Source organism: Streptomyces sp. NPDC097107, from assembly GCF_044762405.1.
In the GTDB taxonomy this organism is placed as follows: Bacteria; Actinomycetota; Actinomycetes; order Streptomycetales; family Streptomycetaceae; genus Streptomyces; species Streptomyces thinghirensis.
In genome coordinates this window covers 1-93,787 of record NZ_JBIWEF010000018.1, presented here as the reverse complement: position 1 = coordinate 93,787, position 93,787 = coordinate 1, and the positions used below count along the sequence as shown (strand labels likewise).

General features: G+C 71.4%; 83 protein-coding genes, 1 pseudogene and 1 riboswitch. Of the genes and pseudogenes, 28 read left to right on the top strand and 56 right to left on the bottom strand.

Annotated features, from left to right (window positions below; translation table 11 throughout):
• The coding region (locus ACIQ1J_RS32440; RefSeq protein WP_403562500.1) for a carbohydrate-binding protein at nucleotides 1-353 on the top strand (353 nt) is incomplete at its 5' end.
• Between the two features lie 49 nt (nucleotides 354-402).
• On the opposite strand, the gene ACIQ1J_RS32435 is transcribed toward ACIQ1J_RS32440, so the two are convergent.
• Both ACIQ1J_RS32435 and ACIQ1J_RS32430 read right to left on the bottom strand, forming a co-directional pair.
• On the bottom strand, nucleotides 403-1,104 hold the full coding sequence (locus ACIQ1J_RS32435; protein ID WP_210963942.1) for a response regulator transcription factor: 702 nt from the start codon (nucleotides 1,102-1,104) through the stop codon (nucleotides 403-405).
• A 5-nt stretch (nucleotides 1,105-1,109) separates the two neighbouring features.
• Nucleotides 1,110-2,162, bottom strand: coding sequence for a sensor histidine kinase (locus tag ACIQ1J_RS32430; RefSeq protein WP_403562497.1), 1,053 nt, complete (start codon nucleotides 2,160-2,162; stop codon nucleotides 1,110-1,112).
• 142 nt (nucleotides 2,163-2,304) lie between these two features.
• On the opposite strand from ACIQ1J_RS32430, the gene ACIQ1J_RS32425 reads away from it, so the two are divergent.
• Together ACIQ1J_RS32425 and ACIQ1J_RS32420 are read left to right on the top strand one after the other, a co-directional pair.
• Nucleotides 2,305-3,432, top strand: a complete 1,128-nt coding sequence (locus ACIQ1J_RS32425; protein WP_403562495.1) for a hypothetical protein — start codon at nucleotides 2,305-2,307, stop codon at nucleotides 3,430-3,432.
• Complete coding sequence (locus ACIQ1J_RS32420; RefSeq protein WP_403562493.1) at nucleotides 3,429-4,619, top strand: glycosyltransferase family 4 protein; 1,191 nt, start codon at nucleotides 3,429-3,431, stop codon at nucleotides 4,617-4,619. Before ACIQ1J_RS32425 ends, ACIQ1J_RS32420 begins: the two co-directional genes overlap by 4 nt.
• Here the strand turns inward: ACIQ1J_RS32420 and ACIQ1J_RS32415 are convergent.
• From ACIQ1J_RS32415 to ACIQ1J_RS32400, 4 genes are all read right to left on the bottom strand, one after another.
• A complete protein-coding gene (locus ACIQ1J_RS32415) occupies nucleotides 4,616-4,828 on the bottom strand; it encodes a hypothetical protein (protein ID WP_403562491.1) in 213 nt (70 codons plus the stop codon). The two genes, ACIQ1J_RS32420 and ACIQ1J_RS32415, sit on opposite strands and share 4 nt — an antisense overlap.
• Nucleotides 4,829-5,015: 187 nt before the next feature.
• The gene (locus ACIQ1J_RS32410; RefSeq protein WP_403562489.1) at nucleotides 5,016-6,461 is read right to left on the bottom strand and encodes an aldehyde dehydrogenase family protein; all 1,446 of its coding nucleotides are present in this window, start codon (nucleotides 6,459-6,461) and stop codon (nucleotides 5,016-5,018) included.
• Between the two features lie 348 nt (nucleotides 6,462-6,809).
• Nucleotides 6,810-8,495, bottom strand: a complete 1,686-nt coding sequence (locus ACIQ1J_RS32405; protein ID WP_403562487.1) for a PucR family transcriptional regulator — start codon at nucleotides 8,493-8,495, stop codon at nucleotides 6,810-6,812.
• A gap of 184 nt (nucleotides 8,496-8,679) precedes the next feature.
• Nucleotides 8,680-11,094 carry an ATP/GTP-binding protein gene (locus tag ACIQ1J_RS32400; RefSeq protein WP_403562485.1) on the bottom strand — a complete coding sequence of 805 codons (2,415 nt, stop codon included), beginning with the start codon at nucleotides 11,092-11,094 and terminating at the stop codon, nucleotides 8,680-8,682.
• A gap of 266 nt (nucleotides 11,095-11,360) precedes the next feature.
• Here ACIQ1J_RS32400 and gabT point away from each other — a divergent pair, with 266 nt between their 5' ends.
• Nucleotides 11,361-12,695 (top strand): 4-aminobutyrate--2-oxoglutarate transaminase, encoded by a 1,335-nt coding sequence (gene gabT, locus ACIQ1J_RS32395; protein WP_403562483.1) that lies wholly within the window; start codon nucleotides 11,361-11,363, stop codon nucleotides 12,693-12,695.
• A gap of 471 nt (nucleotides 12,696-13,166) precedes the next feature.
• Complete coding sequence (locus tag ACIQ1J_RS32390) at nucleotides 13,167-13,859, top strand: phosphatase PAP2 family protein (protein WP_403562481.1); 693 nt, start codon at nucleotides 13,167-13,169, stop codon at nucleotides 13,857-13,859.
• Here ACIQ1J_RS32390 and ACIQ1J_RS32385 read toward each other — a convergent pair.
• The 8 genes from ACIQ1J_RS32385 to ACIQ1J_RS32350 form a co-directional block, all read right to left on the bottom strand.
• A complete protein-coding gene (locus ACIQ1J_RS32385; protein ID WP_403562479.1) occupies nucleotides 13,798-15,612 on the bottom strand; it encodes a chitinase in 1,815 nt (604 codons plus the stop codon). The two genes, ACIQ1J_RS32390 and ACIQ1J_RS32385, sit on opposite strands and share 62 nt — an antisense overlap.
• An 87-nt stretch (nucleotides 15,613-15,699) precedes the next feature.
• Nucleotides 15,700-16,176, bottom strand: a complete 477-nt coding sequence (locus tag ACIQ1J_RS32380; protein ID WP_403562477.1) for a hypothetical protein — start codon at nucleotides 16,174-16,176, stop codon at nucleotides 15,700-15,702.
• A gap of 132 nt (nucleotides 16,177-16,308) precedes the next feature.
• Entirely contained in the window at nucleotides 16,309-17,736 is a 1,428-nt protein-coding gene (locus ACIQ1J_RS32375; protein ID WP_403562475.1) for an NAD(P)/FAD-dependent oxidoreductase, read from the bottom strand.
• A gap of 40 nt (nucleotides 17,737-17,776) precedes the next feature.
• The gene (locus tag ACIQ1J_RS32370) at nucleotides 17,777-18,577 is read right to left on the bottom strand and encodes an ABC transporter permease (RefSeq protein ID WP_403562473.1); all 801 of its coding nucleotides are present in this window, start codon (nucleotides 18,575-18,577) and stop codon (nucleotides 17,777-17,779) included.
• Nucleotides 18,578-19,507: an ABC transporter permease gene (locus ACIQ1J_RS32365; protein ID WP_210960369.1), complete on the bottom strand. Its 930-nt coding sequence runs from the start codon at nucleotides 19,505-19,507 to the stop codon at nucleotides 18,578-18,580.
• Nucleotides 19,507-20,682, bottom strand: coding sequence for an ABC transporter ATP-binding protein (locus ACIQ1J_RS32360; RefSeq protein WP_403562529.1), 1,176 nt, complete (start codon nucleotides 20,680-20,682; stop codon nucleotides 19,507-19,509). The genes ACIQ1J_RS32365 and ACIQ1J_RS32360 overlap by 1 nt, the downstream gene beginning before the upstream one ends.
• A 5-nt stretch (nucleotides 20,683-20,687) precedes the next feature.
• The gene (locus tag ACIQ1J_RS32355) at nucleotides 20,688-21,935 is read right to left on the bottom strand and encodes a spermidine/putrescine ABC transporter substrate-binding protein (protein ID WP_403562471.1); all 1,248 of its coding nucleotides are present in this window, start codon (nucleotides 21,933-21,935) and stop codon (nucleotides 20,688-20,690) included.
• Nucleotides 21,936-21,989: 54 nt separating this feature from the next.
• Entirely contained in the window at nucleotides 21,990-23,525 is a 1,536-nt protein-coding gene (locus ACIQ1J_RS32350) for a gamma-aminobutyraldehyde dehydrogenase (protein ID WP_403562469.1), read from the bottom strand.
• Between the two features lie 202 nt (nucleotides 23,526-23,727).
• Here ACIQ1J_RS32350 and ACIQ1J_RS32345 point away from each other — a divergent pair, with 202 nt between their 5' ends.
• Complete coding sequence (locus ACIQ1J_RS32345) at nucleotides 23,728-24,324, top strand: NADAR family protein (RefSeq protein ID WP_403562467.1); 597 nt, start codon at nucleotides 23,728-23,730, stop codon at nucleotides 24,322-24,324.
• A 32-nt stretch (nucleotides 24,325-24,356) separates the two neighbouring features.
• On the opposite strand, the gene ACIQ1J_RS32340 is transcribed toward ACIQ1J_RS32345, so the two are convergent.
• Nucleotides 24,357-25,070, bottom strand: coding sequence for a DUF4190 domain-containing protein (locus ACIQ1J_RS32340; RefSeq protein WP_403562465.1), 714 nt, complete (start codon nucleotides 25,068-25,070; stop codon nucleotides 24,357-24,359).
• A 156-nt stretch (nucleotides 25,071-25,226) separates the two neighbouring features.
• On the opposite strand from ACIQ1J_RS32340, the gene ACIQ1J_RS32335 reads away from it, so the two are divergent.
• The 3 genes from ACIQ1J_RS32335 to ACIQ1J_RS32325 all read left to right on the top strand — a co-directional run bounded on the left by ACIQ1J_RS32335 (nucleotide 25,227) and on the right by ACIQ1J_RS32325 (nucleotide 28,319).
• Nucleotides 25,227-26,291 (top strand): adenosine deaminase, encoded by a 1,065-nt coding sequence (locus ACIQ1J_RS32335; RefSeq protein ID WP_403562463.1) that lies wholly within the window; start codon nucleotides 25,227-25,229, stop codon nucleotides 26,289-26,291.
• Complete coding sequence (locus ACIQ1J_RS32330; RefSeq protein WP_403562527.1) at nucleotides 26,288-26,992, top strand: glycerophosphodiester phosphodiesterase; 705 nt, start codon at nucleotides 26,288-26,290, stop codon at nucleotides 26,990-26,992. Before ACIQ1J_RS32335 ends, ACIQ1J_RS32330 begins: the two co-directional genes overlap by 4 nt.
• Nucleotides 26,993-27,149: 157 nt before the next feature.
• Nucleotides 27,150-28,319 carry a serine hydrolase domain-containing protein gene (locus ACIQ1J_RS32325; RefSeq protein WP_403562461.1) on the top strand — a complete coding sequence of 390 codons (1,170 nt, stop codon included), beginning with the start codon at nucleotides 27,150-27,152 and terminating at the stop codon, nucleotides 28,317-28,319.
• On the opposite strand, the gene ACIQ1J_RS32320 is transcribed toward ACIQ1J_RS32325, so the two are convergent.
• The 3 genes from ACIQ1J_RS32320 to ACIQ1J_RS32310 all read right to left on the bottom strand — a co-directional run bounded on the left by ACIQ1J_RS32320 (nucleotide 28,297) and on the right by ACIQ1J_RS32310 (nucleotide 31,743).
• A complete protein-coding gene (locus ACIQ1J_RS32320; RefSeq protein ID WP_403562526.1) occupies nucleotides 28,297-28,851 on the bottom strand; it encodes an HXXEE domain-containing protein in 555 nt (184 codons plus the stop codon). The two genes, ACIQ1J_RS32325 and ACIQ1J_RS32320, sit on opposite strands and share 23 nt — an antisense overlap.
• A gap of 16 nt (nucleotides 28,852-28,867) precedes the next feature.
• Nucleotides 28,868-30,058, bottom strand: a complete 1,191-nt coding sequence (locus tag ACIQ1J_RS32315) for a spermidine/putrescine ABC transporter substrate-binding protein (RefSeq protein WP_403562459.1) — start codon at nucleotides 30,056-30,058, stop codon at nucleotides 28,868-28,870.
• 245 nt (nucleotides 30,059-30,303) lie between these two features.
• Nucleotides 30,304-31,743 carry a gamma-aminobutyraldehyde dehydrogenase gene (locus ACIQ1J_RS32310; RefSeq protein ID WP_386515483.1) on the bottom strand — a complete coding sequence of 480 codons (1,440 nt, stop codon included), beginning with the start codon at nucleotides 31,741-31,743 and terminating at the stop codon, nucleotides 30,304-30,306.
• Between the two features lie 237 nt (nucleotides 31,744-31,980).
• On the opposite strand from ACIQ1J_RS32310, the gene ACIQ1J_RS32305 reads away from it, so the two are divergent.
• The 7 genes from ACIQ1J_RS32305 (at nucleotide 31,981) to ACIQ1J_RS32275 (ending at nucleotide 38,982) form a co-directional block, all read left to right on the top strand.
• Nucleotides 31,981-32,496, top strand: coding sequence for an Lrp/AsnC family transcriptional regulator (locus ACIQ1J_RS32305; RefSeq protein WP_210960361.1), 516 nt, complete (start codon nucleotides 31,981-31,983; stop codon nucleotides 32,494-32,496).
• A 2-nt stretch (nucleotides 32,497-32,498) separates the two neighbouring features.
• Nucleotides 32,499-33,872 carry an aspartate aminotransferase family protein gene (locus ACIQ1J_RS32300; protein WP_375920793.1) on the top strand — a complete coding sequence of 458 codons (1,374 nt, stop codon included), beginning with the start codon at nucleotides 32,499-32,501 and terminating at the stop codon, nucleotides 33,870-33,872.
• A gap of 193 nt (nucleotides 33,873-34,065) precedes the next feature.
• Nucleotides 34,066-34,896 (top strand): ABC transporter ATP-binding protein, encoded by an 831-nt coding sequence (locus tag ACIQ1J_RS32295; RefSeq protein ID WP_403562456.1) that lies wholly within the window; start codon nucleotides 34,066-34,068, stop codon nucleotides 34,894-34,896.
• Entirely contained in the window at nucleotides 34,878-36,377 is a 1,500-nt protein-coding gene (locus ACIQ1J_RS32290) for a hypothetical protein (RefSeq protein WP_403562454.1), read from the top strand. The genes ACIQ1J_RS32295 and ACIQ1J_RS32290 overlap by 19 nt, the downstream gene beginning before the upstream one ends.
• A 147-nt stretch (nucleotides 36,378-36,524) precedes the next feature.
• Complete coding sequence (locus tag ACIQ1J_RS32285) at nucleotides 36,525-36,932, top strand: VOC family protein (protein ID WP_403562452.1); 408 nt, start codon at nucleotides 36,525-36,527, stop codon at nucleotides 36,930-36,932.
• A 26-nt stretch (nucleotides 36,933-36,958) separates the two neighbouring features.
• On the top strand, nucleotides 36,959-38,113 hold the full coding sequence (locus ACIQ1J_RS32280) for an LOG family protein (RefSeq protein ID WP_403562450.1): 1,155 nt from the start codon (nucleotides 36,959-36,961) through the stop codon (nucleotides 38,111-38,113).
• Nucleotides 38,114-38,268: 155 nt separating this feature from the next.
• Nucleotides 38,269-38,982: an LAETG motif-containing sortase-dependent surface protein gene (locus ACIQ1J_RS32275; protein ID WP_403562448.1), complete on the top strand. Its 714-nt coding sequence runs from the start codon at nucleotides 38,269-38,271 to the stop codon at nucleotides 38,980-38,982.
• A 94-nt stretch (nucleotides 38,983-39,076) separates the two neighbouring features.
• Here ACIQ1J_RS32275 and ACIQ1J_RS32270 read toward each other — a convergent pair whose 3' ends face one another.
• The 5 genes from ACIQ1J_RS32270 to rlmN form a co-directional block, all read right to left on the bottom strand.
• Nucleotides 39,077-39,877: a maleylpyruvate isomerase family mycothiol-dependent enzyme gene (locus ACIQ1J_RS32270; protein ID WP_403562446.1), complete on the bottom strand. Its 801-nt coding sequence runs from the start codon at nucleotides 39,875-39,877 to the stop codon at nucleotides 39,077-39,079.
• Between the two features lie 24 nt (nucleotides 39,878-39,901).
• Nucleotides 39,902-40,921, bottom strand: a complete 1,020-nt coding sequence (locus ACIQ1J_RS32265) for an ABC transporter ATP-binding protein (RefSeq protein ID WP_403562444.1) — start codon at nucleotides 40,919-40,921, stop codon at nucleotides 39,902-39,904.
• 88 nt (nucleotides 40,922-41,009) lie between these two features.
• Complete coding sequence (locus ACIQ1J_RS32260; RefSeq protein WP_403562442.1) at nucleotides 41,010-42,611, bottom strand: ABC transporter permease; 1,602 nt, start codon at nucleotides 42,609-42,611, stop codon at nucleotides 41,010-41,012.
• Between the two features lie 44 nt (nucleotides 42,612-42,655).
• The gene (locus tag ACIQ1J_RS32255; protein ID WP_403562440.1) at nucleotides 42,656-43,741 is read right to left on the bottom strand and encodes a thiamine ABC transporter substrate binding subunit; all 1,086 of its coding nucleotides are present in this window, start codon (nucleotides 43,739-43,741) and stop codon (nucleotides 42,656-42,658) included.
• A 79-nt stretch (nucleotides 43,742-43,820) separates the two neighbouring features.
• Nucleotides 43,821-43,926: riboswitch (TPP riboswitch) on the bottom strand.
• 66 nt (nucleotides 43,927-43,992) lie between these two features.
• Nucleotides 43,993-45,099 carry a 23S rRNA (adenine(2503)-C(2))-methyltransferase RlmN gene (gene rlmN / locus ACIQ1J_RS32250; protein ID WP_403562438.1) on the bottom strand — a complete coding sequence of 369 codons (1,107 nt, stop codon included), beginning with the start codon at nucleotides 45,097-45,099 and terminating at the stop codon, nucleotides 43,993-43,995.
• Between the two features lie 248 nt (nucleotides 45,100-45,347).
• On the opposite strand from rlmN, the gene ACIQ1J_RS32245 reads away from it, so the two are divergent.
• The gene (locus tag ACIQ1J_RS32245; RefSeq protein ID WP_403562436.1) at nucleotides 45,348-45,833 is read left to right on the top strand and encodes a VOC family protein; all 486 of its coding nucleotides are present in this window, start codon (nucleotides 45,348-45,350) and stop codon (nucleotides 45,831-45,833) included.
• Between the two features lie 97 nt (nucleotides 45,834-45,930).
• Here ACIQ1J_RS32245 and ACIQ1J_RS32240 read toward each other — a convergent pair whose 3' ends face one another.
• The 5 genes from ACIQ1J_RS32240 to rpsB form a co-directional block, all read right to left on the bottom strand.
• On the bottom strand, nucleotides 45,931-47,088 hold the full coding sequence (locus ACIQ1J_RS32240; protein ID WP_210960348.1) for a phosphatidate cytidylyltransferase: 1,158 nt from the start codon (nucleotides 47,086-47,088) through the stop codon (nucleotides 45,931-45,933).
• Nucleotides 47,088-47,645 (bottom strand): ribosome recycling factor, encoded by a 558-nt coding sequence (gene frr, locus ACIQ1J_RS32235; RefSeq protein ID WP_210960347.1) that lies wholly within the window; start codon nucleotides 47,643-47,645, stop codon nucleotides 47,088-47,090. Before frr ends, ACIQ1J_RS32240 begins: the two co-directional genes overlap by 1 nt.
• Nucleotides 47,646-47,826: 181 nt before the next feature.
• On the bottom strand, nucleotides 47,827-48,585 hold the full coding sequence (pyrH, locus tag ACIQ1J_RS32230; RefSeq protein ID WP_007444937.1) for a UMP kinase: 759 nt from the start codon (nucleotides 48,583-48,585) through the stop codon (nucleotides 47,827-47,829).
• Between the two features lie 205 nt (nucleotides 48,586-48,790).
• Nucleotides 48,791-49,627: a translation elongation factor Ts gene (tsf, locus tag ACIQ1J_RS32225; RefSeq protein ID WP_121749409.1), complete on the bottom strand. Its 837-nt coding sequence runs from the start codon at nucleotides 49,625-49,627 to the stop codon at nucleotides 48,791-48,793.
• Between the two features lie 157 nt (nucleotides 49,628-49,784).
• Nucleotides 49,785-50,729: a 30S ribosomal protein S2 gene (gene rpsB, locus ACIQ1J_RS32220; RefSeq protein ID WP_403562433.1), complete on the bottom strand. Its 945-nt coding sequence runs from the start codon at nucleotides 50,727-50,729 to the stop codon at nucleotides 49,785-49,787.
• Nucleotides 50,730-51,001: 272 nt separating this feature from the next.
• Here rpsB and ACIQ1J_RS32215 point away from each other — a divergent pair, with 272 nt between their 5' ends.
• Nucleotides 51,002-51,718: a murein hydrolase activator EnvC family protein gene (locus ACIQ1J_RS32215; RefSeq protein ID WP_403562431.1), complete on the top strand. Its 717-nt coding sequence runs from the start codon at nucleotides 51,002-51,004 to the stop codon at nucleotides 51,716-51,718.
• A gap of 116 nt (nucleotides 51,719-51,834) precedes the next feature.
• Here the strand turns inward: ACIQ1J_RS32215 and ACIQ1J_RS32210 are convergent, their stop codons facing one another.
• The 17 genes and pseudogenes from ACIQ1J_RS32210 to ACIQ1J_RS32130 form a co-directional block, all read right to left on the bottom strand.
• On the bottom strand, nucleotides 51,835-52,392 hold the full coding sequence (locus tag ACIQ1J_RS32210) for a TetR/AcrR family transcriptional regulator (protein WP_403562525.1): 558 nt from the start codon (nucleotides 52,390-52,392) through the stop codon (nucleotides 51,835-51,837).
• Nucleotides 52,393-52,520: 128 nt separating this feature from the next.
• On the bottom strand, nucleotides 52,521-53,363 hold the full coding sequence (gene whiG, locus ACIQ1J_RS32205; RefSeq protein WP_210960344.1) for an RNA polymerase sigma factor WhiG: 843 nt from the start codon (nucleotides 53,361-53,363) through the stop codon (nucleotides 52,521-52,523).
• Between the two features lie 260 nt (nucleotides 53,364-53,623).
• Nucleotides 53,624-54,754 carry a DNA-processing protein DprA gene (gene dprA, locus ACIQ1J_RS32200; RefSeq protein WP_403562524.1) on the bottom strand — a complete coding sequence of 377 codons (1,131 nt, stop codon included), beginning with the start codon at nucleotides 54,752-54,754 and terminating at the stop codon, nucleotides 53,624-53,626.
• Between the two features lie 152 nt (nucleotides 54,755-54,906).
• Nucleotides 54,907-56,532, bottom strand: a complete 1,626-nt coding sequence (locus ACIQ1J_RS32195) for a YifB family Mg chelatase-like AAA ATPase (protein ID WP_403562428.1) — start codon at nucleotides 56,530-56,532, stop codon at nucleotides 54,907-54,909.
• Nucleotides 56,532-56,894 carry a YraN family protein gene (locus ACIQ1J_RS32190; RefSeq protein ID WP_210960309.1) on the bottom strand — a complete coding sequence of 121 codons (363 nt, stop codon included), beginning with the start codon at nucleotides 56,892-56,894 and terminating at the stop codon, nucleotides 56,532-56,534. Before ACIQ1J_RS32190 ends, ACIQ1J_RS32195 begins: the two co-directional genes overlap by 1 nt.
• A gap of 128 nt (nucleotides 56,895-57,022) precedes the next feature.
• Nucleotides 57,023-57,331 (bottom strand): DUF2469 domain-containing protein, encoded by a 309-nt coding sequence (locus tag ACIQ1J_RS32185; RefSeq protein WP_003993268.1) that lies wholly within the window; start codon nucleotides 57,329-57,331, stop codon nucleotides 57,023-57,025.
• Between the two features lie 56 nt (nucleotides 57,332-57,387).
• The gene (locus ACIQ1J_RS32180) at nucleotides 57,388-57,912 is read right to left on the bottom strand and encodes an NUDIX hydrolase (RefSeq protein ID WP_403562426.1); all 525 of its coding nucleotides are present in this window, start codon (nucleotides 57,910-57,912) and stop codon (nucleotides 57,388-57,390) included.
• On the bottom strand, nucleotides 57,902-58,678 hold the full coding sequence (gene lepB, locus ACIQ1J_RS32175; protein WP_403562424.1) for a signal peptidase I: 777 nt from the start codon (nucleotides 58,676-58,678) through the stop codon (nucleotides 57,902-57,904). Before lepB (ACIQ1J_RS32175) ends, ACIQ1J_RS32180 begins: the two co-directional genes overlap by 11 nt.
• A 105-nt stretch (nucleotides 58,679-58,783) precedes the next feature.
• Nucleotides 58,784-59,773 (bottom strand): signal peptidase I, encoded by a 990-nt coding sequence (lepB, locus tag ACIQ1J_RS32170; protein ID WP_403562421.1) that lies wholly within the window; start codon nucleotides 59,771-59,773, stop codon nucleotides 58,784-58,786.
• A pseudogene (gene lepB, locus ACIQ1J_RS32165) lies at nucleotides 59,667-60,746 on the bottom strand (signal peptidase I); the annotation flags it as partial. The pseudogene lepB (ACIQ1J_RS32165) and the gene lepB (ACIQ1J_RS32170), both read right to left, overlap by 107 nt.
• Nucleotides 60,739-61,491, bottom strand: a complete 753-nt coding sequence (lepB, locus tag ACIQ1J_RS32160) for a signal peptidase I (protein WP_403562419.1) — start codon at nucleotides 61,489-61,491, stop codon at nucleotides 60,739-60,741. The gene lepB (ACIQ1J_RS32160) and the pseudogene lepB (ACIQ1J_RS32165), both read right to left, overlap by 8 nt.
• A gap of 45 nt (nucleotides 61,492-61,536) precedes the next feature.
• Nucleotides 61,537-61,887, bottom strand: a complete 351-nt coding sequence (gene rplS / locus ACIQ1J_RS32155; RefSeq protein ID WP_030041016.1) for a 50S ribosomal protein L19 — start codon at nucleotides 61,885-61,887, stop codon at nucleotides 61,537-61,539.
• 136 nt (nucleotides 61,888-62,023) lie between these two features.
• Entirely contained in the window at nucleotides 62,024-62,857 is an 834-nt protein-coding gene (trmD, locus tag ACIQ1J_RS32150; RefSeq protein ID WP_403562416.1) for a tRNA (guanosine(37)-N1)-methyltransferase TrmD, read from the bottom strand.
• Entirely contained in the window at nucleotides 62,857-63,450 is a 594-nt protein-coding gene (rimM, locus tag ACIQ1J_RS32145) for a ribosome maturation factor RimM (protein WP_403562414.1), read from the bottom strand. The genes trmD and rimM overlap by 1 nt, the downstream gene beginning before the upstream one ends.
• Before the next feature lie 110 nt (nucleotides 63,451-63,560).
• A complete protein-coding gene (locus ACIQ1J_RS32140; protein WP_210960301.1) occupies nucleotides 63,561-63,800 on the bottom strand; it encodes an RNA-binding protein in 240 nt (79 codons plus the stop codon).
• Nucleotides 63,801-63,802: 2 nt separating this feature from the next.
• Nucleotides 63,803-64,222: a 30S ribosomal protein S16 gene (rpsP, locus tag ACIQ1J_RS32135; RefSeq protein ID WP_210960300.1), complete on the bottom strand. Its 420-nt coding sequence runs from the start codon at nucleotides 64,220-64,222 to the stop codon at nucleotides 63,803-63,805.
• A gap of 222 nt (nucleotides 64,223-64,444) precedes the next feature.
• A complete protein-coding gene (locus ACIQ1J_RS32130; RefSeq protein WP_210960299.1) occupies nucleotides 64,445-65,041 on the bottom strand; it encodes a hypothetical protein in 597 nt (198 codons plus the stop codon).
• A gap of 682 nt (nucleotides 65,042-65,723) precedes the next feature.
• Between ACIQ1J_RS32130 and ACIQ1J_RS32125 the strand changes: the two genes are divergently transcribed.
• Together ACIQ1J_RS32125 and ACIQ1J_RS32120 are read left to right on the top strand one after the other, a co-directional pair.
• Entirely contained in the window at nucleotides 65,724-66,617 is an 894-nt protein-coding gene (locus tag ACIQ1J_RS32125; RefSeq protein WP_403562411.1) for a class I SAM-dependent methyltransferase, read from the top strand.
• 171 nt (nucleotides 66,618-66,788) lie between these two features.
• Nucleotides 66,789-67,391, top strand: coding sequence for a hypothetical protein (locus ACIQ1J_RS32120; protein WP_403562409.1), 603 nt, complete (start codon nucleotides 66,789-66,791; stop codon nucleotides 67,389-67,391).
• Between the two features lie 66 nt (nucleotides 67,392-67,457).
• Here the strand turns inward: ACIQ1J_RS32120 and ftsH are convergent, their stop codons facing one another.
• The 6 genes from ftsH to ACIQ1J_RS32090 form a co-directional block, all read right to left on the bottom strand.
• Nucleotides 67,458-69,404 (bottom strand): ATP-dependent zinc metalloprotease FtsH, encoded by a 1,947-nt coding sequence (gene ftsH / locus ACIQ1J_RS32115; protein WP_403562407.1) that lies wholly within the window; start codon nucleotides 69,402-69,404, stop codon nucleotides 67,458-67,460.
• Nucleotides 69,405-69,514: 110 nt separating this feature from the next.
• Nucleotides 69,515-71,065 (bottom strand): signal recognition particle protein, encoded by a 1,551-nt coding sequence (gene ffh, locus ACIQ1J_RS32110; protein WP_210960388.1) that lies wholly within the window; start codon nucleotides 71,063-71,065, stop codon nucleotides 69,515-69,517.
• A gap of 220 nt (nucleotides 71,066-71,285) precedes the next feature.
• Nucleotides 71,286-73,748: a [protein-PII] uridylyltransferase gene (locus ACIQ1J_RS32105; protein WP_403562405.1), complete on the bottom strand. Its 2,463-nt coding sequence runs from the start codon at nucleotides 73,746-73,748 to the stop codon at nucleotides 71,286-71,288.
• 59 nt (nucleotides 73,749-73,807) lie between these two features.
• Nucleotides 73,808-74,146: a P-II family nitrogen regulator gene (locus tag ACIQ1J_RS32100; protein WP_019328769.1), complete on the bottom strand. Its 339-nt coding sequence runs from the start codon at nucleotides 74,144-74,146 to the stop codon at nucleotides 73,808-73,810.
• Nucleotides 74,143-75,489, bottom strand: a complete 1,347-nt coding sequence (locus tag ACIQ1J_RS32095) for an ammonium transporter (protein WP_403562403.1) — start codon at nucleotides 75,487-75,489, stop codon at nucleotides 74,143-74,145. The genes ACIQ1J_RS32100 and ACIQ1J_RS32095 overlap by 4 nt, the downstream gene beginning before the upstream one ends.
• Nucleotides 75,490-75,801: 312 nt before the next feature.
• Entirely contained in the window at nucleotides 75,802-77,295 is a 1,494-nt protein-coding gene (locus ACIQ1J_RS32090; RefSeq protein ID WP_403562401.1) for a hypothetical protein, read from the bottom strand.
• Between the two features lie 444 nt (nucleotides 77,296-77,739).
• On the opposite strand from ACIQ1J_RS32090, the gene ACIQ1J_RS32085 reads away from it, so the two are divergent.
• Nucleotides 77,740-78,411, top strand: coding sequence for a bifunctional DNA primase/polymerase (locus ACIQ1J_RS32085; protein ID WP_403562399.1), 672 nt, complete (start codon nucleotides 77,740-77,742; stop codon nucleotides 78,409-78,411).
• 616 nt (nucleotides 78,412-79,027) lie between these two features.
• Here ACIQ1J_RS32085 and ftsY read toward each other — a convergent pair.
• Nucleotides 79,028-80,242 carry a signal recognition particle-docking protein FtsY gene (ftsY, locus tag ACIQ1J_RS32080; RefSeq protein WP_403562397.1) on the bottom strand — a complete coding sequence of 405 codons (1,215 nt, stop codon included), beginning with the start codon at nucleotides 80,240-80,242 and terminating at the stop codon, nucleotides 79,028-79,030.
• 277 nt (nucleotides 80,243-80,519) lie between these two features.
• Between ftsY and ACIQ1J_RS32075 the strand changes: the two genes are divergently transcribed.
• The 6 genes from ACIQ1J_RS32075 to ACIQ1J_RS32050 all read left to right on the top strand — a co-directional run bounded on the left by ACIQ1J_RS32075 (nucleotide 80,520) and on the right by ACIQ1J_RS32050 (nucleotide 85,636).
• Complete coding sequence (locus tag ACIQ1J_RS32075) at nucleotides 80,520-81,635, top strand: tyrosine-type recombinase/integrase (RefSeq protein ID WP_403562395.1); 1,116 nt, start codon at nucleotides 80,520-80,522, stop codon at nucleotides 81,633-81,635.
• Nucleotides 81,632-81,967, top strand: coding sequence for a helix-turn-helix domain-containing protein (locus ACIQ1J_RS32070; protein WP_403562393.1), 336 nt, complete (start codon nucleotides 81,632-81,634; stop codon nucleotides 81,965-81,967). The genes ACIQ1J_RS32075 and ACIQ1J_RS32070 overlap by 4 nt, the downstream gene beginning before the upstream one ends.
• A gap of 1 nt (nucleotide 81,968) precedes the next feature.
• The gene (locus tag ACIQ1J_RS32065) at nucleotides 81,969-82,547 is read left to right on the top strand and encodes a hypothetical protein (protein WP_403562391.1); all 579 of its coding nucleotides are present in this window, start codon (nucleotides 81,969-81,971) and stop codon (nucleotides 82,545-82,547) included.
• Nucleotides 82,548-82,559: 12 nt separating this feature from the next.
• Complete coding sequence (locus ACIQ1J_RS32060) at nucleotides 82,560-83,444, top strand: hypothetical protein (RefSeq protein ID WP_403562389.1); 885 nt, start codon at nucleotides 82,560-82,562, stop codon at nucleotides 83,442-83,444.
• A 122-nt stretch (nucleotides 83,445-83,566) separates the two neighbouring features.
• Nucleotides 83,567-83,917, top strand: a complete 351-nt coding sequence (locus ACIQ1J_RS32055; RefSeq protein ID WP_403562387.1) for a hypothetical protein — start codon at nucleotides 83,567-83,569, stop codon at nucleotides 83,915-83,917.
• Between the two features lie 264 nt (nucleotides 83,918-84,181).
• Nucleotides 84,182-85,636 (top strand): cytosine permease, encoded by a 1,455-nt coding sequence (locus tag ACIQ1J_RS32050; RefSeq protein WP_403562385.1) that lies wholly within the window; start codon nucleotides 84,182-84,184, stop codon nucleotides 85,634-85,636.
• A gap of 340 nt (nucleotides 85,637-85,976) precedes the next feature.
• Here ACIQ1J_RS32050 and ACIQ1J_RS32045 read toward each other — a convergent pair whose 3' ends face one another.
• The 4 genes from ACIQ1J_RS32045 to ACIQ1J_RS32030 all read right to left on the bottom strand — a co-directional run bounded on the left by ACIQ1J_RS32045 (nucleotide 85,977) and on the right by ACIQ1J_RS32030 (nucleotide 92,315).
• Nucleotides 85,977-87,395, bottom strand: a complete 1,419-nt coding sequence (locus ACIQ1J_RS32045; RefSeq protein WP_403562383.1) for a sugar porter family MFS transporter — start codon at nucleotides 87,393-87,395, stop codon at nucleotides 85,977-85,979.
• A gap of 192 nt (nucleotides 87,396-87,587) precedes the next feature.
• Nucleotides 87,588-91,181: a chromosome segregation protein SMC gene (gene smc / locus ACIQ1J_RS32040; protein WP_403562381.1), complete on the bottom strand. Its 3,594-nt coding sequence runs from the start codon at nucleotides 91,179-91,181 to the stop codon at nucleotides 87,588-87,590.
• A 259-nt stretch (nucleotides 91,182-91,440) separates the two neighbouring features.
• Complete coding sequence (locus ACIQ1J_RS32035; RefSeq protein WP_003973418.1) at nucleotides 91,441-91,653, bottom strand: hypothetical protein; 213 nt, start codon at nucleotides 91,651-91,653, stop codon at nucleotides 91,441-91,443.
• Nucleotides 91,654-92,033: 380 nt separating this feature from the next.
• Entirely contained in the window at nucleotides 92,034-92,315 is a 282-nt protein-coding gene (locus tag ACIQ1J_RS32030) for an acylphosphatase (RefSeq protein ID WP_210960286.1), read from the bottom strand.
• 178 nt (nucleotides 92,316-92,493) lie between these two features.
• Here ACIQ1J_RS32030 and ACIQ1J_RS32025 point away from each other — a divergent pair, with 178 nt between their 5' ends.
• A complete protein-coding gene (locus tag ACIQ1J_RS32025; protein ID WP_403562378.1) occupies nucleotides 92,494-93,690 on the top strand; it encodes a CAP domain-containing protein in 1,197 nt (398 codons plus the stop codon).
• Nucleotides 93,691-93,787 lie beyond the last annotated feature (97 nt).

Here is a 93,787-nt window from a genome sequence, read left to right as displayed (position 1 = left end):
TGGCGGGCAGCGCGGGCAGCGCGGGCAGCGCGGGCAGCGCGGGCAGCGCGGGCAGCGCGGGCAGCGCGGGCAGCGCGGGCAGCGCGGGCAGCGCGGGTGAACTGCTCTACCGGGACTGCGACTTCGGCCCGGGGGTCACCGGGGTGACGGTGACGGTGGCGGGAAGTGAGGGCACCGTGGAGATCGCCCTCGACGGCGGCCCGGTACTGGCGGTGCTGTCACCGGACGCGCCCACACCGGGACCGTACGACTACGTGGAACTCGGCGCCGCGCTGACGGCCGAGGGTGTTCACGATCTCCGCATCGGACTGCGCGGCTCTCTGCGGCTCGCGCACGTCGGCTTCTCCGGTTGAGGGTCCGGAGGAAGCCGGCACGGGGAAGGGGCCCGGCACCGGCGCGTGTCTACCGGCGCCGGGCCCCCGACTCACCACCCGCCCGGACCAGGCCCAGCTCGTAGGCGGCGATCACGGCCTGGGCCCGGTCGCGCAGTTCCAGCTTGGCGAACAGCCGGTTGATGTGGGTCTTCACCGTGTGATCGGTGATGGTGAGGCGGCCCGCGATCTCCGCGTTGGACAGGCCCCGCGCGATCAGGATCAGCACCTCCGTCTCCCGGGCCGTGAGGTCGTCCGCCGAGTGGACGGGCAGCCGTGACGCGCGCGCGTGGACGAACTCGGCGATCAGCCGCTTGGTGATCTCGGGCGAGAGCAGGGCGTTGCCGTCCGCCACCACCCGGACCGCGTGCAGCAGTTCGGGAAACGTGGCGTCCTTGAGCAGGAAGCCGCCCGCCCCGGCCGCGAGCGCGTCGTACACGTACTCGTCGAGCCCGAAGGTCGTCAGCATCAGGACCTTCGTCGCGCCGCCGGACGCGGCCAGGATCTCGCGGGCCGCCTCGATACCGTTCATGTGCGGCATCCTGATGTCGAGGAGTGCGAGGTCGGGCCGGGTCTCACCGGCGATCCGCACGGCCTGTGCACCGTCCTCGGCCTCGCCGACGACCTCGATGTCCTCCTGGGTGCCCAGCAGGTTCACGAAGCCGGTGCGTACGACCGCCTGGTCGTCGGCGACCAGTGCCCTGATCACGTGTGTCTCCTTCTCCCGCGCCATGGGTGTCACCCGGTCCCCCAGGGGAGTTCCGCCTCCACCAGGAACCCGCCGTCCGGTGCCGCGCCCGCGCTGAGCCGGCCGCCGACCAGCGCGGCCCGCTCGCGCATCCCGGTCAGACCGTGGCCCGTGCCGGGCCCCGTGCCGGGGTCCGGACGGGCGTCCGGCGCGGGTCCGTCGTCGCGGATGCGCAGCGTGAGCAGCCGGTCGGAGCCGTAGTCGACCTCCACCACCGTACGGGCGCCGGGCGCGTGCTTGCGTGCGTTGGTGAGCGCCTCCTGGGTGATCCGGTAGGCGGACAGCTCCCACGCGGCGGGCAGCGCCATCGAGGAGCGGGCCGTGGTAGCGATCTGCTGGAAGCCCTCACGGCCTTGGGGAGTGAGTCCGGGTGTGGTGTAGGTGGCGCTCTCGGCCTGGACGGCGATCATCGACACCGAGTGCGAGACGATGTCGTGCAGCTCGCGGGCGATGGCGGCCCGCTCGGCCTCTGCGGCCTGCTGCCGCTCCATCGCGATCAACTGGGCCTGGGCCTGGTGCCTTTCGGTGCGGGTCTCCTCGCGGGAGCGGACCGCGTCGCCCATCATCACGGCCCCGAAGATGACCACGGTCAGCAGGAACGACTCGGCGAACAGGCTGAGCGAGCCCTTCTCCCAGAGCGCGGGCACCGGAAGTTCCATCCGCGACCAGGTGTTGATGTGCACCAGGTTCACGCACAGGGCGCCGAGCGCGCCGCCGGCGACGGTCACGGCGGGGTGCAGTATCCGGTGCCGGCCGAGCGAGTAGCAGCCGACCAGACCGCTCGCCATGATCGAGAGGTACAGGTTGACGTCCCCGGCGAACCCGAGGAGGCCCGCCGCGACGGTGAGCATCGCGACGGGCGGGAAGGTCCGCCGCCACATCAGCGAGGCGGCGGACACGAGCACCCCGACCGTGGTCGTCACGGACCCGGGAATGACGATCAGCTCGGTGACCGCTCCGGCGGTCAGGACACCGCCGGTGGCCCAGGGGTAGGCGGGTGCGGCGATCCAGGCGCGGAACCGCCGCTGAAGCGACGTACTCATGAGCCCATGATCCCGGCCGGGGCGAAGGCGCGCGTCACCGCGCGGGTCGACTCCGCGCGCGGATGTCGTACCACGGGTTGAGTCCCAGGTGCGGAGCCTCGGTTGACGCCGTCCGGCCCGCGGATTCCTAACGTCGACGGACATGAGGAAGAGCCTTGGGGAGCATGCCCCGAAGTACGGCGCCAGGCGCGTCGAACGGTACGCGTGGGCCGGGTGCGCGGTCGTCGCGCCGGGGTTCGCGATGGTGTCCGGCCTCGGGCCGCACCGGGTGTGGGGGTGGGTGGCGGGCGCGGGGTACGCGGTCGCGGCGATCCTGACGGCCGGCTCCGTCCCGCTCCGCGCTGCCCGGTCGGCAGCCGTGCTGGGGGCCGTCGTGCTGCCGCTCGTCGGCCTGGTGGCGGCGGGGCTCGGGCAGTTGGAGGTCGCCGTCGTCGAACGGTCGGGGCTGCTGCTGCTCACGACCGGCAGGCCGTACGTCACGCACCCCGCGACCGTGGCCGACTTCAATCCCTACCTGCCGGGGACGGCGCTCTTCGGCGTGCTGCCCGGGGATGCCCGCTGGTGGCTGGGCGGCGCGTTCGTCGCCTCCCTCGCCGCTGCCGGACTGCACCGCTCCTGGCTGCTCGCCTGCCCACTGATCGCGCTGCCCCTCGCGGTGGGCGGGGTCGACCTGCCGGTGGCCGGCCTGATGTGTCTCGGCGTCTCACTCGCCGGGCAGGGGCGTCCGGGCCGGGCAGGTCTGGCGCTCGGAGCCGCCGCCGCCCTCAAGTGGACCGCCTGGCCCGCGCTTCCCGTGGCCCTCGCCCTGATCGCCGTACGCCGAGGTGGCCGGTCCGCGCTGCGGTGCGCGGCCGTGGGCCTGTCCACCGCGACGGCGGCGGTCCTGCCCTTCGTCCTCGCCGACCCCGCCGGCTTCTACCGGAACGTCGTCGCCTTCCCGCTCGGCCTGACCGCCACCGCCTCCCCCGCCGCGAGTCCGCTGCCCGGACATCTGCTGGCAGTGCACGTCCCCGGCGGCGCGGTGATCGCCGTCGCGCTCCTCTCGGTGGGCGCGCTGCTGATCGCCCTCTCGCTGGCGGTGCGCCCCCCGTGGACGGTACGGGCGGCGGCCGGGCGACTCGCGCTCGGCCTGGGCCTGGCGACGGCCCTGATGCCGGCGACGCGCTTCGGCTACCTGGTCTATCCCCTGGTGCTGGGCGCCCTGGCCCACCGGTCGGCGGCCCGTGGCACCGCTGTCCTCCTCTCCGCGCGGAAGGCGGTCGTCGCATGACGAGCCAGCCCCCTGCCCGCACCCTGATCGTCACGAACGACTTCCCGCCCAGGCAGGGCGGCATCGAGACCTTCGTCCGGGAACTGGCCGACCGTTTCCCGCCCGACGAGGTGGTCGTGTTCACCTCGGCACCGACAGCACCCGCACCGCCGGAGGCACCGGCGGCCTCGGCGGAGGCCGGCGGCTCCTTCCCGTACCCGGTGATCCGCCACCGGGCCCGTACCCTCTTGCCCACGCCCCGCGCCACCGCACACGCCGCGTCCGTGGCCCGCCGGTACGGCTGCGAACGGGTGTGGTTCGGCGCGGCGGCGCCCCTCGGTCTGATGGCGGGCCGGCTCCGGCGTACGGCGGGTGTCCGTACCGCCGTCGCCACCACCCACGGCCACGAGGTGTGGTGGGCCCGCACCCCCGGCGCCCGGGGCCTGCTGCGCCGCGTCGGCGCGGAGGTGGACACGCTGACCTGGCTGGGCGCGAGCACCAGGGGCCCCATCGAGGCGGCCCTCGCGCCCGGTACCCGGACCGCTCGCCTGGCCCCCGGCGTGGACACCACGGCCTTCCGGCCGGCCCTGGACGGCGGCCCGGTCAGAGCCAGGTACGGCCTGGGCCACCGCCCGGTGATCCTTTGCGCTGCCAGGCTGGTCCCGCGCAAAGGGCAGGACACCCTGATCAAGGCGCTGCCGTGGGTGCGCAGGGCGGTCCCCGACGCCGTCCTGCTCCTGGTCGGCGGCGGCCCGTACGCGCCCGCGCTCCGTCAACTGGCCCTGGCCGAGGGGGTACTGGACTCGGTCGTCCTCGCCGGTGGCCACCCCCACGACGCGCTCCCACCGTTCTACGCCGCAGCCGACGTGTTCGCGATGCCCTGCCGTACGCGCAGGCGCGGCCTGGAGGTCGAGGGCCTGGGCATCGTCTACCTGGAGGCCGCCGCGTCCGGGCTTCCGGTCGTGGCGGGCGACTCGGGCGGCGCCCCGGACGCCGTGCGCGACGGCGAGACGGGGCATGTCGTCGACGGCAGCTCGGTGGCCGCGACGGCGGACCGTCTGATCAGGCTCCTGCGCAACCCCGGACTCGCCCGTGAGATGGGCGCGAAGGGACGGCACTGGGTGCGTACGGAATGGACCTGGGACCAGTCCTTCGCGACGCTGCGCGACCTGCTCTCCGGGCCGGCCGGGATTGCCCCGGGCTCCTAGGCGGTGGCTGTCGGGCGGTCCGCCGTGACCAGCCAGGACGTGCCGCGCAGTCGGACCGTGCCGTCGGCCGCCTCGTGGCGGCGCAGATGGCCGGTGAGCGCGTGGCGGGCGCGGGCCTGCCCCCGGGTGTGCCGACCTGGCTCAGGAATTGCCGGCCCGGGCCCGGTGTTCAGCGGGAACTCCGCCGCGTCGACGGCTCCGCGCCCCATGCCCCGTACGCCTCGATCCGGTCGACGGCCACGCCGGAGAACCCGGCCGCGGCGAGGGCGGCGCGGATCCGGTCCGGCCCGGAGTAGTCATGCTGGTGGCGACGGCGGTCGGCGCGCCGGCACGCGCCGACGGCCCGAACCCCCGCACAGTGGGTTCGGGCCGTCGGCCTTCTACGTGTGGCTCCGGTCAGAGCGCGAGCCCCGTCAGGACCAGCACCCGCTCGTAGGTGTAGTCGTCCATCGCGAACCTGACGCCCTCGCGGCCGACGCCGGACTGCTTGGCGCCGCCGTACGGCATCTGGTCGGCACGGTAGGAGGGGACGTCGCCGACGACGACGCCGCCGACCTCGAGGGCGCGGTGGGCGCGGAAGGCGGTCTGGAGGTCGTGGGTGAACACCCCTGCCTGGAGGCCGTACTTGGAGTCGTTGACGGCGGCGAACGCCTCCGCCTCGCCGTTCACCTTCTGCACGCTGAGGACGGGGCCGAAGACCTCCTCGCAGGCGAGGGTGGTGTCGGCCGGGAGGTCGGTGAGGACGGTCGGGGCGTAGGAGGCGCCGTCGCGCTTACCGCCGGTGTGGAGGGTGGCGCCGGCCTCGACGGCCTCCTGGACCCACGCCTCGACGCGCTCGGCGGCGGCCTCGCTGACCAGCGGGCCGACGTCCGTGGCGTCGTCGTTCGGGTCGCCGGTGACCTGGGCCTCGACGGCGGCTACGACGCGCGGCAGCAGGCGGTCGTGGACGGCGGCGTCGGCGATCACGCGCTGCACGGAGATGCAGGACTGGCCGCCCTGGTAGTTGGAGAAGGTCGCGATGCGGGTCGCGGCCCAGTCCAGGTCCTCGTCGCTCGCCCAGTCGCCGAGGACGACGGCCGCGCCGTTGCCGCCCAGCTCCAGGGTGCAGTGCTTGCGCGGGACCGAATCCATGATCGCGTAGCCGACCGTCTCGGAGCCGGTGAAGGAGATGACCGGCAGCCGCTCGTCCTGGACGAGGGCGGGCATCTTGTCGTTGGGCACCGGGAGGATGCTCCAGGAGCCGGCGGGCAGCTCGGTCTCGGCGAGCAGGTCGCCGAGGATCAGGCCGGAGAGGGGGGTGGCGGGCGCCGGCTTCAGGATGATCGGCGCGCCGGCCGCGATCGCGGGGGCGATCTTGTGGGCGCACAGGTTGAGGGGGAAGTTGAACGGCGCGATGCCGAGGACGACGCCCTTGGGGAAGCGGCGGGTGAGGGCGAGGCGGCCCTGGCCGCCCGCGTCGGTGTCGAGGCGCTGGGCCTCGCCGCCGTTGAAGCGGCGGGCCTCCTCGGCGGCGAAGCGGAAGACGGACACCGCGCGGCCGACCTCACCGCGGGCCCACTTGATCGGCTTGCCGTTCTCGGCGGAGATCAGGCGGGCGATCTCCTCGGTGCGCTCCACCAGGCGCCGGCTGACGTGGTCCAGGGCGGCGGCGCGGGTGTGGGCGGGGGTGGCGGCGAACTCGTCCCGTACGGCGTACGCGGCGGCCACGGCCTCCTCGACCTGGGCGTCGGTCGGCAGGCTCACCGTACCGACCCGGCTGCCGTCCCAGGGGGACGTGACGTCGAAGGTGGCCTCGCCGGTGGCCTGGCGGCCGGCGAGCCAGAAGGCGTGGGTGGAAGTCATTGTGGAGTCCCGGCCCTTCCGCGTTGGGGGTGGTGGTGTGTACGGGGGTTGCGGGTCCACGGTAGGGCGGGGTGCGGGGAGGGGCGTTTGTCCGAGTCGTAGTGGTGGGGGCGGGGGCTTCGACGTTGTGGCCATGTGCGAGGGCCTGGGGGCGCCATGTGCGAGGACCTGGGGGCGTGGCTGGGGCGGGTGGCCGGGGCGGGTGGCCGGGGCGGGTGGCCGGGGCAGGGGGTGGAGGGTTTTCGCCCCCGCCGCCCCTTGCCGTCGCTGGGGCCTGCGCGCGCCCGGGACCCCCGCTCAAACCCCCGCCATCGGCCTTGGCGGCCTCGTCCTCACACGCCGGACGGGCTACTCGGCCGACGTCGCCTTCAGGGCCAGCCACAGCTCCATCCGTACGTCCGGGTCGTCCAGGGAGCGGCCCAGGATCTCCTCCACCCGCCGCATCCGGTAGCGGAGCGTGTGGCGGTGGACGCCGAGTTCGGCCGCCGCCGCGTCCCACTGGCCGTGGCGGGAGAGCCAGGCCCGCAGGGAGGCCACCAGGTCGCCCCGGCCGGTGGCGTCGTGGTCGCGCAGGGCTCGCAGCAGGCCGTCGGCGAAGGCGCGTACCGCGTCGTCGGCGAGGAGGGGAAGGACCGACCCGGCCGCCAGGTGCTCGTGCTCCACGCAGACGCGTCCACGCCGTCGGGCCACCGACAGGGCCTGCTCGGCCTGCTTGTAGGCGGCGGACGCGGCGATGGGCCCGGAGGGCGCCGAGAGGCCGATGACCAGGCCCTCCTCGTCGCCGCCCGCCGTCGGCTCCGGTGCCGGGCGGCCGGACTCCAGCGCCGAGGCGTACTCGACGCAGGCGGCGACCGCCGCGCCCCCGTCCGTGGCCAGCACCACGAGCCGCTCGCCATCGGGAACGGCCAGCACCGCCTCACCGGACCTGGCCGCCGCGGACTCGACGACCTCGGCGAGCGCGCCGAGCGGGTCGCCGTCGGTGCAGGCGGCGGCCAGCGCGGCGGCGGAGGGCCTGGTCTTGGCGGCGGGCACGCGCACGTGCGGCCCGTTGTGCGCCCGCGCGGCGGACGCCGACGCCGACTCGGCGACGATCATCCGGAAGGGCGCGTCCAGCAGGCCGCCGTACAGGCCCCCGGCGACCGTGCGCGCGTGGTCCGGTTCGCCGGCCAGCAGCATGCGCAGTACGGCGGCGTCGATGCGCAGCCCCGCCTCGTGCAGGGAGCGCGAGCGTTCCGTGGTGAGCGTCAGCAGGGCGATGGCCGAGTGGACGGCGTACCGCTCGGCGGTGCCGGGGGCGGCGGCGGTGCCCACGGCGAGCGCGGAGCGGGGCCTGCGGGAGGTGCCGAGGGAGTGCAGTTCGACGCGGTCGGCGTTCTCGGGGTGTTCCGGGTGCCCGGCTCCGCCGACGACGGAGGAGGCCGGTGCGGGGCGCTCGCGCAGCCGCTCCACGTCCGCCGTGAGCCGCGCGGCCCTGCGGCCCGCCCACTCCGGTGCGGCGGCGACGACGGCACCGGAGGCGTCGTACAGCGCCGCCCAGCCGTCGACCTGGGCGGCCAGCGCGGCCAGCAGCCCCTCCGGGCCGTCGGTCAGGGCCCGCTTGGTCAGCTCGCGCTGGGCGGCGAACCCCGCGGTGACCGCGCGGTACTGGTCGGCGGCGATCGCGGCGGACACCGCCTTGCTGATGGCGAGGAAGGGGGTGCGGCGCGGCACCTCCAGCAGCGGCAGCCCCTCCTGCCGGGCCGCTTCGACCAGTGCCTCGGGGATGTCGTCGTAGTTGACGCCGACGGCGAACCCGAGCCCCACCACCCCGGCGCCCGCGAGCCGCTTCACGTACCGGTGCATCGCCTCGGGGTCGGCGGCGTCCAACTTGAGCGCCGTGAACAGCAGCAGCTCCCCGCCCTCCATGTACGGCACGGGGTCGGCGAGCTCGCTGACGTGTGCCCAGCGCACCGGCACGTCGAGGCGGTCCTCGCCCGCGCGCACGGTCAGCTTGAGCGCGGAGTGGTGGACGAGGGAGGCGAGCGTGGGGGGCATAGTGGCCTGGGCCTTCGGATCTGCGTCAGTGGTGCGAGGTGTCGGGTGTCCGCGGTGCGCGGTGTCAGGTGTCCGGTCTGTGAGACACCTGACATCTTTTGGCTGATCTTTTGGCCGCCGCGTATGAACGACCCGTGTCGATTCTGCCTCACTGTACGGTCCCCGGGCACCCGCCCCGGACGGGTCACCCGCCCAGGTCCACCAGGAGCGGCGGCGCGTGCTCGCCCTTGACCGTGGTCAGCGACAGCACCGCGTGCCCGGCGGGCACGGCGTGTGCCAGCTCGGATGCCGACCAGCGCTCGCGTTCGACCTGCCGCACGGTCACCGCGTCCGTCGTCACTGCCTTGCCCGTCACGAGCTTGCGCAACGCGTGGAAAGCGCGGGTCATCGGCTGGTCGGCGAAGACCGTGTGCTTGGCGACCTCCGTCGTCTCCACCCACTCGGTGCCCCACGTCTGGGCGAACCGGCTGCCGTCCCAGGTGGAGATACCGCAGAAGGCCATGCGGCAGCCGACCGCCCCGTAGAGCGGGCCGTGCAGCGCCTCGGGCACCTCGCCGATGCTGCGCAGGGTGAGCAGCACGCCCGCGTTCTGCGACCGCAGACGCTGGATGCGGCGCACCGACTCCATAGTGACGGCGCTGGTCGCGTCGTCCAGGACGAGGTAGGCGGAGTGCGCCCGCCCGCCCTTGCGGACGACGGCGTGAAACTGGGCGAGGACAAGCCGGGTGATGACCTGGCCGGCCTCCTCGTGGCCGCACTCGGGCAGGTCGACCCGAACCCGCAGGGGGTGTTGGGCAACCGCGCGCAGGGAGAACGCCCGGCCGGGGCCACCACCGTCGAAGAAGCCGGCAAAGACCGGCCGGTTCAGCACCGCCAGCCGGTCGGCCAGTGCCCGGCCCGCGTCGCCCGGGGTGCCCGTCTGCCGAACGCGCGTCTCGAACTCGCGGCGCATGAGGTCGTCGCCGCTTGCGCCGAGCGCCTCCCCGAGCTGGATCAGCGCCGCGTCTTCACCCTCCAGCAGCGCGCGCAGCTCCGGCAGGGAGGGGAAGCGCCCGTGCACCGCCCGGAAGGGGCCCAGGAGCTGGGCCAGCACCGTGGCAGCGCCCTGCGTGCCTGCCTCCAGGTCGCCCACCAGCGCCTCGGCGAGGATCGCGGCCGCCTCGTCCGGGTCGTCGGACTCGGCGTACGGGTCTAGGTCGTACACCGAGGACGGGTCCCCGATGCGCACGACGACGTCGAAGGCGTCGTCCGCCCCCAGGGGGCTGCCGGGGGCGGAGACGGCCACGACGGCGCAGCTGCCGGTGAGGGCTTGGAGGGCGAGCGCCTCCGTCACCGGCTCGACGAGGGTGCGGGTCTTGCCGGACCCGGAGGGGCCGACGGCGAGCAGCGACGTGCCGAGCACGTCCGGGCCGAGGGCCGCCCCGGCGTCGTGGTACGGCGCCGGGGCGCGTTCGGCCGCCACCCAGCGGCCGATCCGCACCTGCCCGGCGAGCAGGTCGTGCCGGGCGGCCCGGCGGGGCAGGTCGCGGGCCCCGGAGGGGTGCGTCCAGGCGGCCCCGCCCCGGCGCAGGACGGTGTCACGGAAGGCGGCCAAGGCGGCGCCGTCGCGGGCGACGTTGAACGCGTGCTCGACGCGGGTGCAGTCGACGTCGTTCATCCGGCCGCCGGCGACCTCGCCGGTGAGCAGATCCGCGGCCTCGTGCTGTCCGGCGTCGCGGAGCGCGGGCCACTGGGAGCGGGGACGGTCGGGGGCGGGTGCGTCGGGCACGGTGGTCCCGCGGCGCGCGTCGAGCAGGCCCCGCGCGTACGGGACCCAGGCGCCGAGGCGGGCGAACGGCCACACCACGAGCAGCGTGACGACCGTGTACAGGAAGTTCGTGAACACGGCGGAGGCCATCAGGTCGTACCCGTCCGTGACCAGCACGGTCAGCGAGAGCAGCGGGTCGACGACCGGCACCGCGGACCAGTCGGCCCCCGGGAAGGCGTCGGGGAAGACGAGGCTGAGGACCAGCAGGGCAAGGAGGGCGGCGACCAGAGCGCGCACTGGCTGGCGCAGGCGGCCCACGTAGTGGCGCACGATGGCGGGCCAGCTGCCGAGCACGGCCACGGCGGCGACGAGGGCGACGAAGAAGAGGCCGTCGTAGAAGAGCAAGGCGTCCGCTCCCGGGAGCGCCACGGTCCGCCCCTCGACCTGCTTGGGCGCAGCCACCGTCCCGCCCCACCACCAGTCGTCCGGTGTGAACATCCGCAGCAGGACGAACTGGAAGGGGACGACCCGCTGCTGCCAGAAGGACCAGACGCCGATCGCCAGGACGAGCGGGATCAGCAGGCCGGCGACGTTGACCGGCGCCAGCTTCTCCTTGATCTCCTTCGGCCGGTGGTAGCCGTGGCGCCAGATGCCGGGCCGGGCGACCGGCCGCGCGGCGTCGAGCCAGGCGGCGACTGCGGACGAGGCCCGGGGAGCCTGGTCGGGCACAGGCGGCACCCCCGGCTCCCGCACCGGCCGCGGTGGTACCGACGGCACCTCGGGAGGCCCCGCCGGACGCGGCACCGGATTCGCATGCGTACCCCGCGCGTCCCGGTTCCCGTCGCTGTCCATCGCCCTTGCCCCCTGACCAGCCGCTCCGTCCACCATCAGCGAGTCAATCTAACGCCCTTCCAAGGGGAGTTCACCGCTTACGCGGCCGGGCCCGTATCGACGTGTCCGTATGCCACCACGTCCGCCACCTGTCCATCGCGGACAACCGACACCGCCGACAACGCCCACATGGAGCATGCCAGCCCCCCTCTCCCGGTCCTAGCCTGCGAGAAAAGAAGGCAAGCGTCCGTAAGATCCCACAGATCGCGCAAGACCCAGGAGCCCCCATGACCGCACTTCCGCAGGAGCGCCGCGTCGTCACCGCCATCCCCGGCCCGAAGTCGCAGGAGCTGCAGGCCCGCCGCACGGCCGTGGTCGCGCAGGGTGTGGGCTCCGTCCTGCCCGTCTTCACCGCGCGCGCGAGTGGCGGCATCATCGAGGACGTCGACGGCAACCGCCTGATCGACTTCGGTTCCGGCATCGCCGTGACCTCCGTCGGCGCCTCCGCCGAGGCCGTCGTACGCAAGGCGTCCGCGCAGCTCGCCGACTTCACCCACACGTGCTTCATGGTCACGCCGTACGAGGGCTACGTCGCCGTCGCCGAGGCGCTGGCCGAGCTGACGCCGGGCGACCACGCCAAGAAGTCGGCCCTGTTCAACAGCGGCGCCGAGGCCGTCGAGAACGCCGTCAAGATCGCCCGTGCGTACACCAAGCGGCAGGCGGTCGTCGTCTTCGACCACGGCTACCACGGCCGGACCAATCTGACGATGGCGCTGACCGCGAAGAACATGCCGTACAAGCACGGCTTCGGTCCGTTCGCGCCCGAGGTGTACCGCGTCCCGGTCGCCTACGGCTACCGCTGGCCGACCGGCGCCGAGAACGCCGGCCCGGAGGCCGCCGCCCAGGCCATCGACCAGATCACCAAGCAGGTCGGCGCGGAGAACGTGGCCGCGATCATCATCGAGCCGGTGCTCGGCGAGGGCGGTTTCATCGAGCCGGCCAAGGGCTTCCTGCCCGCCATCAGCCGGTTCGCCGAGGACAACGGCATCGTCTTCGTCGCCGACGAGATCCAGTCCGGCTTCTGCCGCACCGGCCAGTGGTTCGCCTGCGAGGACGAGGGCATCGTCCCGGACCTGATCACCACGGCCAAGGGCATCGCGGGCGGCCTGCCGCTCGCCGCCGTCACCGGCCGCGCCGAGATCATGGACGCCGCGCACTCCGGCGGCCTCGGCGGCACCTACGGCGGCAACCCGGTGGCCTGCGCGGGGGCCCTCGGGGCCATCGAGACGATGCGGGAGCTGGACCTCAACGCCAAGGCCAAGAACATCGAGGCGGTCATGAAGTCCCGCCTCACCGCCATGGCCGAGAAGTTCGACCTCATCGGCGACGTCCGGGGCCGCGGCGCGATGATCGCCGTCGAGCTGGTGAAGGACCGCGACACCAAGGAGCCGAACCCGGAGGCGACCGCCGCGCTCGCCAAGGCCTGCCACGCCGAGGGCCTGCTGGTCCTGACCTGTGGCACCTACGGCAACGTGCTGCGCTTCCTGCCGCCGCTGGTGATCGGCGAGGACCTGCTGAACGAGGGCCTCGACATCATCGAGCAGGGCTTCGCCCGCCTCTGAACGAGCGCGTGAGGGGGCGCCCGGGCGAGCACGTGCGCGGGCGCCCGAACGCGCATCTGAGCCACGTTTCGCACGCCTGGCGCGGCGAACCGCAGAGCGTGTGAAGAACGTGTGCGGGGTGGATGGCAGGACGCCGATGCCCCTGTCGTGAGCCCACCCCCTGTCGTAGGTTCTACGCAGATGAGAGATACACCCCGCCCACAGGGGACTGTGGGCGGGATCTCAGGCCGAGGCCTCCCCAGCTTCGACCTGGTCGTGCCTCGCGCACACAACCGGAACCCGAGGGTTCCGGGTCTCCTCACCGATCGGACGGTCGCCCGCCCCATACCCCCCGGGGCGCGCGGCGTTCCGGTCAGGACGACCGCCTCGGCACCCGGGACGGTGGTTCACCGAAGGGCCGGCACACTCCCCCCCTTGTGCCGGCCCTTCGGTGTTCGCGCGCACGTCGACGGGCCTGAGAAGCTGGGCGTCATGCCCGCCTCGCCTTCTCGCGCGCTCCCCGTCGTCATCGGATTGCCCGTCCTGCTCCTCCTCTTCGCCCTGATCACCTGGCAGGTCCTCGCCGACGGCCCGCTGATCGGGGTGGACGAGCGGCTGAGCAGGGCGCTCGTCCACCCGGACCGGCTCTCCGAGCTGCTGGCCGACCTCGGCAACGTGCAGGTGGCCGTACCCGTCCTCGCCGCCGCGCTGGCGTACGTCGCGTGGCAGGGCCGCGCCGAAGGTGTGGACCGCTGGTGGCTGCCGCCTCTCGCCGGGGCGCTGGCGCTGGTCCTGGTGCCGGCGCTGGTCGCCCCGCTGAAGGCGTGGACCGACCGCCCCGGCACCCCGGCGGTGCCGCCGGCCGTGGGCTACTACCCCTCCGGCCACACCGCCACCGCGGTCGTCGCGTACGGCGCGGCGACCCTGCTGCTCCTCGGGCCGCTGCGCTCGCCGGCCGTCCGCCGCGTGCTCGTCGCGCTCTGCGCGGTCCTCGTCCTCGGTGCCTCCTACGGGCTGGTGCGCCGGGGCTATCACTGGCCGCTGGACGTGGTGGCGAGTTGGTGCCTGGGCGCGGTGCTGCTGGCCGCGGTCGCGCTGGTGGCCGGCCGCACCGCGCCGCCGGTCACCCGAAGTACGCGTCGAAGTTCCTCTGGAACTCCCAGTTCGAGTAACGGTCCCAGTTGATCGACCACGTCATCAGGCCGCGCAGGGCCGGCCAGGTGCCGTGGGTCGCGTAGGAGCCGCAGTCGGTCTTCCTGGTCAGGCAGTTCAGGGCCTTGGTGACCTCGGCCGGGGAGACGTGGCCGTTGCCGGCGTTGGTGGAGGCCGGCATGCCGATGGCGACCTGGTCCGGGCGCAGGGGCGGGAAGACGTTGGCCGCGTCGCCCGCGACGGGGAATCCGGTGAGCAGCATGTCCGTCATGGCGATGTGGAAGTCGGCGCCGCCCATGGAGTGGTACTGGTTGTCCAGGCCCATGATCGGGCCCGAGTTGTAGTCCTGGACGTGCAGCAGGGTCAGGTCTTCGCGCAGGGCGTGGATCACGGGCAGGTACGCCCCCGCCCTCGGGTCCTGGCCGCCCCACTTGCCGGTGCCGTAGTACTGGTAGCCGAGTTGGACGAAGAAGGTCTCCGGGGCCATGGTCAGCACGAAGTCGTCGCCGTATTTCGCCTTCAGGGTCTTCAGGGCCGAGATGAGGTTGACGATGACCGGGGTCTTCGGGTTCTTGAAGTCCGTGTCGTCGGCGTTCAGGGACAGCGAGTGGCCCTCGAAGTCGATGTCGAGGCCGTCGAGACCGTACTCGTCGATGATCGCGGAGACGGACGAGACGAACTTGTCGCGGGCGGCGGTCGTGGTGAGCCGCACCTGGCCGTTCTGGCCGCCGATGGAGATCAGCACCTTCTTGCCGGCCGCCTGCTTGGCCTTGATCGCCGCCTTGAACTCGGCATCGCTCTCCACGTTCGGGCACTCGGCGACGGGACAGCGCTCGAAGCGGATGTCGCCGGAGGTGACCGAGGTCGGCTCGCCGAAGGCCAGGTCGATGACGTCCCAGCTGTCGGGTACGTCGGCCATCCGCGTGTAGCCGGAGCCGTTGGCGAAACTGGCGTGGAGGTAGCCGACCAGGGCGTGGGCCGGGAGGTCGGAGCCCCCGCCGCCGGCCGAGCCCTCCGTGGTGGTCGCCGTGACCGTGGCCGACCGCGGAGACTCACCCGCGTCGTTGACCGCGGCGACCTGGAAGGCGTACGCCGTCGAGGGGGTCAGGCCGGTGAGGGTGGTGGAGGTGCCGGTGACCGTGCGGACCTTGGCGCCGTCGCGGTAGACGGCGTAGCTCGTGGCGCCCGGGACGGGTGCCCAGGACAGGGCGACGCTGGAGGAGGTGACGGAGCCGGACGTCAGACCGCCGGGGGCCGACGGGGGCCGGCCCGTCTCCCCGCCCGGGCCGGTCAGCGAGATGTCGTCGGCGTGGTAGGCGCCGGTGCCGTACCAGCCGTGGGTGTAGATCGTGACCCTGGTGGTGGACGGGCCGGTGCGGAAGGTGGTGGTGAGCTGCCGCCAGTCGGGGGCGGACTGGGCCCAGGTGGAGACGTCGGTGGTGCCGGTGCCGCTCGCGCCGAGGTAGACGTAGGTGCCGCGGACGTGGCCGGACAGGGTGTACTGGGAGTCGGGTTTGACGGACACCGTCTGTGCGCAGCGGGCGTTGTCGGCGCCGGCCGGGGTGGCCTTCAGGGCCGCGGTTCCGCTGTGGACGGGCGAGGTCACGGTCGTGCCCGCCGTGCAGGTCCAGCCGTCCAGGGCGGACTCGAAGCCGCCGTTGCGGGCGAGGTCCGCGTCGGCCGCACGGGCGGCCGACGAGAGCGCGGTCATGCCGGACGCGGCGAGCGCGGCGGCGGTGAGCAGTGCGAGGAGGGGCCGACGGGCGAGCGGTCTGGAGCGTTCCACAAGTGCCTCCGGACATGGGGGAGATGAGGAGGGTGGAGCGCGCCCAACTTGGTCCAGACCAATTCCGTTGTCAACCCTTCGCGCACCTCACCCGCCGCCGTCCTCCACCGCCAGGATCGCCGCCGCCTCGTGCATGGCCAGTTCGAGGAGCGACGGATCGGTGAGGGTGCCGGTCCCGTCCGGCGGGATCAGCCAGCGGACTCCGCCGGACGACCGGCGTGCCGGGTACGCCGGGCCTCCCGGGTACGGCACCACGATCCAGGTACCGAGTCCCGCAGTGCGGACCCCGGTACCCAGCCAGCGGGACGCCGTGCCGGCCGGCACGAGGAAGCCCGTGCGCGCGTCGCCGACGCCGGCGAGCACCGGGCCGGGTTGGTCCAGGACGCGGGAGAGGACGTCGAGGGTCGGACGGCCGAGCCTGCCCGGCAGGATGAGCACGTCCCAGGCCTTGCCGGCGGGCAGCAGCGCGACTCCCAGTGGGTTGCGCTCCCACTCCCGCCGGCAGGACTCGGGATCCGGTGCGGCGGATGCCAGCCACGCGACCGCCGTCTTCGCACCAGGCATGTGAAGACCTCCCTCTTCCTCGTGGACGCGGGATGCGTCACGAGGGAGAGGGAGGTCTTCCGGCAGGCATTACGCGGGTCGCGGCGCCTCGTTGGGGTGATCCGCGTCACACACCCACGTCCGGTACGCGGCTCAGCTGTCGAAGCCGAGCCCCAGCTTGTCCATGGTCCGCAGCCACAGGTTGCGCCGGCCGCCGTGCGCGTCCGCGCGGGCCAGCGACCATTTGGTGAGCGCGATGCCGGTCCAGGCGAAGGGCTCGGGCGGGAACGGCAGCGGCTTCCTGCGCACCATCTCCAGTTCGGTGCGCTCGGTGCGCTCGCCCGACAGCAGGTCGAGCATCACCTCGGCGCCGAACCGGGTGGCGCCCACGCCGAGGCCGGTGTACCCGGCCGCGTACGCCACCTTGCCCTGGTGCGCGGTGCCGAAGAACGCCGAGAAGCGGGAGCAGGTGTCGATCGCGCCGCCCCAGGCGTGCGTGAAGCGGACGCCCTCCAGCTGCGGGAAGCAGGTGAAGAAGTGCCCGGCGAGCTTGGCGTAGGTCTCCGGGCGGTCGTCGTACTCGGCGCGCACCCGGCCGCCGTACGGGTAGATCGCGTCGTAGCCGCCCCACAGGATCCGGTTGTCGGCGGAGAGCCGGAAGTAGTGGAACTGGTTGGCGCTGTCCCCGAGGCCCTGCCGGTTCCGCCAGCCGATCGACGCGAGCCGCGCGCCGGTGAGCGGTTCGGTCATCAGGGCGTAGTCGTAGACCGGGACGGTGTACGAGCGCACCCGCTTGACCAGGTTCGGGAAGATGTTGGTGCCGAGCGCGACCGTGCGGGCGCGGACGCCGCCGTACGGGGTGCGTACGGCCATGCCGGCGCCGTACGGCTTCAGGGTGAGCGCCGGGGTGTTCTCGTAGACGCGGACGCCGAGGCCGAGGCAGGCCCGCTTGAGGCCCCAGGCGAGCTTGGCGGGGTTGACCATGGCCACGCCCCGGCGGTCGAACAGGCCCGCGCGGAAGGTCGGGGAGTCGACCTGTTCCCGTACGGCCTCGGCGTCCAGGTACTCGACGCCGTCCGCGAGGCCCTTGGCGCGGATCTCCTCGTACCAGTCCTTGAGCTCCCCGGCCTGGTACTCCTCGGTCGCCACGTCGATCTCGCCGGTGCGCTCGAAGTCGCAGTCGAGGGAGTGGCGGGCGACCGCCGCCTCGATCTCGTCGAGGTTGCGGGCGCCCAGCTCCTCCAGCCGGTGGATCTCGTCCGGCCAGCGGGTGAGGCCGTTGGACAGGCCGTGGGTGAGGGAGGCGGCGCAGAACCCGCCGTTGCGGCCGGAGGCGGCCCAGCCCACCTCGCGGCCCTCCAGCAGCACCACGTCCCGCCCCGGGTCGCGCTCCTTGGCGATCAGGGCGGTCCACAGTCCGCTGTAGCCGCCGCCGACGACCAGCAGGTCGCAGGTGTCGGCGCCGGTCAGGGCGGGCTGCGGGCGGGGGCGGCCGGGGTCGTCCAGCCAGTACGCGACCGGCTGGGCGTCGGAAAGGGATTTCGTCCAGTCGTTGCTGCGGCTCATGGCGCTCGGGGCCATGATTTCAACTCCCTACTGAGGCACTAATGCACTGGTGCGTTTACGCCTTGCGGCGATTTCGGCGGTTGCCGATGACCATGGAGGCCAGAACGAACAGTACGGCGATGACGAACATGGCCGTACCGACGACGTTGATCTGAACGGGCGTTCCGCGCTGGGCCGATCCCCAGACGAACATGGGGAACGTGACGGTGGAACCCGCGTTGAAATTCGTGATGATGAAATCGTCGAAGGAGAGCGCGAAGGCGAGCAGCGCGCCGGCGGCGATGCCGGGGGCGGCGATGGGGAGCGTGACCCGGACGAAGGTCTGGAAGGGACCGGCGTACAGGTCCTGCGCCGCCTGCTCCAGCCTCGGGTCCATCGACATCACGCGCGCCTTGACGGCCGTCACGACGAAGCTGAGGCAGAACATGATGTGGGCGATCAGGATCGTCCAGAAGCCCAGCTGAGCGCCCATGTTGAGGAACAGGGTGAGCAGCGAGGCGGCCATCACGACCTCGGGCATCGCCATCGGCAGGAAGATCAGCGAGTTGATCGCGCCGCGTGCCCGGAAGCGGTAGCGGACCAGCGCGAAGGCGATCGCCGTGCCGAGAGCGGTGGCGCCGAGCGTTGCCCAGAAGGCGATCTGGAGGCTGAGCGACAGGGAGCCGCACAGTCCGGCGACACCGCACGGGTCCTTCCAGGCGTCCGTGGAGAACTGCTGCCATTCGTAATTGAAGCGCCCGTTCGGTTTGTTGAACGAGAACACCGTGACGATGACGTTGGGCAGCAGGAGATAAGCGAGCGTCAGCAGTCCGGCGAGCACGACCAGATTGCGCTTGAACCAGTTGACGAAGGTCATTTAAACGAGATCCTCCGTCCCGGACTTGCGAATGTAGATGGTGACCATGGCGAGAATCGCGGCCATCAGGATGAAGGAGAGCGCCGCCGCCGTCGGATAGTCCAGCACCCGCAGGAACTGGGACTGGATCACATTGCCGATCATGCCGGTGTCGGCGGATCCCAGCAGGGACGCGTTGACGTAGTCGCCGGTCGCCGGGATGAAGGTGAGTAGCGTCCCGGAGACGACGCCCGGCATCGACAGCGGGAAGGTGACCTTCCGGAAGACCGTGGAGGGCCTCGCGTACAGGTCCCCCGCCGCCTCGTGCAGCCGTCCGTCGATGCGCTCCAGCGAGGTGTACAGCGGCAGGATCATGAAAGGCAGGAAGTTGTACGTCAGACCGCAGACCACCGCGAGCGGTGTGGCCAGCACGCGGTCGCCGGCCGTCCATCCGAGCCAGCTGGTGACGTCCAGGACGTGCAGCGTGTTCAGGGCGCCGACGACCGGCCCGCCGTCCGCGAGGATCGTCTTCCAGGCCAGGGTGCGGATCAGGAAGCTGGTGAAGAAGGGCGCGATCACCAAAATCATGATCAGGTTGCGCCAGCGGCCCGCGCGGAAGGCGATCAGGTAGGCGAGCGGATAGCCGAGCACCAGGCACAGCACGGTCGCGGAGGCGGCGTAGGCGACCGAGCGCAGGAACTGCGGCCAGTACTCGGACAGCGCGTCCCAGTAGGTGGCGAAGTGCCAGGTGACCTTGTAGCCCTCCTCCAGGGAGCCCGTCTGCACGGACGTGGAGGCCTGGTAGATCATCGGCGCCGCGAAGAAGACGACCAGCCACAGGATGCCGGGCAGCAGCAGCCAGTACGGCGTCCAGCGCCCCCGCCTGCGCGGCGGCTTCTTCTCCGGTGCGGCCGGGGACAGCGGCGGTGGCGCCTCGGTGAGGGTGGACATCAGGCGGCCTCGCCCTCGGCCACGCCGGCGTCGATGTCCTGGTCGGCGCCCAGACCGAAGGTGTGCGCCGGGTTCCAGTGCAGGACGACGTCGGCGCCGGGCGCGAGGCGGGCGTCGCGGTCGATGTTCTGCGCGTACACCTCGAACTCGGGGCAGGCCGCGCAGTCGACCACGTACTGCGTGGAGACGCCGATGAAGCTGGTGCTGCTGATCTTGCCGGTGATGCGGTTGCGGCCCTCGGGGATGGAGCCGGCGTCGTCCGCGTGGGTGAGGCTGATCTTCTCCGGGCGTACGCCGACCAGGATCCTGCCGCCCGCCAGGGCCGGCGCGGAACAGCGGGCGCCGGGCAGGACCAGCTTGTCGCCGGCCGCCTTCACCGCTACGTCGTCACTGCCGCCGCCGCGGGTGTCGACCTCGGCCTCGATGAGGTTGGACGTGCCGAGGAAGTTGGCGACGAAAGTGGTCTGCGGGTTCTCGTACAGGTCGGCGGGGGCGCCCAGTTGCTCGACCCGGCCGGCGTTCATCACGGCGACCTGGTCGGCCATGGTCATGGCCTCCTCCTGGTCGTGCGTGACGTGTACGAAGGTGATGCCGACCTCGGTCTGGATGCGCTTGAGCTCCAGCTGCATCTGGCGGCGCAGCTTGAGGTCGAGGGCGCCGAGCGGTTCGTCGAGGAGCAGCACCTTGGGGTGGTTGATCAGGGCGCGGGCGACCGCGACGCGCTGCTGCTGGCCGCCGGAGAGCTGGTGCGGCTTCTTGCGTGCCTGCTCGCCGAGCTGGACGAGGTCGAGCATCTCCCCGACCTGCTTCTGCACGCTCTTGATGCCGCGCCGGCGCAGGCCGAAGGCGACGTTCTCGAAGATGTCGAGGTGCGGGAAGAGGGCGTACGACTGGAAGACCGTGTTCACGGGCCGCTTGTACGGCGGCAGGGCGGTCACGTCCTGGTCGCCGAGGTGGACGGTGCCCCCGCTGGGCTCCTCCAGTCCGGCGATCATGCGCAGGGTGGTGGTCTTGCCGCAGCCGGAGGCGCCGAGCAGGGCGAAGAAGGAACCCTGGGGCACGGTCAGGTCGAGCGGGTGCACGGCGGTGAAGGCACCGTAGGTCTTGCTGATCCCGGAGAGGCGGACGTCGCCGCTGTGCTCCGTCGCGTCTGGCTGAGCCTTCGTCGTATTCATCGTCGTCACGCCCCAGTGAGCTTCGCGAACTTTTCTTCGTAGGCCGTCTCTTCCTTCGGGCTCAGTGAGCGGAAGGCACGGGACCGGGCCTGCATGGCCTTGTCAGGAATGATCAGCGGGTTGTTCGCCGCGTCCTCGTCGATCTTCGCGAGTTCCGCCTTCACGCCCTCGACGGGACAGACGTAGTTGATGTAGGCGGCGAGCTGCGCGGCCGGGCCCGGCTCGTAGTAGTAGTCCATGAGCCGTTCGGCGTTCGTCTTGTGCCGCGCCTTGTTGGGGACCAGCATGTTGTCGCTCGACGTGATGTATCCGCTGTCCGGGATGACGAAGTCGACGTCCGGGTTGTCCGCCTTGAGCTGGACGACGTCCCCGGCCCAGGCCAGACAGGCCGCGAAGTCGCCCTTGGTGATGTCGGCGGTGTAGTCGTTGCCGGTGAAGCGGCGTATCTGGCCGCGGTCGACGCCCTTCTGGAGGCGGGCGATCGCCGCGTCGTAGTCGTCGTCGGAGAATCGGCCCGGGTCCTTGCCCATGTCCAGCAGCACCATGCCCACGGTGTCGCGCATCTCGGTGAGGAAGCCGACGCGTCCCTTGAGCTTCGGGTTGTCGAGCAGGTCGGAGACCGTCTTGACCTCGATGCCGTCCAGGGCCTTCTTGTTGTACGCGATGACGGTCGAGATGCCCTGCCAGGGGTAGGAGTAGGCGCGACCCGGGTCCCAGTCGACGTCGCGGAACTGGGGCGACAGATTGGCGAAGGCGTGCGGCAGGTTGGCCGGGTCCAGTTTCTGGACCCAGCCGAGGCGGATCAGCCGGGCGGCCAGCCAGTCGGTGAGGACGATGACGTCGCGTCCGGTCTCCTGGCCCGCGGCGAGCTGCGGCTGGATCTTGCCGAAGAACTCGCTGTTGTCGTTGATGTCCTCGGTGTACTTGACCTTGACGCCGGTCCGCTTGGTGAACGCGTCCAGTGTCGGGTGCCGGTTGCCGCTGTCGTCGACGTCCATGTACTCGGTCCAGTTGGAGAAGGAGACCTCCTTCTCCTCCTTCGACCGGTCCTCGGCGGAGACACCGCCCTCGGTCTTGCCGGCCGCCGGGATGCCGCAGGCGCTCAGCGTCCCGAGTCCGCCGACCGCGAGCGCGCCGCCCGCGGAGGCGCGCAGCAGTGAGCGGCGGGTGAGGGCGGCCCTGCCGCTGGTGAAACTGCGCCGCATGGCGGCCACTTGGGCCGGGGACAGGCGGTCGGGCTCGTACTGCCTCATGCGCGTGGATGCCCTTTCGGGTGGGTCGGCCGTGGTCGGCGGCCTTTCGTGTGGCTATCGGTCCCCGAAGACGGTGCGGTGCCAGTCCTTGGCCGCCACCGCGGTGTTGTCGAACATGACGTGCTTGACCTGCGTGTACTCCTCGAAGGAGTAGGCGGACATGTCCTTGCCGAAGCCGGACGCCTTGTATCCGCCGTGCGGCATCTCGCTGATGATCGGGATGTGGTCGTTGATCCACACGCAGCCCGCCTTGATCTCGCGGGTGGCGCGGTTCGTCCGGTACACGTCCCGGCTCCATGCGGAGGCGGCGAGTCCGTACGGCGTGTCGTTGGCCAGCCGGATGCCCTCGTCGTCGGTGTCGAAGGGCAGGACGACCAGGACCGGCCCGAAGATCTCGGACTGGACGGCCTCGCTGTCCTGGGTGGCGTCGGCGATGAGGGTGGGCCGGTAGTAGGCGCCGTCCTTCAGGTCGCCCTGCGGTGCCTCACCGCCGGTCACCACGCGCGCGTAGGAGCGTGCCCGGTCGACGAAGCCGGCGACGCGATCCCGCTGGACGTGACTGACCAGCGGCCCGAGGTCGGTGCCCGGGGCGAAGGGGTCGCCGACCCGGACGGTGTCCATGAGGGCGGCGGTCTTCTCGACGAACGCCTCGTACAGGGGCCGCTGCACGTACGCGCGCGTGGCGGCCGTGCAGTCCTGGCCGGTGTTGATGAGCGCTCCCGCGACCGCGCCGTTGACGGCGGCGTCGAGGTCGGCGTCGTCGAAGACGAGGAAGGGCGCCTTGCCGCCCAGCTCCAGGTGCAGGCGCTTGACGGTGGCCGTGGCGACCTCGGCGACGCGCTTGCCGACGGCGGTGGAGCCGGTGAAGGAGGTCATGGCGACGTCCGGGTGGCCGACGAGGTGCTCACCCGCCTCCCTCCCGGTGCCGGTGACGATGTTGACGACGCCGTCCGGGATGCCGGCCTCGGTGGCGGCCTGGGCGAACATCAGGGAGGTCAGCGGGGTGATCTCGGCGGGCTTCAGCACGATGGTGTTGCCCGCGGCGATCGCCGGGAGGATCTTCCAGGCGGCCATCTGGAGGGGGTAGTTCCAAGGCGCGACGGACCCGACGACGCCGATCGGCTCGCGGCGCACGTACGAGGTGTGGTCGCCGGAGTACTCCCCCGCCGACTGGCCCTGGAGAAGGCGGGCGGCACCGGCGAAGAAGGCCGCGTTGTCGACCGTGCCCGGCACGTCGAACTCGCGGGTCAGCTTCAGTGGCTTCCCGCACTGCAGGGACTCGGCGCGGGCGAAGTCCTCGGCGCGGTCGGCGAGCACGGCGGCGAACCGGTGCAGGGCGTCGGAGCGCTCGCCGGGGGTGGCGCCGGCCCAGCCGGGGAACGCCTCCCGGGCGGCGGCGACGGCCGCGTCGACGTCGCCGGTACCGGCGAGTTCGTAGGTGAGGACGTCCTCGCCGGTCGCCGGGTCGACGACCGTGTGCGTACGTCCGGAGGTGCCCCTCGTCAGGCGGCCCGCGATGTACTGGGCCCCGTCCGCGAAGCGGTCCTGGGCCGGGAATCGGTCCGGGGTGGCGTTGCCCGGGTTGTGCATGTCGGCTCTCCTCGGTCTCCCCGTGATGGGGGCCGGCGTGGCTCAGGCTCGATGTGAGTGCCGATCCTGACAGAGCACTAGGCCTCCAACAAGGGATTCCGTTGTTGCCATTTGGTTACGCGACGGAATCTGTCGACCAGGTGTCGAGTCGCCACGGAAAAGGCCGGACGGAGTGTCAGTGGCGCGTGCCAGACTCGCGTGCATGGAGAAGACCACGGGGGCGCGGGATTCCGGGGCGGTGGGGATCATCGACAGCAGGGAATCGCTGATCGGGCGGGTCCGGGCGGGCGCGCGGATCAAGTACCTCTGCTTCTGGGGGCACCGGCCGCTCCCGGACGGCCGGATCGGGCCGGGCTGTCTGAGCCAGTGGTGGCCGTCGCCGTTCGCCGTGGCCGGGGTGGAGTACGCGACCGCGGAGCACTGGATGATGGCGGGCAAGGCCCGGCTCTTCGGCGACGCGGAGGCCGAGCGCCAGGTACTCGCGGCTGATCACCCCGCCGGGGCGAAGAAGGCGGGGCGGCTGGTGCGCGGCTTCGACGAGACGGTGTGGGAGCGCGAGCGGTTCCGGATCGTCGTCGAGGGCAGCGTCCACAAGTTCGCCTCGGACCCGACGCTGCGCGCGTTCTTGTTGAACACGGGCGAGAGGGTGCTGGTGGAGGCGAGCCCCGTGGACCGGGTGTGGGGCATCGGCCTGACCGCGGACGACGAGGCGGCGACGGACCCGGAGCGGTGGCGGGGGCCGAACCTGCTGGGGTTCGCGCTGATGACGGCGCGCGAGCGGCTGCGCGGCCGCGGCTGACGCCGGCGGGCCGGGCAGCCGCGTCGGCTTCGTCAGCCGTGCGCCTGCGTCGCCACCGAGACCGCCGCCGGGCGCGGGGCACCGTAGTAGGGGTCCTCGTAGTCGGAGTCGCTGTTGATCGCGGCGATGATCCCGACGGCGAGCAGGGCCATCACGGCGATGCCGAGGACGATGCCGATGATGCCCATGATGAAGCCGGCCTGGGCCTGCCCGTGGTTGTTGGCCTCGCCGCGCTCGGCCCTGCGGCGCCCCTTGACCCCGAAGACCACGGCGAGGATGCCGAGCACCAGCGAGACCACGCCGTACGCGCAGAACATGCAGCAGGCCAGGATGCCCAGGACCATCGCGGCGGTGCCCATGCCGTTCTGCGGCGGCATCGGAGCCCCGGGCCAGCCATAGCCCTGGGGATAGGCGGGGTAGCCGTAGCCGCCCTGGGTGCTGTGGCCGCCCGGCGCGCCGTATCCGCCGGGAGCGCCGTACCCGCCCGGGGGGCCGTACCCGTCAGGGGCGCCGTACCCGTCAGGGGCGCCGGGGCCGTCGGGCGCGATCGGCGGAGGCGGCACCGCGGCGGGCGGACCACCGAACCCGGCGGACGGCATGGCCGCCATCGTGGCCTGGTCGTGCACGGACGGCGGCTGCCCCGCACCGGCGGGCCGGCCCTTGTCCAGCGACGGCCCGCTCTCCGGGGGCGCCCAGGGGTCGTGGGCGCCGTTCGCGTCCCCACCGGGCTGTGTCGCGTCCGTCATGTCGTGTCCCCCTGGTCGATCGTGCCCGCCATGCTACGGTCCCGGGTCGTCCGGCGTGAGACCGGCCTACGATGATCCCCGAACCACCGATCAGCCGATCACCCGCGTCCCGCCACCGCCCCGCGCGGCCCGGGCCGCCGTTCCGGGGAGGAACCCTTGACTGAGCACCTCGTCGACCCCGCCGTCCCGCGCGACCTGCACGCCTTCATCGCCGGGCTGCCCAAGGCCGAACTCCACGTCCACCACGTCGGCTCCGCCTCCCCGCGCATCGTCTCGGAACTGGCCGCGCGCCATCCCGACTCCAAGGTCCCCACCGACCCCGAGGCGCTGGTCGACTACTTCCAGTTCACGGACTTCGCGCACTTCATCGACGTGTACCTGTCCGTCGTCGACCTGATCCGCACCCCGGAGGACGTCCGGCTGCTGACGTACGAGGTGGCCCGCGACATGGCCCGGCAGCAGGTGCGGTACGCCGAACTGACCATCACCCCGTTCTCCTCCACCCGGCGCGGCATCGACGAGGGCGCCTTCATGGCCGCGATCGAGGACGCCCGCAAGGCCGCCGAGGCCGAGTTCGGGACCGTACTGCGCTGGTGCTTCGACATTCCGGGCGAGGCCGGTACGGAGGCCGCCGAGGAGACGACGCGGCTCGCCACCGACGACCGGGTGCGCCCGGAGGGACTGGTCTCCTTCGGGCTGGGCGGACCCGAGATCGGTGTCGGCCGGCCCCAGTTCAAGCCGTACTTCGACCGGGCGATCGCCGCCGGGCTGCACTCGGTGCCGCACGCCGGCGAGACCACCGGCCCGCAGACGGTGTGGGACGCCCTGACCGACCTGCGCGCCGAGCGCATCGGACACGGCACCAGTTCGGCGCAGGACCCGAAGCTGCTGGCGCACCTCGCCGAGCGGCGCATCCCCCTGGAGGTGTGCCCGACCTCGAACATCGCCACCCGCGCGGTGCGCACCCTGGACGAGCACCCGATCAGGGAGTTCACGCGCGCCGGTGTCCTGGTGACCATCAACTCCGACGACCCGCCGATGTTCGGCACCGACCTCAACAACGAGTACGCCGTCGCCGCCCGGCTCCTCGACCTCGACGAGCGCGGGCTCGCCGACCTGGCGAAGAACGGGGTCGAGGCGTCGTTCCAGGACGCTCAGGGCAAGGCGGCTCTCCGGGACGAGATCGACACGTACACCTCGACGTGGCTCGCATCCTCGTGAGCACCCCGCGCCGGGTGACCGCCGTGGCCCACCGCGGCGACCCCTATCTGTTCCGCGAGAACACCCTCGACTCGCTGCGCTCCGCGCTGCGCCGGGGCGCGGACGCGGTCGAGATCGACGTACGGCTCACCCGGGACGGCGTGCCGGTGCTGCTGCACGACGAGACGCTCAAGCGCCTGTGGGAGCAGGACCGCCCGCTGCTCTCGCTGTCGGCGGACGAGGTGCGCGGCCTGACGGCGGGCCGGGTACCGACGCTCGCGGAGGCGCTGGCCGCGACCGAGGGCAGCCGGCTGATGCTCGACCTGCCGGGCGGACCGGGCGAGCGGGCGGCCCGGCGCGTGGTGGACGTCGTCCGCGAGTGCGGGGCGCGCGACCGCGTGTACTACTGCGCGGGCCCCGCCGTCATGCTCGCGGTGCGAGCGGCCGACCCGGCGGCCGAGATCGCGCTGACCTGGACCACGGCGGCCCCGCCCCGGCCCGCGCTGCTGGCGGCGGTCCGCCCCCGCTGGCTCAACTACCGCTTCGGGCTGGTGGACCGGCCGCTGGCCGAGCGCGTCCACCGCGACGGCCACCTGCTCTCCGTCTGGACCCCCGACACCCGCCGATCGATGCGCCGACTGCTCGCCCTGGGCGTCGACTCGATCACGACGAACCGCATCGGCACGCTGTGCGCCCTGCGTGGTGACGGGCCCCTCCCGTAGGGGCGATCCCGTACAAGGCCCCTGGCCTGTAAGGGGTTTCCCCGAGCCCAGCTCCGGGCCGGGCGCCCTCCTCACCGACGATCCGCCAAGGGGCGCGGCGCACAAGGATGATCAGCGATCCTTCCGCCGGAACCCGCCCCAACCCCCGGAGCAGTCGATGCGCGCCCGTACCCACTCCGTCCTCGCCGCCTCCGTCGTCCTGGCTCTGTCCGTCGGGCCGTTGACGGCACCGGCGTTCGCCGCACCGTCCGCCTCCGTCGCCGCCCACGCCACCGACCGGCCCACGGACGGGCTGGACAGGAAGGCGCTGCGCGCCGCCATCGGCGGGGTCCCGAATCAGCACGCCACGGCCGCCCTGGTGCGGGTCGGCAGCACCGACGGCGGCTGGCGTGGCAAGGCCGGCGTGCGCGATCTGGCCAGTGGCCGGCCCGCACACCCCCACGCCCGCTTCCGCGCCGGTTCGGTCACGAAGGTCGTCACCGCCGCCACCGTCCTGCGGCTCGCGGCCGAGGACAGGATCGACCTGGACGCACCGGTGCAGGGCTACCTCCCCGACCTGTTCACGCCGGACTTCGAGGAGCCGATCAGCGTCCGGCAGCTGCTGAACCACACCAGCGGCATCAAGGCCGGTGACGGTCTCGGCAAGGACTTCCCGGAGTTGTACGCGCATCGCTTCGACACGCTCACCCCGCAACAGGTCGCGGCGTCGGCGATTGCGAAGGGACCGGAGGAGTTCGCTCCAGGGACGCAGCAGCGCTACGGGAACATCAGCTACACGTTCCTCGGCCTGCTGATCGAGAAGGTGACGGGACGCTCGTACGCCGCCGAAGCCACGCGCCTTGTCCTGCGCCCGGCCGGCATGCGTCACACGTACTTCCCGGGCACCGACCCCCGCATCCGCGGCCCGCACAACCGGGGCTACCAGACGGTGGAGCAGCCGGACGGGACGGTGGAGCTGGTCGACGTGACCGAGTGGAACCACGCGGACCGCTGGGCGGCCGGCGACATGATCTCGACCGTCGCGGACCTGGAGCGGCTGCTCACGGAGCTGTTCGAGGGTCGGATCGTGCCGCAGCCGGAGTTGGAGGAGATGTTCACGACCCCCGCGGGCGTCACGGGCGCGACCCGCAGCGCTGGCCTGGAGTGCCAGGAAGTGGGCGGCGAGGTCTTCTGGGGCAAGTCGGGGTCCCGCTACGGCTACAGCGCGGTCATCGGCGGCACCCGCGACCTGAGCCGCACCCTCGTCTACTCGGTCAACGCCACGGATGCCAAGAGCGCGGAGGCGAACCCGGTCGTCGGCGCGATCACCGCGGCCTCGCTGAAGTAGCCCCCGTCAGCCGCCGCGCCACCACGTGCGAGCCCGCCACCGCCGCTACCGCGAGGCCGAACCCCACGGCGAGGTCACGCGGGCGCGTGGCGTGCAGGACACCGGCGCGGCGCAGCCGGTGGCGGGCCCAGAGGGTGAACGGGACGACGACGAGGGGCGAGGTCGCCGACCCGGGCGTGTAGCCGCGCACCAGCCCCGCCTGGGCGAGGTGGACCAGGCCGTGCAGACCGAAGGCGTTGAGGGCGGTCTGGTACGCCGCCGACCGGCCGCCGGTCAGCCGGCCCGCGGCGGACGCGGAGGCCACGACCGCGGCCATCACCCCCACCGCGACGGCGAACTCCCGCCCGTCGGCCGGCTCGGCCCGTCGCCACACGGCCTCCGGCACGGTGGGGAACCGCTCGCGCAGGGCGGGCAGGTTGCGCCGCCACCAGCCCGGCACGGTCGCCAGTTCCTCGGCGTCGTGCAGGGCCCAGGCGGCCAGGAGACCGAACGTGACCGCCGCTCCCACCTTTTCATCGTCCGGTGAATTCATCACACCGGTCAGTCTGCTACACCCCCACGATCCCGTTCCACCGCTTGGCGAACTCCGACCGTTCCCCCGCCGCGATGTCCCGCGCGATGGCGAGCCGTTCGCGCATCGCCGCGTCCGGGAAGATCAGCGGGTCCTCGGCCAGGGCGGCGGTTGCCTCGTCGCCGGAGGAGGCGAGTACGTCCCGGGCGGCGGGGACGGGGCAGACGTAGTTGACCCAGGCGGCCAGCTCGGCGGCGACCTCGGGCTGGTAGTAGTAGTCGATCAGCCGCTCGGCGTTGGCCTTGTGGCGGGCCAGGTTGGGGATCATCAGGGACTCCGACCACAGCTCGGCGCCCTCCTCCGGGACGACGAACTCGATGTCCGGATCGTCCGCCTGGAGCTGGATCACGTCACCGGAGTAGGCCTGGCAGGCCAGGACGTCACCGCTGGAGAGGTCCTTGATGTAGTCGTTGCCGGTGAAGCGGCGGATCTGGCCCTTGGCCACCTGCTTCTCCACCTGGTCGCAGACCGTGTGGAAGTCGTCCGCCGTCCAGTCGGCGATGTCCACGCCGTTGCCCTGCATCAGCAGCGCGAACGCCTCGTCCATGCCGGACAGCAGGGTCACCCGGCCCTTGAGGTCCGCCGCCCACAGGTCGGACACGTGCCGGACCTCCCGGCCGAGCCCGCGGCGGTTGTAGGCGATGCCGGTGATGCCCGACTGCCAGGGCACGGTGGACCTGCGACCCGGGTCGAAGGCGGGCGAACGCAGCAGCGGGTCGAGGTACTCGGTGACGTTCGGCTGGCGGGAGCGGTCCATCTCCTGCACCCAGCCGAGCCGGACGAACCGCCCGCACATCCAGTCGCTGATGACGAGCAGGTCGCGGTCGGTGGGCTGGTGGTTCATCAGTGACGGGCTGATCTTGCCGAAGAACTCGTCGTTGTCGTTGATCTCCTCGATGTACTCGACGGAGATGCCCGACCGCTTCTCGAACGCCTCAAGCGTGGGCCGCCGGCTCGGGCGCTTGTCGTCGGTGTCGATGTACAGCGGCCAGTTCGCCCAGGTCAGCCGTTGCTCGGTGGCGGACCGGTCGGTCGCGGCGCGGTCGCCCGGCGCGACGTACGCGGCGGGCACGCCGCAGCCGGCCAGCGCGCCGAGTGCGGCGGGGCCGCCCAGGCCGCGCAGCAGCGCCCGGCGGGAGAGCGTGGGCGTCCTCGAGAGCAGGGGCATGGCCGCAGGATCCCGCGCCCGCCCTGCCAGGGACAATCGACGCTGCGTCGAGCGCCTCCGCCCAGGCCCGACACCCTGTCGACCGGGGCGAGTTCGCGGTGCGCACGCGCCGCGGCCCCGGACGGGAATCCCGTCCGGGGCCGCGCGCACCGGGTGCGTCACGCGTCCAGGTCCGTCACACGTCCAGGCACGTTCACGCGTCCAGGTCCGTCACACGTCCAGGCACGTTCACGCGTCCAGGCACGTCACGCGTCCAGCGACGTCATCACGTGCTTGATCCGGGTGTAGTCCTCGAAGCCGTACCCCGACAGGTCCTTGCCGTAGCCGGACTTCTTGAAGCCGCCGTGCGGCATCTCGGCGACCAGCGGGATGTGGGTGTTGATCCACACGCAGCCGAAGTCCAGCCGCTTGGACATCCGCATGGCGCGGCCGTGGTCCTTGGTCCACACCGAGGAGGCCAGCGCGTACTCGACGCCGTTGGCCCACTCGACGGCCTGGTCCTCGTCGCGGAAGGACTGGACGGTGATCACGGGGCCGAAGACCTCGTTCTGCACGATCTCGTCGTCCTGCTTGAGGCCCGAGACGACGGTCGGGGCGTAGAAGTAGCCCTTCTCGCCGACCTGGTGGCCGCCCGCCTCGACCTTGGCGTGGGCGGGGAGACGCTCGATGAACCCGACGACCTGCTTGAGCTGGTTCGGGTTGTTGAGCGGACCGTACATGACGTCCTCGTCGTCCGGCTGGCCGGTCTTGATCTCGGACGCGGCCTTCGCGAGCGCGCTCACGAACTCGTCGTGGACCGACTCGTGGACCAGCACGCGAGTGGCCGCGGTGCAGTCCTGGCCGGCGTTGAAGTAGCCCGCCTCCGAGATGCCCTCGACGGCCTTGGGGATGTCGGTGTCCTCGAAGACGACGACCGGTGCCTTGCCGCCCAGCTCCAGGTGGACCCGCTTGAGGTCCTTCGACGCCGACTCGGCGACCGACATGCCGGCCCGCACGGAGCCGGTGATGGAGGCCATCGCCGGGGTCTCGTGCTCGACCATCAGACGGCCGGTGTCGCGGTCACCGCAGACGACGTTGAAGACGCCCTTGGGCACGATCGAACCGATGATGTCGGCCATCAGGGCCGTGGACGCCGGCGTGGTGTCCGAGGGCTTCAGGACCACCGTGTTGCCCGCGGCGAGTGCCGGGGCGAACTTCCACACGGCCATCATCATCGGGTAGTTCCACGGCGCGACCTGGGCGCAGACGCCGATCGGCTCGCGGCGGATCATGGAGGTCAGGCCCTCCATGTACTCACCGGCGCTGCGCCCCTCCAGCATCCGCGCCGCGCCCGCGAAGAAGCGGATCTGGTCGACCATCGGCGGGATCTCCTCGGAGCGGGTCAGCCCGATGGGCTTGCCCGTGTTCTCCACCTCGGCCGCGATCAGTTCCTCGGCCCGCTCCTCGAACGCGTCCGCGATCTTCAGCAGGGCCTTCTGCCGCTCGGCCGGGACCAGGTCCCGCCAGGCCGGGAAGGCCGCGGCGGCGGCCGCCATGGCGGCGTCCACGTCCGCCTGCCCGGACAGGGGGGCGGTCGCGTAGGCCTCGCCCGTGGCGGGGTTGACCACCTCGGTGGTCCGTCCGTCGGCGGCGTCCCGGAACTCACCGTCGATGTAATTGCGCAGACGACGCAGCTCGGTGCTCACTGCCGGCCCTCCAAGTTCGGTGTCTACTTCAGGTCTCCCGGTGTCCGGACGTCACAGCTGACCGCTGTCGGCTGTCGGATGACCGCTGACGGATGTCCGAACACTGAGACACCCACCCTAGACGGAGACCCGACGTTTTCAACACCCCCGGCCGCCCCAAGGTTGCGAAATCCGTAGAGTCTGACCTCGTGGACAACGAATTTCATCGATCCGGCCTTGCGAAACTGTCGATACGTCGTGCACAGTGAAGCCGTGGCCAGTCGAAGCGCAGACCAGAAGGACTCCCGCGAGTCCAGGAACGGCGGTCCCCAGTTGGACGCCGTCTCCCTCGCCATCATCGAGCAGCTCCAGGAGGACGGCCGCCGGCCGTACGCCGCCATCGGCAAGGCCGTGGGCCTGTCGGAGGCTGCCGTGCGCCAGCGCGTCCAGAAGCTGCTCGACCAGGGCGTGATGCAGATCGTCGCCGTCACGGACCCGCTCACCGTGGGATTCCGCCGGCAGGCGATGGTCGGCGTCCGTGTCGAGGGCGACGTGGAGTCCGTCGCCGACGCGGTGACGGCCATGTCCGAATGCGAGTACGTGGTGATGACCGCGGGCTCCTTCGACCTGATGGTGGAGGTCGTCTGCGAGGACGACGACCACCTTCTGGACGTCATCAACAAACGCATCCGGGCCGTACCCGGAGTGCGCTCCACCGAGAGCTTCGTCTACATGAAGCTCAAGAAGCAGACCTATATGTGGGGAACCCGATAATCGTGAGCACCGACAGCCCCAAGGACCTCAGCAGGACCGCGTACGACCACCTGTGGATGCACTTCACCCGCATGTCGTCGTACGAGAACGCCCCCGTCCCCACCATCGTCCGCGGTGAGGGCACCCACATCTACGACGACAAGGGCAAGCGCTACCTCGACGGTCTCGCCGGCCTGTTCGTGGTCCAGGCCGGACACGGCCGCACGGAGCTTGCCGAGACGGCCTCGAAGCAGGCGCAGGAGCTCGCCTTCTTCCCGGTGTGGTCCTACGCCCACCCGAAGGCCGTGGAGCTGGCCGAGCGCCTGGCGAACGAGGCCCCCGGCGACCTCAACAAGGTCTTCTTCACCACCGGCGGCGGTGAGGCGGTCGAGACCGCCTGGAAGCTGGCCAAGCAGTACTTCAAGCTGACCGGCAAGCCGACCAAGTACAAGGTCATCTCCCGCGCGGTCGCCTACCACGGCACCCCGCAGGGCGCCCTGTCCATCACCGGCCTGCCGGCCCTGAAGGCCCCCTTCGAGCCGCTCGTCCCGGGCGCGCACAAGGTGCCGAACACCAACATCTACCGCGCCCCGATCCACGGCGACGACCCCGAGGCCTACGGCCGCTGGGCCGCCGACCAGATCGAGCAGCAGATCCTGTTCGAGGGCCCGGAGACCGTCGCGGCCGTCTTCCTGGAGCCCGTGCAGAACGCCGGCGGCTGCTTCCCGCCCCCGCCCGGTTACTTCCAGCGGGTGCGCGAGATCTGCGACCAGTACGACGTGCTGCTCGTCTCGGACGAGGTCATCTGCGCCTTCGGCCGCCTCGGCACGACGTTCGCCTGTGACAAGTTCGGCTACGTCCCGGACATGATCACCTGCGCCAAGGGCATGACCTCGGGCTACTCCCCGATCGGCGCCTGCATCATCTCGGACCGCCTGGCCGAGCCGTTCTACAAGGGTGACAACACCTTCCTGCACGGCTACACCTTCGGCGGCCACCCGGTCTCCGCCGCGGTCGGCATCGCCAACCTCGACCTGTTCGAGCGCGAGGGCCTCAACAAGCACGTGCTGGACAACGAGGGCAACTTCCGCGCGACCCTGGAGAAGCTCCTCGACCTGCCGATCGTCGGCGACGTCCGCGGCAACGGCTTCTTCTACGGCATCGAGCTGGTCAAGGACAAGGCCACCAAGGAGTCCTTCAACGACGAGGAGACCGAGCGGATCCTGTACGGCTTCCTGTCGAAGGCCCTCTTCGACAACGGCCTGTACTGCCGTGCCGACGACCGCGGCGACCCGGTCATCCAGCTCGCCCCGCCGCTGATCTCCAACCAGGAGACCTTCGACGAGATCGAGCAGATCCTGCGCGCCACGCTGACGGAGGCGTGGACGAAGCTCTGATCATCCTTCTGGAAGATCATCACCGGCCCCGGTGCCGCCCGTTCGAGTGAGAACGGCGGCCCGGGGCCGCGTGCTGTCCGGCTTCCCCCTCAGCGACTCCCTACCGTGCCCAGTGACCGATCGGCCCCGCCTTCGTTCCCCCGGAAGAGGGATGTGACCGGGGAAATACGGATCAGAACCGAGGTGTACGCCCATGGAGGCCCCGCCGGACAACGACGTGCTCCGGGCCCACGCCCTGCGCTTCCAGCACCACGACGGCTCCCCCGCGCTTCAAGGCGTGTCGCTCGGCGTCCGCGAGGGCGAGATCCTCGCCGTGAGCGGCCCGCGCGGCAGTGGCAAGACCACGCTGCTGCGGTGTCTGTCCGGGCTGGTCCGGCCGCAGGACGGCGAGGTGTGGTTCAACAGCGTGCCGATGCACACCATGGGCCCGCTCGGCCGTGAACGCCTGCGCCGCGACCGCTTCGGCTGGATCGACCCCGCCCCCGTGCTCGTGCCGGAGCTCAACGCCTGGGAGAACGCCGCCCTCCCCCTCATGCTGCGCGGCGCCGGCCGACGCCGGGCCAAGACCGCCGCCCTGGAGTGGTTGGAGCGCCTCGACGTGGGCGACAAGGCCCGCCGGCGCCCGCACGAACTCCAGCAGGCCGAGCGGCAGCGCGTCTGCATCGCCCGCGCGCTCGCCGTCACCCCCGCGGTCCTCTTCGCCGACGAGCCGACGGCCCCCCTGCACCGTGCCGACCGCGCCCACGTCCTGCGGACCCTCACCACGGCGGCCCGCTCGCACGGCATCACCGTCCTCCTCGCCACGCACGACGCGCGGACCGCCGCCCTGGCGGACCGCACGGTGGCACTGCTGGACGGGCGCCAGGTACGGACCGTGCACCTGCCCCCGGTCGCCGAGACCACGGTGGCCACCGGGGCCCCAGAAGCCACAGGAGCCACAGGAGCCACAGGGACAACCGACGCCACAGGGACCACTGGGCCCTCCGGAACGGAAGGCCTGGCGGCGTGCTCGCTCTCCGCCTGACCCGCGCCGCCCACCTCGCCGTCCAACTGCGCCGACTGCTGGTCGCGGTGGCCTCGGCGGGCACGGGCTTCCTGCTGCTGTGCGCCCTCGGCCACGCGCTGACCCACCCGGACACACCCGGCGCCTCCGCCCTCCACCTGGCCTGGTGCGCGGCGCCCCTCGCCGCCACGGTGTACCTCGCGGTCGCCGTGGCCCGCACCGACCCCGGCACCCGGCCCCGCCCCGGGCTGTCGGCGATCGGCCTGGGTCCCGGCCGCCTGATGGCCGTATCGGCGACGACTACGGCCCTGACCGGCGCGTTCGGCTCGGTGGTGGCCCTGCTCGTCTTCCTCCACCTGCGCGGCGATCTGACCGGCCGGCCCCTCGACGGCGCCGTGTCCGACGCCCTGGCAGTCGGCCAACCCCTCCCCTTCCCGGCGGCGCTGACGCTGCTGAGCCTGGTACCGGCCACCGCCTCGGCCGCAGTGGCGCTCACACTGCGCCCCCGCGAGCCCCGGCCCACCCCGCCCACCGGCTCCCGTCGCTACGGCCGCTTCGGCGCGTACGGCTGGGGAGCGGCCCGGGAAACCTTCGGCACATACGGCCGCTACGGCGCCCGCCTGGCCCCGGCCTCGCCCGCGGGCAGCCCCGCCACGTCCCCTGCGGGCAGCCCCGCCGCAACACCCCCCGCGGGCGGCCTCGCGGCACCCCCTGCGGGCAGTCGTGCCGCTGGGGCGGCACGGGTAGGCGCAGGCGGCGCCCTGCTGACGCAGACCAGTGCCACCCACCCGGCGCCCCCGACGGACGGCCCGCAGCCGACGCCGGACGCCGTACCCGACCGCCCGACCCCGACCCCGACCCCGACCCCGACCGAGGCCACAACCACCCCCCCGCCCACGCCCACACCCCGCCCCCAGGACACCACCACCCTCCCCTGGGGCATCACCGTCCTCGCCGCAGGCCTCGCCGTGGAGACCTACGCCGGCAACACGGCCGCCCCCGCCCCCGACGCCACCCCCTCCGCCGGCGTCCTCTTCGGCTGGGCCCTCACCGTCCTGGGCCTCGCCATGGCCGGCCCCGGCCTCACCCACCTGTGCGGCCGCCTGCTCCAGACCGCCCGCCCCGGCGCCCTGCGCCTCCTGGCCGGCCGAGTCCTGATGGAGGAGTCGCACCGCGTCGGCCGCCCCCTCGGCGTCGTCTGCGCCGTGGCCGCCGCGGCCTACGCGGGAAGCGTCCTGTACGGCACGGACGGACCGGACTTCGGCCCGCTGAGCGTCCTCGGCGCCCTCCTGGTCGCCGGCTGCACGGTGGCCACCCTCCTCACCGCGGCCGTCGAGGCCAAGCACGCCCGCGCCGACACGAGGGACGCCCTGCTGCTGCTGGGCGCGCCCCCGGCCACCCTGCGCGCCGCCGCCGCCGTGCGCGCCGGCGCGCTGCTCGCCCTGTTCGGTCCGTTGACCCTGATCGTCGCGCAGCTGGCGTCCCTGCCACTGGCCGGCTGACCACTCCTCACCCGCCCGGCCGGCCCCTCCGACCCGGCAGAAAAATTCTCGAAGAAGTTCGCGAACCCGCGATGAGTTCCGCCCGCCCCTCGCGTCTAACCCTTCGAACGGCAAGACAACAGCAGGACACCGACGGGAGAGGCCCTCATGTACCAGCAGATGATCTTCGTGAACCTGGCCACCAACAACCTCGACGCCTCGAAGAAGTTCTTCGCCGGGCTCGGCTACGAGATCAACGCCCAGTTCAGCGACGACACCACCGCGTCGATCCCGCTGAGCGAGACCATCGTCGTGATGGTGCACACGCCGGAGAAGTACCGCCAGTTCACGAAGAAGGACATCGTGGACTCGACGAAGTCCAGCGAGGTGCTGGTCGCGCTGAGCGCCGAGAGCCGCGAGAAGGTCGACGAGTTGGTGGAGAAGGCGGTCGCGGCCGGCGGTTCGGTCTCCGGCGAGACCCAGGACCACGGCTTCATGTACGGCCGGGCCTTCGACGACGTCGACGGCCACACCTTCGAGGTCGTGTGGATGGACCCGGCGGCGGTCGAGGGCTGAGCCGGGCGCACGCCTAGCATGGGCGGGTGGATCCGACACCCGCCCGGCCCAAGGCCCGGTCACAGGCCCAGCTCCAGTCCCACCACGCCTGCCACGACCGGGAGATCGAGAGCCTCGCCGAGTTCGACTCCGTCGTCTCGGCGCACGGCACACTCGCCCACTACCGCGTCCAGGCCGTCGATCTGACGGCCCGTACGGACGCCCTGATGTCCGCGGACCCCACGGGCGCCGTCTTCCTCGGCTGCCCGATGGCACCCGAGGCGGCCACCCGGGTGCGCGCCGCCGGCGCCCTGGTCTTCCCGCCCATACCGGGTCTGCCCTTCGATCCGTACCGCGGACGCGTCTACTCCCCCGACGAGCTGTACGCCCGTCTGGACGCGGGGTACGAGGCGACACCGGACGCCCTCGCCTACGACTGGTTCCAGCAGACCAAGGCGGACGGTGACGTCTTCGCCTCCATGCTGCGCGCGATCCACGACGACTCCGTCTCCGACGCGATCGACGAACTCCTCACCGGCGCCCGGGTGGTGGGCGTCATGGGCGGTCACGCCATGGCGCGCGGCACCAGGTCGTACGCGGGCGCCGCGCGCCTGGGCCGCGAACTGGCCCGCGCCGGGTTCACCGTGGCCACCGGCGGCGGTCCGGGCGCGATGGAGGCGGCGAACCTCGGCGCCTACGCCGCCCCGTTCGACGACGGGATGCTGGACGACGCGCTGCTGCTCCTCGCCAGGGTCGCGTCGTTCACCCCGTCGATCACCGACTGGGCGCGGTCCGCGTTCGAGGTCCGTGAACGCTGGCCCGGAGGTGGCGCCTCGGTCGGCATCCCCACCTGGTTCTACGGCCACGAGCCGCCCAACGCCTTCGCGGCACACATCGCCAAGTACTTCGCCAACGCCACCCGTGAGGACGGCCTGTTGGCCCGCTCCAACGCGGGCGTGGTCTTCCTGCCGGGCGCCGCCGGGACCGTACAGGAGATCTTCGACAACGCGACGCCGAACTACTACGAGTCGCGGGGCGAGCCCACGCCGATGGTGCTGGTGGACCGGGCGCACTGGACGGAGAAGCTGCCCGCGTGGCCGCTGCTCACGTCGCTCGCACGGGGGCGGACGATGGAGTCCCGGATCGCGCTCGTCGACCGGATCGAGGAGGCTCCCGGAGCGCTGAAACGTCTCGGTGGTTAATAAGACGGCAAAGCCAACGCCCTTGGCCGGCATATGCGTTGACACTGCTTATGCACCGCTTATAGACCAGTGAGGCTCGTGGGTGTGCTGGTGCCGCTCATCAGGCGTCAGCACCCTCTCCACCCCCCGCATCTGCGCTCCCGTAAAGGACAAAAGTGGCAGTCCTGTCCATACTCAGAAGCACGGCATCCCGCCGTGGCGTTCGAGCCCTCGGCGTCGCCTCCGCCTCGGTGGCCCTGGCGATCGGCGCCGCCGGCAACGCGATCGCCTGCGACATCAGCGAGTTCTCCGCCGCCGCCAAGTGCGAAGGCGACAAGGGTGTCATCACCGTCACCGACGTGGACCCGGCCGGCATCCCCGCCACCGTCACCGTCTACCTGCAGAACAACGGTGCCGACGCCGAGAAGATCGGCGAGCAGGTGGTCAAGGGCTCGCGCGAGGGGAGCACCATCACCTTCGCCGCGGACTGGAAGCCGAACGCCGAGTACCGCATCCATGTCAAGGCCGACAAGTACGTCGACGAGGACATCAAGCCGAACCTCGTGACCCCGTCGACCCCCTGCAAGACGGAGGACACCCCGACGCCGTCCCCGTCCGAGAGCTCCTCCACCCCGGCCGAGGAGACCAAGACGCCCACCCCGGCACCGTCCACGTCGGCCCCGGCACCGTCCGAGAGCGAGAGCACCGCTCCGGCGGCCGTGCCGAGCGACAACGCCCCGTCCCCGGCGGCCGGTGAGTCCAACCTCGCCGAGACCGGCGCCAACTCCAACACCGGCGTGATCGCCGGCATCGCGGCGGCCCTGGTCGCCATCGGTGGCGGCGCGGTCTTCTTCGGCCTGCGCCGCCGCGGGGCGAACAGCAACCGCTGACGCCTCGCACCTCCGTACGCAGCGGTGGCCCGTCCCCGGCCGGGGACGGGCCACCGTCACGTCGTCTCACCTCGTCTGGCGTCGCCCGGCCGTCTCAGCCGAACGCCGCCTTCTCCAGCCAGAGTTCCAGCAACTCGCGGTCGCCGAGCACCTGGAGTCCGGGGGTGTCCGGCGGGAGCCTGCGGTAGAAGGCCAGCAGGACGTCCGTGAGCGGCCCCCGCAGGGCCACGGTCGCCTTCTCGTGGCCGCGGCGCCAGACGACGCCCTCCTCGGGCAGCTCGATCAGCCAGTCGGCGTCGAGGTCCGCGGCGGTGTCGGTGGCGTGCAGGTGGATGCTGCGGCCGGGCGCCCGCAGGCCCTTGGCCGGCCCGTCCGGAAGGACCCGCTGCACGAACCGCACGATCTCCAGCCACTCGTCGATCGCGTCGACCGCCACCTCGGCGGCGACCGCCTCGCACGGACGGCCCGCCGCGAGGGCCGCGTCCGCCCCGTGGACGACGAGTTCGTGCGTCATCCGGCGGGCCCAGAAGCCCGCGGTGTGGTCCCCGGACCACGACCACGCCCGCCCGTCCGGCCCGGCCTCCCGCAGCGCGCGCACGACCGACTCGCCGGACTCCGCCAGCCACGCCTCCAGGGCGGCCGCGTCCCCCGTCACCGGCGGGCCCTCGGCTCCCGGCGCACGGTCCAACGGGACCTCCTCCTCGGCGCGGGTGCGGACTATCAGCTCCGTCCAGCGCAGGGCGCGGCCGACATGCCGCACCAGGTCCTCCAGCGTCCAGTCCGGGCAGGTCGGCACGGTGGCGGACAGGTCGGCGCCGGAGGAGAGCACCGCACCGAACCGGCCCACCTGGTGGGCGATCTCATCGCAGTAGCGGTCATGCGCGAGGCGTGTCATGCCTCCACCCTACGAGCCGGACGATCACCGCAATACGACGATTTCCGCCCCGTCGAACTCCACCCCCACCGTGTCCCCGACCTCCGGAGCCGCCCGCAGCGCGCACGCCGCCTCCAGGCGCGGCGCGTCCTCGGGCCGGAGGTGGACGGCGACATGGGTGCCCCGGAAGGTGCGTGCGGTGACCGTGCAGCGCAGGCCCTCGCCGGCGGCCACCATGCGCACGCCGGCGGGCCGGACGAGCAGGGAACGTGCACCCTGCGGGGCATCCTCGGGGACCGGCACCTTGCCCCACGGGGTGTCGGCGGCCTGCCCGGTGACGGTCGCGTCGACCACGTTGTCGAAACCGAGGAAGCGGGCCACGAAGGCGTCGGCGGGCCGCTGCCACACCTCCAGCGGCGTCCCCGACTGGGCGATCCGCCCGTCCCGCATCACCACGACCCGGTCGGCGAGCGCGAATGCCTCGCCCTGGTCGTGCGTCACGGCGAGCACGGTCGTACCCAACCGGCCGAACAGTTCCCGGAGTTCGACGACCAGGCGCTCCCGCAGCGAGCGGTCGAGCTGGCCGAGCGGCTCGTCCAGCATCAGCAGCCGGGGCCGGGGCGCGAGGGCGCGGGCCAGCGCCACCCGCTGCTGCTCACCGCCGGAGAGCGCGGCGACGGACCGGCGCTCGGCGCCCGGCAGCCCGACCAGCTCCAGCAACTCCCCCACCCGCTCCCGCTGCCCGGCGCGGGAGGCGCCGCGCATGCGCGGTCCGAAGGCGATGTTTCCGGCCACGTCGCGCTGCGGGAAGAGCTGGTGGTCCTGGAACATCAGCCCGACCTCGCGCTTGTGCGCGGGCACCCCGGACTGGTCCCGCCCGTCCAGCGTCACCCGCCCGGCGTCCAGCGGCTGGAGCCCGGCGACCGCCCGCAGCAGCGTCGACTTCCCGCTGCCGCTGGGCCCGAGCACGCACACCACCTCGTGCTCGGCGACCCCCAGGTCGACGGCGTCGAGCACGGCCCGCCCGCCGAAACGGACGGTCGCACCTTCGAGGTTCAGCAGCATCCGCAGCACTCCCGCATCCCTGGAACTCCCGCGTCCGTGGAACTCCGCGCATCCCTAGGACTCCCGCACCGTGCATCTCCGCGCATCCCTAGAACTCCCCGCTCCGGTCGGTCCGCAGCCGCTCCAGCACCACCAGGGCCACGGCGCACACCAGCATCAGAATCGTCGACAGGGCCATGGCCTGGCCGTAGTTCATGTCCCCGGGCCGTCCGAGCAGCCGCGCCACGGCGACCGGCAGCGTCGGGTTGTCGGGCCGCGCGATGAACACGGTCGCCCCGAACTCCCCGAGCGACACCGCGAAGGCGAACCCGGCCGCGACCAGCAGCGCCCGCCGCACCATCGGCAGGTCCACCTCCCGCCACACCCGCCACGGCGACGCCCCGAGTACCGCCGCCGCCTCCCGCAGCCGTACGTCCACCGCCCGCAGCACCGGCAGCATGGTCCGTACGACGAAGGGGACGCCGACCAGCGCCTGCGCGAGCGGCACGAGGATCCAGGAGGCTCTGAGATCCAGCGGGGGTTCGTCCAGTGCGATCAGGAACCCGAAGCCGACGGTCACGGCGGACACCCCGAGCGGCAGCATCAGCAGCGCGTCGAAACCGCGTACGAAGCGGCCCGCGTCGCGGCGGGCGAGCGCGGTGGCGGCCAGCGCGCCGATCACCACGGCGATGGCGGTTGCGGCGACGGCGTACTGGAGGCTGTTGCCGATGGCCTCGATCGGCGGGACGAGGAAGGTGCCGCCGTCCTCCCGGGTCAGCGCCCGGTAGTAGCCGAAGCCGGGTGCACCGAGCGACCGCTCGACCAGCACGGCGAGCGGCAGCACGAGCAGTACGGCGACGGTGACCAGGACCCCGGCCAGCAGCGCCCGCTGCCCGGTCCCACGGGGCCGGCGCGCGGTCGTGGCCGCGTCCACCAGCCGCAGGGCCGTCTCCCGCCGCCGTACCGTCCAGGCGTGCACGGCGAGGACGGCGGCCACCGCGCCGAACTGGATCAGCGTCAGCACGGCCGCCGTGGACAGGTCGAAGATCTGCGAGGTCTGCCGGTAGATCTCCACCTCCAGGGTGGAGAAGGCCGGTCCGCCGAGGATCTGGACGACGCCGAAGGACGTGAAGGTGAACAGGAACACCATCAGCGCGGCGGCGGCCACGGCGGGCGCCAGCGCGGGCAGCGTCACCTGCCGCCAGGCCTTCAGCCGCGAGGCGCCGAGCATCCGCGCGGCCTCCTCCTGCCGCGGGTCGAGCTGCGCCCAGAGGCCGCCGACGGTGCGTACGACGACGGCGTAGTTGAAGAAGACGTGCGCGAGCAGGATCGCCCACACGGTGGTGTCCAGCCGTACGCCCCACAGCTCGTCGAGCAGCCCGCCGCGTCCGACCAGCGCCAGGAACGCCGTGCCGACGACGACCGTCGGCAGCACGAACGGCACGGTCACCACGGCCCGCAGGACCTGCTTGCCGGGGAAGTCGAACCGGGCGAAGACGTACGCGCCGGGCAGTGCGATGAGCAGGGTGAGCGCGGTGGAGGCCAGCGCCTGCCAGGTGGTGAACCACAGCACGTGCCGGACGTCGGGCTGGGCGAGTACGTCGACGATGCGTCCGAACTGCCAGGATCCGTCGATCCGCAGTCCGCGCGCGACGATCGCGGCGACGGGGTAGGCGAAGAACACCGCGAAGAACGCGACGGGCACGGCCATCAGGGCCGGCCGCGCCGCGCTCCCGCGCGAAGTCCTGGCCTTGCCTACTTCAGTACGAGTGAGGTCCACGACTTGACCCACTGGTCGCGATCGCCGGCGATCTTCGCCGGGTCCATGGTCTGCGGGTCCTCGGCCTGCGGCCCGAACTTCCTGAACGCCTCGGGGATCCGCGCGCCCTCCCGCACCGGGTAGACGAACATGTTCAGCGGCATGTCCTCCTGGAACTCCTTGCCGACGAGGAAGTCGAGGAGCGCCTTGCCGCCCTCGGTGTTCTCGGCGTTGCTCAGCAGGCCCGCGTACTCGACCTGACGGAAGCAGGTGCCGGTGGCGACGCCCGTCGGCGCGGTGCCGGGCTGCGGGTCGGCGTAGATGACCTCGGCGGGCGGGGACGAGGCGTAGGAGACGACGAGCGGGCGGTCGCCCTTGGCCTTCTTGCCGCCGGACGAACCGGAGAACTCCTCGTTGTACGCCTGCTCCCAGCCGTCGACGACCTTGAGGCCGTTCGCCTTCAGCTTCTTCCAGTAGTCCTGCCAGCCGTCGTCCCCGTACTCGGCGGCGGTGCCGAGCAGGAAGCCGAGGCCGGGCGAGGAGGTGCCCGCGTTCTCGGTGACGAGCAGGTCCTTGTACTCGGGCTTGATCAGGTCGTCGAAGGAGTCCGGCGGGGTCAGCTTGTGCTTGCTGAAGTACGCCTTGTCGTAGTTGACACAGACGTCACCGGTGGTGACGGGCGTGACCCGGTGCTTGTCCTGGTCGGCCCGGTACTCGGGGCGGATCCGGTCGGAACCCTTCGCCTCGTACGGCTGGAACAGCCCGTTGTCGAGCGCGCGGGACAGCAGCGTGTTGTCGACGCCGAAGAAGACGTCGCCCTGGGGGTTGTCCTTGGTGAGGACGGCCTTGTTGACGGCCTGCCCGGCGTCGCCGTCCTCCAGCACCCGGACCTTGTAGCCGGAGCTCTTCTCGAAGGCGGCGATGACGTCCTTCGAGGCGGCCCACGAGTTGTGGCTGACGAGGGTCACGGTCCTGGAGTCGCCGGAGCCCTGGCTGCCGCCGTCGGACGATCCGCAGGCGGCCAGGCCGCCGACCATGCCGAGCCCGACGGCCAGGACGGTGGCCTTCTTTGTGATGCTCACTGAATTCCTCCTGGGTGACCAGGAGAAGACGCGGCCCCGCCCGGAACCCCTGGCGAGGGTCCCGGGCAGGGCGCAACAGCTCGAGTGGTGACCGATCTCCCTACCCAGAATGACCTGGGCCAGGTTCGGAGGGTCTGCGGCCGGTGCCGCACTCTCAGCGCTGTGGCGCTCCCCTGTCGGAATATGAAGATGTGGTTCCGGACGTACTTCCGTATGACGTCGTCGTACGACGATGTACGACGCCGGTCAGGTTACCGCTCGCTCGCGGCGAGCTGACCACACGCCCCGTCGATCTCTTGCCCACGGGTGTCCCGGATCGTCACCGGCACACCATGCGCCGCGATCGCCTCGACGAACGCCTTCTCGTCCTCGGGCCGCGAAGCGGTCCACTTCGAGCCGGGCGTGGGGTTGAGCGGGATGAGGTTGACGTGCACGGGCCTGCTCTTGAGCATCCGCCCGAGCCGGTCGCCGCGCCACGCCTGGTCGTTGATGTCCCGGATCAGCGCGTACTCGATCGACAGCCGCCGGCCCGACCGTTCCGCGTACTCGAACCCGGCGTCCAGCACCTCACGCACCTTCCACCGCGTATTGACCGGGACGAGGGTGTCGCGCAGCTCGTCGTCCGGCGCGTGCAGCGAGATCGCGAGGCGGCACTTGAAGCCCTCGTCGGCGAAACGGTGGATGGCCGGCACGAGGCCGACCGTGGAGACGGTGATGCCGCGCTGGGAGAGACCCAGTCCGTCGGGCTCGGGGTCGGTGAGGCGGCGGATGGAACCGACGACGCGGTTGTAGTTGGCGAGGGGCTCGCCCATGCCCATGAACACGATGTTGCTCAGCCGGGCCGGTCCGCCGGGGACCTCACCGTCCCGCAGGGCACGCATCCCGTCCACGATCTGGTGCACGATCTCGGCGGTGGACAGATTCCGGTCCAGGCCCGCCTGCCCCGTGGCACAGAACGGGCAGTTCATTCCGCAGCCCGCCTGGGAGCTGATGCACATGGTCACCCGGTCCGGGTAACGCATGAGGACGGACTCGACGAGCGTCCCGTCGAACAGCTTCCACAGCGTCTTGCGGGTGGTGCCCTGGTCGGTCGACAGGTGCCGCACGACCGACATCAGCTCGGGCAGCAGCGCCTCCCGGAGCCCCTGGCGCGAGCCGGCGGGGATGTCGGTCCACTGCTCGGGGTCGTGCGCGTACCGCGCGAAGTAGTGCTGCGAGAGCTGCTTCGCACGGAACGGCTTCTCGCCGATCGCGGCGACGGCCTCCTTGCGCTCGGCGGGCGTGAGGTCGGCGAGGTGCCGCGGCGGCTTCTTGGCTCCGCGGGGGGCGACGAATGTGAGTTCTCCGGGCTTAGGCATGGCTGTACCAGTGTCGCAGATCGACTTGGGTGGCCTGCGGGAGACCAGGCCGGGCGTGACCGAGCGCCCGGATCGGCGTTGTGACTTCCGATTGGCGAAGCAGGGGACGCGATGTCGTTCCCCGCATGTCCCGCGGCGCCGCATGGCCGCCGCTTGACCTGGACCAAGCTTGAGTTTTTAGGCTCCGTTCAGAGTCGCAGGAAGCGATCCGCAAGAACCGTTCAGCGTGCTTTTCGAGGAGGTTCGCCATGAGCGAGCACACAGCCCATTTCGAGATCCCCGACCGCTACCGCTATGCCGTGATCCCGCACATCATGGTCGACGACGCCGCCGCGGCGATCGACTTCTACCAGCGGGCGTTCGGCGCCCGTGAGAACTTCCGGATCGACGCTCCGGGCGGTGGGATCATGCACGCCGAGATCACCATCGGGCGGTCGACCCTGATGCTGGGCGACTCCAGCGTGGACGAGGCGGAGGCCGGCTCCTTCGCCGCCCCGGCCTCGCTCGGCGGCGGCACGTCCGTCACGTTGCACGTCTTCGTGCCGGACGTCGACAGCCTGGCGGAGCGGGCCGAGGCCGCCGGGGCGGAGATCCTCCAGCCGCCGAAGGACATGTTCCACGGTGACCGCACCGTCATCCTCAAAGACCCTTCGGGTCACATGTGGGTGTTCCTGACCCACATCGAGGAGGTCTCGGAGGAGGAGCTGCGGCACCGCCTGACCGCCGCCGGGTGACCGCGACGGCCATGAGCACGGTGGCGGGATCGGACAGCGAGAGGCCCGCCGCCCAGAGGGACGGCGGGCCTTACCCGTCAGGACAACCACCGGGCCGTCAGCCGGACCCGACGAAGATCACCAACAGCAGCCACACCACAGGCGCCGTCGGCAGCAGCGAGTCCAGGCGGTCCATGATGCCGCCGTGGCCCGGGAGCAGCGTGCCCATGTCCTTGATGCCCAGGTCCCGCTTGATCATGGACTCGCCGAGGTCGCCCAGTGTGGCGCTGACGGCGACCGCGAGGCCGAGCAGCAGGCCCTGCCACCAGGTGCCGTCGTCGATCATGAACTGCATGCACAGCGCGCCGGCCACCATCGCGAACGCCACCGCTCCGAGCAGGCCCTCACGGGTCTTGCCAGGGCTGATGCGCGGGGCGAGCTTGGTCTTGCCGAAGCGCCAGCCGACGGCGTAGGCGCCGGTGTCGCTGACGACCGTCAGCAGGAGGAAGACCAGGACGCGCCGCGAGCCGTCCTCCGCCATGAGCATCATCGCGACGAACGTGGCCAGGAACGGCACGTAGAACGCGGCGAAGAGTCCCGCCGTGACGTCCTTGAGGTAGCCCTCCGGCGGCTCGGTCATCCGCCATACGAGGACCGCCAGCGCCGTGAGCGCCATGGCGACCCACGCACCCTCGGCACCCCGCACGTACCCGGCGACCACCATCGCCGCGCCGCCGATCGCGAGCGGCACGAGGGGCGCCTTGATGCCCTTGCGCTCCTCCAGCCGCTTGGTCAGCTCCCACAGGCCCACCACGACGGCGACCGCGACCACACCGACGAAAACGGCCTTGACGACGAACAGCGACGCGACGATCACCGCGCCGAGCCCGACGCCGACCCCTATCGCCGCACCCAGGTCGCGCCCCGCGGTCTTCTTCTGCGGCTGCGGCTGCGCCGGTTGGGGGGCGTCGGGCATGGGCTCCGGATTCTGCGGCACCGCCGCATACGGCTGCGCCGACGGATTCTCTCCGCGATACGTCTCGTCGCGGAACGGCTCGTCTCGGAACAAGGGGCCGCTCAGCCGAGCGGCCCCTTGGCCGTCATCCTGGTCTCCGCCGTGTTCGGGTACGTCGGGCACGATGGGCATGGGGCGAGTCTGCTGCGCGTAATGCGCATCGTACGCGGGACCCGCCGGGGCAGCCCCCTGGACAGGCCCCTGGTCGGACGCCCCCCAGTACCCGGCTTGTGGCGGCGCTCCCCAGGAAGAGTCGTTCATCAGACCTCGAGCAGCTCCGCTTCCTTGTGCTTCAGGAGCTCGTCCACCTGGGCGACGTACTTGGCGGTGGTGTCGTCGAGCTCCTTCTCCGCGCGGCGGCCCTCGTCCTCGCCGACGTCGCCGTCCTTGACCATCTTGTCGATGGCGTCCTTGGCCTTGCGGCGCACGGAGCGGATGGAGACCTTGGCGTCCTCGGCCTTGCTCTTGGCGACCTTGATGTAGTCGCGGCGGCGCTCCTCGGTGAGTTCGGGGAACACCACCCGGATGATGTTGCCGTCGTTGCTGGGGTTGACGCCCAGGTCGGAGTCGCGGATCGCCTGTTCGATGTTGCGCAGGGCGCTCTTGTCGAAGGGGGTCACCACGGCCATCCGCGGCTCGGGCACGGAGAACGAGGCCAGCTGGTTGATCGGCGTCAGCGCGCCGTAGTAGTCGGCCACGATCTTGTTGAACATCGCCGGGTGCGCACGGCCGGTGCGGATCGCGGCGAAGTCCTCCTTGGCGACCACGACGGCCTTCTCCATCTTCTCCTCGGCCTCGAGGAGGGTCTCTTCGATCACCACTTGCTCCTGCGTGTCTTGAGTAGGCCCGGCTGCGGTTCCCTGTCGGGCCGGCGGCCGGCTGCGTCGCGTTCTTCCTGCACGGTTCCCGACCGGCGGGACATTGTCCATCCCCCGGCCCGGTCCCGTCCCGTCCGTCCCCCGGACAGGTGGCGTCCGCGGACAGGGGGTGCTTCTCCGGTCAGTCCCGGCTGCCTTGGTCACCCACAAGCGTGCCGATCTTCTCACCCTTGACGGCGCGGGCGATATTGCCCTCCTTCAGAAGCTCGAAGACCACGATCGGGAGGCTGTTGTCGCGGCAGAGCGTGACGGCCGTCGCGTCGGCGACCTTCAGGTCACGGGTGATGACCTCGCCGTATCCGAGCGCGTCGAACTTCACGGCGTCCGGGTTGGTCTTCGGGTCGGAGTCGTAGACCCCGTCCACGCCGTTCTTGCCCATGAGCAGGGCCTCGGCGTCGATCTCGAGGGCGCGCTGGGCGGCGGTGGTGTCGGTGGAGAAGTAGGGCATGCCCATACCGGCACCGAAGATGACCACGCGGCCCTTCTCCAGGTGGCGCACGGCGCGCAGCGGGATGTACGGCTCGGCGACCTGGCCCATGGTGATGGCGGTCTGCACGCGGCAGTCGACGCCCTCCTTCTCCAGGAAGTCCTGGAGGGCCAGGCAGTTCATCACGGTGCCGAGCATGCCCATGTAGTCGGAGCGGGCGCGGTCCATGCCGCGCACCTGCAGCTCGGCGCCACGGAAGAAGTTGCCGCCGCCGATGACGATCGCGATCTGCGCGCCGTCCCGGACGACGGCCGCGATCTCACGGGCGATGGCGTGCACCACGTCGGGGTCGACGCCCAGGCCCCCACCGCCGGAGAAGGCCTCTCCGGACAGCTTCAGCATGAAGCGGCCGCGTACTTTGCCGTCGTCGCTCTTCTCGGCCTTGGTGGTCATGGAGATCTCGCCTCTTTACGTGGGTCACACACACGAAGAAGGCCACTGCCGGTGGGGGCGTGTTTCGCATCCCATACGCGGCAATGGCCTCCTCGTCAGATCTGCTGTCGTCCGCCGCCACGCGCGCGTACGCAACGGCGTACGCGGACGGCGCCGACGACTGCTGTCGACCCTACCGGGGTCGCTCGTCCGTCGCGGTACGGACTCAGATGCCGACCTTGATGCGCGAGAAGCGCTTCAGGGTGACACCGGCCTCGTCCAGCACCTTCTGGACGGACTTCTTGTTGTCGAGCGCGTAGGGCTGGCCCAGCAGCGTGGCGTCCTTGAAGAAGCCGTTGAGGCGACCCTCGACGATCTTCGGCAGGGCGGCCTCGGGCTTGCCCTCGGCGCGGGTGGTCTCCTCGGCGACGCGGCGCTCGGACTCGACGACCTCGGCCGGGACGTCCTCCTTGGAGAGGTACTTCGGCGCGAAGGCGGCGATGTGCTGGGCGACGCCCTTGGCGATCTCGGCGTTCGGCTTGTCCAGCTCGACGAGGACACCGATCTGCGGGGGCAGGTCGGGCATCGTGCGGTGCATGTACGCGGTCACGAAGCCGCCGGAGAACTGCGCGAAGCGGTCCAGGACGATCTTCTCACCGAGGTTGGCGTTGGCCTCGTCCACGAACGCCTGCACGGTCTTGCCGGACTCGATCTCGGAGGCGAGGAGCGCCTCGAGGTCGGCCGGGGCGGCCTTGGCGACGTGCTCGGCGATGGCCTTGGCGACGTTCTGGAACTTGTCGCCCTTGGCGACGAAGTCCGTCTCGCACTTCAGCTCGACGAGGACACCCGAGGTGTTGTCGTCGGCGATGATCGAGACGACGGCACCGTTCTCGGCAGAGCGGCCCTCGCGCTTGGCGACGCCCTTCTGACCCTTGATGCGGAGCGCCTCGACGGCCTTCTCGACGCTGCCGTCGGCCTCGTCCAGCGCCTTCTTGCAGTCCATCATGCCGGCGCCGGTGAGCTCACGAAGCTTCTTGACGTCGGCGGCGGTGTAGTTCGCCATGAGTCTGTGAATCTTTCTGGAAGTCTGGAAGATCGAAGATCTTGCGGGAACACGGACCTACATGGAGCTGCAGGTCCGTGTCCCTCCACCGGCCTACGGGTGAACGGCGGGAGCGGATCTCATGTCACCGCTCCCGCCGTCGACGCCGACGGGACGGTCAGGCCTGCTCGCCCTCGGCGGCCGGAGCCTCGGCGGCGGGCGCCTCCTCGGCCGGGGCCTCGGTGGCCGCAGCCTCGGCAGCAGGGGCCTCGGCGGCGGGGGCCTCGGCGGCGGGGGCGGCCTCGGCAGCCGGAGCCTCGGCGGTCTCGGCGTCGGCCTTCTTCTCGGCCTTCTCGCCCTCGAGCAGGTCGCGCTCCCACGCGGCGAGCGGCTCGCCGGCGGCCTTGTCACCCTTGTCGCCGGCAGCGGCACCGGAGCGGGCGATGAGGCCCTCGGCGACGGCGTCGGCGATCACGCGGGTGAGCAGGGTGACGGAGCGGATCGCGTCGTCGTTGCCCGGGATCTTGTAGTCGACCTCGTCGGGGTCGCAGTTGGTGTCGAGGATGGCGACGACCGGGATGTTGAGCTTCCGGGCCTCGCCGACCGCGATGTGCTCCTTCTTGGTGTCCACGATCCAGACGGCGCTGGGCACCTTGGACATCTCGCGGATACCACCGAGGGTCTTCTCCAGCTTGGCCTTCTCGCGGGAGAGGACCAGCAGCTCCTTCTTGGTGAGGCCGGAGGCGGCCACGTCCTCGAAGTCGATCTGCTCGAGCTCCTTCAGGCGCTGCAGGCGCTTGTAGACGGTCGAGAAGTTGGTGAGCATGCCGCCCAGCCAGCGCTGGTTGACGTAGGGCATGCCGACTCGGGTGGCCTGCTCGGCGATGGCCTCCTGCGCCTGCTTCTTCGTGCCGACGAACATGACCGTGCCGCCGTGGGCGACGGTCTCCTTGACGAACTCGTAGGCGCGGTCGATGTACGACAGCGACTGGAGCAGGTCGATGATGTAGATGCCGTTGCGCTCCGTGAAGATGAATCGCTTCATCTTCGGGTTCCAACGACGGGTCTGGTGACCGAAGTGGACGCCGCTTTCCAGCAGCTCCCGCATCGTGACGACGGCCATGGCCGTATCTCCTCGAGTTTCTCGGTTGTGCCGCGGAAGCCGGACGGCTCCCGCGCCTGACGCCCGCGATGCGCCGTGCCACTGGGGACCGAGGGGCGCTGACACGAGCCTTGGGCGGCGTCGTGTCGGGGCGTGCGAAGTCGACCCGGTGACCCGGATCGCCATCAGAAGTGTACGGGACCCGCGGGGTACCGGGTGACGCGGCTGTCCACAAGTGGGAAGCGCTCCACAGGATCGGACGGCGATCGTCCCTGGTGCGGGACGGTTCCTCCATGCGAGCGAGGCGATGTGCGGGTGCGTGTACGTGGGTGGTGCTGCTGCTGACGGCCCTGGCCAGGGGGGCGCCGTTGCCGGCGACGGCGGCGGCGGCGGTACCTCCGACGGCGGCGACGGCGACGGCCACGGCCACGGACGCCGGTCGGGTCCCGGATCCGGCGGTGCCGGCCGTGGCCCGCCTCTGGCCGGTCGGCGCCCGGCCCGCGGTCCTGCGGGGCTGGGAGCCTCCGGCGACGCCGTACGGCCCCGGCCACCGCGGCGTGGACCTCGCCGCGGTGGACGGGACGCCGGTACGGGCGGTGGCGGCGGGACGGGTGTCGTTCGCGGGGCGGGTGGCGGGCAGGGGCGTCGTCTCGCTGGAACTCACGGGCACGGGTGATCCACCTCTGCGGACGACGTACGAGCCGGTCGAGGTCTCGGTGAAGAAGGGGGACGAGGTCGCGGCGGGCGAGGTACTCGGCACGGTGCGGCCGACGGGCTCCCACTGCGCGGCCTGCCTGCACTGGGGCCTGCTTCGGGGCGACGCCTACCTCGACCCGCTGGCCCTGCTCCCACCGTGGCTGCTCGACGGGGGCCCGTCGAGGCTGCTGCCGGTCCTGGGAGTCCCGTTTCCAGGGGCTGCGGGCGGTCGCGCCGCAAGCGCCGCAGAGGTGGCTCGCGGCAGAGGTGGCTGGGTCACAGGGGTGACGGGAGTGACAGGGGCGGCTGGGTGACAGGGGCGGACAGGGGCGGACACGAGTGGCACCCCCGTGACGCCGGGCCGCGCACCCGTTCCGTTACCGAGGGGCCACGCCCCGATGGCCCCCGAGGTTCTCGACCGCCCCGGCGATCAGCCCCGCACGCCCCGCAACGCCATGGAGACCGCCGCCTCCGTGATCGCCGCCGGCTCCTCCGCCGCCCCCAGCTCGATCCGCCGCACGGCCGCGTCCACGACCCCCTGCAGCAGCATCGCCGCCAGCCGCGGCTGCCCGTGCCCCATCTCCCCGAGCGCCTCGACGATCATCGCGATCAGGCCGCCGTGCGCCGCCCGGATCTTCTCCCGCGCACCGGCGTCGAGCTCGCTCGCGGAGATGGCCACGACGGCGCGGTGCCGCCGGTTCCCGACGAGGTCGAGCTGTGTGCGCACATACGCCTCGACCTTGGCCTCGGGAGCCGTCGCGCGTTCCATCGCCGACTCGACCTCCGCGGCCCAGACCGGGAAGTCGACGGCGCAGAGCTCCTCGACGACCGCCGCTCGCGACCGGAAGTACTCGTAGACGGAGGACCTGGCCAGGCCCGTCCGTTCGGCGAGGGCGGGGAAGGTCAGCGCCTCCGTTCCGCCGTCGGACAGCAGGGAGCGTGCCGCGTCCAGCAGGGCGGCACGCTGCATCGACCGGTGCTCGGCCACGGAGGCCGCTCGAATCCTTGGCACGTCACCACTTTACGGACGCGCCACCCGGTACGGGAGTCACTCACTCGACCGCACGACCGCCGACAGGGTCACCGAAGGAGTCGTTCGCATGCCATAAGGCCAGGTCAGCGACCAAAGCTTGCCAGCTTGGCGCGCAGTTGCAACACCGACTTGGTGTGGATCTGGCTGACCCGGCTCTCCGTCACGCCCAGCACGTTCCCGATCTCGGCGAGCGTGAGCCCTTCGTAGTAGTACAGGGTGACGACGGTCTTCTCCCGCTCCGGGAGCGTGTTGATCGCCCGCGCCAGGAACCGTCGCAGTTCCCGGTCCTCGGCGACCTCCACCGGGTTGTCGGCGGCGGTGTCCTCCAGCGTGTCCATGAGGCTCAGCCGGTCCCCGCCCTCACCTCCGGCGTGCAGCAGTTCCTCCAGCGCCACCACGTTGGCCAGCGACAACTGGCTGAAGACCGCGTGGAGGTCCTCCACCGCGATCCCCATCTCGACGGCCACTTCGCTCTCCGACGGGGTGCGGCGCAGCCGTGCCTCCAGCGTCGCGTACGCACGCTCCACGTTCCGCGCCTTCTGCCGGACCGACCGCGGGATCCAGTCCAGCGCCCGCAGCTCGTCGATCATCGCGCCCCGGATCCGGGTGATCGCGTAGGTCTCGAACTTGATCTCCCGGTCGACGTCGAACTTCTCGATCGCGTCGATCAGTCCGAACACCCCCGAGGAGACGAAGTCGGCCTGTTCGACGTTGGGCGGCAGTCCCACGCTCACCCGGCCCGCCACGTATTTCACGAGGGGCGAGTAGTGCAGGATCAGCTGTTCCCGCAGCCGCTCGTCCCCCGTCGCCTTGTACGACCGCCACAGCTCGTCGAGCGTCGAGGGGGCGGGCGGTCGCACGCTGCCACCGTCGCGGGCGGCTGGGGGGATCGCCGCCCGGTCGGACCCGGAGGTGTGCTGGGGCATTCGTCGCCTTGTGCCGTTCTGCCGTGATGTTGGTGTGCCTGGGTGAGGCCGCCGGTCTGCTGCCTGCGTGGGGGTCCTCGTGAGCGTAGCGTGACTGGGCAGTCGCGGTGCGCGAAGAGCGGGGCGGGCCCGTACGCAGATACGTTCCGCTGAACGCTCTCCTGGGGGGACGGTGATCGCTCCGCGTGATCACTCGGGTACCCCAACTGCCAGAATTCCCAAGGGCGTCGGGGTTCCCCCGGACGGCCGAACACACTGGGTCAACACGGGCTCCGGCCACCGCGGACCGAGATCATCGCCTGGCGTGTCAACTTCCAGCCGTCGCCGTGTCGTTCGACGTAACCAAGCGCTCGAAGCTCGTACAGTCTCGCGATCGCGTCGTCCTGCGTGGTCTGTGCGCGCCGCGCCACCTCGTCCGCTCCTGCCGCTCCACGTGCGGGTAGCCCGGCCAGCACCTGGCGGGTGCGGGGTTCCAGCAGGTCGGTGGGGAGCACCGGCCCGCGCCTGTCCGGGGGCAGCTCACCCATGTCGCCGACCAGTTCCACGACCTCGGCGGCGTCACTGACGAGGACCGCGTCGCCGCGCAGCAACTCGTGCACCCCCGCCGACAGCGCGCTGGTGGCCGGCCCCGGTACGCCCATCGTGTGCCGGCCGAGGCGCTGGGCCGCCCGGGCCGTGACCAGCGAGCCGCTGCGGTAGGCGGCCTCGACGACCACCGTGCCCCGGGTGAGTGCGGCGATCACACGGTTGCGCAGGATGAACCTGCTGGGCGTCGGATGATCGCCCGGTGGCAGCTCCCCGATGACCAGTCCCTGTTCCGCGATTCTGGTGATCAGCCCCGTGTGCCCCGGCGGGTAGGGGCGGTCGACGCCGCAGGCGAGGACCGCGGCGGTGGCGCCGCCCGCGCCGAGGGCGCCCCGGTGGGCGGCGCCGTCGACCCCGTAGGCGCCGCCGGACACCACGACCCAGCCGCGTTCGGCGAGCCCTGCGGCGAGGGTGGCCGCCATGTGGGCGCCGTACTCGGTGCAGGCGCGGGCTCCGACGACGGCCACCGACCTCAGCGCCCACATGCGCAGACCGGGCCTGCCGCGCACCCACAATCCGAGGGGCCTGGCGTCGCCGAGGTCGTCGAGCTGCCGCGGCCACTCGGCCGCCCCGGGTGCCACGAACCGCACCCCCGCCGCCCTGGCGACGGCGAGGTCCCCTCGCGGCTCGGCCCGGCTCGCCCTGGCACACAGGCCGGCCCACCGTTTCTCGCTCACCCCCGGGAGGGCACGCCCGCCCGCGCGCAGCCGCCGCACCACGTCCGCGACGCCGCGCTCCCGCACCCACCGTCCACCGGTCTCGTCGCCGGGCTCGATGACGCGGGTGAGAAAGACCCGGCCGAGCATCTCGTCGTCGCCCGCCGCATCGGCGTCTTCCCAGATCACGACATCGTCCGCAACCCCGTCACCACCCTTGGCGACGTGGCCGTCCCCGCCATGACCGGCGACGGCTCCACCCCCGGTCGTGGCACTGCCCCCGTTCACGGCGCCATCCCCGGTCACGTCAGCGCTCCGAGCGCCATCGGGACGCCCCTCGGCACCCCCGTGCGCAGTTGCAGCGCCAGGGCGACGTCCCTCACGTCCGGTCGGTCGTGGCCGACGAGATCCGCAACGGTCCAGGCGACGCGCAGGACCCGGTCGAGGCCGCGGGCGGTGAGCACGCCCCGTTCCAGGCTGCGTTCCGCGTCGTCCAGCGCCCCGGGCGCCGCGTACCAGCGGCTGCGCAGCTCCCGTCCGGGCACCTCGCTGTTGGACCGCCAAGGGGTGCCCGCGAGACGCGCGGCCGCCCGGGACCGGGCGGCCCGCACCCGGTCGGCGACCGTCGCGGTCGTGTCTCCTCGGGGGCCGGCCCCCGCCAGTTGGCTGCGCGTGATCCGCTCCACCTCGACCCGGAGGTCGACCCGGTCGAGCAGTGGACCGGACAGCCTGGCCTGGTATCGGCGGATCGCCGAGGGCGAGCACTCGCACAGGTCCTCCTTCTGCGAGAACCGTCCGCACGGGCAGGGATTGGCCGCGAGCACCATCAGGAACCGTGCCGGGAACCGCACCACGCCCGCGCTCCGCGCGATGACGACGTGCCCGGCCTCCAGCGGCTGGCGCAGGGCGTCGAGCGCGTGGCTGCTGAACTCGGGCGTCTCGTCCAGGAACAGGACGCCGCGATGTGCCAGCGAGACGGCTCCGGGCCGCCCGATTCCGGGGCCGCCCCCGACGAGGGCCTGCATCGTGGCGGAGTGGTGCGGCGCGCAGTAGGGGGCCGCGTCGATCAGGGGTTTACCGGGCGGCAGCAGACCCGCCACCGAGTGCACCGCGGTGACCTCCAGCGACTCCTCCCGGCGGAGCCGGGGCAGGACGGCGGGCAGGCGCTCGGCGAGCATGGTCTTCCCGGCACCGGGCGGCCCCTCCAGGAACAGGTGATGACCACCGGCGGCGGCGACCGCCACCGCCGTGCGCGCCGCCTCCTGGCCCACGACGTCGGCGAGGTCGTGACCGTGGTCGTACTGCGCCGTTCCCATGCCGTGCATTCCGGTGGCGGCTCCCGTGCCGGGCATGCGCAGGCCTGCGAGGAGCGGGTCGGGCCGACCCTGGTGGTCCGGTTCCTCCTCCGGCACGGGCTCGTCGGCGAGGACGGCGATCAGCTGGCGCAGGCTGCGTACGCCGAGCACCGACACTCCGGGCACCAGGGACGCCTCGGCGGCGGCGCACTCAGGGACGACCACCTGTTCGTAGCCGGCCTCCGCCGCGGCCAGGACCGCCGGCAGGATGCCCCGCACAGGCCGCACCCGTCCGTCCAGGCCCAGCTCCCCGATCATCAGGATGTCGGCGAGCACGCGGGGATCGATGCGCTCGGCAGCGCCGAGGACCGCGGCTGCGACGGCGAGGTCGAATCCACTGCCGCTCTTCGGCACCGACGCGGGGCTGAGGCCGACCGTCAGCTTCTTCTGCGGCCACTCGGCGCCCGAGTTGACCACAGCGGCCCGTACCCGGTCCCGGCTCTCGGTCAGGCTCTTGTCCGGCAGCCCGACCAGCGTGAACGCCGCGACACCTGGTTCGAGGTCGGCCTGGACCTCGACCACCACGCCCTCGACGCCGACGAGCGCCACGGAGCACGTACGCGCGAACCCCATCACGCCACCCCCCGCGCGTGCTCGACCGCGGGGGCACCGCGCCGCGGGAGGAGGACACCGACCAGGTCGATGCGGACTCCGCCGGGCGGAGCCCCTCCGTGGGTCTGGATCCAGCGCTCGGCGAGCCGCCGCAGCCGCTCCGCCTTCTCGGGGGTCACCGCGGCCATCGGGTGTTCGAAGGAGCAGCCCCTGCGCGTCTTGACCTCGCAGACCACCAGGACGTCACCGTCCAGGGCCACGATGTCGATCTCGCCGGTCCTGCCGCAGCGCCAGTTGCGCTCCAGGACCGTCATGCCGGTCCCGGTCAGCCTGCGGGCGGCGAGTGTCTCGCCGTACTTGCCCAGCGCACCTCGTGCGTTCATGTCGGCACCACCTCCGGTGCCAACGATGAGGCGGACTCAGCGAGCTTTTGGATCTTGGTGGACGGTCAGGCGACTGTGGACAACCTTGTCACCCACACGAGTGACGCCTACCGATCTCTTGCCGAGTCTCAGCCGCTCGGAAGCTCCAGATCGCTCTTGTTCAGCTCCTCGATGTTCACGTCCTTGAACGTCAACACCCGCACCTGCTTCACGAACCGGGCCGGCCGGTACATGTCCCACACCCAGGCGTCGGCCATGGATACCTCGAAGAACACCTCACCCTGGACCGAGTGCACCTGCATCTCGTAATCATTGGTGAGGTAGAAGCGCCGCTCGGTCTCGATCACGTATTTGAACAGACCGACGACGTCGCGGTACTCCCGGTAGAGCTTGAGCTCCATTTCGGTCTCGTACTTCTCGAGGTCCTCGGCGCTCATGGCATGTTCCCCTTCAGCCGTGCGGTCCCACCATTGTGCGCCCGTCCCGTGAGCCCCTAGACGATTTCGGTGTCCAGGGTCACCGGTCCGGCGGGGGGACCTTCGTCGAGCAGCTTGCGCAGCAGCTCGGCGAGTCTGGTCGGATACACCGTCTCACGTGCCCGGGTCAGTTCCCGACACGTCCACCAGCGCGCTCCGGCGACGCTGCGCCGCTCGAGTTCGGTCAGCCCCACGGCCTCGGTCGCGGTCTGGGTCGTACGGGCCAGGTAGTACCACTCGTCCTGGTCCCAGCGGCGGCCCGCGAAGGGGAAGGAGCACCTGCGCCGCCACAGCACCGGGCCGAGCTCGATTTCGGTGATGCCGGTCTCCTCGGCGAGCTCCCGCCGTGCGGCCTCCTCACGGGTCTCGTCGCCCTCCACGCCGCCGCCCGGGGTGAACCACCAGTCGTCGGCCGGATCGTCCGGTTCGTGCCCGTGCAGCAGCAGGATGCGGTCCTCGGGGTCGAGCAGCACCACCCGGGCCACCCTGCGCAGCCCGCCCTCGTAGGAGTCCTGCCCGGCCCGGGTCGCCTCAGCGGGCACCGGTGGGCCCCGTTCCGGTCCGGACGCGGGCGGCCGCGGCGCGCTTGGCGAAGGGGCCGTAGGCGGCGCCGACGAGGATCAGCCCGGCGCCGGCGATCACCAGCGCGACGACCGTCCGCAGCGGGCCCGGCGAGGACAGGCCACCCAGCGCCTCGAAGCCGGTCGGCCGCTCCAGCATGCCGTTCACGGGCCAGACCACGGCGTCGACGCGGGCGTCCACGGCACCGCGCGACACGGTGCCGCCGGCCGCGTCGGTGAGGTGGGCGGTGGAGTCCACGGAGTTGTCCCGCTCGTCGCCGAGCAGGAACAGGCGGCCCTCGGGGACGGTCACGGCCGGGAAGTCGCTGATCTCGGCCGGCGTGCCATCGGACAGGTACGGCTCGTCGACGACCTTGCCGTTGACCTTGAGCTTGCCCTCCTGGCAGCAGGCGACGGTGTCCCCGCCGACCGCGACCACGCGCTTGACCATCGGGGCGTTGGCCCAGGTCGTGTCCTTGAAGACGACGACATCGCCGCGGCGGACGTCGGTGCCGTCGATGCGCTGCGCGAGCACCCGGTCACCGGCGTCGATCGTCGGCGTCATCGAACTGGTCGGCACGGTGTAGGGGCGGTAGACCACCGCTCCCCAGACGAAGCCGCCGAGGAACAGCACCAGGCCCAGCGCCACGGCGAGCCCGGACAGCCGCTGCCCGGTCCGGCTGCCCACCGGGCCCTTGTTCGTGCCGCCACCCCGCGGGACCGTACGTGTCGTGCTCTCGCCACCCATGGATCCGCACCTTACCCGGCGGTACCCGAACGGGGCAGCCCCTCCCGGGGCCCGGGAGGGGCTGCCGGAACTGCCTGACGGACGTACGGCGAGGGGCCGGGCGGCTCAGCGGGTGTCGGCGGGGGCCATGCGCCTGCGGCGCCACCAGACGACCGGGACGACTCCGGCGAGGGCCAGGCCCTGGGGCGCGACCGACAGCGCGGCGGCGGCCGACGACTGGGCCTGCAGACCGTCCTGGTCGAAGGTGTCCGGGACCGGCAGGGTGTCCCAGCGGTTCATCGGCCAGGCGATCACGATGGCGCGGCCGACGACCTCCTTGACCGGAACCATGCCGCCGTGGCTGTCCGACTGGTTGTAGCGGGAGTCCCGGGAGTTCTGCCGGTGGTCGCCCATGACCCAGATGGAGCCCTCGGGAACCTCGACCTTGAACTGGCCGCCCTGGTCGTCGACGCTGCACGGCGTGTTGCCGGGGTAGACGTACGGCTCGTTGAGCGCCTTGCCGTTGACCTTGAGGGGCCCGGTCTCGTTGCACTCGACCGTGTCGCCGCCGACCCCGATGACGCGCTTGATCAGATCCTTCTCGTCCGCGGACGGCATCAGGCCGATCCAGCTGAGGACCGTCTGCAACGCGTTCGGGTCGGGCGTCGGCTCGCCCGCGAGCCAGTCGTCCGGGTCGTGGAAGACGACGATCTCGCCGCGCTCGGGCTCCGAGCCGAACCAGGGGGTGAGCTTGTCGACGAGGACACGGTCATTGATCGTGAGCGTGTTCTGCATCGAGGCGGACGGGATCGAGAACGCCTGGACCAGGAACGTCTTGATCAGCAGCGCGAGCACCAGCGCGATGCCGATCAGGATCGGCAGTTCCTTCCAGAAGGAGCGCTGCTTCTTGGCCGCGGGGGGCGCCGCCGGGGGCGTCCCGCCCACTCCCTCGTCCTGGGTCCCGCCGTGTTCGTCCGTCACCCTGCCGTCCTCGGTCCCGGAGTCGTGCCCGGAGGCCGGGGCGCCGTCCGCGACCGGGCCGGCTGCCTCCACGGGGTGTCCGCGGTTCTCCTCGCCGTCGTGTCCGGACCGTGCGCCAACCGCCACATCCCCCACGCCAACTCCTTACTCTCTGCCACCGCCTGCCCCGTACACGGCGCAGGCCCACCACTCCCATAACGAGCGGGAGTTCCGCAGGGGTCGGGAGCTGAATCATCGCGTTCGGACCGTCAGGGGCAACCCTATGCGACAGCCGGGGAGCGGCGGTCGAACCGGAGGCCGAGTCGGACACGGACGCATACGTTTTCGGCTCGTCCAGGGTGGTCCAGTGGCCGAACGGCCAGGCGATCACCATGGCCCGCCCCACCACCTCGTCCTCGGAGACGGTCCCGGAGTCGGTCTCCTGGTGGGCGCGGGAGTCGGCGGAGTTGGACCGGTGGTCGCCCATCACCCACAGCCGTCCCTCGGGGACCGTGACGTCGAACGGCGCCTTGGACGGGGAGTCTCCCGGATAGAGGTAGTTCTCGTTCAGTGGAACGCCGTTGACCGTGACGCGTCCCCGGGTGTCACAGCACTTGACCCGGTCCCCGCCCACGCCGACGACTCGCTTGATGAGGTCCTTCTCGTCGTCGGACGGCAGCAGGCCGATGAAGGCGAGGCCTTCCTTGACCTGCTTGATGACGACGGGGTCGTCCTTCTTGGCCGTCTGCTCGCCCTGCAGCCAGCCACCGGGGTCGCGGAAGACGACGACGTCCCCGCGCTGCGGCTCGGATCCGAACCAGGGAGTCAGCTTGTCCACCAGGACCCGGTCACCGATCTGGATCGTCTGCTCCATGGAGCCCGACGGGATCACGAACGCCTGGACGAGGAAGGTCTTCAGCACCAGCGCTATCAGGACGGCGACACCGACGAGAAGGGGTACCTCCTTGACCGCGCCGCGCCTGCGTCGGCGTTTGACCTTGCGCTGCAGCTTGCGCCGCTCGGCACGGGACCGGCCGCCGGACGGCGGGGAAGTGCGCCGCGAGCCGGTGGGCAGCAGATTCTCCGTGGGGCTGCTGGGCGCCCCGCGCGGTTTCCCCCGGCTACCCATCGGCCCCCTCCGACCGACGTGTCTCACCGGCCGGTTCCCCCGCCTCCGCGTCCGGCACGCGCGCGTAGGCGTCCGGGGGGTCGAGGTGGGTGGCGTGGTCGAAGGGCCAGGCGATCCAGTCGGCGCGGCCGATCACCTCGTCCACCGGGACCATGCCGCCGCCCGGGGAGCCCAGATGGTCGCGGGAGTCGCTGGAGTCGGCCCGGTGGTCGCCGAGGACGAACAGGGTGCCGTCGGGGACGACGACGTCGAAGCGCACCGTGGACGGGCGGTCGCCGGGGTACAGGAAGGCCGACTCGTCGACCGACTGGCCGTTCACCTGGACCCTCCCCTCCCTGTCGCAGCACACCACGTGGTCCCCGCCCACACCGACAACGCGTTTGATGTAGTCGCCGTGCCCGAAGAGCCCGGTGCCGTCGAAGACGACGATGTCGCCCCGCTGCGGCCGGTCCCCGAAACGGTACGCCAACTTGTTTACGAGAACCCGGTCACCGATCCTCAATCCGCGCTCCATGGATCCGCTGGGGATCTGGAACGGCTGTAGCACGAAGGTGCTGAGGAGCAGCAGGAACAGCAGCAGAGTCAGGAGGGTCACGGTGATCCGGCCGCCCGGCACCCAGTCCGTGATCCGCCCCGCCAACGCGGAACGCGACCGTTCCTCCGGGCCCTGCGGATCCGAGGGCTGCTCGGAGTCGGAAGGGCGGGAGGAGCGGTCGCGCTCCGTGGGCTGTGCTTCGGTGTCCATCGGGGCCAGATGTTATCCGGCCCCGGTGTGGACCTCGGAGGGCGCTCAGTTGTCGCGCTTCTCCTTGATCTTCGCCGCCTTGCCGCGCAGCTCGCGCAGGTAGTACAGCTTGGCGCGACGGACGTCACCGCGGGTGACGAGCTCGATCTTCTCCACGATCGGGGTGTGCACCGGGAAGGTGCGCTCGACGCCGACGGAGAAGGAGACCTTGCGGACCGTGAAGGTCTCGCGCACGCCGGCGCCCTGGCGGCGGATGACTACGCCCTTGAACTGCTGCACACGGGAGCGGTTGCCCTCGATGACGCGGACGTGGACGTTGACGGTGTCGCCGGGGCGGAAGGCCGGGACGTCGCTGCGCAGCGACGCGGAGTCGACGGAGTCGAGCAGGTGAGACATTTCGTCTGCTTTCCTCGCTGATGCCACAGGTCATCAACGGAAACTAGGTGTTTCGGAATCAGGGTCGTGCGGGTCGGGACGGGCGTCGTCTCCCCCTGTGGCAGGGGCGCGCTCCGGACGGACGCACAACAGCGCCCTATTCTTCCATGCCCGGCGTCCTGCGCCAAAATCGGCCGTACGGCGCCCCGTCCGGGTCGGGTTCCCAGCCCAGGATGGAGAGCATCTCGCGGTCCTTCTTGTCGAAGGCCTTGGGGTCGCACCGCTCGATCAGGTCGGGCCGGTTGGCGGTCGTGCGCCGCAGGGCCTCGTCGCGGCGCCAACGGGCGATCTTCCCGTGGTGGCCGCTGAGCAGCACGTCCGGGATGCCGCGGCCGCGCCACTGCGGCGGCTTGGTGTGGACAGGGCCCTCCAGCAGGCTTGCCATGGCGCCGGGGGCGAAGGAGTCGTCCCGGTGGGACTCGGCGTTCCCGAGGACGCCGGGCAGCAGCCGTGCCACGGCCTCGGTGACGACGAGCACGGCCGCCTCGCCGCCGGCGAGGACGTAGTCGCCGATGGACACCTCGTACACGGGCATCCGGGTCGCGTACTCGTCGACGACGCGGCGGTCGATGCCCTCGTAACGGGCGGGCGTGAAGATCAGCCAGGGCCGCTCGGAGAGGTGGACGGCGAGTTCCTGGGTGAAGGGCCGGCCGCTGGGCGTGGGCACGATCAGGGCGGGCTCGCCGCAGCCCGTCTCGTAGCCGTCGGCCAGGACGGAGTCCAGGGCGTCGCCCCACGGCTCGGTCTTCATCACCATGCCGGGCCCGCCGCCGTACGGGGTGTCGTCGACGGTGTTGTGCCGGTCGTAGGTCCAGGAGCGGAGGTCGTGCACGTGGACGTCGAGCTGCCCGCGCGCGCGTGCCTTGCCGACCAGGGAGACATTCAGTGGTTCCAGGTACTCGGGGAAGATCGTGACGACGTCGAGCCGCATCACGCCTCTTCCCCGGCGGCGTCCTGGGCGGCGGCGTCCCGCGCGGAAGCGCTGTGTCCATCAGCGACTTCGTCGCGGGCCGCGCGGTCGTCGATCAGGCCGGGCGGCGGGTCGATGACCGCGCGCTGCCCGTCCAGGTCGATCTCGGTGACGATCTCGGAGACGAACGGCACGTAGACCTCGCTGCCGTCGGGGCGCTCCACCACGAACAGGTCCTGCGTGGGCAGGTGGGAGATCTCGGTGATCCGGCCCACCTCGTCGCCGTCCTTGGTCACCACGTCGAGGTCGATCAGCTGGTGGTCGTAGTACTCGTCATCGTCCTCGGGCCGCTCGTCCGGGTCGACGTCGGCGATCAGGAGGGTGTTGCGCAGCGCCTCGGCTCCGGTGCGGTCGTGGACGCCGGCGAACCGCAGCAGGAGGCGGCCGCTGTGGACCCGGCCGGTCTCGATGGTGAGCGGTCCGGTGGAGGCGGGGTCGGTGGCCAGTACGGCACCGGGGCCGAGCCGCAGCTCCGGCTCGTCGGTGCGGACCTCGACGGTGACCTCGCCCTTGATTCCGTGGGCGCGGCCGATGCGCGCGACTACCAGCTGCACTGTGCTTGATCTCCTGTCGGAACTGCGACGAGCCGGTCACGGCTCGTACGACTACGGGCCGGGGACGGCCCAATGGCCCTCCCCGGCCCGAGCCGGTGCTGCGTTTGGCGTCAGCGGACGTGGTCCACGTCGACGAGGTCGACGCGGACACCGTGGCCGCCGATGGCGCCCACGACGGTCCGCAGGGCGCGCGCGGTGCGGCCGTTGCGGCCGATCACCTTGCCGAGGTCATCGGGGTGGACCCGAACCTCGAGCACACGCCCGCGACGCAGGTTGCGCGAGGCAACCTGCACATCGTCGGGATTGTCGACGATGCCCTTCACGAGGTGCTCGAGAGCCTCCTCGAGCATGCTCAGGCCTCGGTCGACGTGGACTCGGCGGCAGCCTCGTCCTTCTTGTCGGCCTTCTTCTTCTGGGTGATGGCCTCACCCTTGCCCTCGTCGTCGCCACCGATCGCCTCGAAGGACGGACGGGCCGACTTCTCGGCCGGCTGCAGCAGCGGCGCCGGGGCGGGCTCGCCCTTGAACTTCTGCCAGTCGCCGGTCTTCTTCAGGATGGCGCGCACGGGCTCGGTCGGCTGGGCGCCGACACGCAGCCAGTACGCGACACGCTCGGCGTCGACCTCCATCACCGACGGGTTGTACGTCGGGTGGTACTTGCCGATCTCCTCGATGGCCCGGCCGTCACGGCGGGTACGGGAGTCGGCGACGACGATGCGGTAGTGAGGCGAACGGATCTTGCCCAGACGCTTCAGCTTGATCTTGACTGCCACTGGAGTGGGTTCTCCTGGTTTTGACGTGATTGGGCACGGCGAGAGAGCCGCGTGGGGTTGCGGTACCCGAGTGCCCGATGGACGCGTCAGCCGGAGGAGAGAGGGGTCCTGTGCGACTGTCGAGTACAGCTAGCCATTGTGCCACACGCGGGCGGGCCCTTCGGACCGAGGGCGGACCGAGGGCGGAGCGCCCGGTTCCGGCTGCCACGAGCAGCCGGACCGTCAGCTCGCCGCCGCGCCGACCACCTCCGGGATCCGGAACGGCTTGCCGCAGCCGCCGCACATGATCGGGGCCTGGGCCAGGACCGACGGGACGACCCGGACGTTGCGACCGCAGTCGCAGACGGCCTTTACGCGCACCCCTCCACCGGAGGAGCCGTGGCGGGCGGCCGGACCGCGGAAGCTGCGGGCCGTGTCGGTCGCCGTCGCGACGGTGTGCGCCTTCAGCGCGCGCTGGAGGCGTTCGATCGTCGGGCGGTAGCGGCGCTTCGCCTCGGGGGTGAGCGTGACCAGCGAGAAACCGCTGCTGGGATGCGGCTCCTCGGGATGGTCGAGGCCCAGCTCCTCCGCGATCGCGAGGAACCGCCGGTTGTGGTAGCGCCCCGCACGGGAGGTGTCGCGTACTCCTCGCGCGGCGGCGATGCCGTGGACTGCCTCATGGAGCAGTCGTTCGAAGGAGAGTTCGTGCCCGCACGCGGACGACGACTCTCCGATCAGGGACTCGGGCGCGGCAAGATCGGGCAGCTCGGTGTGGTGCCGCTGAATGTCGGCCCACGCCTGCGCCAGCTCTGCGGCGAGAACAGGTGGTGTCGTGCTCACGTAATGACAACGAGCCGGGGTGCCGCTGTGTTCCTATTCCGGGGCATCTCAAATAATTTGCACGTACCCGTCAGTTGCCGCTGATGCGTCCCGACGAGGGCGGGTGCGCTGATCTGCGGAGAAGCCTCACAGCTCATACCAAGCTGGTGCGTAGTCCGACGTACGCGCCGGCGCGTAGGCCCCGTCCACGCGCCGGGGTGCGTGGGGCTCGCGGATGCGCAAGGGGCGTTTCGGTCGCTGTCGCGCCGGAAGGGCGCCACCCGATTGGCCCATCGATGCGCTCATCGACGGGTGCGACGTTACCGGGTGTGCCGTCGGCGTGCGGCACCGCCCCGCACCCTGCCCGTTACCGTCACCGCGGGGCGGTCGCGGGGCCCGCCGACCTTGGCCGGAACCGCCTCGCCTGCACCGCCGCCACCCGCTGTCATCGCCGAGGGTCACGATCAGGCCATCCGTCGCAGCGGTCGGGCAGGGGCTACCGGGAGTACCGCACGGCCAGGCGCACGTTGCCGGGAAGTGAAATCTCGCCACTGGGGCGCGGCTCGGGCAAACCGGCCGCCGCTACCACTGGACGCCACGGCGGGCCCGGAGTTTCCTGGCATACGGGGGAAGTGCGAGCGCACTGCACGGGGGCCATGGAACCGGGCACAGCGGCAACACTCGTCGATTGGGGCGCTTTCCTATGACACCTACGCTCGTGCGGCAGCACTCATCTCACGCGGGGACAACGCCTCGTGTGGACCTGCGTGCACGCGCGCGTGACTGGTCCGAGATACAGGAGCGGATGCTCGTACCGCTCTACGAGGCCGTCTTCGAGCGACTGGACGTGGGCGGCGGCACAAGGATGCTGGGGCTGGGCTGCGGCTCCGGGCTGGCCCTGCTGATGGCCGCCTCGCGCGGCGCCGCGGTGACCGGGGTCGACTCCCGCTCACCGGAACGACTGGCCCTGGCGCGGCGGCGCCTGCTTCCCGAGACGCTCGACGCGCCCGGGTCGCGAGGCACGCGCGCACGTGCGGACGCGGCACGGGCGGACGCGCCACGGATCGTCGAGGGCACGCCCCGGGACGCGGAGGACCCGTCGGCGCCGGCGTTCACCCTGGTGACCGCCTTCGAGCCCATCGGGTGCCTCGCGGGCGGCTCGGAGGGGCTGGGTGAGCTGCTCGCCCAGGCGACGCCGCTGGCCGGGCGCGGGGCGGCCGTGGTGCTGGCCGGGTGGGGGCCGCCGGAGCGGTGCGCCACGACGTCGGTGCTGCGGGTGGCCACCAGACTCGCGGACCCGTTGCGCGGCGCGGGCAGCTGGCGCCCCGCCCTGCGTGACGACCTGGAGGAGGTCGCGCAGCGGGCCGGGCTCAGGCCGGACGGCTCCGGGCGGGTGGCGTGCCCCTTCGGTTACGGCGACGCGGGCAGCGCGGCGCGCGGGCTGCTGTCGACCGGGCTGTTCGACGCGGCGATCGCCGCGACCGACCAGGAACAGGTCGCCAAGGAGCTGTCGGAGGCCCTGCATCCGTACCAGCGTCCGGACGGGACCGTGTGGATGCCGAACGTGTTCCGGTATCTGATCGCCCGGACTCCCTGACGACCGGTTCCGACCGGATGTGTGCGGAGCCTGAGTGACTTCTTCCGATGCAGGTGTGAACTCTGTGAAGAAGCCGGATCAGGACTTCTGCGGTTTCGCCTGGTGGATCATGGGCTCCTAACCTGATCCACCGTTCGGGGGAACTGACACATCTGCATACAGGAGCCTTCAGTGCCGCACCACAAGACCGCGCTGCGCGTCGCCGCACCCGTCGCCGTCCTCGCCCTGGCCCTCACCGCGTGCGGGGGCGGAGACGACGCCGACACCGACGCGAAGAGCCCGGCGAGCCCCGAGGCCCCGGCCTCTCCCTCCCGGGCGGCCTCGGGCGGCGAACTGGCGACGGGCGAGAGCGCGACGGGCAAGGTCGCGGAGGACCCCGGCGAGGTCACCTACGAGGTCGTGGCGCAGAAGGTCGAGGTCGGCACCGAGGCGGAGGCCGCGAAGGCGGTGGCGGACGCCGCGGACGCCAAGGGCAAGGTGCTGGCCGTCGCGCACGTCGAGTACACGCACAAGAGCGGGCCGGCCCTCACCGAGGGCTCCGACGTGCACGACGGCACCACGATCTTCGCCGACGGACAGCGCGGCGGCGTCCTCATCGGCGCCTCCGACGACGCCCCCGGTTGCGAGGACACTTACGACGTCGAGAGCTGGAAGCAGGGTGAGAGCCACGTCTTCTGCGAGACCTACGTGATCCCGGCGAACTCCTCCAGCGTCGAGGTCCACTGGTCCGAGGAGGACGGCCAGCCCTACGTCTGGAAGTTCCCGCAGAAGTAGCAGAAGCGGCAGAAGCACCAGAAGAAGCGGCGGAAGCAGCGGTCCCGGAGGGGCGTTGCACGGGCCTCACGCCTCCGGGCCGTCCTTCGCCATCCGCGTGACCCCCGCGATCCGGTACGCGTCCGCCTCCTCCAGCGTCTCGTTCGCCAGCAGCGCCTCGGCCAGCGCGTCGAGCCGCCCGCGGTGGTCGGTCAGCTTGCGGACGGCTTCCGTGTAGCACTCGTCGACGACCCGCCGCATCTCGCCGTCGATGGCGTCGAGGGTCCCCGGGGCGGCGGCGAGCCCGTAGGCCTGCTGCGCGTCGGCGGGGAGGGCGGACAGCCTGCCGACCTGTTCGCTCATGCCCCAGCGGCCGACCATGCCGCGCGCGATCCGGGTGACCTGTTCCAGGTCGCTCTCCGAGCCGGTGGTGATCACGTCGTACACCACCTGCTCGGCCGCCATGCCACCGAGCGCGCCGATGATCCGACCGCGCAGGTACTCCTCCGTGTACGCGTACCTGTCCGCATCCGGCGTCGACAGCGTCACCCCGAGTGCCCGCCCGCGCGGCACGATGGTGATCTTGCGGACGGGGTCGGCGCCCGGCTGCAGCATGCCCAGCAGGGCGTGCCCGCTCTCGTGGTAGGCGGTGCGCCGGCGCTCCTCCTCGGGCATCACCAGCGGGCGTTCGGCACCCAGCTGGACCTTCTCCATGGCCTCGGAGAGGTTCGCCTGCGTCACTTGGTCCTGCTTGCGCCTGACCGCGAGCAGCGCGGCCTCGTTGGCGAGGTTGGCCAGTTCGGCGCCGGTCATGCCCGGGGTCGTACGGGCGACCTGGGCGAGGTCGACGTCCGGGGCGAGCGGGATCCCGCGGGTGTGGATCTCCAGGATCGCCTTCCGGCCGCCCCGGTCCGGCGGCGAGACGTTGACCACCCGGTCGAAGCGGCCGGGACGGGTCAGGGCCGGGTCCAGGATGTCGGCGCGGTTGGTGGCGGCGATGACGATCACGCCCTCGGCGCCCGAGAAGCCGTCCATCTCCGTGAGGATCTGGTTCAGGGTCTGCTCGCGTTCGTCGTGGCCGCCCATGCCGGAGCCGCCGCCGCGGGCCCGGCCGATGGTGTCGATCTCGTCGATGAAGATGATCGACGGCGCCACCTTCCGGGCCTCGGCGAACAGCTCCCGTACCCGGGAGGCGCCGACGCCCACGATCATCTCGATGAACTCGGACGCGGACGCCGAGAAGAACGGCACGCCCGCCTCGCCGGCGACCGCGCGCGCGAGGAGCGTCTTCCCGGTGCCGGGCGGGCCGGACAGGAGGACGCCGCGGGGCATCTTGGCGCCCATGCGGCGATAGGCGTCGGGGTTCTTCAGGAAGTCGACGACGTCACTGAGTTCGCCCTCCACCTCGTCGATCCCGGCCACGTCCGCGAACGTGGTGCGCGGCTCACCGGCCTCCAGCCCGATCGGCTTGGGCGGCGCCTTGCGGCCCAGCATGCCGCCCGCGCCGCCGCCCAGGGCGCCCCTCATGCGCCGCGCGATGAAGACCCACAGCACCACCAGGAGCAGCATCGGGGCCAGCGAGATCAGCACGTTGACCAGGAGGCTGCGCTGCCGAACGACCGGCTCGGCCGTGACGGTGACGTTCTGCTCGGTCAGGTCGTTCCAGAGCCGGTCGTCCGCGAAGGTCGGCCGCTCGGTCGTGAACTGGGTGTACGTCCCGTCGCCCTCGGGGTTGTCCCGGGCCTTCTTCAGCTGGCCCTGGATCGCGTCGCCCTTGGCGTAGATCTTGCTGACGTTGCCCGCCTCGACCTGTTTGCTGAACTCCGTGTAGGAGATGGTCGGCTCGTCGCCCTCGTTGAAGAAGGAGAGCACGAGGTTGGCGACGAGGAAGACGATCAGCGCGGCCAGGGCCAGGTTCCACCAGCCCCCGCGCATCCTCCTGCCGCCGGGTGGCGGCTTGGGGGGCTCGTCGGGCGTGCCCTCGGTGCGCCAGGGAGGCTCGGGGGCCTTGCGCGGCGGGGACGGGTTGGTCATATCCGGACGTTACGACAGGAAAGCCGCGCGGGCACGTGCGTGTACGGCGCTGGGGCGCCCCTCCGGTGAGGGGCGCCCCGGCGCCGTACATCCCTGCGATCCGAGAACCGTCAGCCCATGAACTTCTTGAACTCGTCCGGCAGCTCGAAGTCCTGGCCGCCCTGCTGGGGCAGTCCGAAGGCGCCGCCGTTCTGCGCGGCCGCGGCGCGGCGGGCGGCCTCCTCCTGCTCCTGCTGCTTGCGCTTCATCGGGTTGCCGGAGCGCTGCTTGCCCTTGGCCTTCTTCTGCTGCTTCTTCTGCCGACCGGGGCCGCCGCCCATACCCGGCATGCCGGGCATACCCGGCATGCCGCCGCCCTGCGCCATGCGGGACATCATCTTGCGGGCCTCGAAGAAGCGCTCCACAAGTGACTTGACCGCACTGACGTCGACGCCGGAGCCCTTGGCGATACGGGCGCGGCGCGAGCCGTTGATGATCGTCGGCTCCGTGCGCTCGGCCGGGGTCATCGACTTGATGATGGCGGCCGTGCGGTCGACGTCGCGCTCGTCGAGGTTGTTGATCTGGTCCTTCATCTGGCCCATGCCGGGAAGCATGCCGAGCAGCTTCGAGATCGAGCCCATTTTCCTGACCTGCTCCATCTGGGCCAGGAAGTCGTCCAGGGTGAAGTCCTGGCCCTTCTTGGACGCCAGCTTGGAGGCCATTTTCTCGGCCTCTTCCTGGCTGAACGTCTTCTCCGCCTGCTCGATCAGGGTGAGCAGGTCACCCATGTCGAGGATGCGGGAGGCCATCCGGTCAGGGTGGAAGGCGTCGAAGTCCTCGAGCTTCTCGCCGTTCGACGCGAACATGATCGGCTTGCCGGTCACCGAGGCGATCGACAGGGCCGCACCACCACGGGCGTCGCCGTCCAGCTTGGACAGCACCACGCCGTCGAAGCCGACGCCGTCGCGGAAGGCCTCGGCGGTGTTGACCGCGTCCTGACCGATCATCGCGTCGACGACGAAAAGGATCTCATCGGGGCGGACCGCGTCGCGGATGTCCGCGGCCTGCCGCATCAGCTCCTGGTCGATGCCGAGACGGCCGGCGGTGTCGACGATGACCAGGTCGTGGACCTTGGACTTGGCGAACTCGATGGAGTCCTTGGCGACCTTGACCGGGTCACCGACGCCGTTGCCCGGCTCGGGCGCGTAGACCGCGACGCCGGCGCGCTCGGCGACGACGCTCAGCTGGTTGACGGCGTTGGGGCGCTGGAGGTCACAGGCGACCAGGAGGGGCGAGTGGCCCTGCTCCTTGAGCCACCGGCCCAGCTTGCCCGCGAGGGTGGTCTTACCGGCACCCTGGAGGCCGGCCAGCATGATCACGGTCGGCGGCTGCTTGGCGAAGCGCAGGCGGCGGGTCTCACCGCCGAGGATGCCGACCAGTTCCTCGTTGACGATCTTGAGGACCTGCTGGGCGGGGTTGAGCGCCTTGGAGACCTCGGCGCCCAGGGAGCGCTCCTTGACCTTCTTGATGAAGGCACGCACGACGGGCAGGGCCACGTCGGCTTCGAGGAGCGCGATGCGGATCTCGCGGGCCGTGGCGTCGATGTCCGCCTCGGTCAGCCGTCCTTTGCCCCGGAGGGATTTGAAGGTGGCTGACAGGCGGTCGGAGAGAGTATCGAACACGGCGGCGTAGGTCCTCGCGTCGGCGTTGGTGTGGGTCGCCTCCCAGGGTATCCGGCCCCGCAAGCAAATCGTCCCTGCCCGCTGCAGAGAGCGGGCAGGGACTGGAATCCCCGCATGCGCGGGGAGCACAGCATCCCGAGCAGCTTGCACATGCTGCCCATCGGACCATCCCCGCATCGGCGGAGAGCACATCCGGTAAACACACGAACCGACCATAAGGTCACGCCCGCAGCAACTCCTCCAGCTCTCGGGCCACGGACACCGCCTCCTCCCCCGGCAACGGCGCGCCCCCTCGACCCGTCACATAGAAGGCATCCACCGCGTTCGCCCCCAGCGTGCTGACATGCGCACTCCGCACCTGCACCCCTGCCCCCTCCAGCGCCCGCCCGAGCCGGAACAGCAGGCCCGGCGCGTCCTGGGCGCGGACCTCGATCACCGTGGCCAGCCGGGACGCGGCCGGGGCGACCGTCACTCGGGGCGGGGGCGGCTCCACGCCCCGGCGCCGGGGGTAGGCGGCGTCCCGCTCGGCGAGCCGGCCGGCGATGTCGAGGGTGCCGTCCAGGGCCCGGACCAGGTCGGCGCGCAGGCGGGTGGCCTGGGGCAGGGAGCCGTACTCGGCGGCGACGCGCCAGTCCAGCAGCAGGACGGAGCCCTCGACGCCGTCCGGCAACGGATGGGACCGCAGCTCGGCGGTGCGGACGGTCAGCCGGTGCATGGCCAGCACCCCGGCGACCGCGGGGAGCACGCCCGCCTGGTCCGGTACGGCGATCAGCAGCTCCACGCCGAGGGGCTCCGGGTCGGCGCCCCGCTCCGGGGCCGCGGCACGCTCCGGATCGGCCGGCGGTTCGGTCTGGGCGCGCAGTGCCAGTACCGGCCCGCCCGTGCGGAACGCTTCGACGGCGAGCCGTTCCTGCTCCGCGGTGGGTGCGGCGGCCTCGGGCTCCTCCAGCGGGTCCCCCGCCAGCACCGCCGAGACGCGCTTCACCAGGTCGGCGACGAGGGAGCCGCGCCAGGAGGACCAGGCCGCCGGTCCGGTGGCCAGGGCGTCCGCCTCGGTCAGGGCGTGCAGCAGCTCCAGGGTGTGCTCCGTGCCGACCGCATCGGCGACCGCGCGCACGGTGGCCGGGTCGTCGAGATCCCGCCGGGTGGCCGTCTCGACGAGCAGCAGGTGGTGGCGTACGAGGGTGGCGAGGACGGCCGTGTCCGCGCGGTCGAAGCCGATCCGCGCGGCCACGTCCCGGGCGATGGTCTCACCGGCCACGGAGTGGTCCCCGGGCCAGCCCTTGCCGATGTCGTGCAGCAGTGCGGCGACCAGGAGCAGGTCGGGCCGGTGGACGCGGCGGGTGAACCCGGAGGCGCGCACCGCGGTCTCGATCAGGTGCCGGTCGACGGTCCAGAGGTGGACGGCGTTGCGCTGCGGACGGCAGCGGACCCGCTCCCAGTCGGGCAGGAGCCGGGTGATCAGCCCCTCGGCCTCCAGCGCCTCCCAGACCTCCACGGTGGGCCGGCCCGAGCCCAGCAGGGTCACCAGCTGCTCGCGTGCCTCGGCGGGCCAGGGCGCGGGCAGCGGGCGCACGGTGGCCGCGAGGCGCCGTACGGCGTGCAGGGAGAGCGGGAGCCCGGCCTGCGCCGCGGCGGCTGCGGCACGCAGCGGGAGCACGGGGTCGCGGTCGGGGCGCGCGGTGCGGGCGAGCACCACCTCGCCGTCCTGCTCGACGACGCCCTCGGCGAGCGGGGAGCGCTCGGCGACCTGCTTCCCGCCGCCCAGCATGGCGCGCAGCCTCGGCCGCACGGAGCGCGAGCGCAGTACGCGCCCCACCTCGCGCCAGGTGACGTCGCCGGCGTACGAGATGACACGCGCCGCCTCGTACACCTGCCGCAGCAGCGCGTCGGCGTCCAGCAGGCCCAGCTCGGCCGCCACCTGGTCCTGCTCCTGCAACGCCAGCCGGTCGGTCGCCCGGCCCGTCGCCAGGTGGAGCGCGTCGCGTACGTCGAGCAGCCGGCGCCGGGCCTCGGCGAGGCCCTCGCGCGGGGCGTCGGCCAGCCAGGAGGCGGCTACGGCACGCAGGGCGGTGGCGTCGCGCAGGCCGCCCCGCGCCTCCTTGAGGTCGGGTTCCAGCAGGTACTGGAGCTCGCCCTGGCGTTCGGCCCGCTCGGCACAGAGTTCCCGGAGTTCGGGGAGGCGCTTGGGGGCCTGGTTGCGCCAGTCGGCGAGGACCGCGGTGCGCAGCCCGGCGGTCAGTCCCAGGTCGCCGGCGAGGTGCCGGGCGTCCAGGAGACCGAGTTGGACTTTCAAATCCTCGCCCGCCGTCCTGCGCGCCTCCGCGGGCGTACGCACGGAGTGGTCGAGGGCGAGACCGAGGTCCCAGACGGGATACCAGAGGCGGTCGGCGAGGGCGGCGACCGCCTTGTCGTCGCCGCCGTCGTGCAGCAGGAGCAGGTCCAGGTCGCTGCGCGGGGACAGCTCGCCGCGGCCGTAGCCGCCGACGGCGACCAGGGAGACGCCCCGGAGCGGGCCGGCGGCGGCGAAGAGGCCCGACAGCCACTCGTCCGTCAGTCCGGCGAGGGCGGCACGGCGCGGCGGCCCGGACCGCGCCTCCTCGGTGAGGAGGCGCAGCCGGGCCGCCGCGTAGCCGCTGGGTCCCGAGTCCTCTGCTTCTTTCGTCACGTCCGTACTCGTCACCCGGCGACTCCGTTCCGTTCTCGTGCCCCAGAGCTGCGACAGAGCTGCTTCGAAGCTGTTCAGAGCGCGTCGGGGCCGCGCTCGCCGGTCCGCACCCGTACGGCCGTGTCGACCGGAACCGACCAGACCTTGCCGTCACCGATCTTGCCGGTGCGGGCCGCCTTGACCACGACCTCGATGAGCTGTTCGGCGTCGTCGTCCTCGACCAGCACCTCGATGCGGATTTTGGGCACCAGGTCGACGGTGTACTCGGCGCCGCGGTAGACCTCGGTGTGGCCGCGCTGGCGGCCGTAGCCGCTCGCCTCGGTGACGGTCAGGCCGTGGACCCCGAAGGCCTGGAGGGCCTCCTTGATCTCGTCGAGCCGGTGCGGCTTGACGACGGCGGTGATGAGCTTCATGCGTCCACCTTCTTGCTCTGGGCCGACGCGGCCGCGGAGGCGCCCGGCGTGGCGGTCGTCCGGGCGGCACCGCCGCCGGCGCCGCTGAAGTCGTATGCGGTCTCGGCGTGCTCGGCCTGGTCGATGCCGGCCACCTCGTCGTCCTCCGGCACGCGCATGCCGATCGTCTTGTGCAGGACGAGGGCGAGGATGGCAGAGACGACCAGGGAGTAGGCGAGGACCCCGAAGACACCGGCGCACTGCTTCCAGAACTGGTCCAGGCCGCCGCCGTAGAACAGGCCCGCGACGTCGGACTGGCCCTTGCCGGTGGCGAAGAAGCCGACGAGGAGGGAGCCGAGGATACCGCCGACGAGATGCACTCCGACGACGTCGAGCGAGTCGTCGTAGCCGAACCGGTACTTCAGGCCGACCGCCATGGCGCACAGCACACCGGCGATGACGCCGACGGCGATCGCGCCCAGCGGGGAGACCGCGCCGCCCGCCGGTGTGATGGCGACCAGGCCGGAGACGGCGCCGGAGGCCGCGCCCAGCGTGGTGAACGCGCCGTGCCGGACTTTCTCGTAGGCGAGCCAGCCGAGGACGGCCGCGCCGGTGGCGACCTGCGTGTTGACGAACATCAGTGCGCCGACGCCGTCGTCGTTGCCCAGCCAGGAGCCGGCGTTGAAGCCGAACCAGCCGAACCACAGCAGGCCCGCGCCGAGCATGACCAGCGGGAGGCTGTGCGGGCGCATCGGGTCCTTCTTGAAACCGACCCGCTTGCCGATGACCAGGATCACGCCGAGCGCGGCGGCGCCGGCGTTGATGTGCACGGCCGTACCACCGGCGAAGTCGATGACCCCCAGCTCGAAGGCCCAGCCGCCGGCGCCCCACACCCAGTGGGCGACCGGGAAGTAGACGATCGTGGCCCACAGGGCGATGAACAGCGCCCAGGCCGTGAACTTCACCCGGTCGGCGAGGGCACCGCTGATCAGGGCGGGCGTGAGCACCGCGAACATCAGCTGGAAGACCAGGAAGACGAAGACCGGGATGGTGTAGCCGTCCCACAGCTCGGTCGGGCCGATGTCGCTGAGTCCGATCCAGTCGGAGTTCCAGCCGACGATGCCGCCGGTGTCGGTGCCGAACGCCATGGAGAAGCCGTACAGCACCCACAGGACGGTGACGATGCCGAGGCTGATGAAGCTCATCATCAGCATGTTCAGGGTGCTCTTGACGCGGACCATGCCTCCGTAGAAGAAGGCCAGGGCCGGGGTCATGAGCATCACCAGGGCGGAGCAGATGAGCATGAAGCCCGTGTTGGCGGCAGAGAGCTCCGTCTCTGCGGCGAGCGTGATGGCTGGAGCCATCGGCGTCTCCTCGTCGTTGGTACGGCCCCGTGCGGGCGAAGCCTGAGCGGAATGAGGGGTGGGCCGGTTATGAGCCACGAGATTGGCTCAGCACCGTTTCGGTGGGCGCCCCTCGTTGTTTCGCCGCCGTGACGAAGGCGCTGTGCGTGTTACGCGTCGGTGAACTGCCGGATGCGGGGCCGAGCGATCGTTATCGTGGCGCAACGTCCCGACCGGGACACGAACCGGCCGCGGCGGCCTCCGAGTGACCTGGCATGGGGGAGCCGAGTCGGGCAGTTCGGGAGGGCCGGCCGCGGCCGGGGCTGGTGGGTTTCAGACCGCTTCGGCGGTCTCCGGCAACTCGACGGCGAGCCGCTCGGTGAGGTCGACGATCTCACCGAGGTCGCCGAAATCGCGTACGGCCGTGTCGACGGTCTTGCGGATGCGGGTGTTGACGCGTTCGGAGCGGACCTTCTTGGCGATGCCCATGGCCTCGACGGCCAGGCCGGTGCTCTCCTCGGGCTCGCGGCGCAGCAGGTGCACGGTGGCCATGCCGATCAGGTTCAGCGCGTACGACCGCTGGTGCTCGTCGTCCTCGGCGAACAGCTCCACCGCGCGGCGCATCAGCGGCTCGGCCAGCGAGGCGTAGGCGGGGCTGCGGCCGGCGACGTAGGCGAGGTCGCGGAAGGAGTGGCTGTTCTCCCCGTACAGCTCGGCCTCGGAGAAGAAGCGGATCCAGTCGGGGTCCGGCTCGTCCCACTCGTCGGCCTCGGCGAACGTGTCCTCGGCCATGCGCACCGCACGCTTGCAGCGGCCGGGCTGTCCCATGTTGGCGTAGGCGCGGGCCTCCATCGCATACAGCATCGACTGGGTGCGGGGGCTGGCGCAGTCCCGGCTGCCGTACTGCGCGAGGTGGATCAGCTCCAAGGCGTCGTCGGGCCGGCCGAGGTGGATCATCTGGCGGCTCATGCTGGAGAGGATGTACGAGCCGAGCGGCCGGTCACCGGCCTCCTTGGCGGCGTGCAGGGCGAGCACGAAGTACTTCTGCGCGGTGGGCTGGAGCCCGACGTCGTACGACATCCAGCCGGCCAGCTCGGCGAGTTCGGCGGCGACCTTGAACAGCTTGGACCGGGTGGCGTCCGTCTGGGGTTCCTGCAGCAGGTCGGTCACCTCGTGCAGCTGGCCGACCACCGCCTTGCGGCGCAGGCCGCCGCCGCACTGGGCGTCCCAGCGGCGGAACATCACGGCGGTCGACTCGAGCAGGTCCAGCTCCGGCCTGGACAGGCGCCCACGCGCGCGGGAGGCGGGCGCGGGCTCGCGTCCGGAGAGCGTGGCCGACGGCGAGGGGACGAGCCAGCGCTGCATGGGCTCGATGAGGGACGGGCCCGCGGAGAGGGCCAGCGAGCTCCCGAGAAAGCCGCGCCGCGCCAGCATCAGGTCGCTGCGCGAGAACTCGCTGAGCAGGGCCACGGTCTGCGGACCCGTCCAGGGCAGGTCGACGCCGGTCGCGGAGGGCGTCGGGCGGGTGGAGCGCAGGCCCAGGTCCTCGACGGAGACGACGACGCCGAAGCGCTCCGAGAACAGCTCGGACAGGATCCGCGGGATCGGCTCACGCGGATTCTCGCCGTCGAGCCAGCGGCGCACGCGTGAGGTGTCCGTGGAGATGTGATTGGCGCCCAACTGGCGCGCCCGGCGGTTGACTTGACGGGCCAGCTCTCCCTTGGACCAGCCGCTGCGGGCGAACCATGAGGTGAGCAGCTCGTTGGGGCGCTTGTCAGCGGGTGACGCGCTTCCCGCGCTCGTACCGCTTCCGCCGTTGCCGCTCACTGGAACGCCCCCATCCCTGAGACCACCTGTCGCCGAGTGCGCCAAGCCCTATCAGAATGCCGGTGGTTGGGGCTCTCCGTCCGGTGGTTGCCACCCTTCGAACGTAAAGCCGAGTTGCCTCCGGCATACCCATGAGTGCATGTGCCCCACGGCTTCATGCACACAAAGTAATCCTACGATCACCCGTCCAGCCATGGCTATTGCGGAATCGCCACCATTCGCCACCCCTTCGGATGAACTCCCAGTGGCCTGCACGCGATTCACTTGACATAGGCCGACCGGGAGTCGGTGCAACGGTGCACACCGGGGCGTGCGCGGGCGAACACACCACCCGACACGCTTCCGGACGCTGTCTGAACCGCGCCGGACTGGGGAGTTGGAAGCAGAGAGTCACATTTCACGTCCGCTGCGTAACCGCCGCTGCATCGACCCGTTGGAGGGGGCATGGGCTTCACGATCGGCATCGGCAGCACTCGGGGCATGCGCGACATCCGGTCCGGCGCGCGCCGCCGCGGTCGCGCGCCGGAGTGCACCGCGGTGGCCGAGTTCACCGGACTGTGGGGCTGGGCCGTGGTGCCGGGGGCCCGGGCCGCCGCGGGCGTCTGCTCGTGCGGTCGGCGTGACTGCCCGGCGCCGGGTGCGCATCCGCTCGGCTTCGCACCGGAGGTGCCCGCCGGGGCGACACTGGACGAGGCGAGCGAGGCCTGGGCCGAGTTCCCGGGCGCCGCGGTGATGCTGCCGGTCGGTCGGACCTTCGACGTGATCGAGGTGGCCGAGCCCGCCGGGCTGCGGGCACTGGCCCGGCTGGAGCGCATGGGCCTCCCGCTCGGCCCGGTCACGGCGACCCCGCAGGGCCGCGTCCACTTCTTCGTCGCCCCGGGCGCCGCCGCCGAACTGCCCCGGCTGCTCTACCTCATGGGCTGGGACGATCCGTCCGCCCTGGACCTGCGCGGACTGGGCCCCGGCTCACATGTCACCGCCCCGCCCTCCGACCGCGGCGATCTCGGCCCGGTGCGCTGGCTGCGTCCGCCGGCCCTCGACTCGGCGACCAAGCCGCCGGCGGCCCGGCTACTGCTCGGGACACTGGCATACGTCGCCCATCGGTCCCGGGCGTAGGCCTCCGGCGGGGGCAGGCTGGCGGGCTTCCCGGTACGCCTCGGTTCCGCACGCACACGCGCCTCCGCACGCATACGCGCCACACTGTCGCACCCCGCGTACCTGCCCTGCCTCGCACATCATGCGACGTGCGCCACGCCAACCCGCCACCCGACGCGCCTGCGCGCCTGCGCGCCTGCCACCTGATGCCCCGCGCGCCACGCCACGCACCCGGCGCACCATGTCCGCGCGCCCGCCACCCAGGCGCCACGCCAGCCAGCCCGCCCGCCCGCCCGCCACCCAACGCCTCACACACCACACCTGCCAGCCATCGCACCGCCCCCGCTCGACCAACGCCGCGCGCACCACGCCAGCGCGCCCGCCACCGAACGCACGCCGGCGCGCCACTCCGCACCACGCCCCCACGCCTGCCACCGCCGCCCCACCCCTTGGCGCGCACCGACGCGGCACCCCACACCAGCGCCGTCCGGCGCGCGCCTCCCGCGTAACCGCGCACAGCGAAGCGCCCGTCCCCCGGTCGAAGAGGCGCCCGCCCCCCTTCGACCGGGGGACGGGCGCCTCTTCGCGCGCGGGCGCGTGTCCTGGGACGCGCGCCGCAGTCCGGCAGGCGGCAGCGTCACTCGCCGATAAGGGCATCCACGAACGCCGCCGGCTCGAACGGCGCCAGGTCGTCCGCGCCCTCGCCGAGCCCGATCAGCTTCACCGGCACGCCCAGCTCGCGCTGCACGGCGACCACGATGCCGCCCTTGGCCGTGCCGTCCAGCTTGGTGAGCACGATGCCGGTGATGTCGACGACCTCGGCGAAGACCCGGGCCTGGATCAGGCCGTTCTGCCCGGTCGTGGCGTCGAGCACGAGCAGCACCTCGTCCAGCGGCGCGTGCTTCTCCACGACGCGCTTGACCTTGCCGAGCTCGTCCATGAGGCCAGTCTTGGTGTGCAGGCGACCGGCGGTGTCGATGAGCACGACGTCCGAGCCCATCTCCTTGCCCTCCTTGACCGCGTCGAAGGCCACGGAGGCCGGGTCGCCGCCCTCCGGGCCGCGCACGGTGTGGGCGCCGACCCGCTCGCCCCAGGTCTGGAGCTGGTCGGCGGCGGCGGCACGGAAGGTGTCGGCGGCGCCGAGGACGACGCTGCGGCCGTCGGCGACCAGAACGCGGGCGAGCTTGCCGGTGGTGGTGGTCTTGCCGGTGCCGTTGACCCCGACGACCATCACGATGCCGGGCTTGCTGTTCGGCGGCTCGGTCTTGACCTCGCGGTCCATTTCGGGGTCGACGAGGGTGATCAGCTCCTCGCGCAGCAGGGTGCGCAGCTCGTCGGGCGTGCGGGTGCCGAGCACCTTCACCCGCTCGCGCAGCCGCTCGACCAGCTCCTGGGTGGGCTGCACGCCGACGTCGGCGGTGAGCAGCGTGTCCTCGATCTCCTCCCAGGTGTCCTCGTCGAGGTGCTCCCGGGAGAGCAGGGTGAGCAGGCCCTTGCCGAGGGCGTTCTGCGAGCGGGAGAGGCGGGCACGGAGCCGGACCAGACGGCCGGCGGTGGGCTCGGGAACCTCGATCTGCGGGATCTCGAGCTCATCGACGACGGGCGGCTCCTCGACGGTGGCGGGAGCGGTGCCGCCGTCCGGGAGGTCGACCTCCTCTATCGTCCGGCGCGTTTCGTCGCGCGGCGTCTCGGCCTCGTCGCCGACGCGCGGCTCGGCCGGAGGGGCGGTGATGTCGGGGGTGGTGGGGGGCGGCGGAGGCAGCTGCTTCTTCCGGCGACTGCCGATGACCAGCCCGCCGAGCGCGCCGATCACGACCACGGCGATGACTACAGCAAGGATGACGATTTCCATAACTCGTCCAGTATCAGCCATGAAAGGTGGGGAATCGCAGAAGGTGCGAACCCGTGACGATGCGCGTACGAGCAATCACGGCCCACCGGAGTCCGTCCGGCAGTACACCTCTGAGCTGCGTGTCTGGTGCAGTCGAGAGTGTTTATACACGTCAGCACAGGGCTACAGCCGCTCCTTCGGTCTCCACCCACACAATGTGATGACCGCGCGTGCCCTCGCTCTGACCAGCGTCGTTCGCAGAACATGCGAATTTTTCGCGATCCATGCGAGGCGGCCCATGGCGCCCATTGACGGATCGGCTCGCCTGTATCTGGCGGCCGATGTGCCCCTACTGCGCCCGGAGGACCAGGTCTTCCAGGCGATGCTGGACGGCTGGCGCAACCAGCAGCTGGCCCGCAATCTCAGCTTCGGTACGGTCGAGCAACGAGAAGCGCTCATCCGGCGCTTCCGAGCCTTCACCGACGCCGACCCGTGGCTATGGACGGCCGCGCACGTGGACGAGTTCACCACCGAGGCGCGAGGAGTCCGGCGGAACAGCCGCTCGACGGTGCTCGGCTATCAGACCGGGATCAGGCTCTTCATGGGCTATCTCACCGATCCTGCCTACGGCTGGTCGACCGAGTGTGAGACACGGTTCGGCACCCATCCCGTTCAGATCTGCCATGAGTGGAACACTGCCCGACACACCCAGGAAGCCCAGGCCGGGCCCGGCAAGCGAGCCCTCACTCACGACGAACTGCAGGCGCTGTTCGACCACGCCGACGAGCGAGCCGTGGCCGCGCAGTCCTCCGGCCGCAAGGGGTGGCTCACCGCCTTCCGCGATGCAACCTTGCTGAAGGTCGCATACGGCTGGGGCCTGCGTCGCAACGAGGTCCGACGCCTCGAACTATGCGATCTGGGCAGCACCCCCAAGGCGCCGGAGTTCGGCAGCTACGGCATCGTCCACGTCCGCTTCGGGAAGGCCATGCGCGGTTCACCGCCCAAACGGCGGGCCGTGCTGACGGTCCCCTTGTTCGACTGGGCGACGGACGCCCTCGGGCAGTGGGTCGAGGAGGTCCGCCCGTTGCTCGCAGAGGCCGGCTCCCCCGTTCTTTGGCCCTCGGAGCGAGGATCGCTCCTGTGTCTCTCCTCCGTGACGTCCCTGTTCACGCGCTGCCGGCACGAGCTGGGGCTAGCGGAAGGACTGGACTTCCACTCGCTGCGGAGGTCGTACGTTTCCCACCTCATCGAGGCCGGCTACGACTCTCTGTTCGTGCAGCAGCAGGTCGGCCACGAACATGCGTCGACCACCACGCTCTACACGCACGTTTCCCCCGATTACCGGGCCCGCACCGTGCGGGCTGCCCTGGATCGCATCGGGCACCGAGTGACTGTGGGGGAGGTCGCTCCATGAACCGTTCGGTGACGTACTCCTGGCGTTTGCGGGAGATCATGGCCGCACGCGGCCTCAACAACATCTCCGACTTGATTCCGCTTCTCAAGGATCGGAGCATCGACCTGTCAGCCTCACAGATCTACCGCTTGGTCGGCCAGCGTCCGGAACGCCTGTCGCTGGCCTTGCTCGGCGCCCTCTGTGACGCGCTGGAGTGCAGCGTCGATAACCTGTGCCGATTCGAAGTGCAGACCACTCAGCAGCCCCGTCGAGCGGCCTCCGGAGGGCCCAGGGTCGTCGACCTGAACAGCACCGTCCGCCCGCGACGGGCACGAGTACGACGGACTGATTGAGATGCCCCGCTGCAAGAAGCCTTGCGCACGCTGCGGCGTCATCAACGGCCGCTACGGCGTCGCCAAATGGCCCGAGGGATTCGTCTGCGGCCGCTGCTACTACCGCGCCGTGCAGTGCCGCGGCGCCTGCCCAGCCTGCGGCGTCGAACGACTCCTGCCCGGCCTCAACACAGACCGCGCCCCCATCTGCCGCGATTGCGCGGGCATCCCCCGTGACTTCCACTGCACACGCTGTGGAGAAGAAGCCGACCGCGGCCGTCGAGGCCTCTGCCACCGCTGCTGCCTCCAGGACGACCTGGCGATCCTTCTCGATGACGGCACAGGACAGATCGCGCCGCCGCTGCGTCCGCTCGTCGATGCCTTGATCGCCCAGGATCGACCGGTTAGCGCCCGGCTATGGACCCGATTCCCACACGTCAAGACACTCTTGCACGGACTCGCGGACGGCAGTCTGCCCCTCGACCACGAGACCTTCGACAAGTTCACCCCACGGCAGGCCGCAGAGCACACACGCGAACTTCTTGTCACTCTCGGCATCCTGGCAGAACGCAACCGAGCCGAGGTGGAGTTTCTACGGTGACTGGAGTGGAAGATGCCGCAGATCGCCAACCCCGAGGATCAGCAGGTCGTTCGCCGCTTCGCCACCTGGCACCATCTACGGCGGCTGCGTGAGCTCGACACTCACGGGGCTGTCGCGCCGACCACCGTGGCCCGAGCCCGCGCAGACGTCCGCGCCGGAGCCGACTTCCTGGCCTGGCTGCGAGAGCGCGGCCGCACCCCTATGACCTGTGCACAAGGTCACGTGGACGAATGGCTCGCCCCCGGCACAGGCACCCGCCGCAGCGCGGCGACCTTCGTGCACTGGGCCGTTCGCACCCGCGTCATGGCCCCGGTCGACTTCCCCTGGATCCGCTCGGCCAAGCTCGATTCCATCGACCAGAGCGAACGACTGCACATCCTCCGGCGCATCGCCGAAGACAGCTCTATCCGCCTCGAAACCCGAGTTCTCGGGCTACTCGTCCTGCTCTTTGCTCAGCCAGTGACACGGATCTCGCGCATGCGCATCGACGACATCGAGATCACCGACGAGGACGTCACCGTTCACCTCACCGGTGGGGAACCCGTCCCTGTCCCCCACCCCTTTGACCAGCTCTTTCGCGACTACCTGCCGCAACGACGCCACACGACGACTGCCCGCAACAACCGCACCCGCTGGCTCTTCCCCGGCGCCGTCCCGGGGCAGCCAATGGCATCCGCGACCCTCCACAAATGCCTATGGGACAGCGGCATCCCCATCCGTCGCGAGCGGAACTCGGCCCTGCGCGATCTCGTCCTGGAGATGCCGCCAGCACTGGTAGCCAAGGCCCTCGGCTACAGCCCCCTCGCCACCGAACTGCACGCCGCACAAGCAGGACGCCCATGGGCCGGATACGCATCCATTCGCCGCTATCACGGCAAACAGCTCCCGATCTTCTGACTACCTGTGCGAGAACTGGCGACTGTCTACTTGATCTGGGCTGAGGCCTGCACAACGAAGGAGTTGAGGGACGCCCGTGCCTGGACCGACCTCGTCCGCAATTCTTCGCGGTCTGTTGCGCGGTGAAGAGCACCGATCACCCCGATGGTCTGTTCGGCCCGTGCATGCAGGTCGCCATTGGGTGCGAGCAGACGAAGCTGGTGAACGGCCTGGAAGGCCTGGCCGCGGATCCGGAAGGCTTCTGCTCTGGCTGCTACATGCGCCGGACCGTCCTCTTCCTCGTGCTGCCGGTGCCACCAGTCGTGTTGGCTCCGTATGAATTCGTTGGTCGCAGCGGTGAAGGCGAGGACAGCGCTGCGGCGTTCGCTCCGGTCTGCCACACGCTTCTGGAACTGATACCCCAGAAGGGAACCGATGAGTGTTCCCGCCACTGCGATGAAGGTCGTAAGTACATGGCTCACCGCACTAGTTGACCATGCCAACTCCAACATCAACAGGGCATGCAGTGGCGAGATGTCGCACAGGCTTTGAGGCTGCCGCCGGGGCAAGAACTCACGACGTCTCAATATGCGATGTCGTCAGTCGGCTCCGAGGGCACCCCCTTGTAGCTTCCTCTAAAGGACAAAGGCCCCTGGATGGCAGGAGTCGGATCAAAGTACGATGGAAGAGGCCACGTCAACGCGCGTAGAGTCCCGTCAATCCCCTCTCCTCTCACGATCGAGGCACGGACCCCCCACATGAGCAAGACCGCCGAGACCGAAGGCGCCCTGGAAACACGTGGCATCGAGCAGGTGCCCGACCGTGAGCGCACCGCACGGACCCGCGAGCTTTTCCCGACCTGGGTCGGCGCCAACATCAGCGTGCTGCTGCTCACGATGGGCGCGAGCCTCGTCGTGGCGTACCAGCTGAACTTCTGGCAGGCCCTCGTCGTCGCGGCCGCCGCGCCGGTCCTGTCCTACGGCCTGGTCGGGCTGATCGGCATCGCCGGCAAGCGCGGTGGCGCGCCCGGAATGGCGCTGTCCCGAGCGGTGTTCGGGCAGCGGGGCAACCTGCTGCCGGGTTCACTGATCTGGATCGCCCGCTGGGGCTGGGAGACGATCAACGCGGTGACCGGCGCGTATGCCCTCCTCACCGTGCTGGACATCGTGTTCGGCATCCGGGCCAACAGCGTGCTGGACATGGTCACGCTGCTCGCCTTCGTCGTGGCGACCTTCGCGATCTCCGGGCTGGGCATCAACGCCGTACAGAAGTGCAATAAGTACGCGGCCTACCTCTTCGCCTCCTTCTCGGTACTGGTCCTCGGCTACCTGGTCGTCGACACCGACTGGTCCGCGGTGTTCGACCGGTCCGCCGGCTCGGCGGCCGCGATGATCACCGGCGTCGGCCTGATCGCGGCCGGCGGCGTCAGCTGGATCCCGTCCGCCCCGGACTTCACCCGGTACCTGCCGCGCACGGCGTCCTCCAAGGGGATCGTGGGTGTGACGGTCGGCGGCGCCGGCATCGTCGTCCTGCCCATGGTCCTGATGGGCATGGTCATGGCCGTCTCCACGCCGGACCTGGCCTCGGCCTCCGACCCGGTCTCCTTCCTCGGCGAGATCCTGCCGACCTGGATCGCGGTGCCGTACCTGCTGATCGCGCTGATCGGCATGCTGCTGATCAACTCGATGTCGATGTACTCGGCCGGTTTCACCGCACAGACCCTGGGCTTCAATGTGCCTCGGCACTGGGCGGTCTCGGTCAACGCGGTGATCTCGCTGATCTTCGGCGGCGTGCTGATGCTGGTGGCGACCAGCTTCATGGGCTCCTTCATCGCCTTCCTGTCGCTGCTCGCGGTCGCCTTCTCCGCCTGGGTCGGCGTCTTCGGTGCGGACATGCTGCGCCGCGAGGAGTACGACGGCGACGCCCTCGCCGACACCGGCCGCACCAGCGCCTACTGGTATCGCGGCGGCTTCTCCCCCGCTGCCGTCGCCTCCTGGGCGGTGGGGCTGATCGCCGGTCTGATGTTCACCACGTCCGACTGGTTCACCGGCCCCCTCGCCGCGAACAACTTCATCGGCGAGTACGGCCTCGGCTGGGTCGCCACGGTCGTCATCTCCGGCCTGCTGTACGTCGTACTGCCGAAGCCGCCTGTGGTCGTCCCGGCGACGGCGCCGGCCGGGCGGGCGGAGCAGCCCGCATCCGTGACCGTCTGACCCCGCGCCACCTGCCGCCCCTTCCCGGGCCGAGCCTGACCGAGGCCGGCGGGAGGGGGCGACATGCGTACGGCATCCGCTCCCACCGGGGGTGCCTGCCTGCGCCCACGGATCCGCTGGTGGAAGTCCTCGCCCCGGAACCGGACGGTACAAGGCGCTGGAGACGGGCGGCGGCGTCCTCATCCGGTGAGCCGCCCGGGCCGGGACGGGAAGGACCGGACCCGGACGTAAGACACCGCCGCCCCCGGTCCGGGCGGTGACCCGGGCCGGGGGCGGCGGACGGTACGAGGAGAGGGGCAGCGGGGACTTGGCCCTTCTCCCCGGGTTCGGGGGCGGGCGGTCAGCCCATCTCCTCCAGGGCCTTGCCCTTCGTCTCCTTCACGAACTTCAGGACGAAGGGGATGGAGAGGGCGGCGAAGATCGTGTAGATCACGTAGGTGCCGGAGAGGCTCCACTCGGCCAGCGACGGGAAGCTCGCGGTGATGGCCCAGTTGGCGATCCACTGCGCGGCGGCGGCCACACCCAGTGCGGCGGCGCGCAGCCGGTTCGGGAACATCTCGCCGAGGAAGACCCAGACGACCACGCCCCAGGACAGGGCGAAGAAGAGCACGAACACGTGGGCGGCGATCAGGGCGACCCAGCCCTGCGTCTCCGGGAGCTTGCCGTCGACCAGGTCGAAGGAGAACGCCCAGGCCTCCAGCGCCAGGCCGATCACCATGCCGACCGAGCCGATGAGGGCGAGCGGCTTGCGGCCGATGCGGTCCACGAAGATCATCGCGATCACGGTGCCGACGATGTTGATGATCGACGTCGTGAACGAGTAGAAGAACGACTGCGTCGGGTCGACGCCGACCGACTGCCACAGCGTCGCGGAGTAGTAGAACGCGACGTTGATGCCGACGAACTGCTGGAAGACCGACAGGCCGATACCGATCCAGACGATCTTCTTGAAGAGGAAGCTGCCGCCGAGCAGGTCCTTGAAGGAGGACTTCTCCTCTCGGTGCATGGCTCGTTCGATCTCGGCGACGCGGGCGTCGAAGTCCACGTCCTTGCCCTCGACCTCTTCGAGGATCTGCTTGGCGCGTTCGTGCTTGCCGACGGAGACCAGGAAGCGCGGGGACTCGGGGATGGCGAAGGAGAGCAGCCCGTAGAGGACGGCCGGGATGACCATGACGCCGAGCATGACCTGCCAGGCCTCCAGGCCCATCAGCTCACCGCGCTGGTCGCCGCCGGCGGCGTTGAGCAGACCCCAGTTGACCAGCTGCGACACGGCGATGCCGATGACGATCGCGGCCTGCTGGAAGGAGCCGAGCCGGCCTCGGTAGGCGGGCGGCGAGACCTCGGCGATGTAGGCGGGGCCGATCACCGAGGCCATGCCGATGGCGAAACCGCCGATGACGCGCCACATGGCGAGGTCCCACAGCGCGAAGGGCAGTGCGGAGCCGATGGCGCTGACGGTGAAGAGGACGGCCGCGATCTGCATGCAGCGGATACGGCCGATGCGGTCGGCGATCCGACCGGCGGTCGCGGCGCCGATGGCGCAGCCGATCAGCGCGATGGCGATGACCTGGGCCAGCACCGCGGAGCCGACGTCGTAGCGGTCCCGGATGGCCTCGACGGCGCCGTTGATCACGGAACTGTCGTAGCCGAACAGGAAACCGCCCATCGCGGCCGCCGCCGCGATGAAGATGACGTGCCCGAGATGCTCGGGATGAGCCGTCCTGGCTCCTGAACTGGATGCCTGCGATGTGCTGGCCACGTGTACTCCTCGGGCTACCGGCAACGCTGCCGGGGTGGATCGCCTTCGAGGTGCCACTGAAGGAACCTGAAGGTAAAAGCAACGTTGCAGAGACTATGCCTTCAAGTTTCGAAGTCAATAGGGCAAGAGCTGTGAGTTTGAGGACCTGGAGTGGGCACACTCATTCAAGAGTTGAAGTAATGCGCTGGGTAACTAACGCAACCGCTGACTGATGACCTTCGACACACCGTCGCCCTGCATGGACACGCCGTACAGCGCGTCGGCGACCTCCATCGTGCGCTTCTGGTGCGTGATGACGATCAACTGCGAGGCCTCCTGCAGCTCCTGCATGATCCGGATCAGCCGCTGCAGATTCGTGTCGTCGAGCGCCGCCTCGACCTCGTCCATGACGTAGAACGGGCTGGGCCGCGCCTTGAAGATCGACACGAGCATCGCCACGGCGGTCAGCGAGCGTTCCCCGCCCGAGAGCAGCGACAGCCGCTTGACCTTCTTGCCCGGCGGCCGGGCCTCGACGTCCACGCCCGTGCTGAGCATGTTGTCGGGATCGGTCAGGATCAACCGCCCCTCACCGCCCGGGAACAGCCTGCTGAAGACGCCCTCGAACTCCCGGGCCGTGTCCCGGAAGGCCTCGGTGAAGACCTGCTCGACGCGCTCGTCGACCTCCTTGACGACCTGGAGCAGGTCGGCGCGGGTCTTCCTCAGGTCCTCCAGCTGCTCGCTGAGGAACTGATGCCGCTCCTCGAGCGCAGCGAACTCCTCGAGGGCCAGCGGGTTGACCTTGCCCAGCTGCTGGTAGGCGCGTTCCGCGGCCCTCAGCCGCTTCTCCTGCTCGGCGCGTACGAAGGGCCGGGGACGGTTGCGCGGAGGCTCGCCCGCTGCGGAGTCGCTAGTGGATTCCGTGTCCGGGAGCTCCTCGCCCTCGGCGGGGGGCGAGGGCGGCACCTCTTGATGGGGGCCGTACTCGGCCGCGAGCCCCGCCGGTTCCACACCGAGTTCCTCCAGCGCCTTGGTCTCCAGCTGCTCGATCCGCAGCCGCTTCTCGGCGCCGAGTACCTCGCCCCGGTGGACTGAATCCGTCAACTTGTCCAGCTCCGCCTTGAGGTCGCGCCCGGCGGTGCGCGCGGCGGCCAGCTCCTGCTCGCGCCGGGCCTTGGCGGCCTCGGCGGCGGTGCGCTCCTCGCCGGCGCGGGTCAGGGAGGCGTCGACGTGCGCGAGCAGCTGCCGGGCACCGGCGGCCACGGCCTCGGCGACGGCCGCCTCGTGCCGCAGCCGGGCCCGCCGCTGTTCGGCACGCGCGCGTGCCTCGCGTTCCGCGCGGGCGGCACGGTCCAGGGAGTCGGCCCGTCCGGCCAGCGCCTTGACCCGTTCCTCGTGGGTACGGGCCTGAAGGCGGGCCTCCATCTCGGTCTGGCGGGCGTTGGCGCCATCGGCGGCGAGCCGGTCGCGCAGGGAGGTGTCGGGCTCCTCCGCCCCTCCTTCCCCGAAGGGGGCACTCTCCTCGGCGACCGCCAGCCGCTCGGCCAGCTCCTCGACGTCCATCAGCGCCTTGTCCAGCGCCTCCTGCGCCCGCGCCGCCGCCGCGGCGGACCGCTCGGCCTCTCCGGCGGCGCCCCGCGCCTGTCCCGCCAGCCGGCCCAGCTGCTGGGCGACGGCCGACTTCTCGCGGTCGGCCGCCCGGCGCCGCTCCCCCAGCTCCTCCACCAGCGCGGCACACTCCCGGCGCCGCTCGACGGCCGCGTCCTGCGCCTCGGCGAGTTCTTCGCACCGCATGCCCAGCTCCTCCTGCTCGGCGGCGGCCTGGTCCACGGACGCCTGAACCTCCAGCAGGCTCGGCGCCCCGGCGGACCCGCCCTGCGCGAAGTGCGCGCCCAGCAGGTCGCCCTCGGCGGTGACGGCGGTCAGCCCGGGCCGGGCGTAGACGAGGTCCTCGGCGTCCTCCAGGGTGGCGACGACGACGATCCCGCGCAGCAGCCGCCGCACTGCGGGCATCAGGTCGGCTGGACCGCGGACGAGGTCGGCGGCGTGCGGCGGCCCTTCGCTCCGCGGCCCCTCCGCTACGTCATCGGGGGCGCCGGCGAGCAGCAGGGCGGCCCGGCCGGCGTCCTGCTTGCGCAGCAGGCGGATGGCGTCGGCGGCGGCCGCGGGGGACGTCACCGCGAGGGCGTCGGCGGTGGCGCCGAAGGCGCTGGCCAGGGCGGCCTCGTAACCGGGCGTCACGGTGAGGAGTCCGGCGGCCGGACCGAGCAGGCCGGTGAGCCGGTCCTTGGCGGCGAGCAGCGCCCCGGTGCCGTCCTTGCGGCGCAGTCCGAGCGCGAGGGCCTCGTGGCGGGCCTGTGTGGCGGCTCGGGCGCGTTCCGTCGCGGTGGCCGCCTCCCGGGCGGTGCTGAGGGCGGACTCCGCCTCGGCCAGCTGACGCTTGGCGGCCTCGTGGCGCTCGCCCAGCTCCTGGTCGCCCGCGTCCAGTCCGTCGACCTCCGCCTGGAGCGCCTCGTACTCCTCCTGGGCGGCGGCGGCCCGCTCCCGCGACTCGTCCCGCGCTTCGGCGAGGCGCTCGATCTCGGCCTGGGCCGAGGCGGCGCGGGAGCGGGCGGTGCTCACCTGGCCGCTGAGCCGGGCCAGTCCCTCACGGCGGTCGGCGATGGCGCGGGCGGCGTCCTTGAGGCGGCGCTCCTCCAGAGCCAGTTCGCGTTCGAGGTCGGCGCGGTGGGCGACCGTGTCCTCCAGAGCGTGCTCGGCCGCCTCCAGGGCCGCTTCGAGCTCGGCCTCCTGTTCGCGGACGCGGGCGGCCTCGCGCTCCAGCTCCTCCGGGTCCCGGCCGCGCCGCTCCTCGGGGGGCGTGGAGGTGGCGCTCTTCACGCGCGCGTCGGCCAGCGAGATCGTGCCGCGCACCCGTTCGGCGAGCTGGGAGAGCTCGTACCAGGTCTGCTGGGCGCGCTGGAGACGCGGGGCGAGTCTGCGCACCTCGTCCTCCAGGTCCGCCTCGCGGCGCAGCGCCCGGCTCAGCTCCCGCTCGGCGGCTTCCTTGCGTTCCTTGAGCGCGGCCTCATCGGCGATCTCGGCCTGGAGCGCCTCACGCAGCCGTACGAGGTCGTCGGCGAGGAGCCTCAGCCGCGCGTCCCGGAGGTCGGCCTGGATGACGGCGGCCCGGCGCGCCACCGCCGCCTGCCGGCCCAGCGGCTTCAGCTGGCGCCGCAGCTCGTCGGTGAGGTCCTGCACGCGCGCGAGGTTGGCCTGCATCGCGTCCAGTTTCCGGAGCGCCTTCTCCTTGCGCTTGCGGTGCTTGAGGACGCCGGCGGCCTCCTCGATGAAGGCGCGGCGCCCCATCGGGTCGGCGTGCAGGACGGAGTCGAGCTGGCCCTGGCCGACGATGACGTGCATCTCTCGGCCGATGCCGGAGTCGGAGAGCAGTTCCTGGATGTCGAGGAGGCGGCAGGTGTCGCCGTTGATCTGGTACTCGCTGCCGCCGTTGCGGAACATGATCCGCGTGATGGTGACCTCGGCGTACTCGATGGGCAGGGCCCCGTCGGAGTTGTCGATGGTCAGCGACACCTCGGCCCGGCCGAGCGGCGGGCGGCCGGTGGTGCCGGCGAAGATGACGTCCTCCATCTTGCCGCCGCGCAGCGTCTTGGCGCCCTGTTCGCCCATGACCCAGCTGAGCGCGTCGACGACGTTGGACTTGCCCGAACCGTTCGGCCCGACGACGCAGGTGATGCCCGGCTCGAACCGGAGCGTGGTCGCCGAGGCGAACGACTTGAACCCGCGCAGGGTCAGGGCCTTCAGGTGCACGCCGTCGGACTCTACCTTTCACGGGTGTCTCACTCCATGAACCGGTGAACCGCCGCGGTTTCACCGGTGAACGTGCAGGGCACATCAGACGTTGAAGAGGGTGAAAGGATGCACGGGGGAGGACCGGGCGGGCCGGACGGCGGAGACGGGGGCAGGAAAGAAAGAAGGGACGCCGAAGCGTCCCTTGCAGACTCTGACACCTGAGCGGTTGTACGGACGGGCCCAACCACTGCCGTGCCGTGCTGGAGCGATGCAGTGATCAGGTGAGCGCAGGCTCCGCCTGGTGTGCGTCAACGCTCTCCATGCTCTCCATGATCCTGTCGTGAGAAGCGGCAGCCGCCAACGCGTCGTTCTCCGCCTGGATCCGTCCGAGTTCGGATTCCAGGTCCTGGACGCGCTGCTGGAGCCGTCGCATCTCGGCGAGGAGTCGAGGGTCGGAGCCGCCGACGTAACCGAGAAGCGCCTTTGCCATGATGGATGGTCCTCCACAATGAGTGACCGACCGAAGCGGTGCGGGTCGTGTAGGGATCGCACCCGCGGTGCTTGGCACTTTGGAGTTTTTCCTGCCGTTCAACCATGCCAAACAGCTAAGGTGCGCGGGGCTTTCAGCGTCTCACCAAAAAGTTTGACGGTCAACACGATCACGCCCCGTATCGGCGGGCACCCGGGCGCACACGGCCTGGTAAACGGCGACGCGGCGACTCCTGCGGGCCCCTGGGGGCGTGGCGATCATCCTGCGTGCGGAGCCTCCCACGACCCGTCGTTCTTGGCAACCACCTGCCCGTTTCCGCTGCGGACACCTCTCCCAGAACGGTCCTGCCGGGCGTCGGGGGACCTCCGCGCGGTCCGGCGTCAGCGGATGGCGAAGCCCTCGTAGCCACCGCGGGGTGTGTCCCAGATCTCGGTGACACCCTCCACTCGTCCGGGCGTGTCGTCACCGTGCAGCCAGTCGAGCAGTCCTTCGCAGCGCTCGCGCGGGCCCTCCGCTACGACCTGGACACGCCCGTCGGCCAAATTGAGAGCAAAGCCACTCATCCCGCCGAGCTCCAGTGCCCTGGCCCGCGTGAACCAGCGGAAACCCACACCCTGAACCTGTCCGCGCACCCACGCGACCAGCCGTACGTCCTCGCTCATGACTGCAACCTAACCAGTCAATGTCCCGCCGGACACTTCACCCCCTGGCGCCATGCGGTACCGTCCCCACCCAATGAATCTCATCTGAAACTCACTCGATCGTGTGAGTTCCGTGTTGATCGTGAGGACACGTCGACCGCGAGGACACGTCCAGCGCGAGGACGAGGAAGGCCAGAACATGGGACGCCACCGACGCTCCGCCGCCGGCCGCGCCGCCACGGGCCGCGCCGCGGGGGGCCATCAGCCGGACGGCGCGACGGGACGGGGCCGTGACCCGCAGGCCCCGGGCGACCGCCCCACGATGGGGATCGCGCCCTACCTGAACCCCGAGGCGTACGCCGAGGTCCGTGCCAAGAGCGACGCCTACCTGTTCGCGCCGGACGGACCGGACGGCGACGGGGGCGAGGGCCACCCGCGGGCCGGCCGCACGGTCCCCTTCCCGAGCGACGGCTTCTCCCCCGACGACGGTCCGCAGCGCGCGGGCACACACCGCCGTCGCAAGAGGAAGGGCGTCACCCCGGTCCGCACGGGTCTGCTCGGCGTCTCGGCCGCGGTCGCCATCGGCACCGTGGCGGTGGCCACCGGCGCGGTGCCCGGGCTCGACAACTACCGGATCGGCGGCGACAGCGGCGGGGGCGACCGGGTGCAGTCCCAGGACGCCCCGACGAACACCCCGTCCGAGCAGGGCGGCACCTCCGGCAGCGCCGAGGCCGACCGCGGCGGCGACGCCTCCACGAGCCGCGGCACCGGCCGGTCCTCGTCGCCCTCCGGGTCCGCCGAGTCCTCCCAGCCCGCCGAGTCCTCCCCGTCCGAGTCGTCCTCCTCCGAGTCCTCCACGCCGTCCTCGCCCTCGGCATCGGCGTCGAAGCCCGCCGCCCCGGCCGAGACGCCGTCGCAGACGAAGAAGCCGGAGACGACTCCCAGCAAGAAGCCGACGCCGTCGCGTCCGGCCGGCAAGGAGCCCGACCAGCCCAGCGCGCCCGCCGCCGTGTCGGACGAGGCCGTCGCCCAGGCCCAGGTGCTCAAGCTCGTCAACGACGAGCGGGCCAAGGTGGGCTGCAGCCCGGTGGCCGCGAACAGCGCGCTGCGCGAGCTGGCCGAGGACTTCAGCCAGGCCATGGCGGAACAGGGCTTCTTCGACCACACCGACCCCAGTGGCGCGACCCCCTGGGACCGGGCCGAGGCGGCTGGCATAAGCAGCCTCGGCGGCGAGAACATAGCCCGCGGACAGGCCGACGCCCAGGCCGTGATGGACGCCTGGATGGACAGCCCGGGCCACAAGGCCAACATACTGAACTGCGACTTCCAGACCCTGGGGGTCGGAGTCCACTTCGGCTCCGGCGGTCCCTGGTGGACCCAGAACTTCGGCTACTAGAGCCAACGCCGTTCAGTTAGGGCGGGGCTGGAGGCGTCAAGGGGTGCTCGTGAGCATGTTGATGTTGATGGTGGCTTTGTAGGTGGTCCGGTCGATG

Coding starts and splice junctions, on each gene's coding strand:
- ACIQ1J_RS32245 (WP_403562436.1), top strand. CDS start 45,348: ATGAGCGAGCACACAGCCCATTTCGAGATCCCCGACCGCTACCGCTAT.
- pyrH (WP_007444937.1), bottom strand. CDS start 48,585: ATGACCACCAAGGCCGAGAAGAGCGACGACGGCAAAGTACGCGGCCGC.
- ACIQ1J_RS32390 (WP_403562481.1), top strand. CDS start 13,167: ATGCCCGCCTCGCCTTCTCGCGCGCTCCCCGTCGTCATCGGATTGCCC.
- ACIQ1J_RS32345 (WP_403562467.1), top strand. CDS start 23,728: ATGGAGAAGACCACGGGGGCGCGGGATTCCGGGGCGGTGGGGATCATC.
- ACIQ1J_RS32215 (WP_403562431.1), top strand. CDS start 51,002: ATGCGAGCGAGGCGATGTGCGGGTGCGTGTACGTGGGTGGTGCTGCTG.
- gabT (WP_403562483.1), top strand. CDS start 11,361: ATGACCGCACTTCCGCAGGAGCGCCGCGTCGTCACCGCCATCCCCGGC.
- ACIQ1J_RS32050 (WP_403562385.1), top strand. CDS start 84,182: ATGAGCAAGACCGCCGAGACCGAAGGCGCCCTGGAAACACGTGGCATC.
- ACIQ1J_RS32425 (WP_403562495.1), top strand. CDS start 2,305: ATGAGGAAGAGCCTTGGGGAGCATGCCCCGAAGTACGGCGCCAGGCGC.
- ACIQ1J_RS32370 (WP_403562473.1), bottom strand. CDS start 18,577: ATGACCTTCGTCAACTGGTTCAAGCGCAATCTGGTCGTGCTCGCCGGA.
- lepB (WP_403562419.1), bottom strand. CDS start 61,491: ATGGACACCGAAGCACAGCCCACGGAGCGCGACCGCTCCTCCCGCCCT.
- ACIQ1J_RS32070 (WP_403562393.1), top strand. CDS start 81,632: ATGAACCGTTCGGTGACGTACTCCTGGCGTTTGCGGGAGATCATGGCC.
- ftsY (WP_403562397.1), bottom strand. CDS start 80,242: ATGGAAATCGTCATCCTTGCTGTAGTCATCGCCGTGGTCGTGATCGGC.
- ftsH (WP_403562407.1), bottom strand. CDS start 69,404: ATGACCAACCCGTCCCCGCCGCGCAAGGCCCCCGAGCCTCCCTGGCGC.
- ACIQ1J_RS32035 (WP_003973418.1), bottom strand. CDS start 91,653: ATGGCAAAGGCGCTTCTCGGTTACGTCGGCGGCTCCGACCCTCGACTC.
- ACIQ1J_RS32430 (WP_403562497.1), bottom strand. CDS start 2,162: ATGAGTACGTCGCTTCAGCGGCGGTTCCGCGCCTGGATCGCCGCACCC.
- rpsB (WP_403562433.1), bottom strand. CDS start 50,729: ATGGCCGTCGTCACGATGCGGGAGCTGCTGGAAAGCGGCGTCCACTTC.
- ACIQ1J_RS32365 (WP_210960369.1), bottom strand. CDS start 19,507: ATGTCCACCCTCACCGAGGCGCCACCGCCGCTGTCCCCGGCCGCACCG.
- ACIQ1J_RS32360 (WP_403562529.1), bottom strand. CDS start 20,682: ATGAATACGACGAAGGCTCAGCCAGACGCGACGGAGCACAGCGGCGAC.
- ACIQ1J_RS32405 (WP_403562487.1), bottom strand. CDS start 8,495: ATGCCCCCCACGCTCGCCTCCCTCGTCCACCACTCCGCGCTCAAGCTG.
- whiG (WP_210960344.1), bottom strand. CDS start 53,363: ATGCCCCAGCACACCTCCGGGTCCGACCGGGCGGCGATCCCCCCAGCC.
- ACIQ1J_RS32265 (WP_403562444.1), bottom strand. CDS start 40,921: ATGCTGCTGAACCTCGAAGGTGCGACCGTCCGTTTCGGCGGGCGGGCC.
- ACIQ1J_RS32030 (WP_210960286.1), bottom strand. CDS start 92,315: ATGAGCGAGGACGTACGGCTGGTCGCGTGGGTGCGCGGACAGGTTCAG.
- ACIQ1J_RS32320 (WP_403562526.1), bottom strand. CDS start 28,851: ATGAATTCACCGGACGATGAAAAGGTGGGAGCGGCGGTCACGTTCGGT.
- rlmN (WP_403562438.1), bottom strand. CDS start 45,099: ATGCCTAAGCCCGGAGAACTCACATTCGTCGCCCCCCGCGGAGCCAAG.
- ACIQ1J_RS32285 (WP_403562452.1), top strand. CDS start 36,525: ATGTACCAGCAGATGATCTTCGTGAACCTGGCCACCAACAACCTCGAC.
- ACIQ1J_RS32355 (WP_403562471.1), bottom strand. CDS start 21,935: ATGAGGCAGTACGAGCCCGACCGCCTGTCCCCGGCCCAAGTGGCCGCC.
- ACIQ1J_RS32060 (WP_403562389.1), top strand. CDS start 82,560: ATGCCGCAGATCGCCAACCCCGAGGATCAGCAGGTCGTTCGCCGCTTC.
- ACIQ1J_RS32340 (WP_403562465.1), bottom strand. CDS start 25,070: ATGACGGACGCGACACAGCCCGGTGGGGACGCGAACGGCGCCCACGAC.
- ACIQ1J_RS32325 (WP_403562461.1), top strand. CDS start 27,150: ATGCGCGCCCGTACCCACTCCGTCCTCGCCGCCTCCGTCGTCCTGGCT.
- ACIQ1J_RS32375 (WP_403562475.1), bottom strand. CDS start 17,736: ATGGCCCCGAGCGCCATGAGCCGCAGCAACGACTGGACGAAATCCCTT.
- trmD (WP_403562416.1), bottom strand. CDS start 62,857: ATGCGGCTCGACGTCGTCACGATCTTCCCCGAGTACCTGGAACCACTG.
- ACIQ1J_RS32195 (WP_403562428.1), bottom strand. CDS start 56,532: ATGGGGTTCGCGCGTACGTGCTCCGTGGCGCTCGTCGGCGTCGAGGGC.
- ACIQ1J_RS32270 (WP_403562446.1), bottom strand. CDS start 39,877: ATGACACGCCTCGCGCATGACCGCTACTGCGATGAGATCGCCCACCAG.
- ACIQ1J_RS32240 (WP_210960348.1), bottom strand. CDS start 47,088: ATGAACGACTCTTCCTGGGGAGCGCCGCCACAAGCCGGGTACTGGGGG.
- ACIQ1J_RS32125 (WP_403562411.1), top strand. CDS start 65,724: ATGACACCTACGCTCGTGCGGCAGCACTCATCTCACGCGGGGACAACG.
- ACIQ1J_RS32260 (WP_403562442.1), bottom strand. CDS start 42,611: ATGGCCGTGCCCGTCGCGTTCTTCGCGGTGTTCTTCGCCTACCCCGTC.
- ACIQ1J_RS32435 (WP_210963942.1), bottom strand. CDS start 1,104: ATGGCGCGGGAGAAGGAGACACACGTGATCAGGGCACTGGTCGCCGAC.
- ACIQ1J_RS32410 (WP_403562489.1), bottom strand. CDS start 6,461: ATGACTTCCACCCACGCCTTCTGGCTCGCCGGCCGCCAGGCCACCGGC.
- ACIQ1J_RS32415 (WP_403562491.1), bottom strand. CDS start 4,828: ATGGGGCGCGGAGCCGTCGACGCGGCGGAGTTCCCGCTGAACACCGGG.
- ACIQ1J_RS32185 (WP_003993268.1), bottom strand. CDS start 57,331: ATGAGCGCCGAGGACCTCGAGAAGTACGAGACCGAAATGGAGCTCAAG.
- dprA (WP_403562524.1), bottom strand. CDS start 54,754: ATGCTCGGCCGGGTCTTTCTCACCCGCGTCATCGAGCCCGGCGACGAG.
- ACIQ1J_RS32315 (WP_403562459.1), bottom strand. CDS start 30,058: ATGCCCCTGCTCTCGAGGACGCCCACGCTCTCCCGCCGGGCGCTGCTG.
- lepB (WP_403562424.1), bottom strand. CDS start 58,678: ATGGGTGGCGAGAGCACGACACGTACGGTCCCGCGGGGTGGCGGCACG.
- ACIQ1J_RS32140 (WP_210960301.1), bottom strand. CDS start 63,800: ATGCTCGAGGAGGCTCTCGAGCACCTCGTGAAGGGCATCGTCGACAAT.
- ACIQ1J_RS32100 (WP_019328769.1), bottom strand. CDS start 74,146: ATGAAGCTCATCACCGCCGTCGTCAAGCCGCACCGGCTCGACGAGATC.
- ACIQ1J_RS32095 (WP_403562403.1), bottom strand. CDS start 75,489: ATGGCTCCAGCCATCACGCTCGCCGCAGAGACGGAGCTCTCTGCCGCC.
- ACIQ1J_RS32295 (WP_403562456.1), top strand. CDS start 34,066: ATGGAGGCCCCGCCGGACAACGACGTGCTCCGGGCCCACGCCCTGCGC.
- ACIQ1J_RS32085 (WP_403562399.1), top strand. CDS start 77,740: ATGGGCTTCACGATCGGCATCGGCAGCACTCGGGGCATGCGCGACATC.
- ACIQ1J_RS32065 (WP_403562391.1), top strand. CDS start 81,969: ATGCCCCGCTGCAAGAAGCCTTGCGCACGCTGCGGCGTCATCAACGGC.
- ACIQ1J_RS32025 (WP_403562378.1), top strand. CDS start 92,494: ATGGGACGCCACCGACGCTCCGCCGCCGGCCGCGCCGCCACGGGCCGC.
- ACIQ1J_RS32075 (WP_403562395.1), top strand. CDS start 80,520: ATGGCGCCCATTGACGGATCGGCTCGCCTGTATCTGGCGGCCGATGTG.
- rplS (WP_030041016.1), bottom strand. CDS start 61,887: ATGTCTCACCTGCTCGACTCCGTCGACTCCGCGTCGCTGCGCAGCGAC.
- ACIQ1J_RS32190 (WP_210960309.1), bottom strand. CDS start 56,894: ATGAACGCACGAGGTGCGCTGGGCAAGTACGGCGAGACACTCGCCGCC.
- ACIQ1J_RS32420 (WP_403562493.1), top strand. CDS start 3,429: ATGACGAGCCAGCCCCCTGCCCGCACCCTGATCGTCACGAACGACTTC.
- ACIQ1J_RS32350 (WP_403562469.1), bottom strand. CDS start 23,525: ATGCACAACCCGGGCAACGCCACCCCGGACCGATTCCCGGCCCAGGAC.
- ACIQ1J_RS32400 (WP_403562485.1), bottom strand. CDS start 11,094: ATGGACAGCGACGGGAACCGGGACGCGCGGGGTACGCATGCGAATCCG.
- ACIQ1J_RS32380 (WP_403562477.1), bottom strand. CDS start 16,176: ATGCCTGGTGCGAAGACGGCGGTCGCGTGGCTGGCATCCGCCGCACCG.
- tsf (WP_121749409.1), bottom strand. CDS start 49,627: ATGGCGAACTACACCGCCGCCGACGTCAAGAAGCTTCGTGAGCTCACC.